The organism is Bifidobacterium simiiventris (assembly GCF_019331715.1).
Lineage (GTDB): Bacteria > Actinomycetota > Actinomycetes > Actinomycetales > Bifidobacteriaceae > Bifidobacterium > Bifidobacterium simiiventris.
Genome location: NZ_JAHBBG010000010.1, coordinates 1 through 90,123, shown reverse-complemented (window position 1 = coordinate 90,123; position 90,123 = coordinate 1). Strand labels below are relative to the sequence as shown.

General features: G+C 62.9%; 81 protein-coding genes, 7 tRNA genes, 1 rRNA gene and 1 pseudogene. 27 read left to right on the top strand and 63 right to left on the bottom strand.

Annotated elements, in window-relative coordinates; translation table 11 throughout:
- Positions 1-84: 84 nt before the first annotated feature.
- From KIH76_RS09265 to KIH76_RS09245, 5 genes are all read right to left on the bottom strand, one after another.
- On the bottom strand, positions 85-612 hold the full coding sequence (locus tag KIH76_RS09265; RefSeq protein ID WP_219070411.1) for a response regulator: 528 nt from the start codon (positions 610-612) through the stop codon (positions 85-87).
- The gene (locus KIH76_RS09260) at positions 609-1,961 is read right to left on the bottom strand and encodes a sensor histidine kinase (protein WP_214374916.1); all 1,353 of its coding nucleotides are present in this window, start codon (positions 1,959-1,961) and stop codon (positions 609-611) included. Before KIH76_RS09260 ends, KIH76_RS09265 begins: the two co-directional genes overlap by 4 nt.
- A 120-nt stretch (positions 1,962-2,081) precedes the next feature.
- The gene (locus tag KIH76_RS09255; protein ID WP_236036954.1) at positions 2,082-2,894 is read right to left on the bottom strand and encodes an ABC-2 family transporter permease; all 813 of its coding nucleotides are present in this window, start codon (positions 2,892-2,894) and stop codon (positions 2,082-2,084) included.
- Positions 2,891-3,730, bottom strand: coding sequence for an ABC transporter permease (locus KIH76_RS09250; protein WP_214374914.1), 840 nt, complete (start codon positions 3,728-3,730; stop codon positions 2,891-2,893). The genes KIH76_RS09255 and KIH76_RS09250 overlap by 4 nt, the downstream gene beginning before the upstream one ends.
- Positions 3,727-4,815: an ABC transporter ATP-binding protein gene (locus KIH76_RS09245; RefSeq protein ID WP_214374912.1), complete on the bottom strand. Its 1,089-nt coding sequence runs from the start codon at positions 4,813-4,815 to the stop codon at positions 3,727-3,729. Before KIH76_RS09245 ends, KIH76_RS09250 begins: the two co-directional genes overlap by 4 nt.
- Before the next feature lie 238 nt (positions 4,816-5,053).
- Between KIH76_RS09245 and KIH76_RS09240 the strand changes: the two genes are divergently transcribed.
- From KIH76_RS09240 to KIH76_RS09230, 4 genes are all read left to right on the top strand, one after another.
- Positions 5,054-5,668 (top strand): isochorismatase family protein, encoded by a 615-nt coding sequence (locus tag KIH76_RS09240; RefSeq protein WP_214374910.1) that lies wholly within the window; start codon positions 5,054-5,056, stop codon positions 5,666-5,668.
- A gap of 153 nt (positions 5,669-5,821) precedes the next feature.
- Positions 5,822-6,118 carry a helix-turn-helix domain-containing protein gene (locus KIH76_RS09235; protein WP_236036953.1) on the top strand — a complete coding sequence of 99 codons (297 nt, stop codon included), beginning with the start codon at positions 5,822-5,824 and terminating at the stop codon, positions 6,116-6,118.
- A 6-nt stretch (positions 6,119-6,124) separates the two neighbouring features.
- Positions 6,125-6,526: a HipA N-terminal domain-containing protein gene (locus tag KIH76_RS11625; RefSeq protein ID WP_236036952.1), complete on the top strand. Its 402-nt coding sequence runs from the start codon at positions 6,125-6,127 to the stop codon at positions 6,524-6,526.
- A complete protein-coding gene (locus KIH76_RS09230; RefSeq protein ID WP_236036951.1) occupies positions 6,523-7,347 on the top strand; it encodes a HipA domain-containing protein in 825 nt (274 codons plus the stop codon). Before KIH76_RS11625 ends, KIH76_RS09230 begins: the two co-directional genes overlap by 4 nt.
- A gap of 9 nt (positions 7,348-7,356) precedes the next feature.
- On the opposite strand, the gene KIH76_RS09225 is transcribed toward KIH76_RS09230, so the two are convergent.
- Together KIH76_RS09225 and KIH76_RS09220 are read right to left on the bottom strand one after the other, a co-directional pair.
- A complete protein-coding gene (locus KIH76_RS09225; RefSeq protein ID WP_214374908.1) occupies positions 7,357-8,622 on the bottom strand; it encodes a sensor histidine kinase in 1,266 nt (421 codons plus the stop codon).
- Positions 8,619-9,350: a response regulator transcription factor gene (locus KIH76_RS09220; RefSeq protein WP_219070410.1), complete on the bottom strand. Its 732-nt coding sequence runs from the start codon at positions 9,348-9,350 to the stop codon at positions 8,619-8,621. The genes KIH76_RS09225 and KIH76_RS09220 overlap by 4 nt, the downstream gene beginning before the upstream one ends.
- 164 nt (positions 9,351-9,514) lie before the next feature.
- Here KIH76_RS09220 and KIH76_RS09215 point away from each other — a divergent pair, with 164 nt between their 5' ends.
- The 3 genes from KIH76_RS09215 to KIH76_RS09205 are packed head-to-tail and all read left to right on the top strand — an operon-like array spanning position 9,515 to position 12,581.
- A complete protein-coding gene (locus KIH76_RS09215) occupies positions 9,515-11,476 on the top strand; it encodes a hypothetical protein (protein WP_214374906.1) in 1,962 nt (653 codons plus the stop codon).
- A 21-nt stretch (positions 11,477-11,497) separates the two neighbouring features.
- Positions 11,498-12,151 carry an ABC transporter ATP-binding protein gene (locus KIH76_RS09210; RefSeq protein WP_214374905.1) on the top strand — a complete coding sequence of 218 codons (654 nt, stop codon included), beginning with the start codon at positions 11,498-11,500 and terminating at the stop codon, positions 12,149-12,151.
- A gap of 55 nt (positions 12,152-12,206) precedes the next feature.
- The gene (locus KIH76_RS09205; RefSeq protein WP_214374904.1) at positions 12,207-12,581 is read left to right on the top strand and encodes a hypothetical protein; all 375 of its coding nucleotides are present in this window, start codon (positions 12,207-12,209) and stop codon (positions 12,579-12,581) included.
- 31 nt (positions 12,582-12,612) lie between these two features.
- Here KIH76_RS09205 and KIH76_RS09200 read toward each other — a convergent pair whose 3' ends face one another.
- Together KIH76_RS09200 and KIH76_RS09195 are read right to left on the bottom strand one after the other, a co-directional pair.
- Entirely contained in the window at positions 12,613-13,314 is a 702-nt protein-coding gene (locus KIH76_RS09200) for an SOS response-associated peptidase (RefSeq protein WP_214374903.1), read from the bottom strand.
- A gap of 63 nt (positions 13,315-13,377) precedes the next feature.
- Complete coding sequence (locus KIH76_RS09195) at positions 13,378-13,677, bottom strand: DUF2316 family protein (RefSeq protein WP_214374902.1); 300 nt, start codon at positions 13,675-13,677, stop codon at positions 13,378-13,380.
- Between the two features lie 237 nt (positions 13,678-13,914).
- On the opposite strand from KIH76_RS09195, the gene KIH76_RS09190 reads away from it, so the two are divergent.
- Positions 13,915-14,874, top strand: a complete 960-nt coding sequence (locus KIH76_RS09190) for an aldo/keto reductase (RefSeq protein ID WP_214374901.1) — start codon at positions 13,915-13,917, stop codon at positions 14,872-14,874.
- 161 nt (positions 14,875-15,035) lie between these two features.
- Here the strand turns inward: KIH76_RS09190 and KIH76_RS11620 are convergent.
- Positions 15,036-15,220 (bottom strand): annotated as a pseudogene (locus tag KIH76_RS11620) (tyrosine-type recombinase/integrase); the annotation flags it as partial.
- Between KIH76_RS11620 and KIH76_RS11615 the strand changes: the two are divergent.
- Complete coding sequence (locus tag KIH76_RS11615) at positions 15,192-15,596, top strand: GNAT family N-acetyltransferase (RefSeq protein ID WP_338023646.1); 405 nt, start codon at positions 15,192-15,194, stop codon at positions 15,594-15,596. The pseudogene KIH76_RS11620 and the gene KIH76_RS11615 sit on opposite strands and share 29 nt — an antisense overlap.
- A gap of 207 nt (positions 15,597-15,803) precedes the next feature.
- On the opposite strand, the gene KIH76_RS09180 is transcribed toward KIH76_RS11615, so the two are convergent.
- A complete protein-coding gene (locus tag KIH76_RS09180) occupies positions 15,804-16,955 on the bottom strand; it encodes a DUF4236 domain-containing protein (RefSeq protein WP_219070408.1) in 1,152 nt (383 codons plus the stop codon).
- Between the two features lie 121 nt (positions 16,956-17,076).
- On the opposite strand from KIH76_RS09180, the gene KIH76_RS09175 reads away from it, so the two are divergent.
- A complete protein-coding gene (locus tag KIH76_RS09175) occupies positions 17,077-17,418 on the top strand; it encodes a hypothetical protein (RefSeq protein WP_219070407.1) in 342 nt (113 codons plus the stop codon).
- Here KIH76_RS09175 and KIH76_RS09170 read toward each other — a convergent pair.
- The 3 genes from KIH76_RS09170 to KIH76_RS09160 all read right to left on the bottom strand — a co-directional run bounded on the left by KIH76_RS09170 (position 17,397) and on the right by KIH76_RS09160 (position 20,349).
- Complete coding sequence (locus KIH76_RS09170; protein WP_219070405.1) at positions 17,397-18,662, bottom strand: Fic family protein; 1,266 nt, start codon at positions 18,660-18,662, stop codon at positions 17,397-17,399. The genes KIH76_RS09175 and KIH76_RS09170 overlap by 22 nt on opposite strands.
- 115 nt (positions 18,663-18,777) lie before the next feature.
- Positions 18,778-19,500, bottom strand: a complete 723-nt coding sequence (locus tag KIH76_RS11610) for a LarC family nickel insertion protein (RefSeq protein ID WP_236036949.1) — start codon at positions 19,498-19,500, stop codon at positions 18,778-18,780.
- 93 nt (positions 19,501-19,593) lie between these two features.
- A complete protein-coding gene (locus tag KIH76_RS09160; protein WP_219070403.1) occupies positions 19,594-20,349 on the bottom strand; it encodes a hypothetical protein in 756 nt (251 codons plus the stop codon).
- 356 nt (positions 20,350-20,705) lie between these two features.
- On the opposite strand from KIH76_RS09160, the gene KIH76_RS09155 reads away from it, so the two are divergent.
- The 5 genes from KIH76_RS09155 to KIH76_RS11605 are packed head-to-tail and all read left to right on the top strand — an operon-like array spanning position 20,706 to position 24,683.
- The gene (locus tag KIH76_RS09155) at positions 20,706-22,988 is read left to right on the top strand and encodes a bifunctional DNA primase/polymerase (RefSeq protein ID WP_214374726.1); all 2,283 of its coding nucleotides are present in this window, start codon (positions 20,706-20,708) and stop codon (positions 22,986-22,988) included.
- Entirely contained in the window at positions 22,981-23,400 is a 420-nt protein-coding gene (locus KIH76_RS09150) for a hypothetical protein (protein ID WP_214374725.1), read from the top strand. Before KIH76_RS09155 ends, KIH76_RS09150 begins: the two co-directional genes overlap by 8 nt.
- Complete coding sequence (locus tag KIH76_RS09145; protein ID WP_214374724.1) at positions 23,397-23,807, top strand: hypothetical protein; 411 nt, start codon at positions 23,397-23,399, stop codon at positions 23,805-23,807. The genes KIH76_RS09150 and KIH76_RS09145 overlap by 4 nt, the downstream gene beginning before the upstream one ends.
- Positions 23,800-23,931, top strand: a complete 132-nt coding sequence (locus KIH76_RS11700) for a hypothetical protein (protein ID WP_274608034.1) — start codon at positions 23,800-23,802, stop codon at positions 23,929-23,931. Before KIH76_RS09145 ends, KIH76_RS11700 begins: the two co-directional genes overlap by 8 nt.
- Complete coding sequence (locus tag KIH76_RS11605) at positions 23,928-24,683, top strand: hypothetical protein (RefSeq protein ID WP_236036948.1); 756 nt, start codon at positions 23,928-23,930, stop codon at positions 24,681-24,683. The genes KIH76_RS11700 and KIH76_RS11605 overlap by 4 nt, the downstream gene beginning before the upstream one ends.
- Before the next feature lie 240 nt (positions 24,684-24,923).
- On the opposite strand, the gene KIH76_RS09135 is transcribed toward KIH76_RS11605, so the two are convergent.
- The 17 genes from KIH76_RS09135 to KIH76_RS09055 all read right to left on the bottom strand — a co-directional run bounded on the left by KIH76_RS09135 (position 24,924) and on the right by KIH76_RS09055 (position 45,584).
- Positions 24,924-25,000: transfer RNA gene (locus tag KIH76_RS09135), tRNA-Pro, on the bottom strand.
- 453 nt (positions 25,001-25,453) lie between these two features.
- Positions 25,454-26,182: a DUF1287 domain-containing protein gene (locus KIH76_RS09130; RefSeq protein ID WP_214374732.1), complete on the bottom strand. Its 729-nt coding sequence runs from the start codon at positions 26,180-26,182 to the stop codon at positions 25,454-25,456.
- 379 nt (positions 26,183-26,561) lie between these two features.
- Positions 26,562-28,118, bottom strand: coding sequence for an anthranilate synthase component I (locus KIH76_RS09125; protein WP_214374723.1), 1,557 nt, complete (start codon positions 28,116-28,118; stop codon positions 26,562-26,564).
- Positions 28,115-28,543, bottom strand: a complete 429-nt coding sequence (gene hisI / locus KIH76_RS09120) for a phosphoribosyl-AMP cyclohydrolase (protein WP_214374722.1) — start codon at positions 28,541-28,543, stop codon at positions 28,115-28,117. The genes KIH76_RS09125 and hisI overlap by 4 nt, the downstream gene beginning before the upstream one ends.
- A gap of 63 nt (positions 28,544-28,606) precedes the next feature.
- The gene (hisF, locus tag KIH76_RS09115; protein WP_214374721.1) at positions 28,607-29,377 is read right to left on the bottom strand and encodes an imidazole glycerol phosphate synthase subunit HisF; all 771 of its coding nucleotides are present in this window, start codon (positions 29,375-29,377) and stop codon (positions 28,607-28,609) included.
- 139 nt (positions 29,378-29,516) lie between these two features.
- Positions 29,517-30,362, bottom strand: a complete 846-nt coding sequence (locus KIH76_RS09110; RefSeq protein ID WP_219070401.1) for an HAD family hydrolase — start codon at positions 30,360-30,362, stop codon at positions 29,517-29,519.
- Positions 30,359-31,309 carry an L-lactate dehydrogenase gene (locus tag KIH76_RS09105; protein WP_214374719.1) on the bottom strand — a complete coding sequence of 317 codons (951 nt, stop codon included), beginning with the start codon at positions 31,307-31,309 and terminating at the stop codon, positions 30,359-30,361. The genes KIH76_RS09110 and KIH76_RS09105 overlap by 4 nt, the downstream gene beginning before the upstream one ends.
- Positions 31,310-31,385: 76 nt before the next feature.
- On the bottom strand, positions 31,386-31,643 hold the full coding sequence (secG, locus tag KIH76_RS09100) for a preprotein translocase subunit SecG (RefSeq protein ID WP_094729977.1): 258 nt from the start codon (positions 31,641-31,643) through the stop codon (positions 31,386-31,388).
- Between the two features lie 101 nt (positions 31,644-31,744).
- Entirely contained in the window at positions 31,745-32,545 is an 801-nt protein-coding gene (tpiA, locus tag KIH76_RS09095; protein WP_219070398.1) for a triose-phosphate isomerase, read from the bottom strand.
- A gap of 75 nt (positions 32,546-32,620) precedes the next feature.
- The gene (locus tag KIH76_RS09090) at positions 32,621-33,826 is read right to left on the bottom strand and encodes a phosphoglycerate kinase (protein ID WP_214374717.1); all 1,206 of its coding nucleotides are present in this window, start codon (positions 33,824-33,826) and stop codon (positions 32,621-32,623) included.
- 170 nt (positions 33,827-33,996) lie between these two features.
- On the bottom strand, positions 33,997-34,944 hold the full coding sequence (gene whiA / locus KIH76_RS09085; RefSeq protein ID WP_214374716.1) for a DNA-binding protein WhiA: 948 nt from the start codon (positions 34,942-34,944) through the stop codon (positions 33,997-33,999).
- A 174-nt stretch (positions 34,945-35,118) separates the two neighbouring features.
- Entirely contained in the window at positions 35,119-36,078 is a 960-nt protein-coding gene (gene rapZ, locus KIH76_RS09080) for an RNase adapter RapZ (RefSeq protein ID WP_214374715.1), read from the bottom strand.
- Positions 36,078-37,025 (bottom strand): shikimate dehydrogenase family protein, encoded by a 948-nt coding sequence (locus KIH76_RS09075; protein ID WP_219070396.1) that lies wholly within the window; start codon positions 37,023-37,025, stop codon positions 36,078-36,080. Before KIH76_RS09075 ends, rapZ begins: the two co-directional genes overlap by 1 nt.
- A gap of 89 nt (positions 37,026-37,114) precedes the next feature.
- On the bottom strand, positions 37,115-39,451 hold the full coding sequence (gene uvrC / locus KIH76_RS09070; RefSeq protein WP_214374713.1) for an excinuclease ABC subunit UvrC: 2,337 nt from the start codon (positions 39,449-39,451) through the stop codon (positions 37,115-37,117).
- A 6-nt stretch (positions 39,452-39,457) separates the two neighbouring features.
- Positions 39,458-42,463 carry an excinuclease ABC subunit UvrA gene (uvrA, locus tag KIH76_RS09065; RefSeq protein ID WP_214374712.1) on the bottom strand — a complete coding sequence of 1,002 codons (3,006 nt, stop codon included), beginning with the start codon at positions 42,461-42,463 and terminating at the stop codon, positions 39,458-39,460.
- A 191-nt stretch (positions 42,464-42,654) separates the two neighbouring features.
- Positions 42,655-44,811 (bottom strand): bifunctional cytidylate kinase/GTPase Der, encoded by a 2,157-nt coding sequence (gene der / locus KIH76_RS09060; protein WP_214374711.1) that lies wholly within the window; start codon positions 44,809-44,811, stop codon positions 42,655-42,657.
- A complete protein-coding gene (locus KIH76_RS09055; RefSeq protein WP_214374710.1) occupies positions 44,808-45,584 on the bottom strand; it encodes a pseudouridine synthase in 777 nt (258 codons plus the stop codon). The genes der and KIH76_RS09055 overlap by 4 nt, the downstream gene beginning before the upstream one ends.
- A gap of 200 nt (positions 45,585-45,784) precedes the next feature.
- Here KIH76_RS09055 and KIH76_RS09050 point away from each other — a divergent pair, with 200 nt between their 5' ends.
- Positions 45,785-46,783 carry an MIP/aquaporin family protein gene (locus tag KIH76_RS09050; protein WP_214374709.1) on the top strand — a complete coding sequence of 333 codons (999 nt, stop codon included), beginning with the start codon at positions 45,785-45,787 and terminating at the stop codon, positions 46,781-46,783.
- On the opposite strand, the gene KIH76_RS09045 is transcribed toward KIH76_RS09050, so the two are convergent.
- From KIH76_RS09045 to KIH76_RS08960, 18 genes are all read right to left on the bottom strand, one after another.
- On the bottom strand, positions 46,700-46,984 hold the full coding sequence (locus KIH76_RS09045; protein ID WP_214374708.1) for a DUF3017 domain-containing protein: 285 nt from the start codon (positions 46,982-46,984) through the stop codon (positions 46,700-46,702). The two genes, KIH76_RS09050 and KIH76_RS09045, sit on opposite strands and share 84 nt — an antisense overlap.
- Before the next feature lie 86 nt (positions 46,985-47,070).
- Positions 47,071-48,702 carry a bifunctional phosphoribosylaminoimidazolecarboxamide formyltransferase/IMP cyclohydrolase gene (gene purH, locus KIH76_RS09040; protein ID WP_214374707.1) on the bottom strand — a complete coding sequence of 544 codons (1,632 nt, stop codon included), beginning with the start codon at positions 48,700-48,702 and terminating at the stop codon, positions 47,071-47,073.
- A gap of 86 nt (positions 48,703-48,788) precedes the next feature.
- Complete coding sequence (locus KIH76_RS09035) at positions 48,789-50,078, bottom strand: cell division protein PerM (protein ID WP_219070394.1); 1,290 nt, start codon at positions 50,076-50,078, stop codon at positions 48,789-48,791.
- Positions 50,075-51,004 carry a succinate--CoA ligase subunit alpha gene (sucD, locus tag KIH76_RS09030; protein ID WP_214374705.1) on the bottom strand — a complete coding sequence of 310 codons (930 nt, stop codon included), beginning with the start codon at positions 51,002-51,004 and terminating at the stop codon, positions 50,075-50,077. Before sucD ends, KIH76_RS09035 begins: the two co-directional genes overlap by 4 nt.
- Positions 51,004-52,197, bottom strand: a complete 1,194-nt coding sequence (gene sucC, locus KIH76_RS09025; RefSeq protein WP_214374704.1) for an ADP-forming succinate--CoA ligase subunit beta — start codon at positions 52,195-52,197, stop codon at positions 51,004-51,006. Before sucC ends, sucD begins: the two co-directional genes overlap by 1 nt.
- A 117-nt stretch (positions 52,198-52,314) precedes the next feature.
- Positions 52,315-52,896 carry an adenine phosphoribosyltransferase gene (locus KIH76_RS09020; RefSeq protein ID WP_214374703.1) on the bottom strand — a complete coding sequence of 194 codons (582 nt, stop codon included), beginning with the start codon at positions 52,894-52,896 and terminating at the stop codon, positions 52,315-52,317.
- 77 nt (positions 52,897-52,973) lie between these two features.
- Positions 52,974-53,387, bottom strand: a complete 414-nt coding sequence (yajC, locus tag KIH76_RS09015; RefSeq protein WP_214374731.1) for a preprotein translocase subunit YajC — start codon at positions 53,385-53,387, stop codon at positions 52,974-52,976.
- A gap of 105 nt (positions 53,388-53,492) precedes the next feature.
- Positions 53,493-54,548 carry a Holliday junction branch migration DNA helicase RuvB gene (ruvB, locus tag KIH76_RS09010; RefSeq protein WP_214374702.1) on the bottom strand — a complete coding sequence of 352 codons (1,056 nt, stop codon included), beginning with the start codon at positions 54,546-54,548 and terminating at the stop codon, positions 53,493-53,495.
- Between the two features lie 8 nt (positions 54,549-54,556).
- The gene (gene ruvA / locus KIH76_RS09005) at positions 54,557-55,180 is read right to left on the bottom strand and encodes a Holliday junction branch migration protein RuvA (RefSeq protein ID WP_219070393.1); all 624 of its coding nucleotides are present in this window, start codon (positions 55,178-55,180) and stop codon (positions 54,557-54,559) included.
- A gap of 148 nt (positions 55,181-55,328) precedes the next feature.
- Positions 55,329-55,910, bottom strand: a complete 582-nt coding sequence (gene ruvC, locus KIH76_RS09000) for a crossover junction endodeoxyribonuclease RuvC (RefSeq protein WP_219070391.1) — start codon at positions 55,908-55,910, stop codon at positions 55,329-55,331.
- Positions 55,911-55,916: 6 nt separating this feature from the next.
- Positions 55,917-56,672, bottom strand: a complete 756-nt coding sequence (locus tag KIH76_RS08995; RefSeq protein WP_152357514.1) for a YebC/PmpR family DNA-binding transcriptional regulator — start codon at positions 56,670-56,672, stop codon at positions 55,917-55,919.
- Between the two features lie 159 nt (positions 56,673-56,831).
- Positions 56,832-58,877, bottom strand: a complete 2,046-nt coding sequence (gene thrS, locus KIH76_RS08990; protein ID WP_214374699.1) for a threonine--tRNA ligase — start codon at positions 58,875-58,877, stop codon at positions 56,832-56,834.
- A gap of 181 nt (positions 58,878-59,058) precedes the next feature.
- Positions 59,059-59,131: transfer RNA gene (locus KIH76_RS08985), tRNA-Gly, on the bottom strand.
- Between the two features lie 31 nt (positions 59,132-59,162).
- Positions 59,163-59,235, bottom strand: a tRNA-Ala gene (locus KIH76_RS08980).
- A 21-nt stretch (positions 59,236-59,256) separates the two neighbouring features.
- Positions 59,257-59,329 (bottom strand) — tRNA-Val (locus KIH76_RS08975).
- 38 nt (positions 59,330-59,367) lie between these two features.
- Positions 59,368-59,439: transfer RNA gene (locus KIH76_RS08970), tRNA-Val, on the bottom strand.
- 42 nt (positions 59,440-59,481) lie between these two features.
- Positions 59,482-59,552, bottom strand: a tRNA-Cys gene (locus tag KIH76_RS08965).
- 29 nt (positions 59,553-59,581) lie between these two features.
- A tRNA-Gly gene (locus KIH76_RS08960) sits at positions 59,582-59,654 on the bottom strand.
- Positions 59,655-59,825: 171 nt separating this feature from the next.
- Here KIH76_RS08960 and KIH76_RS08955 point away from each other — a divergent pair.
- The gene (locus KIH76_RS08955; protein WP_219070389.1) at positions 59,826-60,659 is read left to right on the top strand and encodes a PAC2 family protein; all 834 of its coding nucleotides are present in this window, start codon (positions 59,826-59,828) and stop codon (positions 60,657-60,659) included.
- A 15-nt stretch (positions 60,660-60,674) separates the two neighbouring features.
- Here the strand turns inward: KIH76_RS08955 and uppP are convergent, their stop codons facing one another.
- The gene (uppP, locus tag KIH76_RS08950; RefSeq protein WP_214374697.1) at positions 60,675-61,556 is read right to left on the bottom strand and encodes an undecaprenyl-diphosphatase UppP; all 882 of its coding nucleotides are present in this window, start codon (positions 61,554-61,556) and stop codon (positions 60,675-60,677) included.
- A gap of 140 nt (positions 61,557-61,696) precedes the next feature.
- Here uppP and KIH76_RS08945 point away from each other — a divergent pair, with 140 nt between their 5' ends.
- Positions 61,697-62,485, top strand: a complete 789-nt coding sequence (locus KIH76_RS08945) for a fructosamine kinase family protein (RefSeq protein WP_214374696.1) — start codon at positions 61,697-61,699, stop codon at positions 62,483-62,485.
- A gap of 146 nt (positions 62,486-62,631) precedes the next feature.
- Here the strand turns inward: KIH76_RS08945 and dnaJ are convergent, their stop codons facing one another.
- Together dnaJ and hrcA are read right to left on the bottom strand one after the other, a co-directional pair.
- Entirely contained in the window at positions 62,632-63,789 is a 1,158-nt protein-coding gene (gene dnaJ / locus KIH76_RS08940) for a molecular chaperone DnaJ (protein ID WP_214374695.1), read from the bottom strand.
- Between the two features lie 52 nt (positions 63,790-63,841).
- Positions 63,842-65,020: a heat-inducible transcriptional repressor HrcA gene (gene hrcA, locus KIH76_RS08935; protein WP_219070387.1), complete on the bottom strand. Its 1,179-nt coding sequence runs from the start codon at positions 65,018-65,020 to the stop codon at positions 63,842-63,844.
- Between the two features lie 352 nt (positions 65,021-65,372).
- On the opposite strand from hrcA, the gene tkt reads away from it, so the two are divergent.
- The 6 genes from tkt (at position 65,373) to KIH76_RS08905 (ending at position 74,572) form a co-directional block, all read left to right on the top strand.
- Positions 65,373-67,475, top strand: a complete 2,103-nt coding sequence (gene tkt, locus KIH76_RS08930) for a transketolase (protein ID WP_219070385.1) — start codon at positions 65,373-65,375, stop codon at positions 67,473-67,475.
- 85 nt (positions 67,476-67,560) lie between these two features.
- On the top strand, positions 67,561-68,664 hold the full coding sequence (gene tal, locus KIH76_RS08925) for a transaldolase (protein ID WP_214374692.1): 1,104 nt from the start codon (positions 67,561-67,563) through the stop codon (positions 68,662-68,664).
- A gap of 210 nt (positions 68,665-68,874) precedes the next feature.
- Complete coding sequence (gene brnQ, locus KIH76_RS08920) at positions 68,875-70,230, top strand: branched-chain amino acid transport system II carrier protein (protein WP_236036946.1); 1,356 nt, start codon at positions 68,875-68,877, stop codon at positions 70,228-70,230.
- 125 nt (positions 70,231-70,355) lie between these two features.
- Positions 70,356-72,245, top strand: a complete 1,890-nt coding sequence (locus KIH76_RS08915) for a bifunctional ADP-dependent NAD(P)H-hydrate dehydratase/NAD(P)H-hydrate epimerase (protein WP_219070384.1) — start codon at positions 70,356-70,358, stop codon at positions 72,243-72,245.
- A gap of 81 nt (positions 72,246-72,326) precedes the next feature.
- Positions 72,327-72,956, top strand: coding sequence for an HAD family hydrolase (locus KIH76_RS08910; protein ID WP_214374690.1), 630 nt, complete (start codon positions 72,327-72,329; stop codon positions 72,954-72,956).
- A 233-nt stretch (positions 72,957-73,189) separates the two neighbouring features.
- Positions 73,190-74,572: an MATE family efflux transporter gene (locus KIH76_RS08905; protein WP_214374689.1), complete on the top strand. Its 1,383-nt coding sequence runs from the start codon at positions 73,190-73,192 to the stop codon at positions 74,570-74,572.
- Between the two features lie 330 nt (positions 74,573-74,902).
- Here KIH76_RS08905 and KIH76_RS08900 read toward each other — a convergent pair whose 3' ends face one another.
- The 3 genes from KIH76_RS08900 to KIH76_RS08890 all read right to left on the bottom strand — a co-directional run bounded on the left by KIH76_RS08900 (position 74,903) and on the right by KIH76_RS08890 (position 79,992).
- Positions 74,903-76,861 (bottom strand): ABC transporter ATP-binding protein, encoded by a 1,959-nt coding sequence (locus KIH76_RS08900; RefSeq protein ID WP_236036945.1) that lies wholly within the window; start codon positions 76,859-76,861, stop codon positions 74,903-74,905.
- Complete coding sequence (locus KIH76_RS08895) at positions 76,861-78,792, bottom strand: ABC transporter ATP-binding protein (protein WP_338023644.1); 1,932 nt, start codon at positions 78,790-78,792, stop codon at positions 76,861-76,863. The genes KIH76_RS08900 and KIH76_RS08895 overlap by 1 nt, the downstream gene beginning before the upstream one ends.
- Before the next feature lie 276 nt (positions 78,793-79,068).
- Positions 79,069-79,992: a LysR family transcriptional regulator gene (locus tag KIH76_RS08890; RefSeq protein ID WP_214374687.1), complete on the bottom strand. Its 924-nt coding sequence runs from the start codon at positions 79,990-79,992 to the stop codon at positions 79,069-79,071.
- 387 nt (positions 79,993-80,379) lie between these two features.
- Here KIH76_RS08890 and KIH76_RS08885 point away from each other — a divergent pair, with 387 nt between their 5' ends.
- Positions 80,380-81,960 carry an ATP-binding cassette domain-containing protein gene (locus KIH76_RS08885; RefSeq protein WP_236036944.1) on the top strand — a complete coding sequence of 527 codons (1,581 nt, stop codon included), beginning with the start codon at positions 80,380-80,382 and terminating at the stop codon, positions 81,958-81,960.
- A gap of 72 nt (positions 81,961-82,032) precedes the next feature.
- Here the strand turns inward: KIH76_RS08885 and pyrE are convergent, their stop codons facing one another.
- From pyrE to pyrB, 7 genes are all read right to left on the bottom strand, one after another.
- Entirely contained in the window at positions 82,033-82,731 is a 699-nt protein-coding gene (pyrE, locus tag KIH76_RS08880) for an orotate phosphoribosyltransferase (RefSeq protein WP_214374686.1), read from the bottom strand.
- A 77-nt stretch (positions 82,732-82,808) separates the two neighbouring features.
- Entirely contained in the window at positions 82,809-83,762 is a 954-nt protein-coding gene (locus KIH76_RS08875) for a dihydroorotate dehydrogenase (protein ID WP_219070383.1), read from the bottom strand.
- Positions 83,763-83,766: 4 nt separating this feature from the next.
- Positions 83,767-84,597 (bottom strand): dihydroorotate dehydrogenase electron transfer subunit, encoded by an 831-nt coding sequence (locus tag KIH76_RS08870; protein WP_214374684.1) that lies wholly within the window; start codon positions 84,595-84,597, stop codon positions 83,767-83,769.
- 138 nt (positions 84,598-84,735) lie between these two features.
- The gene (pyrF, locus tag KIH76_RS08865; RefSeq protein ID WP_214374683.1) at positions 84,736-85,710 is read right to left on the bottom strand and encodes an orotidine-5'-phosphate decarboxylase; all 975 of its coding nucleotides are present in this window, start codon (positions 85,708-85,710) and stop codon (positions 84,736-84,738) included.
- Between the two features lie 15 nt (positions 85,711-85,725).
- A complete protein-coding gene (locus KIH76_RS08860; protein WP_214374682.1) occupies positions 85,726-87,162 on the bottom strand; it encodes a dihydroorotase in 1,437 nt (478 codons plus the stop codon).
- The gene (locus tag KIH76_RS08855; RefSeq protein ID WP_214374681.1) at positions 87,162-87,596 is read right to left on the bottom strand and encodes an aspartate carbamoyltransferase regulatory subunit; all 435 of its coding nucleotides are present in this window, start codon (positions 87,594-87,596) and stop codon (positions 87,162-87,164) included. Before KIH76_RS08855 ends, KIH76_RS08860 begins: the two co-directional genes overlap by 1 nt.
- Entirely contained in the window at positions 87,596-88,558 is a 963-nt protein-coding gene (pyrB, locus tag KIH76_RS08850; protein WP_214374727.1) for an aspartate carbamoyltransferase, read from the bottom strand. The genes KIH76_RS08855 and pyrB overlap by 1 nt, the downstream gene beginning before the upstream one ends.
- A 232-nt stretch (positions 88,559-88,790) precedes the next feature.
- Here pyrB and KIH76_RS08845 point away from each other — a divergent pair, with 232 nt between their 5' ends.
- Positions 88,791-89,252 (top strand): DUF2510 domain-containing protein, encoded by a 462-nt coding sequence (locus tag KIH76_RS08845; RefSeq protein ID WP_219070382.1) that lies wholly within the window; start codon positions 88,791-88,793, stop codon positions 89,250-89,252.
- Between the two features lie 67 nt (positions 89,253-89,319).
- Positions 89,320-89,844, top strand: a complete 525-nt coding sequence (bcp, locus tag KIH76_RS08840) for a thioredoxin-dependent thiol peroxidase (protein ID WP_219070412.1) — start codon at positions 89,320-89,322, stop codon at positions 89,842-89,844.
- A 160-nt stretch (positions 89,845-90,004) separates the two neighbouring features.
- Here the strand turns inward: bcp and rrf are convergent.
- Positions 90,005-90,121 (bottom strand): 5S ribosomal RNA (gene rrf / locus KIH76_RS08835).
- Positions 90,122-90,123 lie beyond the last annotated feature (2 nt).

Genomic DNA, 90,123 nt, shown 5'->3' with positions numbered 1-90,123 from the left:
AACGACGGGCGAGGGGCTTCCGCAACATGGACTACTTCGCCACCATGATCTACCTGACCTGCGGCAAACTCGACCTCAAAGCCGTCACCACCACCTGACCATCACCCACCACAAACAGCGAATAGCCAATTTTGCTTTCAGATCCGCGCGTTGCCGGTCGTCGGGGTAGGTGCCGGCTGGGATGGCGCGGCGGATAACCTCGCCGGTGATGCGGGGCGTGAGGATCGCGTCGCCTTTGGCGACCGCGTGGATCGCCCTGCACAGGTCGGCGGCATGCACGTCCTTGAGGAGGAATCCGGATGCGCCGGCGCTGAGGGCGGCGAAGGCGTAGGAGTCCTGATCGTAGGTGGTCAGGATCACGATTCTGACATGCGGCCAGCGTTTGGTGATCTCGCCGGTCGCGTCGATGCCGTCCATGACGGGCATGCGCACGTCCATGAGGATCACGTCGGGCAGCGATCTGCCCTGCGCTTCGAGCAGGGAGAGCATGTCGACGGCTTCACGGCCGTTGGCCGCCTGGGCGATCATGGCCAGCGTGGGGTCCTTGCATAGCATGAGCGTGAAGCCCATGCGCGTGGGCCGTTGATCGTCCACGATCATCACGTTGATCATGACTGCTGCTCCTTGGTCTTGGTGGCGCTCTTAATGCCGTCGGCGGACTTGTCGCGACCGTTATCGGTCCCGTTGGCCGGTTTCATGGATGGGATCACCGCTTTGAGCGTATAGCCCGCGTCGTCCGGTCCGGCTTCGAGCGAACCGCCGGCGGCCGTGATCAGATGGTTCAGCCTGTGCAGTCCCATACCGGTGCCGTCATCCGCATGCTCGCTGCCGTCCCCCGCCGTCGAATCGTCGCGCGTCGAGCCGTCGTTCCTGACGGTTACGGTCAGCGTTCCGCCATTCGCATGATCCCACGAGACGACGATGCGATGCAGGTCGTGGCCGTGTCGGATGGCGTTGGTGACGGCTTCGCGGGTCACGGCGAAGCACAGATCCGCCTGGGCCTCGTCATCGGGTCTGCGTCCGGTTTCCGTATGCGCGACGATGAAGCCCGACCGTCGCGCATGCTGCAGGATCGGCGTGACGTCGTTCCATGTGCGCATTCGACCGTAACCGGCGTCTTCCGCCGTTTCCTCGCCACAGGATTGCAGGGCCCGCACGGCTTGGCGGGTGTCGGCGAGTCCGCTGCGGGCAAGCTCGTTGACCATGGCGATGGCCTCTTCGATCTGCGGGTCGCCGCTGACGCCTTCCAGTCCTTCGGTGAGCGCGATGATCGCGGTCAGATCATGGCCCACACTGTCGTGCAGTTCGGCTGCGATATCGGTGCGGCGGCGTTCCATATCGCGCTGGCGTTCAAGTTCGAGCGCATGCCGCCGCTGACGTTCGATTTCCTCGATCGCCCCGCGCCGTTCCCGGATGCCGCGCGAACACAATCCGAGCGCGATGGCCACCGATTCAAGGAACGCCATCGGCAGCAGGAACATCGCCCATGCGTCCGATGGAGCCCGGAACGGCAACAGCCAGCCCAAGGCGAGCACGGCCGCGTTCACGCAGACACCTCCGATCAGATACGGCATGCAGCAGAAGACCACGCACGAGTACAGGGCGAACAGGACCGGCAACGCCATATAGGCCTGCACCTGGAACAGCGCGGCGCACAGATACGTTACGCACGTGACGCAGACGGCAATGAACGGGTGACGCAGACGAGCCAGCAACGCCCCTATCGATATGGCGCACAGTGCGATCAATACAGGCAGCCCCCACGACTGGCGCAGGAGCATGCCGGCATGCGGGCCGGCATCCGGGCCGGCGAACACGACCCGGGTGACCATCATCACGTCATAGCACAGGCACACCGCGGGCACGACCACGCGCGCGGCCGGATCGGATCGCCAGCACAAAGCGAGACGGCGCGGAACATTCGTTATCGCCGTCAATGCCGGAACCGGTTTCCCGTTCATGATCAGCTCCTTTCCTCGATGCCCGTATCCCCTGCCACAGCGTATCAGGCGGACGAGCGGCAATGAACGTCGGATTGGTGGCTCCCCCAGTCGCCTGTCCGTGAAGCGGCGCAACCAATCTCAGATGGCTCGTCTGACGAACCGGCGGAAGACCAGACCGCCGACGACGACCCATATGACGGCGATGGTCGTCGATGCGAGCATGGAGCACGGATCGGCGATCCCGGCAAGATCGCGGACTGCCGAAGCGCTGGTGATCAAAGCGAGCGGGTAGGGTCGGGCGACGGCCGGCGCGGCGAGGCTCAACGCGCAGCCGCCGATGGTCAGGACCATCATCACGCCCATCGTGCCCGCGAACGATTCCGCCCGCACGCTCACCGCCTGCGTGAGCGTCATGATCGCCCACACGGACAACGTCAGCGGGATGCCGCGCATGAGGAACGGGCCAAGCTGCGCCAGATCGAAACCGACGGCGAACCTGCCGACGAGCATGAACTCGGTTTCGAACACGAGGACGGTGAGGAACGAGGTCATGAGACCGTGCAGCATCTTGCCGGCGAGTGCCACGTTCATGACACCGGTGGCGTTCATGCGCTGCCAGTTGCGTCCATGATGCTCGTTGGCTTCGATCTGCGCGGTGAACGCGGACACCAGTATCGGCATGAACACCATGCTCGGCAGGAGGATCGCCTGACCCCAGATCGCCGCCCATGTCACGCCTTGCCGGGCGAACTCCGCCTGATAGTCGACGTATTGGCTCCATCCGTTGAACATGCCGATCGCATCGAACAGACCGGTCACGATCCAATACCACAGGTTGCCGGCCTTGCGCGACTCCCAGCGAAACGCCGCCCACACGGACGGGCTGCGGCGCGTCACCGCATTGGTGCGGGGATTCATGCGATGCGCATCGGCTGCGTTTGCGTATGTCATCGTCTCGACTCCTTCACCTTGACCGCCGCCACCGATATCAGCGTCCAACCGAGGAACGCCACGGCCGCGGCGATGACGAGCATCCACGGATGCGCGGCAAGCAGCATCGTGGCGACGCCGTCCGCGTCCACGGACCTGACGAACGGGCTGGCGGCCGAACTCAGACCGGCCGGGAACAGCCAACCCAATGCGGGCCGGTTCATGGCGTTCAGGCCGGAACCCAGCACGCCGGCCATGATGCCGATTGACAAGCCGACGGCCTGACGGTCGATCACCATCGACAGCATCAACTGGACCGCACTCGTGGCCATCGAGGACAGAACACCGACCAATGCCGGCACCCACACCAGTTCGGCGAACGAACCGGTCACCGTGAAGCCGAGGTTCTTGGCCGCCAACGGCGCCCACACCAGCGGCATCAGGAAGCACATGCCGCTGGCAACGCCGGAGACGATGAGCTTGCCGATGAACCGGGCCGCGTCGGACTGTCCGAACGACAGCCATTTGAGATTCATGCGCTCCGCGGTTTCCAGCACGGCGATGCGGCTGGTCAGGAGGGCGGCCAGGATGGGAGCCAGCAGGCTTACGATCTGGTAGATCTCGCCGTCGGCCAATGCGACCGACCGCAGGGCGGGATTCGGGGTACCGGCGCGTTGCATGAACGCCATGCCCGACCATGCCGACACCAGCAAGGCCATGCCCAGCCACATCCACCAGAACGACGAGCCACGCACCTTCAGCAACTCCAATCGCGCCAGAGTGAGAGGCCCGCCGCGCTTCGCACGGTGGCTGGACGTGCGGCGCGGTCCCGCATCATACGCAATCATGCCGCTCATCGTTCGTCTCCGTTCATCGAAGCGGACACAGCCCTCCCCACGGTCGGCAACGATCGGAGCGAGGCCGCGCGCGCAGGCCGTGGCACGGGTCCGGCAACCGTCCCGCTCCGTGCCGACTGCGGCGTGGATTCATGATGCTGCTGGTTCTCGATCAGTTCGAGGAACGCCTGTTCCAACGTCTTGCGTTCCGAAGAGACCCGGTAGACCGCAATGCCCTGTTCAACCAGCTGCGCGACCAGTACGCCGATCCGGCGGTCGGATAGTTCCGGCAGGCGAAGCACGCCGCCATTCTTGTCCGGCAGCCATTGGCAGTCGATCCGGTTCTCGTCCAGCATCGTCGCCGCGAGCTTTGCGTCCGAGACACGCAAGTCGATATGTCCCTCCTCCCGTAATGCGTCGAGAGAACCCTGATAGCGCAGGCGACCGGAGGCGATGACGCCCACGATCGGAGCCATCTTCTCGATCTCGGAAAGAATATGCGAGCTGATGATCACCGTGATACCCTGCTCGCGGCTCAACGCCATGATCATCTCACGTACCTCGACCACGGCCTGAGCGTCCAACCCGTTCGTCGGCTCATCCAGCAGCAGCAATTCAGGCCGGGAAATCAACGCCATCGCGATGCCGAGCCGCTGCTTCATACCCAGCGAATAGTCCCTCGCCCGCTTGTGCTCATGCCCGGCCAGTCCGACCTGCTTCACAATCGCTGAAGCGGAGCCGCGCGGCAAATCCAGATAATCGGCCACCATGCGGCAGTTGTCGAGGCCGCTCAGCCCCGGGTAGAAACTCGGCCCCTCGATCATCGACCCCACACGGCCCGGCTGCAACCGATGCCGGCCATCCATCTTCTCGCCCAGCATCCACATGTCGCCGCTCGTCGCCGAGGTCAAGCCCAACAGCAGCTTCATCGTCGTGGACTTGCCCGCCCCGTTCGGCCCCAACAGGCCGTACACGCCATGCGCCGGCACATTCAGGTCCAGCCCGTCCACCGCACGGAAATCACCATATCGCTTCACCAGACCTCGCGTCAGCACCGCGGCGGCGGACGGATCGGTCGTCTGCGCCGCATGTTGCAGAACACTCATGTCATGTCCTCCTCGAATCCCACATTGTCGTTGACGGTTCAAGGAAACACCGCGTCATGATCGCAGGCAACCGGCGGCCGCCCATCTGTCACCCCAGGGTGACAGCATTCCCGCACCATGTCCCCCTACGCGGACATCGCCGCGCGAGAAGAACGCGTCGCAGACGAAGCCGAACGGTTCCGGCATCGAGACGCTAGAGTGGATGCCGGCATATCGGCATCCACTTGGGGAGGCAATCATGGCAGGGAAGGCATTGATCATCGTGGACGTGCAGCCGACGTTCTGCGAAGGCGGCGAACTCGGCGTGGACGGCGGCAATGCGGTCGCCGAGCGGATCGCCGCATACGTGAACGCGCACCGCGGCGAATACGCGTACATCGCGACGACGCAGGACTGGCATATCGAGCCGGGCTCGCATTGGTCGGAGCATCCCGACTACGTGGACACGTGGCCGGTGCACGGCAGGGCAGGCACGCCGAACGCCGAACTGCATCCGGCGATCCGCGCCCTGAACGTCGCGCATCACTTCAAGAAGGGCCAGTATTCGGCCGCCTACTCCGGGTTCGAGGGCATCGAGGACAACACGGACCGCATCCAGTCGCGCGACGAGGTGGAGGCGGCCCAGTCGGCCGGCCGGACGTTGGCGAACGCGCTCAAGGCGGCTGGCGTCACGCAGGTGGACGTGGTCGGCATCGCCGAATCGCACTGCGTCAAGGAGACCGCGCTCGACGCGTGCAAACTCGGCTACACGGTGACCGTGTTCGAGGATCTCACCGTGCCCGTCAGCGAGAAGCTCGGCGTCGCCGCCCGCAAGGACATGGCCGCCGCCGGCATCGCCCTGCGCCGCTCCTGATCGGCGCATGGTCCAATTCCGAAATCCTGAGTGGGAAATCGTCTGGTTTTTGATTCAGGAAAGCTTCCATACGGGCTAGCGAGGTACATATAATATGCAGTATATTGTTGATTATCAAAGTTAGAGACCAATATACTATATATAAAAGAGCTTATGATGAAATACACCCCTACTGCTGTACGACGCGACTTGCGTACTCTGGGAGAACGCCTCTCCCAACAACGTCGGCTACTGGCGCTGACCGTCGCCGATGTGGCTCAGCGCGCCGGTGTCAGTCCGACCACGGTATCGAATCTCGAACAGGGAAAAGCCGTGCGCACCGACTCGTTGCTGAGCATTGCCCGCGTCTTGCACATGGCGGATGCGCTGGTCTCATCCTGCGACCCGTATGCCACGGATCTCGGTCGTCTCAGGGCAAACGAACAACTGCCCAAACGCGTAAGAAGGTGATGCGTCATGCCGGCACAAACCATTGAAGCCAAGGTTCTGATTACTTTGGCGACCGGGACGGAAGTCACGGCCGGCACGCTGTACGCCACCGGCGATGATCTATCGTTCCGGTATGACGCGGATTACGTCGTCGCACCGCATGCCTTCGACATGTTTCCGTCACTGCCGCGCTCGCTGGCCCCGTTCTTCTTTGCCGGTCTGGGGCCGTTCTCGGATTGCGCCCCCGATCGTTGGGGGCGGAAGATCTTCGCCCGCAGTCTGAAACGTACACGGGTCAGCGAATCGGAATACCTGTTCGGCGTCAATGACCTCACCCGTCAGGGAGCGATCCGCGTTTCATCGTTGACGGCAAGCCGGTTGCGGGAAACGAAGGAGTCCCCGTACTGGCCAATCTGCCGGAACTGTTGAACACCGCCGACGCGGTGGAACAGAACCGAGAGGTGAGCGACGTATCGCTGCGCAGACTGTATCGTGCGACCGGCTCGTTGGGCGGCGCCAGGCCAAAAGCCTCGGTGGCAGATCGGCAATCGCTATGGCTGGCAAAATTCCCCAAGCCGAACGGCGACGACTGGGACGTCATCGACTGGGAGGCGGTCACGCTGGAACTTGCCCGTATGGCTGGCATACAGGTGCCGGAACATCGCACCCTCACGGTGAACGACATCGAAGGACGGGCCAGGACCGTGCTGCTGACCAAACGATTCGACCGCGAACCCGCACCATCGGTGGGAAATATGGCGAGGATACCGTATATGTCCGCGATGACCGCATTGGAAGCGACGGATGGGGATGGTGGCGACTGGCTTGATCTGGCGGAATTCACTCGGCGTTCTGGAGGCGATACCGTGGAATTATGGCATCGGGCCATGTTCGGTGCGGCGATCGGCAATCTGGACGACCATCTGCGCAATCATGGTTATTTACGCCGTGGCAATGCCTGGGAGCTGGCTCCGGCGTTCGATCTGAATCCCGAACCATACGACGCGAAAGCGACGGACCTGCATCAAACTGCATTATTCGGTGATGCGGAAGTCACTGTGGATAAGCTGCGCTCAGACGATTGTCTCGGTCTGTTCGGGGTAAGTCGCAGACATGCCGAGCAATGGTCTGCGACACTGCATTCGGTGCTGTCGCAAGCGATGCCGCGTGCCGCCATGCGCCGCATCGATACGCATTCCATCAACCTGATGAGCGAACGGTTCGCTATCGCGGTTGCATCATTGCAATGATGCAACTTATTACCCGTGCAACGGCAGACGCGCGGACAGGGTCCAGTCGCTGCCGCGCACGGTGTGGTCGAGCGTGCCTCCGAGACGACGGATGCGCGCGGCTTTGGCACGTAGCCCGGTTCCGGATTTCAGGGCGTCGCCGGAGGGGTCGGGACCAGTCTGCATGCGGTTGCGGGAGGTCAGCGTCGCCTGCCGGTCGTCGAGCGTGACATGGATGGCGCAGTCGGTGTGCGGCTGCGCGTGTTTGGCGATGTTGTTGCCGGTTTCGTCAATGAGATCGTGCAGTTCGCTGACCGCGTCGACGCTGTAGCGTTGCGGCAGCGAACCGGATACCGCGGCGTTCACGGTGAAGCCGAGCGCTTCGAGACGCCCGGCGACTGCGTTGAGATGATCGCACAGCATGGCGGTTTCTCCGGCCGGATCGGCGTCAGTGGCGGTCTCCACGACCGGCGGTCGGCTGCCGTCGAGAATGCCGATGACGTCGCGGGTTTCGTCGAGCACACCCTGTGCGATGCCGGACAGGTCGGCCAGTTCCGCGCGCAATCGCGCCGCGTCCGGCGCATCGGCATCCCATTCGGCCTGATCGTTGGCGATGCGCAGGATGAGATAGGCGAGCCGGTTGGTGACCTGATCGTGGATGCGCGTGGCCGCCGCCGCACGCCGCTCCTGCTCGAGCATGGCGCGACGCCGCTGCTCCAGCTCCCGTTCGGCTTCCCGCGCATGGTCGAGCCGCTGTTTCCACGCCATGAGCAATCCCACAAGCGGAGCGACGGGAATCAGCAGTAATGCCGTCATCGCAGCGGGATCATCGGCGGCCCGCACAACGCCCATCATCGTCCCTGCTGTCAGCGTCAATAGTTGTGCACCTGTGACAACGACCCCGTGCCGCGTATTACAACGCGTCGCCAGCATGCCGCCGACCGCGACCGGCATCGTCATCAGCAACACTCCCCCGGCCAACGTCGGCGACAGACACGCGCACGCCCACACCAATGTGACGGCATAGCCCGCAAACAGCGGATGACAATACGCGACGACCGACAGCACGCAGGCGACGGCGATCATCATCGCCGACGGTATCGTAACGGCCCCGTTTGCGAGCACCGCCGCCGCGAACGGTATGGTCAGCCCGGCCGAGGCTGCGATGATTATCGTCGCGAGGCGATTCATGACGGTATTGCGGACGCTGCCGTCCGTCGTGCAGTCATCCTGCGGATCATTGGCATTGACATTGATGTCGGCCGCAGCGTTCGACTGTGCGGTACGGCCGTTCATAGCAGTCCCCTGCGCTCGCAGATGGCGATGAGATTGACGCGGTTGAGTGCGCCGAGTTTGTCGCAGGCGCGTTTGAGATACGTGGCGATGGTGTAGCGGCTCAGTGAGAGCGATCGGGAGATGGCTTCGGTTTCCATGCCGTCGGCGAGCATGCGAATGATCTGCAGTTCGCGCATCGACGGCATGGTCGTCACGGGATCGGCGACCGACGCGACCGGTAACGTTGCGCCGGCCTGCGCTGTCGCCGTGCCGTTGTCCGTCTCGCCGGCGACTGCTCCGCTGTCGGACGTATCCGTGTCGTGAAAGATGACACCGTCGACCGGCGAGGAACTGGCCTTGCCGCGCGCAGCTTGCAGGATGGCGTTGCACATGCCGGGCAGGTCAGTTTTCGACACGATGGCCTGTGCGCCGGCGCGAGCGGCCTGTGCCGCGTAGGTACGCAGCGTGAACGACGTGATGCACACCAGTCCGATGGTCAGTCCGGCGGCGCGAATGCGTTGGCAGACTTCGATGCCGGGTAGGGGTTCCATCGACATGTCGACCAGTAAGACGTCCGGTCGGGTATGCGGATTGCGACACAGGTCGATGGCATGATTGCCGTCGCCGGTCGTCCAGGCCACATTGATGCCGCTCATACGGGTCAGCAGCGAGCGCAATGCGCCGAGGGTGAGCACGTCGTTGTCGGTCACGCCCACCGCGACCGGCGAAATGGTTTTCTTCGTCTGCATGCTCCCATTATCCGCCGCCGCATTGCGTGCGCACATGATGTCCCTCACCGGGGGACATCGCTGGAACCCGAGGTTCGTCGCACGTACGGTGAAGCCGATTCCCGACGGCGTATCAGAACGTCGGGAAGTCGCTCAAATCGTTTCGTACGAAAAAGGGGGGCGTCATGCATCGCAAACTGTTGATGGTATCGTCCGCGCTGATGTGCGCGCTGGCCGTGTTCGTGGCGTGGGTGCTGTGCGATCTGCATGATCGTTCCCTACCGCAGGAGTTGCATCCGTCCGCCGTGGTCACCGTGACGCTGCCCGACGGGATGGATGATGCCGATGCGTTGCGGCAGTTGGTCGAGCGGAACGACGCACTCGGCTTGGAGTTGGTGAAGATCGTGCCGGATATGGAGCATGGCACCGACGCGCAGGTGTTTGTGCCGCGGGCCGGTACCGCGCTGCCGGGTTTGGAACCGGGTGCGTCGATCCGTCGGTTCGGCAGTCTGCCCGACGGCAAGGTCGCCGGATCGGATCGCCTGGACAGTGCGTCGGCGAGCGGCCAGTATCTGGTATGCGGACGATGGGATGATTCTGCTCGCAACGCTTTGGACGATTGGGCGACGAGTACGGGCGTGCAGCTGGAATACGGAGACGACGATCTGGCTGGTGATCTGCACATGCTGTTGGAACAGTCGAGTTTTCGCGTCGCCGTGGGTGCCGCGGTGGCGTTGACGGCCGTGCTGGTGTTGTTCTGGCTGTCGTTCAAGGCGCGATCACGCGCTTTGCGCGTGCTGGCCGGGGTGCCGGCGTGGAAGATTCAGTATGATGACGCGGTCGGTCTGATGCTGCCGATGCTGGCGGTCGCCGTGGTCGTGGACGTGGTGGCCGCACTGGGCGTGCTCGTGTCGCGTGGCAGGGTGTTCGTGCCGTATCTGCTGCGTGTGATGCTGGTGGTGGAGACCATGGTTTTCGCCTGTCTGTTGACATTCACGTTGGTGTTGTCGGCCGCTTGTTGGCCGTCCGCGCGCATGATCGCCGATCGGCGGCCCATGCCGCGGGGATTGTTGCGGGCGAGCGTGCTGGTCAAAGCGGTGGTGTTCGTCGCCGCGCTGGCCGTGATCGCCCCGTCGATGCTTTCGTTTCGTGAGGCGTCCGACGCGGCGCGCGAGCAGTCCGTATGGCAGCGGCTGCGCGATCAGGTGTCCGTATCCGTCACGTTCGATCCCGGCCAGAGTGATATGGATGTGAGGGCCGCAGCTTTGGTCCGTGCGATGGAGCAGCAGGGTAAGGCGGCATTATCGTACACGTTCACGGACGGGCCGGAGAGCAGAACCATGGTGGATACGCCGGTGACCGGTCTGGTGACCCGGTCCTGGCTCGATCTGGTCGGCATCGACCCCGACGCCACGACCGGCATCACGCCAGTGGATGCCGGTCGGCTGGACGAGCAGACCCAACAGATCGTCGACCAGTTTGCCACGTGGGCCAAGAACGGCACGCAAGCCGACCGATTGCGTGCCGAGTCGCGATATTACGTGGAGGACGGCGTGACCGTGCCGCTGCTCAAAGGCGGGTCCGACGACATGCTGTTCTCCCGTCACGCAACGCTCATCGTCGTGCCTGATCTCGATGGGTTCTCCGATTCCGGATTCCTCACGCCCGCGCTCTCCTCGCGCAACATCGTCCTGACCGGACTCGACGACACGCGTCGGCAGGTCGCACATGCCGGATTGGGCACGGCGGTGTCGGTGCGGTACATCGCCGAAGCGCAGATCCTGCGAGCCCAGTTCTCCGCGTATTTCGCGTGGATGCAGGCCGCCGCGATCATCCTGTTGCTGGCCGCGTTCGCGATGGTCGCCCTCGTCGGCGCCGACGTGCGCGCCACCCTGCGCGCCGGTCACGATTATCCCCTGCTGCTGGCCGGATACGCGCCCGTCCGGCTCGCCGCACCGACGATCCTCAAGGAAACCCTGTTCGCACTGGCCGCGGCCGGCATCGTCTGCGTCGTGATCGCCACACAGCGGTCGGCCGGCATTCCGATCACACTGCTCGCCGCGATCATCACCGCACTGTTCTCCGCCATTTGCCATCGCACGGCCATCGCCAGCCGGTTCCGCGCGATCAACGACCGCACCCTATAAAAACCTTCAAGGAGCATCACCATGATCATCATCACCTGCCGGAATCTCTCAACCGGCATCAACGGACACGTCATCACCGGCGACATCAACCTCGACATCACGCCCGGCACGATGACCGCGCTGACTGGACCGAGCGACTGCGGCAAGACCACGCTCCTGCACACCATCGGCCTCTTGCAGACCCCGACGGCCGGCACGCTAGCCATCGACGGCATCGACACGACCGGCTGGAACCAGCGTCAACGCCGACGGTTCTGGCGGGACAAGGCCGCGTTCATCCTGCAGGACTACGGCATCATGGACGAGGAGACCGTCGGCTTCAACGTCAGCATGCGGCTCAACCATATCGGACTGGCGGTCGGCGGCGACCGGCGACGCATCCGCAACGCCCTACGCCTGACCGGATTGGCCGGTCGGAGCGATGAAATCGCATCGCATTTGAGCGGCGGCGAAAAGCAACGTCTCGGCATCGCCCGTGCCATCTACAAGAACGCGTCCATCATCCTCGCCGACGAACCCACCGCATCGCTCGACGCCGGCAACCGCGCCAACATCATCCGGCTCCTGCGCGAACGCGCCGCACAAGGCGCGTCCATCATCCTCGCCACCCACGATCCCGTACTCGTCGACGCCTGCGACCACGTCTATCACGTCAACTCCCACCCCGACGAATAGCCGCATACCTACCACAGCCGCAAACACAACCATCACCAATCACAAGGAGCCGATCATGACCATCATATCCCGCCCCCGCACCATCGTCATCGCCGTCTTGTCCGCGTTCCTCGTGGGCGTACTCATTGCCACGACACTGGCCGTCACCGGCACAGTCACGTTCCGTCGCGCCAACAGCGTCCCCTGCAACAGCCTCACGCCCTACGAACAGGTGAAGACCGCGGTCAACGACAAGGCCGACATCATCGCACGCATCCGCAACGTCGGCAGCGACGTGAGCGTGGAACCGGTAGCGGCCGACTGTCCCGCGTCAAACGAACGGCTCGGCTATCTGCGTATCACCTACGCCAACAATGACGAACGCGACATGATCCGGCAGATCCTCGGCGGCGACGGTCTCGGCGTCTACGTCACCCTCGGCAAGCGGTGATCGATAATTCCTCCGGTCTCAGACATCCATGTCAAAACAAGCTGGACGCATCGACCTGCGGCAACGGTCGAATCAGTTCATGGCCATCGTCCGTCGGGCCGAACGCGGCGACCTCATGGAAGGCGAGTTTACGTGACAACTCAGTGCCGCCGTTCTGCATGTCCGTCATCAATGACGCACCGGCAACCGCGCGATCGAGCCACGCGTCGGTCATGTCATGCGGCACGAGCAGCGGCATGCGGTCGTGCACCGTTGCCGGACCGTCCACGGCCCGGCAGGTGAGGATCGTCGCGGTCAGCAGCCACGGAAACGGGTCTTGCGGAGCGCGCCACCACGAGAACAGTCCGGCCAGGAACAGCGGCATGTCGTCCGGCGCGTGGAAATAGTACGGCCGGCGACCATGGAATTCGTAGTATCCGGATGCGGGGATGACCGCGCGCATGGATTTGGCCGAATCGGCGAACGTGGGCTTGGCGCACGCCGACTCGACGCGTGCGTTGTACGTGGGATACGCCGGTTCCCTGACCGGGCTCCACGCCGGGATCAGCGACCAGTACGCGCCGGTCAGATGACGCTTGCCGTCCCTCCCTTCCGCCACGATGCCGACGGTCCGCTTGGGTTGGAGGTTGTACGACGGAGCCGGAAGCGCGGCGGGATTCACGTCGCCTTCATCCACGTCGAACCGGGCCGCGATCGCGTCCCAGTCCAGATCGGCCGCAAAACATCTGCACATGGCGTCAGCGTATCACTTGGCGAATCACCGCCGTAACAGTCTGGTCGCGGGAATCAGCACGATTCAGTCGAGCCGGTTCGCGTCGATGACCCGATCGTCCAAGAACCAGTAGTCGTGCGGGTCACCGCGCAGCGCACTGAACGGCACCGGCTCCACACCAGCGGCGGCGGCCTTATCCAACAAATACCGGCGCACGATCCACGGGTATTCCAGCACGCCGGACCTCAGTTCGACGATGCGTTCGACAGTTGCGCCGGACACTCCGAAATCCGCGCCGATCCGCTCTGCTGCCAGTCCCAGCAATGCCATGTTCTCGCGAAACTCGCGGATGGTCGCCGCACGCTGCTCGCTCGTCAACGACATGTCGCACTCCCCCTGTCTCGTCTCATACCGAAATTCCTTACGTCAACGATAGCCGGGGTTTCGCCATCGTTGTTCTCAGCCGGCAGCGGAACGACCTCGCATATGGAGGCCGGATCGCGGGAGAATGATGGGGATGCGTTTTGCGAAACCAATGTCCACCGCCGATACGAGATGGACGGCCGATTCGCGGCGCTCGCAATGATTCCATACGTGTGGGACGCGGGAAAGGACGGCAACATGACCGATCAGCGCGTGAAGGTGGGCAACAGCGATTTGGAGGTGTTCCCGCTCGTGTTGGGCGGCAACACGTTCGGTTGGACGAGCGACGAGGCGACCAGCCGCACGGTGCTCGACGAATACGTCGAGGCCGGCGGCAACTTCATCGACACCGCCGACGTGTATTCGGCGTGGGCGCCAGGCAATGCGGGCGGCGAATCCGAGATCATCCTCGGCCGTTGGCTGGCCGTGCACGGCAACCGCGACAAGGTGGTCGTCGCCACGAAGGTGAGCGAGCACCCGCAGTACAAGGGCCTGTCGCACGACAACGTGATCGCTGCGGCGAACGAGTCGCTGCTACGTCTCGGCACCGACGTGATCGACCTGTACTATGCGCACTTCGACGACAAGAACACGCCGCTCGAGGAGACCGCGGCCGCGTTCGACGAACTGGTCAAGGCCGGCAAGATCCGCGCGATCGGGCTTTCCAACTACACGGCCGACCGTATCGAGGAATGGTTCCGTATCGCCCGCGAGCACGGCTATGCGCTGCCGGTCGCGTTGGAACCGCATTACAATCTCGTGGCCCGCGGCAACTACGAGCGCACGCTCGCGCCGGTGGCCGCACGAGAGAACCTCGCCGTGTTTCCGTACTTCTCGCTGGCCGCCGGATTCCTGACCGGCAAGTACCGTTCCGCCGCCGACGCGGAAGGCAAGGCGCGTCAGAGCATGGTCGCCGACTATCTGACCGCCGACGGGTTCGCGCTGATCGACGCGCTTGACGCGGTGGCGAAGGCGCATGACACGACGATCGCGACGGTCGCGCTCGCATGGCTGCGGCACCGTCCGCAGGTCGCTGGCCCGATCGCGTCCGCCCGTACGCCCGAACAGCTGCCGGCGCTTATCGGCTCGGTGACGCTCGACCTGACGGCCGACGAGATAGCCGCACTCGACGACGCCTCCGCGCCGTTCGCCAAGTGACATAGTGACGGTTCCCTGCAATACGATATATCGCAAAACATGAGAAAGCCCGGAATTCCAATAATTCCGGGCTTTCTGGTCGGACCAGCGGGACTCGAACCCGCGGCGTTTGCGCCCGAAACCACTACTGCCGCTTGGATTACGCGGCTTCCGACATCTCGTTTGCCCACATTCTCCCTGACGAGCAGATCGCCCATGCGACGGGACAGGTCATCCAGATCGTCCGCGAACAAGTCGGCGTACACATCCAGGGTCATCGCGGCCGACGCGTGGCCGAGCCGGTGCTGCACTACCTTCACGTTCGCACCGCCCGGACCATGAGGCTCGCGGCCGTATGCCACAGGTCGCGGACCATCATGCGCGGCACGCCCGCCCCCATCCTCGGGTTTTGCGAATTCGGTTATGACCCTGCATCCCCGCAGGCCAGCGACTACGCCATCTCGTTCATCGCCACCGCGCTGAGCGAACGTGGCCGTCATCTCGGCGCGGTCCTGCTGGACTGCGTGCTGCGATGGATGGCCAACGATGCCGCTCGCAACAACCGCGAACCGTATGTGCTGACGCAGATCGATCCGCGGAATACCGCCAGCATCCGCCTGTTCTCCGACCTTGGGTTCGAGGACGAGGGTCAGACGGGGACGATCCGGAGTACCACATCCGGTCGAAGACGTTCACGCCAATGGCAACGGATCGCCTGTACCTGTACGCTCCTATCCAAATAGAAGACGAATAACCACATAACGGGCATGCTTCGTCCTTGCCATCGCCGCGTGCGCGGTATGATGGTGAGGCGAAGAGGCCTCCTTTCTTCTTCCTCTCGGGTTTGCTTTGGTTGCCGGGTTCGGATGTTGGCGCATCCTTCCGGCGTTTGTCCCCCTTCCGCATTGGCGTGCGGAAGGGGATTTTTGTCTGTTACCGATCTTTCTTCTTTACTGTCGGCCCAGTTTCTGGGCGATGCCACCGTGATGGGAGCACATACCCCTGTAGTCGCGTGCGCCGGGCGAGGATGTGGACTGCGTGCCGTCCTTGCAGACGGCTACCAGCACTCCGCTGCCGTCAGACTGAGCCGGCGTTGTCTCCTGCTGGGTCGGTTGAGGCGCGACAGTGGTCTGCTGCTCGGCTTGGGCCTGTTCCTGCGCTTTGGCCTGTTCCTCCTGCGCTTGCTGCTGGGCGGCCTGTATGGTTTCCTGCTCCTTTTGTCTCTTTTCGGCCTCGCGCTGGGCTATGTTCTTTTCCCTCTCGTCGAGTTCGGATTGCTTCTGATCCTGCTCCTGCTGTTTTTCGTCGAGCTGCTGCTGGGTCTGCTCCTGCTTCGCCTTCTGCTCGTCGAGCTGTTTTTGGGTTTGCTCCTGTTCGGTTTTCTGCTTGTCGAGTTCCTGTTTGGTCTGCTCCTGCTTGGTTTTCTGCTTGTCGAGGCGCTTCTGGAGTGCGTCAAGGTCCCCGACTTTCTTGTTGAGGTCTTCAAGCTGGCGTTGGACGTCGTCAGCCTTCTCCTGCTGGTTGACGAGCTGCTGTTGGAGATCCTTGTATTGGGTGGTGGTTGTCGGATCGCCGGCCGTATTCGCCGTCGATGCTCCTCCCGCTCCTATGCCGAGAAGGAACGTGAACAGGAACGCGACCACCCATGCGATGATTCGGAGGATCTTCCTCCATCCGTTTTTCTTTTTGACGTTGCGGGGATCGGACCCCTTGCCGCCTTTCCCGTCGTCTCCGTCGCCGGGAGGGGGCATCGTGACCGGCAGTCCCGTTGGCGCTGGCAACGTGGCCTGTGGCGAGACCGTGGTGTCGATGATCCGCGTCGACGGCTCGGATGCAATGTCGGAGTCTTCGTTGCTCATGGCGGTTCTCTTTTGTCTGGCCGGATTCTCTGCCGGCTTGTTGGCTTTCCTTGTATTGTCGAGTCTTGTCTCGTAGCTGATCCCCGTACCGGGGATGGACGCGCCCGCTCGGGTGCCGTTCTTTCCGACGGTGACGTGAGGCGTCCCCCGCTTGCCGAACGTTACGCTGGTCACGCCTTTCTTGCCGAGATTGACGCGCACGCTTTTGCCGATCGATATGCTTTTACGAAATCTGAAACCCATGCCATGCCTTCGTTTTCTTCATGTTGTCTCTTCTCTTTTCCGGCCGCACGCCGTTCGTGCGGCAAAAATCCTATAGGCCCTTGTCGTGGAGCCATTCACGGTATGCGCGGATGGCTCGCCCATGACCTCGAGTTCATGGGCGAGCCAGACCTCGTTGTCGCAGACTTGTTCGGCCGCCCGCGTACTCGTCGGGGACGATGAGCATGCGGGCGGCCTCGATGTCGGCGCGCCGTTCGGTCCATGTGTCGCATTTGTATCCTTTGTCGCCGTGCCGGGCACGGCTCATTTCGTGGGCGAGGACGCACGCGCATTGAATCGGTGTCAGGTTGTCGGCCATGAGTATGACGTTCTGTCCGGCGTCGTACACGTCCTGTCAGCCGGCGGACAGTTCGTCGATGATGATTACACGGCACATGCGTTCGGCCGCCGTATTGATGTCGATCACCGCGGCGCCTCCGGATGATCGCCGCCGCGCAGCAGTCCGTCCTTGGTGTCCGGATTAAGAAAGTAGCGGGCGGGGCGGATGCCCTCGTGGGCCATGACACCGTCGGCTTCCAGCAGATCGAGGATCTGGGCGACCTTCTTGCGGCCGAGAGAGAGTCCTTCCATGAGCTGCGTCCTCGTGACCGTGTGGGGAGGCACGCCGAACAGTTCCTCCTGCACGAGTATGGCGATCGCGTTCGCCGTCGCATCATCCCAGCCCTTGTCCTCGCGCATCGATTCCAGACGGGCGAACGCCAGGGCGAGACGCGCGCGCTTCTCGTTCAGGTCGTCGATGATACGGTTCTGCGCATCCGTGACGAATTCCATCATCCGATATGAGAACAGGCTGGCGTCGAGACGGTTCAACGGGTGCTGCGCGTCCTCGAACGCCTTGTAATACCGGTTCTTGCCGTCGGAGATGACCGGGCTGAGACTGATGGAGGTCGGCACGCTCAGATGCTGTCGAAGCTGGAGGGCGAACAGGAACCGGCCGGTACGACCGTTGCCATCGTAGAACGGGTGGATGTACTCGAACGCGAAATGGCACATGGCGGCGCGGATCAATGGCGGCACGTCCCGGTTGCGGGTGAGCGCGAGCCATTGCGTGAGCGCGACCTTGATCTCGGATTCCGGTGTGACGCCGGTGTGGACGCGCCGCCCGGTCGTGGGCTCGTCGATGTACACGGGGCCGTTGCGGAACAGGTCGCCGTCCGGTCTGTCGTTGTCGTCGAGTTCCCCGGCGACGACCTTGTCGTAGATGCCACGGATGTCCTCGAGCGTTTCCGGCAGCGCGTAGCGTGCGGGGTCGTCGTCGCTGAGCGCGAGGAACAGGCGGGCGAACTCGCTGAACCGCGCATGCCCTCCATGTTCCGTGGCGGCCTCCAACGCGAGGCTGATCTCCTGCCTGGTGGATCGCACGCCCTCGATGCCGTTGGTGCTTTGCATCTCCTCGCCGATGAGATCGTACAGGTACGCGCGTCTGGCGATCGGCGGCAGCGCGTCCCATAATGCCGCGACCCGCGTCTCCCGCTCCCGGATATCGTCCGTGATGGTGGCGAGTTCGCGGAAGTTGACGACGAACAGTTCATGTCCTCGCAGGGTGATGCCGGAGCGGAACGTGCTCCACCCGTGGAGCCGCCGCTCGTATTCCCTCTCGGCGACGACCTCCGCCGGCTCGCTCGAACGGCTCATGTGGATCGTCTGCCGGATGCTTTTGTAGTCCATCGTATTGTTCCTTAGGCGCATTAGGACGGGTTCACGGCGATGAGATCATACGGCTAATGTTCCAAATCGCCGTTTTGGAACATTAGAGATGCTTTCGACGGGGATGAAACATGCCCTATTGTTCCTTGGGAACATTAGGGCAGTCCTCGTACGCCTCCTGCTCGGCCTCGGTGTCATCGTGCTTCGCGGCCAAGTCCATGATGCTTGACAACGCACGCCTCGCAACCTCCTCATCGGATTCCGGCGGGCGCTCGTTGTCGGTGTCGTCCCGGACAGACGAAACAGGATCAGAACGGTCATAATCTTCGCGAATCTCCGGATCTCCCGCAAGACGTTCTGCATCTGCGACGATCTCACTCAAAGGAATATTCAGAGCGATGGCAATACGTCTCAGCTGTTCGTAGTCGGCAACCGTATTCAATTCAAGAATTTTGCGCATGGTGCCATACGGGATGGATGACGCTTCGGCCAAGCCCGGTGTCTTCATTTCTCGTGTAGCCATCGCACGGCGAATCGCAATCGAGAGTGCCTTCGATTCAACCGTCGGCTTTTTCTTTCCAGTTGCCATATGGGACATATTACAACCAAACAACACACGATATGTCCCAAATGGGACAATCCGAAGTTGCTTCTCGCGCGCCTCGGACGCAATATGTGCCATACGGGACACATTGAGCCCACATCCGCACAGTTTGGTGCCGCGTTGAAAGAGATTCTGTCCGAGATGGGAATGACTCAGGATGATATCGGCACATACTGCGGCATCCCCCGCAATTCCCTCAACCGCAAGATCAATGGCGGCGTATTCAGCTTCGACGAGTTGACCAGAATCGCCCACGTAGTCAAAATGCCGCTTTCCAAGATCATCGCGAGGACTGAGTCTTCGGTCAAGTCTATGTCTCCGGCGCTCGCTGACAGAAGCACACGATGACTAGCGAGACCGATTGGATCGGACTCCTTGCGGCAGGCGCGGGGACATGTCTAAACATCCTCGCGTTGACGCTCGGGCCAACGCCTCCTCTACGACTCGCAGCCATTCTCTCGAACGCCGTCTTCCTAATCGTATTCGCAGCATTCCCGGATGAGCAGGACCCAGGGGAACGTCTTCCGCGGATCCTGGGCGCACTGTCAACGGCTTGTACGCTTTCCGTATTTTTCGCCAGCTAACCCCGGTGAACGCATATGCGGAGGAGGTGACCTCGATGTACTGGACGAACATGAACCGTCGGTCGGCGTGGTCGACGTATTCGACGTACATGCACGCGTCCGGCCCGCAATCCATGCAGCCGACGCGGTATACGTCGCCGGGCGACAATAGTTCGTTCCCGCCGAACGGGTCGTTCGACTGCTCCGCGGGAACCGTGAAACCGGAGATCCCGATCCGGAGAATGCGGATCGGGCTTGCACCGACGTTCATAACCCGCAGGACCGCGAACGGTTTGCGTTCGCCGTCATGTTCGATCATGCCTCCCGGCGCGAACACGAGGTCAAGCCGTCCCGAGGACATACGCCGCCGGTCCACGATCCACGACTGCACTTGGAATCCGAATGCGAGGATGCCCGCGACCACGCCGATCCCGGCGACGACGTTCCACATGCCGGCAAGAAACGAAAGAAGCCAAGCCATGAACCACACCATACAGCACGGCGGAGGCACGCGATGAGCGTCATAGCCTTTTTGCGCCATGCGGCAGCTTCGAGGGGATCATCCAATCCTCTCGCGGAATCGACGACTTCCAGTAGCTCCCCCGCACGGCATGGAATCGTCCGAGATGGAAATGTCTTTGAATGGGTGCCCTCGCCAACGTCCGGTTCGCAAGACGTTTCAGCCATGCGATCCGACTCCACCGCCACTGCTCGATATCCACGGATACAACTGACCGTCTCGACCCATCATGGTCCGTTCGGCCTATTCCCACGAACATTCGTGTCGCTACGGCGACTTGACGGTGGAGCACAAGACTCTGGCGGGTCGCGGTGAACAAGGCCACGGCCGGACCATTCCCGGCGGCCGCGAGAATCCCCGACAGGCAGACATCGCCATTGAACGCCGGTACATACTCGCAGGCCGAATCGTCTCGCCGCAGCTGCGTACCGGCGAGGGGCGTCACGGTCGCGTCGTACAGGCATTCGCCGGCAGGCGACGAGATGAACAACAACCGCGAATACTTCGACGACGGGTATGCGAAGGCCCTGTGGGACTTCCGCAACGGCTCCATGCTGCTCGGCGAGGACGAGCGCACCATCTACGTGCGCGACGTGGACGAGAGCGGCGCAAACCGGCTCTTGGACTCGCGGCACGCGATCGGCAGCATTGAGGACGAATACCACGTCAAGGGCACGAGCAAGGTGTATCTGCCGTGGAACGTGCAGATGCGCGTCGAATGCTCCAAGCTCAAGGGCCGCGTCAGGCATGGGGTGAAGTTCGCGAACATGGCGTTCTACCGCATCGACGGGCGCGTGCGCCGTGTGCTGCCCGGCGACCCGATGTTCACGGATCCGTTCGAGATCAGCCTTAGCGAGGATTACGACGAAGCGCTCGTGGCCGAGGCCGGCCGGTACCTGAGGTTCGTGACGGCCGACGAGCACAGCGCCCAGAACCTCGGCCGCATGTTCGCCACGCCGCTGCTGGAGGCATACAAGCATCTCTTCTACGTGCTCTACGGCGGCGGAGGCAACGGCAAGGGCATCCTGCTGGGAGCATTGAACAAGTCGTTCCCCGGACTGTCGGCGGCGGTGAACGCGAAGACCCTGCTGGGCGGCGCGAAGGGCGCCGGCGGGTTCGCGACCGATCAGGAGATGCTGAAACTCATCGGCGCCCTGTGGGCGTACGACGAGGACGCGGACATCATCACCTTGGAACAGGCCACCCTGTTGAAGAAGATCGGCACGGGCGACACGATGGCCGCCCGGCGCATCCAGGAGAACACGGTCAGTTTCCGCAACAAGGCCACGTTCATCATCGCGTCGAACAATCCCGTCATCATGGCGAACACCGAAGCATTGAAACGCCGCCGCGTGTTCGTCCGCATGAGGGACAACCGCGCCGAACACGAGTTCAAAGACCTCTTGGCGTTCCGCGCGAAGCACGGTGCGGTGCCGTTCCTCATGGCCTCATGCCGCCTGTGGGAGCAATCCGACAAGCCGTGGGACGACGTGGCGATCGGCTCGGGCGACGACCTGACCGAGCACGAGCAGTGGATCGTCGACCAGATCATCACGGTCGGCTACGCGGTCAGCGGCGACAACCCCTATTACGCGAGCTCGGCCACGCACCGCAACAGCGTGACCAAGCTCGGCTTGGAGTCCACGTGCAAGCGCATCGACGGCAAGGTCGCCCGCGTGTTGGTGGTGGCGGACGAGAAGGTGTTCGCGGTCTACCGGGCCAAGAGCGAGCATGACATCAGCCAGGCCGTAGAGGAAACCGTGGTGGCGCCGCCGCAGCCCATCGAGGGCGATATGACGGTCACGCCGGACGAGCTCGGCTATCCGGTCAACTACGCCACCGTGTCGGACGGAAAGAAATCCTACGACTGGCAGAAGGTGAAGGATCTGCCCGCCGGCTCCACGCCGGTTCCCAATGGCGGCGGCGCGTACGCGGTCATCCCGGCCGGCGGTATGGCGGTCATCGATCTCGACGTGGCCAAGGACAGGAACGGCAACGTGCTGCAGGATGCTCCCACCGGCTGGGACGTGTTCAGCCGCGAGATCGGCACGTATGGGGGCGACGCGTTCCCGCGCACCTATTTGGTGTCCACGCCCACCGGCGAGCGCCACGGATTGACGAGCGTGCACGCCTACTACCTGATTCCCGACGAGCTGAAGGGCCGGCTGAAGAACGGCGTGCATCTGACGGGCGCGCCGGTTGACATCCGGTGCGAGGGCAAGGGGTACGTCATCGGTGCCGGCAGCGTGCTGGACGATGGCGGAAGGTACAAGCTGCTGGATATGCCCGACGGCGAGCCGCCCGTGATGCCGGTCGCGATGGTCGCGTGGCTGAAGGCTCACGGCTACGTGGAAGGCGAAACTCCCACGGCCGTGAAGCCGGACGGGGCCAGGCCGGTGATGATGCGCACGCGCTACCGTTCGACGCGCATGGCCGGCAAGAGCGTCAGGAACGAACCCGACATGACGCCGGTGGCACCCGGATCGCGTAACGACACGCTTCACCGGTGGGCGTACGGGCGGTTGGCGAACCATCCCGACAACGCTTCGCGGATCCGCGACGACCTGTACCGGCGCGGCCACGCCAGCGGATTGAAGGACGGCGAGCTGGAGACCATCTGGCGCAGCGTCAACCGGCAGTTGGGAGGCGGTCATGCCTAGACGCAAGCCACCATGGCTCAAGCGCCTGTGCGCCGGCCGGCTGAAGGCGAGGAAGTGCGATGGCTGCCGCGAATGGGTGGCAGTGGACGAACAGGGTCCCGTATGGGAGAAGTACGATCCCGGCATCCTCGACGCGAACGACCTCGCGACCGTCATCATCCTCAAGCGCGGGTTCACCCGCATCATCCGGCACGGCGCCGGCGGATTGTTCTCGCTGCGGGATCCGTGCGGGGCCCGCGGCATCGACCCGGATGGCGAATACCTTGCCATCCACGAATGTCATCGGGCGCCCATCAGCGTGAAGCCGTTCAAACCACCCAGACGGCGGGCGGCGGAACGCTGGAACCCGAACATCAGCTTGTCGGACGAAGAGGTCCGACTGTTCACCCGACTTTGGAGGCGACCATTATGAGCATCATCCAACCCAAACGCCACGCGAAGCCCCGGCCGCGCGTCATCCCCGTGCCGGAGACCACGCACCACCGGCTGCGCCGCGTCTACCCGGCCGCCATCCAGTTCCTCCGCCAGCCCGCCGTGACGAGCGGGTTCGGCACCGCGGCCGGCACCACGCGCGAATGCACGTGCGGCTACAAGACCCGCAGCCCCCAGCAGTTCCTCGCCCACATCGAAGAGAAAGCCACCCTCATGCCCGTAGCATCCTTCCAAGCGCCCCGCCCGTTGATGACCCATCGTCTCGTGGACACCGCCAAGCAGGGCAAGGTGTTCATCTGCTCGTGCGGCCACGACTTCACGTCGCTGAGCCTCATGCAGGAACACATCCGCTACGCCGACAAGATCGAGGTGGACGACCATGAGTGAACCGCATCTCATCGTCACCGAATACGACGGCAAGTTCCACTGGTGGTGCTCATGCGGCTGGGACACCGGCAGCCGGGTACAACTCCATCAGCACCTCGGCAACGTGAAAGGGGCGCGGCCATGACCCGATACTGCGCGAACCACGACGGCAACCATGCGGGCGGGCTCAACGTGTGCGCGGCCTGTGCCCGGAAGTTCCGCGAGGCGTTGAAGTCGATAGCCGTGGATACGCCCGCCCTGCTGCTGATCGCCACACGCCAGGCCGGCACCGGCGGCAGCGACCACACAGGCGTGCGCAGCAGGTCGGCGCACGCGCCGCTGCTCATCCGCGAACAGGCGTGGGAACTCTACTGCCAAGTGGAGGAGCTGGTACGGCTTGCCGCGCTCCAGTGCGGTTGCCCGCCGGCCGCACGTAGAACGGCCAGTGTTCCCGAGCTCGTGCGCGCCATCCTCAAGGACGACGAGCCATTGCTCGCGGCATCGGATGCGAGCGAATGGTGGAGGGACGTCGTGGACGTGGCCGGCAGGGTGAGCCGCATGGTGGATCCGCCACAGACGAGGGTGGCGTTCGGCGCGTGCCCGTTCTGCAAGCACGGCGTCGTCTGGGGCGCGCCACGGGACCACATGGGCGAATGCCGTTCCTGCGGCGCGCAGGTGAACCGCACCTACGTCGCCGACCGACTGCTCGACAAACTCGCACAATCCGAGAAGAAGGGCACCCCGAAACAGCTGAGCCGTGAATGCGCCAAAGCCGGCATCCGGCTACCCGCCTCGACCATCCGCACATGGATCCACCAGAAACGCCTCACAACCGACCAACACGGCCACGTGACCCTCAGCGGCATCGTGCCGTTGCTGCGCCGAAGAGCCGGCTGAAACGACAAAAACGGCCCCGTTCTCCACGATGGGAGAGCGGGGCCGCATTGTGTAGAAGTTGTAATGAGCCGGTGGAATCGGATAAATGGAAGTCGCCGGGCGAAGCAGCGACACGCCGGCGATATGAGGCGTGTCATGGGGGCATCGTGTCTGGTCGTGTCTGAATCGTGTCTGAGCGGGCAAAAAGAGGGGAGGAGGGAGAAACGAAAAAGCCCGGAATCGTTGAAATTCCGGGCTTTCTGGTCGGACCAGCGGGATTTGAACCCGCGACCCCTTGACCCCCAGTCAAGTGCGCTACCAAACTGCGCTATGGTCCGATGTTGCATGAAACAACAGGAAGCAAATCTACCTCATGCAGTCGAATTAGCCAAATCGGCGTGTCTTCATCCGGCAATACAGCAATGTCCCACGCATATGTTCGCCCCCCTTCTCCTTCAACGGGAATCAGATCAAAGCGGCAGACGCACACGACACCATCCGGAACGCGAAACGATCAGACGAAACGCACAACACGTTGTTGAAAACACCGGACACCAAAAATATGAACAACATGTTGAGCATATAGAAGTCATGTTCACCCGGTTACTTAACCAGCAACCCGAACTCGCAGGAATCGCCATATCGACGGACGTATCGCCTCCAACGGCTGAAACGGCCGCGCCCGTGGAGCACGCCGGCTGCGGACAAGACCATCGCGTACGCGGGCGAGAACGAACCCCGTGATGTCATATCCGATGCGGAGACGCCGCTAACGAAGACGCCACGCAGGATCACCGCCACGCCTTGAGTACCAACTGCGGAACCTTGGATGCGTCGAAACGGTAGTGACCGGTGACGGTCATATGCCGCGCGAAAGCGAGATAGTTGTTCTCCCGTTGCCGTTGCGCCATGTTATGCAGGACGTACGGGATGCCGTCACTATCACGTTTGTCGGAGATCACGCCGATGTGCCTGACATGTTCGAACACGACGATGTCGCCGCCCTGCCATTGCCCGCGATCCGACACGTCAGTGGTGAGCGTCTGCCCGTACTTGGAAAAGAACACGTCCAGCACGCCGGTGCGTCGGAAGTCGATGCTCGGGTCAGGATCGCCGACAACGGCGGCGTAGCTGGCGGGATCCGCCTCGATATCCGCATCGACCATGGCCTTGAGGTCGTATCCCGCCTCTCGAAAGGCCCGCCAGACCAGATCAGTGCATGCGCCACGGTCATCCGGAGGGTAACCACCCTGATAATAGCCGCTGTCATAGGTCGGTGCGGCCTGTGCGTCCTTGCGAGCGCCGGCGACGATATCGGTGTAGTCGTCCACGCCGTTGCCGTTGAAATCGACCGGGCTGGTTTCCTTCGGATATCGGCGTTCTGCCTCGTCTGCCGACATGGTATCCTTCGATCCTGCATCGCGGGACGCGGGCAGTGCGTTCACGATGTCCGCAGCCAACCCGTTCCAAGGCACCGATCGGCTCAGACGACGCAAGGCCAGCGCACCTCCCGTCAGCATGATCGTCAGCGATGCTACGACCAGTATCGCAGAACCCCATCTTCTCCATTCCGCATATCGTCCTGTCCGCTGCCGGCGATCTTCGGTATCATGGAACTCCGCATCCGTATTCTCATGTCCTGTCATACGTCGTCTCCAATCGATATGCAAGCCGCGCATGCGCACGGCATGGGTTTTGTATTGCGGCGGCCCATCCGTAAATCACATCCATACGCGGATAGTGTCATCTGACCGGCCCGGCGCGGGTATCACGCCATTCCCAGCACTGTAGCCGTCGAAACGAATGTGAGGGGGTTGCCATACAGAAAACCTGTATGACAACCCCCTCACACACGCATCAGGTCTCGTTGTCACCTGACGATACGGGACAGACCGATAGCTACAGTGCGCGCAACTGCGCGGCGATCTTGACCGCTTCCACGCTGGCCTCGGCTTTGTTGCGCGTCTCCTGCCACTCGGTGGCGGGCACGGAGTCGAGCACGATGCCCGCGCCGGCCTGCACGCTCGCCTCATGGTCGCGGATGAACGCGGTGCGGATCGCGATGGCCATGTCGAGATTGCCGGAGAAGTCGAAGTAGCCGACAGTGCCGCCATAGATGCCGCGGTCGGCTGGTTCCAGCTCGTCGATGATCTCGATCGCACGCGGCTTGGGCGCGCCCGACAGCGTACCGGCCGGGAATGCCGAGGTGAACACGTCGAACGCGGTCATGTCGGGGTTCACGCGGCCGGTGACGGTCGAGCAGATGTGCATGATGTGGCTGAACCGTTTAATGTCCATGAGCGAGACGACCTCGACGGTGGTCGGGTCGCATACGCGGCTCAGATCGTTGCGGGCGAGGTCGACGAGCATGATGTGCTCGCTACGCTCCTTCGGGTCGGCGAGCAGCTCCTTGGCAAGGCGCGCGTCCTCCTCCGGGGTCTTGCCCCGCGGACGGGAGCCGGCGATCGGGAATGTCATCGCGTGTCCGTTGTCGACCTTGATGAGCGTTTCCGGGCTGGAGCCGATCACGTTGAAGTCTCGGCCCTCGGCGTCGGTGAGCGTCATGAAGTACATGTACGGGCTCGGGTTGAGCGTGCGCAGCACACGGTACACGTCGAACGGGTCGGCCGGCGAATCGATGTCAAGCCGCTGCGAGATGACGACCTGGAACACGTCGCCGTCCACGATATGCTTCTTGGCGGCTTCCACGGCCTGCTCGTAATGGCTCTTCTCAGTGCGGAACCGCAGCTCGGGCTGAGCGACCGTCTCATCAAGAACGTTCACACGTGATTCGCCGTCGACCGGCGTGGCCGCGTCACGTTGCATCTGATCAAGCCGTGCGACGGCCTCGTTGTACGCGGCGTCGGCACGGGTCGGCTTGTCGTCCACGTTCACTGCGTTCGCGATGAGCCACACCGAGCCGGACACATGGTCGACCACGGCGATGTCGGTGGCCAACGCGAGCACTGTCTCCGGCTGGCCCGTCTCGTTCGGCGCTTCGGCGCGCAGCGTCGGCTCCCAGTGGCGGATCGCATCCCAGCCGACGGTGCCGGCCAGACCGCTGGTCAGGTTTGGCAGACCGTCCACGTGCGGCGCTTTGAGTGTCTTCAGCGCGGCGTGCGCGACCTCTATCACGTCGCCGCTGGTCGGCACTCCGGTCGGCACGGTGCCCAGCCAGTCCGCTTTGCCGTCATTGGACCGCAACTGGGCCATCGACCGTACTCCGATGAAGCTGTAGCGGCTCCATGTGCCGCCGTATTCGGCCGATTCGAGAATGAACGTGCCGGTCCTGCCTCCGGCGAGACGCTCGTAAAAGCCGACCGGCGTGAGCGAGTCGGCAAGCAGACGACGCACGATCGGGATCACGCGGTAGCCTTCATCGGCCAGTTCGTGGAACTGTTCACGGCTCGGCCAGGTCGCGCCCCATGTCAGATGTTCGACGCTGCATTCGCTCATGCCCGTTCCTCCTGTTCCTTCGCTGCGTTTTCGCTGCCCGTCTGTGTCGCCGTACGGTGTCCTTCGACGCACGGCAGCGGGCCTCCTTCGAGAAAACAGCTGCGCTTGCCGGTATGGCATGCGGCCCCTACCTGGTCGACCTCGACAAGCAGCGCATCCCCGTCGCAGTCGAGCGACACTGATTTCACATACTGCACATGTCCTGACGTATCGCCTTTGCGCCAGTATTCCTGCCTCGAACGCGACCAGAACGTGACCCGGCCGGTGGTGAGCGTGCGGCGCAGCGCCTCGTCGTTCATATAGCCGACCATGAGCACTTCATGCGTGTCGTACTGCTGAATGACCGCGGCGACCAGTCCCTTGGCGTCTCGTTTGAGACGCTCGGCGATGCGTGGGTCGAGTGTCGTGCTGTTGTCGTATTCCATGACCTGTCCGTCCCTCTTTGCTGGATGCGATGACGATATGCCGTTACGGTTCTGCGAGACCGGTCAGCGCACGGTGTAGCCGGCGCGACGCAGCTCATCCTTGACCTCGCCGATGGTGACCTTGCCGTAATGGAAGATCGATGCGGCGAGCACCGCGTCGGCGCCGGCCTCGATCGCCGGCGGAAAATCGGCCGCCTTGCCGGCGCCGCCCGATGCGATGATCGGGATCTTCACTTCCTTGCGCACGGCCCTGATCATCTCGAGATCGAATCCTTGCTGCGTGCCGTCCGCATCCATCGAATTGAGCAGGATTTCGCCCGCACCGAGCTCCTCGGCCCGTTTGGCCCACCAGATCGCGTCGATGCCGGTCGACTTGCGGCCACCCATCGTCGTCACTTCGAAACCGGACTGCGTGTGCTGTTCGCCGCGTTCGCGACGCGCGTCGACCGACAATACGAGCACCTGGTTGCCGAATCGGTCGGCGACGCGGCTGATGAGCGTCGGATCGTTGATCGCGGCGGTGTTCACGCCGACCTTGTCCGCGCCGCAGCGCAACAGGGAATCCACGTCCTCCGGCGTACGCACGCCACCGCCGACGGTGAGCGGGATGAAGATCTGTTCGGCGGTGCGGGCCACCACGTCGATCATGGTCTGCCGGTGCGAGCTGGATGCGGTCACGTCGAGGAACGTCAGCTCGTCGGCTCCCTGCCGATAGTATTCGGCCGCCAGCTCGACCGGGTCGCCGGCGTCGCGCAGGTTCTCGAAATGCACGCCTTTGACCACACGACCCGCATCGACGTCCAAGCATGGGATGACTCGAATGGCCAGCGACATATCCACTCCTGTTGTTGCGCGTTACGTTACCGCACAACAGGTTAGCGTGCAGCCGTTACAGCCGGCGGGCGCGATTCCGTTACGTGGAACGCGCCCGCGACGGCGCGAATCGTCGGGCCGGGCCGACCTTGCGCGCAGATCACAGCAGCCGCGCCTCGATCCACTGCGCGACGCCGTCTTCGTTGTTGCTTGGGCATATCTCGTCCGCGATGTCGATCACTTTCGGATTCGCGTTCGCCACGGCCACGCCGAGCCCGGACTCCTGCATCATCGCGATGTCGATCACGTCGTCTCCGAACGTGACGGTATGCTCCAGCGGTACGCCCAGCCGGTCGCACACGATGCGCAGCGCATGTTCCTTGTTGGCCTCGGGGCTCATGAGCATCCACATCGTGCCTTCGGAGATGTGCACGTCGAAATCGTCCGGCACCATCGTCTCCAGCCGTTTCCACTGTTCGTCGTCGGGGAAGACGGTGATTTTGTCGGCGATGCCGGCGGGGACGTCACCGTCCGAAAAGTCGGTGTAGCGCCACGTCTGAGTCTTCCAGTAGACGCTGACGTCGAAGTTCGTGTACCTCACGTCGTCCATCACGATGCCGACCTTGAGTCCCGGCAGTTCACGCAGGAAATCGCGGCACACCTCACAAGCGCGGGAGGACGGGAAACCGATCTTTTCGAGATGGCCGTCCTCGGCCGGTCGTTTGCCGGTGAGCAGATCGAAGTCGGATCGCGCGGGGTCGAAGTCGATCAGCGCGCCGTTCAGGTAGATGACCGCGTCGGCCGGCAGCCTGTCGGCGAAGGCGAGTCCGGTGCTGACCGGACGTGCGGTGGCGATGACGAACTTGATGCCGCGTTCGTGCATACGCTCGATCGTCGCGACGGCCCGATCGGTGATGGAACGCTGTTCGAACGTCTGTCCGTCATGCAGCAGCGTACCATCGAGATCGGCGACGACCAGCCGGTATCCGGCTCGCGCGCCGCTCACAGCAGACCCTCGCAGTGCTCGCGGACGATGTCGGCAGAACGGTGCAGCTTGGCGAGTTCGTCGTCGGTCAGGTCGAGTTCGACGATCTCGTTCGCGCCGTTGGCGCGCAGTTCGGTGGGCACTCCGAGGAACACGTCATGCTCGCCGTATTCGCCGTCGAGCAGCGTGGAGACGGGCACGATGCGGCGCTCGTCCCACAGAATCGTCTGTACGATGCCGGCGACGGTGGAGGCGATGCCGTAGTTGGTGCCGCCCTTGGCCCTGACGATCTCGTCGCCGCGGCGACGCGTCTTCTCCTCGACCTCGGCGGTGGAGACGGACGAGAAACGACTCTGGTTGTCGGCGAGGAACCTCACGAACGGTTTGCCGCCAAGCGAGACGGTCGACCATGCGGCGAACTGCGAGTTGCCGTGCTCGCCCATGACGAAACCGCCCACGTTGCGCGGGTCGAGGCCGGTCTCCTCGCCGATGATGGTCTTGAGTCGAGAGGTGTCAAGCGCCGTGCCGGTACCAAGCACCTGCGTGCGCGGCAGGCCGGAACGTTTCCATGCGTACCAGGCCATCACGTCGACCGGATTGGACACCATGATGATCACGCCGTCGAAGCCGGATGCCATGACCCGGTCGATCACGTCGCCGACCAGTCCGACCGTGAAGCCGAGTTCGGCCATGCGGTTCGAGTTCGCCGGCGGCTTGCGTCCCACGGTGATGACGACGATGTCCGCGTCCTTACAGTCGGAGTAGTCGCCGACGCGCACCTTGACGTGACGGTCCTGGAATTCGCTGCCGTCGTCGAGGTCGCGGGCTTCCCCCAACGCCTTGTCGGCGAAATGGTCGATGAGGACGAGTTCGTTGCACAGGCCGTGCGTGACGATGCCGAACGCGGCGGTCGAGCCGACCTGACCGGTGCCGACGATGACGACGCGATTGCGGTTTGCGGTGACCATGAGTCGATCCTTTCCTTCATGAAAAATGAGCCATGATCGATCGGGATCATGGCTCATTGCGATGTCGTATAGGCTATCAGACGAGGTTGAACTTGGTCATCAGGCCGAGGGCGATAATGATCGCCACCCACAGCAGGGCGATGATGACGGTCCAACGGTTCAGGTTCTTCTCGGCCACGCCCGAAGAGCCCGCGTTCTGCGTCAGGCCGCCGCCGAACATGTCGGACAGGCCGCCGCCCTTGCCCTTGTGCATGAGGATGAGCAGGGTGAGCAGCAGGCTGAAGATGACGACGATGATCTGCAGCACAAGCTTGACGATGGCCCAAGCGGACATATGAGAACCTCCAGTTCTAAATCACACTGCCCTACACCATAGCGCAAGGGCTTGAACATTGCGTTCGCGGCGTTGGAATGCGGACGTCTCCGACCGTCACGTCAGCGGCCGTCCGCCACGGCAATGGTCAGCCGCGATATCCGAGCCAACTCGTCGGCGTCCAGTGCGGCCCCGCCGATGAGGAATCCGTCGACGTCCGGTTCGCGGATCAGTTCGGCCGCGTTCTTCGAGCTGACGGATCCGCCGTACAGGATGCGCACGCCGTCGGCGATATCCGCGCCGAACGTTGCCTTCAAATCGTCACGGATCGCCTTGGCCGCGTCCTGAGCGGTGCGGGGCGTGGCGACCATGCCCGTACCGATGGCCCACACCGGCTCGTAGGCGATGATGAGCTTGGCGGCCTGATCGCGCGACAGATCGCGGGTGACGTCGTGCACCTGGCCCACGGCGAAGTCGAGCTCGATGCCTTGACGCCTTTCCTCAAAACTTTCGCCGACGCACAGGATCGGACGCATGCCGGCCGCGAGCACGGCGCGCACTTGGTCGACGATGTTCGCGTCATCCTCGGGATGGTATTTGCGCCGTTCGGAATGACCGACGATCACGTAGGTGCAGCCAAGCGCGGCGAGCATGTCGGCGGACACGTCACCGGTGAACGAGCCCTGCGTGGTCACGGAGACGGACTGCGCACCATAGCGGATCTTGAGGTTGTCGGCTTCGACAAGCACCTGCACGCTGCGGATGGACGTGAACGACGGCATGAGCGCGACCTCGCAGCGCTTGTAGTCGAAGTGCGCGTCTCGTAGCAGCCAGACGAGCTTCTGCACGAAATACGTGGCCTCGAGATGGTCGAAGTTCATTTTCCAGTTGCCAGCCACCAGCGGGATGCGCTTGGACGCCATACGTATGTCTCCTAACGACTAAATAGGCTCCCCGTTGGCAAGGGGAGCCTATCGAACATGAGAAAAGGGAAAGCCTTACTCGAGCACCTTCAGGCCCGGCAGTTCCTTGCCCTCGAGGAACTCGAGGGAGGCGCCGCCACCGGTGGAGATGTGCGAGAAGCCGTCCTCCGGGAAGCCGAGGTTGCGCACCGCGGAGGCGGAGTCGCCGCCGCCGACGATGGTGAACGCGCCGGCCTTGGTCGCATCGACCAGTCCCTGCGCCACGGCACGGGTGCCGTCGGCGAAAGCCGCGATCTCGAACACGCCCATCGGGCCGTTCCACACGACGGTCTTGGAGTCCACGATCTTGTCGTGGAACAGCTTCTGGGACTCCGGGCCGATGTCGAGGCCCATCTTGTCGGCCGGGATGGCGTCAGCCGGAACGACCTCCGGAGCAACGTCGGCGTCGGACTTCGGGAAGCCCGGGTTCACGACGATGTCGGTCGGCAGCACGAGCTCGACGCCGTTCTTCTCGGCGGTCTCGATGTAGCCCTTGACCTTGTCGAGCTGGTCTTCCTCGAGCAGGGAGGTGCCGACCTCGTAGCCCTTGGCCTTGAGGAAGGTGAACACCATGCCGCCGCCGATGACGAGGCGGTTGGCCTTGTCGAGCAGGTTCTCGATCACGCCGAGCTTGTCGGAGACCTTGGAACCACCGAGCACGACGGTGAACGGGCGCTCCGGGTTCTCGGTGGCCTTGGACAGGGCCTTGACTTCCTTCTCGACCAGCAGGCCCGCGGCGGCCGGCAGGTCGGCGGCCACGTCGTAGTTGGAGCCCTGGGCGCGGTGCACGACACCGAAGCCGTCGGAGACGAAGGCCTCGCCGAGGGCGGCGATCTTCTTAGCGTAGGCGGCGCGCTCGGCCGGATCCTTGCTGGTCTCCTCCGGGTTGAAGCGCACGTTCTCGAGCAGCACCACGTCACCGTCGTTCATCGCGGCGACCTTGGCCTGCGCGTCCTCGCCATAGGTGTCCTTGGCCAGCGGCACGGTGATGCCGAGCAGCTCGCCGAGACGGGCGGCGACCGGAGCCAGGGACAGCTCGGGAACAACCTTGCCCTTCGGGCGGCCGAGATGGGCCATCAGGATGACCTTCGCGCCCTCTTCGCGCAGCGTCTTGATGGTCGGCAGGGCGGCCTTGATACGACCATCATCGGTGATCGTGGTGCCGTCCAGCGGGACATTGAAATCGGCGCGAACCAGAACGCGCTTGCCCTTGAGATCTCCAAGATCCTTGAGTGTCTTCATGAATATCCTTTCCTAACCGCGCGGTCCGAAGCATGCGCGACGGGTCGCGGGAAGAGTGGTGACGTGGATACGCCATTAGCGATGATACAAGGCCGAACGAACAAAAACACCGCCATTCGCAAGATGCGAGGCGGTGTTTTGCTTGACGGATCATTTCGCCGGCGGACGGATCAGAAGCTGACGCCCTTCGCCTTGGCGGTCTTGTCGGCCAGCTGCAGCAGACGACGGATACGTCCTGCGATCGCATCCTTGGTAATGGGCGGATCGGCCAGACGGCCAAGCTCCTCGAGGCTGGCGTCACCGTGGTCGAGGCGGAGCTGTCCCGCCGCCTTGAGGTTCTCGGGCACATCGTCGCCGAGGATCTCGAAGGCCTTGCGCACCTTCTCGCTCGCTTCGGCGGCGGCCTTGGCACTACGGCGCATGTTCGCGTCGTCGAAGTTCGCCAGACGGTTCGCCTTGCCGCGGGCCTCGCCGTCGGAACGCTTACCGGTCCATTCGCGGGCGGAACGGGGAGCGCCCATAAGGTTGAGCATGCGTTCGATCGCGTCGGGGTCCTTGAGTGTCACGCGTTCGGAGCTGCGCAGCTGGCGCGGCTTCGCGCTGATGCCGAGGCGCCGAGCCGCGCCGGCCAGTGCAAGGGCGGCCTCGTTGCACGGGCAGGTGATCTCGAGATAGCTGGCCTTGCCCGGATCGGACAGGCCGCCGTGCGCGAGGAACGCACCGCGCCATGCGGCCTTGACCTGCGCAATGTTGCCGTTGACGATCTCTGCCGGCAGGCCGCGCACCAGTTGCTTGCGCCGGTCGAGCAGACCGGTCTGCAGCGCGAGCGCCGCGCCGCCCCGGTCGACGTGGACGAGATAGCGCTGTACGGTGCCGCTGGGCGTCTGACGGGCCACCTGAGTGAGTACCGCCTCATGGCCATACAGGTCACGGATGTTGTCCTGAAGCCACTTGGCGGCTTCAAGGGAATCGAATTGAGCCTGCACGATGATCTGCCTCTGCACGAGCCTCAATCCGCCGCCGAAACGAATCATCGCGGTGACCTGCGCCTTGCGGGCCGCAGGCAGTTCGTTATCGATTGCGGCGAGTTCGCTTTTGACGTCATCCAGAAGAGCCAAGAGCCAACCTCCTACTTCCCGTTCTCTTCGCCGTTTCGGCCTGTTGCTTGGGCATCCACCCATCGTGCCATCGGCTTACTGTGATATCTGATCACTTGGACAACTCAAGCGCATTCAATCACACTTTGGGCTGTGATTTCTCGCCATGTGGTCATCAGTATTGAGACCGACGGATCACCGGTCGCCATGCCGACGTTGCAGCTCACGTGCCGAGACGCTGACGGTGAGACCATGCGCACGCAATCGCACGGCAAGCGCCTCGCTCATGGCGACGGAGCGATGCTGCCCACCAGTGCATCCGATGGCGATGGTCACGAAATGCTTGTCCTCCTGCGCATACCCCTTTAGCGCAACGAGGATGGCCTGTTCGTACGCGTCGAGGAACTCCCCCGCGCCCTCGCTGCCCAGCACATAGTCCGACACCGGCTTGTCCTGACCGGTGAGCTCCCTCAGGCTCGGCACCCAGAACGGGTTCGGCAGGAAGCGCACGTCGGCCACGAAGTCGGCATCCAAGGGAACGCCGTATTTGAACCCGAAGCTGAAGATATGCACCGCCACGGTCTTCGGGCCGGAGCCGAGCAGTGCCTCGTACAGCTTGGTCGACAGCTGGTGGATGCTCAACGCGGAGGTGTCGATGACGACATCAGCGCGTTCCTTGAGGTTCATGAGCAGCGCGCGCTCCTCTTTGATGCCGTCGATGAGACGGTTGCCGTGCTGCAGGGGATGCGGGCGGCGCACGGATTCGTAGCGTTTGATGAGCACGTCGTTGCTGGCATCGAGGAACAGGATGCGGGTCTTGACACCGAGATCGTCGAGATGGCTGAGCACGGCGGACAGGTCGTCGAAGTATTCGCGCGAGCGCACGTCGATGACGGCGGCGAGCTTGTGCACGCCGGTGCCGGATCGTCCGCCGCCCTGGGTCATCATATCGACCAACGGCACCAGCAGCTTCGGCGGGATATTGTCGACCACGTACCAGCCCATGTCCTCGACGCTGTCGGCGGCATGGGAACGCCCGGCGCCGGACATGCCGGTGATGAGCAGCACTTCGAAGCCGTCGGCGGGAGCGGGTTCGCTGCCGCCGGGCGTATTCGCGGTTGCGGAAACGGTTGTCCGCAATGCCGTTTCGGTCATCACAATGCCTCCTCAAGCGCCTCGCGCATGGGCTGTTCCAATACCGTCATCCAATCACGCCCGTCCAAGGCCGCTTCGCCTTGGGAACCGGTCATGAGCCGCACCTGTAGAATGGCTTGGTACAGCAGCATCTCCTCGCCGCCCATCGCCATCGCGCCACGCTCGCGCCACGCACGGATCAGCGCGCTGGGACGCGGATCGTACACCACGTCCAGCAGTATTCCCTTCGGACGGAACATATCGTCCGCTGCGATCTGTTGCGCGATCGCGTCGGCGGCATGTCCGGGAATCGTGCTGATGACGATGTCGGCGTCACGCAGGGTTTCGGCGATGTCGTCCAGCGTGGTCTCGCACAGGTCGATGGTGTCATCGCCGGCTATGATGCGGGTCAGATCGGGGTTCTTGCCGGGATTCCGGGCAGCCACGGTGATCGTGCCGCGGGAGGATGAAGAGGTTCCCGCGATCATGACCGCGGCGGCGCTCACCGCCGATGCCGCCGTGTTGCCGTTGCCGATGACGACCGCGTGGGCAAGATCACGTTCTTCCAGGGACGGGCCGGAATCGACGTCGCAGGCATGGCCGAAGGCATAGAGAATGCCCGGCACATCGGTGTTGTACAGCGAGATGGCCGGCCGGCCGCCGTTATTCTCAGCGTCCGCCCAGTTGAATACGGCCGTATTGGCAACGTTCAGCCGCTCGGCCCACGCATCCTTGGGAGTGCCATACGGCTGAATGGTTTTCTTGAGCGGCATGGTCAGGCTCAGGCCATGCCATGTCGGGTCGAGCCCGTTCAGGAAATCGCCAAGATCAGTCTCACCGACCTCGTGACGCCCATACTCCCAATCGTCAAGTCCCAGCGCATGATAGGCGGCGTTGTGCAACACCGGTGACAGCGAATGTGCGATGGGCTTGCCGAGCACGGCGCAATGGTTGACGGTCTGTGCCATATCCCCTCCTTCGTTCCGTTCCCATCCTAGCCCATGCGACGACGGACGGTCGAGGTGGTACTCATCTGTCCACTGTCGCCAATCCGCGATCAGGCGTTCGACGATTTCGACGATTGTTGCTGCGGCTGCGCGTGCAAGGCGCGGTATATGGTCTCAGCCTTGGCATGGCCGACGCCCTTGACCTGTTCGAGCTCCTCGACGCTGGCTTCGCGCATGGCGCGGACCGAACCGAAGTGGCCGAGTAGTCGTTTCTGGTAGGCTTCACCAATGCCAGGAATGTCGTCCAACGCGGAGCGCAGAGCGCCTTTGCGCCGGGTCTGTCGGTGATAGGTGATGGCGAACCGGTGGGATTCGTCGCGCACACGTTGCAGCAGGTACATGCCTTGGGACTGGCGCTTGAGGATGATCGGGTAATCGTCGTCCGGCACCCATACCTCTTCGAGCCGTTTGGCCAGTCCGCACAACGCCACGTCGTCCACACCACAGTCGGCGAGCGCCTTGGCCGCGGCCATGACCTGAGGCTGTCCGCCGTCGACGACGATGAGGTTCGGCTTATAGGCGAAGCGCCGCCGATCCGTGTTTTGCTGCACGACGCTCTGCCGCATGGCCGGTGAGATCGTCGAATCGTTGTTGCCGAATGCCGATTCGTCCATGCAGTTCTGTTCTCCGGCCACATCCGCAGCCTCGCGCTCTCGGCGTTCGTTGTCTATGCTTTCTCCGGAGTCGCCGGCGATGTTGCCGTGCTTAAACCGTCTGGTCAGCGTTTCGTACAGGGCGCTCAGATCGTCGGCCACGCCATTGCCGTCCTTGCCCCGAATGGCGAAGCGGCGGTATTCGGACTTCTTGGCGAGCGCGTCCTCGAACACCACCATCGAGGCGACTTGGAAAGCACCGCCGACGGTATTCGAGATGTCGTAGCATTCGATGCGCAACGGCGCCTGTGCAAGGCCCAGTGCCCTAGCTACGTCGTTCATGGCGTCGGAGCGTGCGCCCATGTCGCTGATGCGGCTCATCTTGCTGCGTTGCAGCGCCTGATTCGCATTGTCCGTCGCGCGTTCCATCAGTGTCTTCTTCTCGCCACGCTGCGCGGTGCGGATGGTCACGGCCGCACCGCGCAGCCCGGATAGCCACGATTCGAGTTCCTCGCGGCGAACGGGTTCGACTGGGACGATGACCTCCCGCGGGATCGGTGAGATCGGTGCGAGCAGGTCGGCCCGGCCTGTCTGCTCCTGACGTTCGTGCCGTTCTCGGGTCGCCTGGGCTCTGGACACCGCGTCAGTCGCGGTCATCGACTGGGTCGAGCCGATCGCCTCGCGCCTCTCTTCGACCTTGGTAGCGACGTCGCCGGCATCCCTGGGATCCTCGCCCGCATACACCTGTACGATGAGATCGGCGATCAGTTCCGCGTCACTGATGTCCTCAACACGTTCGACGCTCCAGTTGCGCTCCCCTCGTATCGATCCGTCGCGCACGTAAAATGCGTGCACCGACGCCTCGAGTTCATCGCAGGCCATGCCGAACACGTCGGCGTCCACGTCTTGGTCGAATACAACCGCGTTCTGCTGCATGACAGTGCCGAGCATCTGGATCTCGTCGCGCAGCCGTGCGGCCTTCTCGAACTCGAGTTCGGCGCTGGCTTCTTTCATGTCGCGCGTGAGCTGGGCGATGTACGATTTGCCGAGTCTGCCGGTCATCACGCCGACCAACTGCTCGCACATGCGGCGATGGTCTTTGGCGTCGATGCGGCGAACGCACGGCGCGGAGCATTTGCCGATCGAGGCGAGCAGACAGGGCCGTCCCGTCAGTTCGGCCTTGCGGAACACGCTGTCGGTGCAGGTGCGCACGGGAAATGTGCGTAGCAGCTTGTCCAGCGATTTGCGCAGCTCCCATACCTTCGCGTACGGTCCGAAATACCGGCTGTCACGTCGCTTGCGACTGCGCGTCACCCACACGCGCGGGTATGTCTCCCCCGCCGAGATAGCCAGATACGGGTAGGTCTTGTCGTCTCGAAACTGCACGTTGAACCGCGGGTCGAATTCCTTGATCCACGTGTATTCAAGCGTGAGCGCCTCAAGCTCGGTGCCGACGACCGTCCATTCGAGGCTTCGGGCGGTGAGCACCATCGTCTGCGTGCGCGGGTGCAACAGGTAGAGCGGCTGGAAATAGTTGGTCAGCCGGTTGCGCAGGTTTTTGGCTTTACCGACGTAGATCACGCGGCCCTCGCCGTCACGCCATTTGTAGACGCCGGGTTGTGCGGGGATATCGCCGGTTTTCGGGCGGAACAGGTCACGGGTGTCACCGAGCAGCGGCGCACCGTTCCTGTTCACGCCCTTGGACGTGTCGATCGAGGCCATGTCCTGCCGCTGCAGCGCATCCGCGGTTTTGCGCCATACGTCCGGCGCATGTCGTTCGATGTCGTTGGTCATGGCGGCTCACAGCATCGGCTTGAGGAACTTGCCGGTCCAAGAGTCCTCGCATTGGGCGACCTGCTCGGGCGTGCCCTGTGTGACGATCGTGCCGCCCCCGTCGCCGCCCTCGGGCCCAAGGTCGATGATCCAGTCGGCTGATTTAACCACGTCGAGGTTGTGCTCGATGACGATCACGGTATTGCCCTTGTCGACCAGCCCCTGCAGGACAAGCAGGAGCTTGCGCACATCCTCGAAATGCAGGCCGGTGGTCGGCTCGTCGAGGATATACACGGTTTTGCCGGTGGAACGCCGTTGCAGTTCGGTGGCGAGCTTGACGCGTTGCGATTCGCCGCCCGATAGGGTCGGGGCCGGCTGGCCGAGACGGATATAGCCGAGTCCGACTTCGACGAGCGTGTCAAGATAACGGGAGATCGACGGATACGCCTTGAAGAATTTCGCGGCCTCCTCGATGGGCATGTCGAGCACGTCGGAGACGGTCTTGCCATTGTACTTGACCTCCAACGTCTCGCGGTTGTACCGCTTGCCGTGGCACTCCTCGCATTCCACGTACACGTCGGGCAGGAAGTTCATCTCGATCTTGAGCGTGCCGTCACCATGGCACGCCTCGCACCGACCGCCCTTGACGTTGAACGAGAACCGGCCCGGCCCATAGCCGCGCACCTGCGCCTCGGGAGTCTTGGCGAACAGGGTGCGGATCTTGTCCCACACGCCCGTGTAGGTCGCCGGATTGGACCGCGGCGTGCGGCCGATCGGATTCTGGTCGACGTGGATGACCTTGTCGCACTGGTCGACGCCTTCGACGCGCGTGTGCTTGCCGGGCACGATGCGCGCGCCATTGAGCTTGTCGGCGAGGACGGGGTACAGGATCTGGTTGACCAGCGTCGATTTGCCGGAACCGGAGACGCCGGCGACCACGGTCATCACGCCGAGCGGGAAGTCGACGGTGAGGTTCTTGAGGTTGTTCTCCCGCGCCCCCACCACGCGCAGCTGTTTGGTCTTGCGGACCTTGCGGCGGTGGTCGGGCACGTCGATGCTGCGCCGTCCGGCGATGTAGTCGCCGGTGATCGACCGTGGCGCATCCACGAGCTTCGCGGCCGGGCCAGAGTAGACGACCTCGCCGCCGTGTTCGCCGGCGCCCGGCCCGATGTCGACCAGCCAGTCGGCCTTTTCGATGGTCTCCTGGTCATGTTCGACCACGATCAGCGTATTGCCGAGGTCACGCAGGTGATGCAGCGTCTCGATAAGTCGTTCGTTGTCGCGCTGGTGCAGACCGATGGACGGCTCGTCCAGCACGTACATGACGCCGACGAGACCGGAACCGATCTGCGTGGCGAGCCTGATGCGCTGCGCCTCGCCGCCGGACAGGGTCTTCGCGGCGCGCGAGAGCGTCAGGTAGTTCAGACCGACGTCGTTGAGGAAGCCGAGCCGTGCGCGGATCTCCTTGAGCACCTCGCCTGCGATCTGTGCCGCGGAGCCTGTCAGTTCCAGACCGTTCACCCAGGCGAGACTCGCTTCGGCGGACATGTCGCACACGTCGGCGATCGATTTGCCGTCGATGGTGACGGCCAGCACCTCGGGGCGTAGGCGCCGGCCCTTGCAGGTCTGGCATGGTACCTCGCGCATGTACGACTCGTAGTACTGCTTCATCTGGTCGGAGTCGGTCTCGTCATGCCGGCGCATGAGCGTGCGCACCACGCCCTCGAACCCGGTGGAGTACTCGCGCATGCGCCCCCAACGGTTGCGGTAGGAGACCTTCACCTTGAAGTTGCGGCCGTACATGATCGCATGGCGCACGTCCTCGGGCAGATCCTGCCACGGGGTGTCCAGGTCGAAGCCCATTTCCTCGCCGAGCCCTTCGAGCACGTGGCGATAGTACTCTCCCGTGCCCTTGGTTAGGCCCCACGGTTCGATCGCGCCCTCGTTGAGCGTCTTGCCCGGATCGGGGATGACGAGTTCCGGGTCGATCTCCAGCGAGTATCCGATGCCGGTGCAGTCGGGGCACGCACCGTACGGAGCGTTGAACGAAAACGTGCGCGGCTCGATCTCGTCCAGTTCGAGCTGGTGGCCGTTCGGGCACGCCCGGTGTTCGGAGAACGGCTGGCGTCGCGCCGGATCGTCGGCGTCGCGGTCCACGTAGTCGATGACGACGATGCCTTTGGCCAGCCGCAGTGCGGTCTCGATCGAATCGGTGAGACGCTGGCGGATGCCGTCCTTGACGATCAGACGGTCGACCACCACTTCGATCGTGTGCTTCTTCTGCTTGGCGAGCTTGATGTCGTCGCTCAGCTGCACCATCTCGCCGTCGACGAGCGCGCGGGCATAACCGTCGCCGCGCAGCAGTTCGAGCAGGTCCTCGAACTCGCCCTTGCGGCCGCGTACCACGGGGGCGAGGATCTGGAACCGGGTGCGTTCCGGGTTCTTCAGCAGCGCGTCGACCATTTGCTGCGGCGTCTGCGCGCTGACCGGCTCCCCGCACACCGGGCAGTGCGGCACGCCGGTGCGGGCGAACAGCAGTCGCAGGTAGTCGTAGATCTCGGTGATCGTGCCGACCGTCGACCTCGGGTTACGGTTCGTGGTCTTCTGGTCGATCGACACCGCCGGGCTGAGCCCCTCGATAAAATCGACGTCAGGCTTGTCCATCTGGCCCAGGAACTGGCGGGCGTACGCCGACAATGACTCGACGTAGCGGCGCTGGCCTTCGGCGAACAGCGTATCGAACGCGAGAGAGGACTTGCCCGAGCCGGACAGGCCCGTGAACACGACCATGCGGTTACGGGGAATCGACAGATCCACATTCTTGAGGTTGTGTTCTCGGGCACCCTGGATCGTGATCTTCAGATCATTGGGGATATGGGAGATGTCCGCCACCAACGACGTGTCGGTGCGGCGCATGGGGGCCTTCCTGATCTCCCTCGACAAGAACGAGTCGCTCGTCATCACACGTTCCACCAGCACCTCGCCGCTGCGTCCCGGCTTGGCGTTCTTCGAAGCCGTTCTGTTCGCCGTCATGCCCTTCGCCTTTCATCCATGCCCATGTCCTGCTCGAATACATGTCCACAATACCCGATCCCGGCATATATTTCGAACACTTGTTCGACGGCGTGTCTCGTGCCGCCGGCGTCCGCCGTCCTCATACGAAAAACGGTGTCCCGCCCCGTGGACCGGGACCGGGACACCGTTTTTCGCGTGCGGACGATGCGCTACTTGCGCTTCTTCTTTTCGCGAATGTTCACCGAGATCTGGATCGGGGAACCTTCGAAGCCGAATTCCTCGCGCAGCGAACGTTCGATGAACCGGCGGTAGCCGTGCTCAAGGAACCCTGTGGCGAAGATCACGAACCGCGGCGGACGAGTCGAAGCCTGCGTAGCGAACAGGATACGCGGCTGCTTGCCACCACGCAGCGGATGCGGGTGCGCGGCCTGGATCTGCCCAAGGAACGCATTGAGCTTGCCGGTGGGGATGCGCTTGTCCCATGATTCGAGCGCCTCGCGCATCGCACGGGCCAGACGGTTCGTATGCCAGCCGGTCTTGGCCGACAGGTTCACGCGCGAGGCCCACGTCACACGTTCGAATTCGGTCTTCCACAGGCGTTCCATGCGCTGGCGATCGAACTCGTCCATGAGATCCCACTTGTTGAACACGAGCACGATCGCACGGCCCGCATCCACGGCGGAGCTCATCACCTTGAGATCCTGATCGGAAATCGGCTGGGACGCGTCGAACAGCACCAGCGCGAGTTCGGACCGTTCGATCGCGGCCTGCGTACGCAGCGACGAGTAGTACTCCGCGCCGGACAGCTTGTGCAGGCGGCGCTTGATGCCGGCCGTGTCGATGAACAGCCAGTCCTCGCCGTCGACGCGCACGACCTCGTCGACCGGGTCTCGCGTGGTGCCGGCCAGATCATTGACGACCGCACGCTCCTCGTGCGCCAGCTGGTTGAGCAGCGAGGACTTGCCGACATTCGGACGTCCTACGAGCGCGACGCGGCGCAAGTGCGTCGGCGTGAGGAATCCAGAGGTCTTCTTGGCCTTTTCCAGTGAATCGAGTGCGGCGTCGAGCAGATCGCCCACTCCCCTGCCGTGCATGGCGGAGATCGCATACGGTTCGCCAAGGCCAAGCTTCCAGAATTCGGCGGCCATGTATTCGCTGGGCGCGTCGTCGATCTTGTTGACGGCGAGCGTGACCGGCTTGCCGGACGCGCGCAGCAGTTTGACGATGCGTTCGTCGGTGTCGGTCATGCCGACCTGTCCGTCCACGACGAACACGACCGCGTCGGACAGCTGCACGGCGACCTGTGCCTGTGAGGCGATCGCCGAGTCGATGCCTTCGACATCGGCTTCCCAGCCGCCGGTGTCGACGAGCTTGAAGTCGGTACCGGCCCATTCCGCGTCGTAGCTGACGCGGTCGCGGGTCACGCCTGGCGTGTCCTCGACGACGGCGGCGCGACGGCCGAGGATGCGGTTGACGAGCGTGGACTTGCCCACGTTCGGTCGTCCGATGACGGCCAGTACGCCGACCTGCTTGGGACCGGCCTCGCGCGTTGCCGCATCGGCGCCGATTCCGGCGACCAGCGCCTCGTCGGCCTCATCGAGGTCATAGCCTTCGAGGTTGGCGACGTACTGCTTGTATTCCTGCTCCTCGATGGCGGCGTCCACCAGTTCGATCAGCGCATCCAGCGTCTGTTCGAAGTCCATGTCGGAATTGTCGATCGTGGTCACGCCGTCCGCTGCGGTCAGGAAGCTCGTCACCTTGGAGTCGGCCTTGTCTCGCGCGGCCACGTCCTCGGCGCCGACGGCGACGCCGTCGCCGTCATGCGCCGCGGCAGCGACGGCCTGACCTGTACGACGCGCCTGGCGCACCTCTTCGCGGGCGGTGAGCAGTACGCGCACCTCCGCGTCGGGGGCCACGACGGTGGTGATGTCGCGGCCTTCCGCCACGATGCCGCGCCCCTCGGAGAACGAGTCGGCGGCCGCCTCGCGCGCGATCGTGGCGCGCTGGGCCGCGATGAGCACATGGCGCACCGGGATCACGTTCGACACTTTCGAGACATGCGAGGAGACCTCAGACGAGCGAATCGCCTCACTGATGTCCTCGCCGTCGCAATAGACCCGGGAATCATCCGGGTCGACGGTGATATCGAAATGGCCTTCGGTGAAGAACTCGCCGACGGTCTCGGTGATGAGCTGCTCGTCGACCGTCTCGGCGTCGAGGTCGACACCCTGCTTAAGGCACCACCATGCGCAGGCGCGGTACATCGCGCCCGTGTCGAGGTAGGCGAAACCGTAATACTTGGCCAGTGCCTTGGACGTGGAGGACTTACCCACGCCGGCGGGGCCGTCGATGGCTACGCGGATCACAGGCCCACCGCCTTCGACAGGGAGCGAACCTCGGTCTGCGACAGCACTCGGTAGGATCCGGGCTTGATCTCGCCGAGCTTGATCGGGCCGATCTGCGTGCGTACAAGCCGCTTGACCGGGAAGCCAATCGAGCCGAAGATGCGGCGCACGATGCGGTTCTTGCCCGAGTGCAGCACGACCTTAACGATCGTGGTGTCGCGATTCGAGTCGACGATCGCGCACTTGTCGAGTTTGATCCACCCGTCGTCAAGCTGCACGCCGGTGGTGACCAGACGACGGCAGACGGTGCCGCTGATCTTGCCTTCGATCGTGGCGATGTAAGTCTTCTCGACCTCGTACTTGGGGTGCATGACGTGCTGGCTGAGCTCGCCGTCGTTCGTCATGAGGATGAGGCCTTCCGAATCGTAGTCCAGACGGCCCATGTGGAAGATGCGGTCATACTTGTCGCCGACGATGTCACGCAGCGTGTAACGGCCTTTCGGATCCTCCATCGCGCTCAGGACGCGCTTGGGCTTGTTAAGAGCCAGCGTGACGTGGTTCGGGTTGATGCGCACGCGCGAACCGTCGACGCGCACCTGCTGGTGTTCGAGATCGACGCGGGTGCCAAGTTCGGTGACCAGTTCGCCATCGACTTCGACACGGCCGTCGGTGATCATCTCCTCGCATTTGCGGCGGGAACCGAATCCGGCCTGCGCGAGGATCTTCTGCAGACGGACGGCGTTGCGATCATCATGGATATGCGCCTTCTCGGCGCGGGAATATGCGTTTGGCATCGTTCTCCCAACGTGGCCTTGCGTACTTGCCGTACGCGAATGTGCGGTATAAGGCTGTCTGCCGACAATGGTCGGCGATGCAGCCGCGAATATTGTACGCTCACCCATGGTCCGTTCTCCGGTGCCTCTCGGGCGTGGGCTGGTACACTAGCAGTCGTCCGGCGGGGATCACCCGCGATACTGATATAAAGAGGACTGATATGACTGCTTTTGAGTCACCGAACATTCAACCCGTCGATGAGCCGCAGACCCGGCAGGCCACGTCCACGGCCGCGACGGCCGACGGCCATGCGCTTGCGGCCCGAGTGTTGGCCGAACTGGCCGGCAGCTTCCTGGTCTGCTTTGCCATCTATCTGATCTGCTCGTTCGGTACTTCCTTGTACAACGTGAACATGGCGTTCATCGCCGTGGGCATCGGCGTGACGTACGCGGTGGTGACCGCCATGATGTCCGGGATCTCCGGCGCCCAGTTCAATCCCGCGGTGACCATCGCCTCGATGTTGGAGTCCAAGACGCGCGTGCTCGACGGCGTGCTGTATATCGTCGCCCAGCTGGCTGGCGCGCTGGCGGCCGGCGCCGCGCTGCGTTTCCTGCTGCCGACTTCCGATCAGATCACGACGAAGGTGTGGCTGCTCCCCGCCGTCAACGGTTTCGAGAACGGTTCGGTGGCCTATCAGACCGTCAGCTCGGTCGGTGTCAGCTTCGGCATCGTGCTGGCGATCGTGGTCGAGGTGGTCGCCGGGCTGCTGATCGCGGGCACGGCGATGCGTTCGACCGATGACGAGGGACGCCCGTCGTCCGACTATGCGCTGGCGATGGGCGCCGCATATGGCATCGGCGCCGCGATCACGTATCCGGTGACCGGCGCCGCACTGAATCCTGCGCGGGCCACGGGCATCGCCGTGTTCGCCCAGGGTCAGGGCCTTAATGCCGAGCCTCTGGGTCAGTTGTGGGTGTTCTGGGTGTGCCCGATCCTTGCTGCTGCTGTCGTGGCGCTGATCTCGATCGCTTCCCAGGTCATGAGCGAGTCCGCCCGTCGCAAGGCCCGCGCGGCGCAGGCCGCACAGTCCGTCGACGATGCACAGGATGCGGACGGATTCGTCTCCGACGACGACTCAGCGCATCAGGGGCAGGCTGAAGTAGGTGACCAGCAGCCCGATTCCCAGGGCGATGCCGATGAAGGAGTCGAACGCCACTGAACGTACCTTCCAGGGACTGCGTTCTCGCAGTATGAGACGCAACGTTCCGGTGACGATGCCCGCAGCCGCGATGATCACGACTGCGGGCATCGTGTATCCGAGCACGGCGACGAGCACGGCGACGGCCACCGTCGCGGCAACGAGCCATTCGAACCATGGCTTGCCCTCATGGGCTTCGGAAACAAACGGATGATCGTGCATGACATGCCTTTTCTGTTCGGATAGACCGGCGGATAGTGAATGGGCTTCCCCTTGCATACAGGGGAAGCCCATTCACTATTCCGCTATCAGTGGAAGAAGTGACGCGTACCGGTCAGGTACATGGTCACGCCGGCCTTTTTGGCGGCCTCGATGACTTCCTCGTCGCGGATGGATCCACCAGGCTGGACGATGGCCTTCACACCGGCGTTGATGAGGATCTCGGCACCGTCGGCGAACGGGAAGAACGCGTCGGATGCAGCCACGGAACCAGTGGCGCGATCGGCGCCGCCGGCCAGCGTGTTCGCGCGTTCAACGGCCAGATGGCAGGAGTCAACACGGTTGACCTGTCCCATGCCGATGCCCACGGTCGCCTCGTCGTGTGCCAGCAGGATCGCGTTCGACTTGACGCAGCGGATGGCGCGCCATGCGAACAGGAGGTCGTTGAGCGTGGCGGCGTCGGCGGGCTCGCCGGCGACAAGCTTCCACGCGTTCGGATCGTCGCCGGTCGCGTCGATCAGATCGGTGTCCTGCACCAGCAGACCGCCATCGATCTGACGGAACTGCGTGTGGCTCTTCGGCGGCTCGGCCACCTTGAGGATGCGCAGGTTCTTCTTCTTGGTCTGCAGCAGTTCGAGGGCCTCCGGCTCGTAGGCCGGGGCGACGATGACCTCGGTGAAGATCGGGCGCACGCTTTCCGCCATCTCGAGGGTGACGGTGCTGTTGCAGGCGATCACGCCGCCGTAGGCGCTCATCGGGTCGCACGCATGGGCCTTCTTGTGGGCTTCCGCGGCGGTTTCGCCGATGGCCAGACCGCACGGGTTGTTGTGCTTGACGACAGCGACGGCGATGCGCGGGGCGAAGTCCCACACGGCGCGCCATGCGGCGTCGGCGTCCACGTAGTTGTTGTAGCTCATCGGCTTGCCGCCGAGCTGTTCGGCGTGCGCGAAGCCGTCGCGGTGCAGCGGGTCGATGTACAGGGCGGCCTGCTGGTGCGGATTCTCGCCGTAACGCAGCACGTGCGCGCGATCCCACGTGCGAGTGAACGCGGCCGGGAACTTCGTGTCGTTGACGACATTGCCGTTCTCGTCGGTGTCGGGGGTCTCCACGCTGTCCGGCTTCGGCCAGTGCTTGGCGGTCCATTCGTTGATCGTCGCATCGTATGCGGCGGTGTGGGCGAATGCCTTGGCGGCCAGCCAGCGACGCTCCGCGAGGTCAAAGCCGCGACCGTCCGCAACGCGCTCGGCGACCAGCTTGTAATCGGCCGGATCGGTGACGATCGCGACGGTCGCACTGTTCTTCGCGGCGCCGCGCACCATGGACGGGCCACCGATGTCGATCTTTTCAATCGTCGCGGCCTCGTCCGCTCCGGAGCGCACGGTGTCGGCGAACGGATACAGGTTGACGACCACAAGATCGAACGGCTTGATTCCGAGCTGTTCGAGCTGGGCGACGTGGTCGGGGTTGGTCATGTCGGCGAGGATGCCGGCATGGATGTGCGGGTCGAGGGTCTTGACGCGGCCGTCAAGGCTTTCGGGGAAACCGGTGACCTGCGACACCTCGGTCACGTCCACGCCGAGTTCGGCGAGCCTCTTTGCGGTCGAACCGGTGGAGACCACTTCGACTCCGGCCTTGATGAACGCATCGGCGAGCACCTCGATGCCTTCCTTGTGGAAAACGGACACCAGGGCACGGCGTATCGGTCGGTTCGTGTTTGTCATCCCTATATTCCTCCTTAATGGTTGCTTCTTCATGGTACCGCCTTGCCGGACAGTCTCCCGCCCGCGTGCCCGGATGAGACGTCGGCTCAGTTGGATGTTTGCGGGGACTGGGAACCATCGGCGTCGCGTCCGGCAGCCGCACGCGATCGTATGCTGCGTGCGGCCCAGCGCATTCCGAATACGGATGTCACGCCGATGAGTGTCACCAGCCAAGCGGCCAGCAGTCCCAAGGCGGTGGGTCTGGCGACGGCCTGGGTCGAGCGAACCACGTCGACGCCAAGGCTCGCCAGTCGTTCGTTGCCGAGTCCGCCGTTGGATATGACGAAGATCAGCGAATAGCCGACCGAAATCAGCGCACCGGCGATGCAGAAGGCACCGACCGGATAAGCGAAGTCCATGATGGCGCGGCGGATGCCATCCGGCTCATCCATGTCGACGAACCGTACCCCGAACCCGCGTTTCGACCACATAGCGAACAGACCTGCGGCGAATCCGCATGCCAACGGGATGGAGACCAGAACGAATCTGAGATTCGCGGCGGCAACCGGTTCGGGCAGCACACCGAACACCGGGATGGGCGGCAGCGAGGTGGATTGTCCGACCCACAGGGAGAACGATCCAATATCCCCGATGGAAAACCCGGCGCCGAAGACCCACGACACGGCCCATATGCACAGATTCGGCAGCCATGCAAGGCACGCGATCGTAGTCAGGATTCGCGAGCCGGTTCCCATGCCCAGCAACTCGTACAGCCGTACCACGGCGGCATGGTTGCGTGCCGACCATAACGCCACCGCCGTTACGCCGACGACCAGATACAGCAGCACAAGCACGAGGCCGATGGACAGTCCCATGGTGATGGCCTGCCTCAGCCGAGGGGCGACGACGGCACGCATGCGCTCGATGATGGACGCGGTGAGCGACGCGACCGGCACCGCGGCGCACAGATAGCCGATGGTGAAAATCACCGCTCCTTTGACGAGGATCAGCCACAGCGCATCGTCGAGCACTGCGTCGGTGCCACGACTGAACAACGCATCGAACGTCATCCAGGAGACCAGTCCGGTGACATATCCCGGCACACTGCAGGTCAGACGTTGCGCGAACGCACGGACCAAGGCGATCAGCAGCAAGGTGAGCAGCAGCGGAACCAGTGTAAGGTTCACCGGGGCGATGACGAATCCGACCCCTTGGCTGAGCAGCACCACGGCGGCGCTCAGCGACAGGGCGTAGGCGGAGAGATTGTCTCCGCCTTCCTCCATCGAGATCACCAGTAGCATCAATGCCGTGAAGCAACCGATCGCTATCGCGAACACGGCCATGGACGCCGCGGCGACAGCGATGCCCCTGAGCAGCGGCTTGATCCGGGAGATCATGAAATCGAACGCTCGGCCAGCACCTGGCGCATGATGTCCGCGGCTTGACCGGGCGTGCGGCCTACACGAATGCCGACAGATTCGAGGGCTTCCTTCTTGTCCTGGGCCGTGCCCTTGCCACCGGAGACGATGGCGCCGGCATGGCCCATCTGCTTGCCTTCGGGCGCAGTGAAGCCCGCGATATAGGCCACGACAGGCTTGGTCATGTGTTCGCTGGCCCAGCGTGCGGCATCCTGTTCGGCGGTGCCGCCGATCTCGCCGATCATCATCACGGCCTTGGTGTTGTCATCCGCCTCAAACGCTTCGAGCGCCTCCTGGAGCGTGGTTCCGACGATCGGGTCGCCACCTGCGCCCAGGCACGCGGTGAAGCCGATATCGCTCAGCTCGCCCATCAGCTGATAGGTGAGCGTTCCCGACTTGGACACCAGTCCGAGCGGACCGCGCCCGACGATGCCGTCCGGGATGATGCCGAGGTTCACGCCATGCGTCTGCGGCGTCGACGGCAATGTCATCAGGCCCGGGCAGTTCGGACCAACGATGCGCACTCCCCTGCGCAGGGCGAGTTCGACGAAGTATGCACTGTCGGCGACCGGGATGCCCTCGGTGATGACGACGATAAGCTCGATACCCGCCTCGACGGCTTCCACGACCGCACCCTTGGCAAATTTCGGCGGGACGAACACGACGCTGGCCTTGGCACCGGTGCGTTCGCGCGCCTCGGCGCAAGTGGCGAATACGGGGACATGCGCGTCGGTGCCGTCGACGTTGGCACCCGGGAAATCAATCACGGTGCCGGCCTTGCGCGGATTGGTACCTCCGACGATGTTGGTGCCGGCCTTGAGCATGCGGGCAGTATGGGTCATGCCCTGATGACCGGTCATGCCCTGGACGATGACCGGCGCGCCGTCTTCGATGAACAGTGCCATCAGTGGTTCTCCTTTGCGTCAGCGGCAAGGCGGGCGGCCTGCTGCGCGGCTTCTTCCATGGTCTTGGCGACGTGCAGGTTCGGATTCTCCGCCTGTGCGAGGATGCTCAGGCCCTCAGCCGCGGCATTGCCGTCGAAGCGCACGACGATCGGCTTGGCGGCATTGAGCTTATCAAGAGCCTCGAGGATGCCCTTGGCAACCTGCTCGCAGGAGGTGATGCCACCGTACACGTTCACGAAAACGGATTCGACCTGCGGATCGGACAGCACGATCTCGAGGCTGTCCGACATGACCTCGGCCGACGCGCCGCCGCCGATGTCGAGGAAGTTGGCGGGCTTGACGCCGGTGCCCTGTTCCTCGCCCGCCCCGGAAACGGCGTCGAGCGAGCTCATGACCAGCCCGGCGCCGTTGCCGATCACACCGACCTCGCCGTGCAGATGCACGTAGTGCAGACCATGTTCGGCCGCACGGGTCTCATAGGGGTCGGCCTCGATGCTGTCCTCGAACCGTTGCCACCCGTCATGACGGAACGCGGCGTTGCCGTCGAGCGAGATCTTCGCGTCAAGGGCACACAGGGACTTGGACGATTCGTCATCCGGATCGCCGATCTTGGCGAGCGGGTTGATCTCGACGAGCGTGGCGTCATTGTCCTTGAAGCATCTCCACATCTTGAGCAGGATATCGGCCGCCTGATTGACGTCGGCATGATAGAAACCGATACTGTTGGCCATTTCGACCGCGGCGTCGTGGTCGAAATCGTCAAGGGCATTGATGTGCAGACGCTTGACCGACTCCGGGTGTTCCTTGGCGATTTCCTCGACCTCGGTGCCACCGTTGGCGGTCGCCAGCACGTCGTAGTCACGCGAGGAACGGTCGACGGAGATGGAGACGTAGTATTCGTGCAGGATGTTCTTCGCCTCGGCGACGAGCACGCCGTTGACCTTATGCCCGTGAATCGTCATCGGCAGGATACTCTCCGCCAACAGAATGGCCTCGTCCCGGTTGTGCGCAAGTTTGACGCCACCCGCCTGTCCTCGATGGCCGATCTTAACCTGCGCCTTGATGACGCAAGGGTATCCGAGTTCGTCCGCAGCTTGGGCCACTTCGTGGGAGTTCTGGGCGTAAATCGCCTTCGGCTCCGGGATGGACTGCTCCGCGAGCAGTTCCCTGGCCTGATATTCGTAAAGATCCATGAATGTTCCTGACTATGACCTTATACCGGTATGGGACCGCATCGCTGACGTGATCCCGTTGGCGTTGGTACGAATGATAGACAACGAGGCGGTGAATGTGAAACCGCGTCTCAGGTCTCAGGCCGGCATGGTCACCAGCACGCTGCTGGGAACATCGCCGAGCTTGTCCAATCCGTCCAGACCGTCGAGCTTCATGACGAAGCTGAATCCGGCGACTTCTCCGCCCGCCTGACGGATCAGATCGGCAGCCGCCTTGGCCGTGCCTCCGGTCGCGATGAGATCGTCAACAACCAGTACACGGGTGCCAGGGTGCACCAGTTCCGTTTCGATTTCGACCGCTGCGGTGCCGTATTCGAGATCGTACGATTCGCTGATCGTTTCGGGAGGCAACTTGCCTGCCTTGCGAATGGCCAGGAATCCTTTGCCGAGATGTGCGGCCAATGCCGGACCGAACAGGAAGCCTCGCGCCTCCAGACCGGCGATGATGTCAAAGGAATCCACCGGCACGGGCAACGAGCGCTCCAAACCTTCGAGCATCAGTTTCAGCGCCTTGGCATCGGCAAGAACGGGCATGAAATCACGGAAGATGATGCCGTCTTTCGGGAACCCCGGGATGGAACGGATATGGGACACCACATATCGGGCGTTGTCTTCGCCGATGGCTGCCAGTTGGGCGATGGAGATATCGGATTGCGCCATGATCTGCACCTTTCCTGCTGAGAACGTAATCTGGTCTGGTATAAGAAAATGCCGATGGTCATCGGCATTTTCCTTGCTTACTTGGCCGACGTTTCCTTGTCGTCGGACACAACGGATTCGGCGGTCTGCGATTCGTCGACGGACTGCTCCACGGGAACCTGAGCTTCGTCGGACTGATCGGCGTCGTCGTTCTGCGGCAACGGATTGCCGTTCTCGTCGACCTCGTCGTCGCTCACGTACGCAGGACGAACATATTCACGGCTGATGGCATTGAATCCGAACCGTAGCTTCGATCCTTCGGAGTCGATGACGATCTCCTCATACTGGGTGTCGACCGAAACGACCTTGCCGATCACGCCTCCGATGGTGATGACTTCGGTGCCCGGCTGCAGGCTGGCACGGAAATCCTGCTTCTCCTGCTGCTGTTTCTTGGCTTTTTTGGACTGCCACCACATGAAGGCGATCATGAAGACAAGGAAGACGATCATCATGAGATTCATGGAATCTGCGGGCAAGGCGATACTCCTAACGGGTTGATGGCTGGCATTACGTTCGCGTATATGGCGTTGCCATATATAACGCCCAAAGTCGAAAGTCTAGAATAGCTTGCTGACATCATCCTTGGGCACCAATCCGAGATGGCTCCACGCTTTTTCGGTGGCTACGCGCCCCTTGGGTGTACGGATCAGGAACCCCTCACGGACCAGATACGGCTCGCAGACGGTTTCCACGGTCTCCGATTCCTCGCCCACCATCGCGGACAGGGTGTTCAGACCGACCGGTCCGCCGTTGAACTGCCGAACCACGGCGTTGAGCACCGCGATGTCGAGACGGTCTAGCCCTTCGGCATCGATCTGGTACAGTTCCAGCGCCTTCTTGACGTCATCAGGCCTGACCACATCCAGATCATGGACGATGGCCCAATCTCGGACACGACGCAACAGACGGTTCGCGATACGCGGCGTTCCCCGGGAACGGACTGCCATTTCATGGGCGGATTGATCTTCGAGCCTGACGCCAAGCACGTTCGACGAACGTTCGATGAGCTTTTCCAGCTCCTCATGGGGGTAGAAGTCCAGATGCGCGGTGAATCCGAATCGCGCGCGCAACGGCGACGGCAGCATGCCTTCGCGCGTAGTCGCGCCGATCACGGTAAATCGTGGCAGTGTTAAGGGGATGGATGTGGCGCCTGGTCCTTTGCCGACCATCACGTCGACTCGGAAGTCCTCCATCGCGATATACAGCAGCTCCTCAGCGGCCCGCGGCAACCGATGGATCTCGTCGATGAACAGTACCTCCCCCGAGTCCAATGAACTCAGGATCGACGCGAGGTCGCCGGCATGCTGGATGGCCGGCCCGGAGGTGACGCGGATCGGTACGCCGAGCTCGTTGGCCACGATCATCGCCAACGTGGTTTTGCCGAGTCCCGGAGGACCGGCCAACAGGATATGGTCGGGCGGCACGTCGCGTTTGCGGGCGGCGTCGAGAAACAGTTGAAGCTGCGCCTTGAGCAGCGGCTGGCCGATGAATCCCTCAAGGGCGTGGGGTCGCAGTTCCTCGTCGCTGACCGGTTCGTTGCCGATCGGCGCGGCCGACACCATGCGCAACGATTCCTCGTTCGCGCCGGTATTGGTCTGAGCATCGTATTCCATGGCTGCAATCACCGTCCTCTGTCAAGGGTTGCCAGGGCGAGCTTGAGCACGCGCGGTACATCGGCACTACTGATTGGAGTCGCGATGTCATTGTCCCGACATGCCACTTCAACGGCGTTCTGAGCATCCTGCTGCCTCCAACCGAGAGACATCAGTCCTTCTACGACCTGTACGAGGTTGTGATCCTCCGGCCGTTGCCGCGAGGCCAAGTTCGTTCCGGCCTCTATCGCATCAAGATCAATGGAACCCTTCAACTCGAGGATGATCTTCTGCGCACCCTTTTTGCCGAGTCCCGGAGCCTTCGCCAATGCCGCCGCATCGCCGTCCGCCACGGCCTGCGCGAGACGGTCCACCGGCAACGTGGACAGTAGCGACAATGCCACCTTCGGGCCGATGCCACTGACCTTCTGCAGCTGCAGGAACATCCGTTTGGCCGATGGCGTAGCGAATCCAAACAACGTGATCGCGTCCTGTGATACGTTCATCGACGTGTACACGCGCACGTCTTTGCCGATGTGCAGCGCCGACAGATCAGCGGATGGCATACGGGTTTCATAGCCGACTCCCCCGACCTCGATCAATGCGTAGTCCACGCCGACCTCGATCACGCGTCCGTTGAGCATTCCTATCATGGCAAACCTCTCAGCGCTTTCCTATAGTCGAACATCTGTTCTATGACTGTATGTGATGTGCTCGACCGCCCGACACGTCTCGAGACGAATACGTCTTCGGATACGTGCAATAGCCGGCGACACGCCGCGCCAAATGACGGCGGCGCGATTACATACCGCGATCGGCACCGCGCCGCCGCTTGGAACGCTGCGCTGCCAGCGCCCACTGACGCTGCGCGGCAGTGAGATGCTGCTCGCGCTCCCCTCCCTGCAACGCCCCGGCCGGGCGCAGGGCATGGCAAATCGCAATGGCCAGCGCATCGGCGGCGTCGGCAGGGGTCGGAGGTTCGTTCAGTCCGAGAATACGGGCGACCATGCGTTCCATCTGCGGTTTTTCGGCCTTGCCGTTGCCTGTGATCGCGAGTTTCGATTCGGTCGGCGTGTGCAGTGCGACCGGAATGCCGCGCTGGGCCGCGGCAAGCATGGCCATGCCGGCCGCCTGGGCGGTACCAAGCACGGTGTTGCGGTTCTCCTGGGCGAACACTCGTTCGATGGACACCGTATCGGGAGCGAATCGCTCGATCTTGTCGACCAGTCCGTTGTAGATGGCCAACAGGCGCAGATCCTGCGACGTGTCGGGGGACGAACGTACGACATCGACGTGAATAAACGAAAGCCGGCGGTGTGCGCCGGCTTCGATCACGCCGACCCCGCAGCGAGTGAGCCCGGGGTCAACGCCAAGAATGATCACCGAGGATTACTCCTCGTCGAGCTGGGCCATGACCTCGTCGGAGGCGGTCCAGTTGGAATAGATGTTCTGCACATCGTCCAGGTCATCGAGATTGTCGATGAGCTTGGAGACCTTGCGGGCATCCTCGAGGCCCAGTTCGACCTCGTTCTTCGGGCGCATCACCATATCGGCGGAATCGTAGTCGAAACCGGCGTCCTGCAGGCTCTTGCGCACGGTGTGCAGATCGGAGGGATCAGTGATCACGGTGAACACGTCGCCGTCATCGATCACGTCCTCGGCACCCGCGTCGCCGGCCTTCTCAAACAGGTCGTCGAAATCCACACCCTCGGACGGCACTTCGATCTGGCCCTTGCGCTCGAAGTTGAAGGACACAGAGCCGGAGGTGGCCAGCGAGCCGTTGCCCTTGGTCAGGGTGGAACGCACTTCGGCGGCTGCACGGTTGCGGTTGTCAGTCAGGCACTCGATGATGAGGCCGACGCCGGCGGGAGCGTAGCCCTCGTAGACGATGTCCTCGTAGTTGGCGCCACCGGCTTCCTCACCGGAACCGCGCTTGACGGCGCGCTTGATGTTGTCGGCCGGCATCGAGGCCTTCTTGGCCTTGTAGATGGCATCGTACAGGGACGGGTTGCCGTCCGGGTCGCCACCGCCCATGCGAGCCGCGATTTCGATGTTCTTGATGAGCTTGGCGAACAGCTTGCCGCGCTTGGCGTCGATGGCGGCCTTCTTGTGCTTGGTGGTCGCCCACTTGGAATGACCTGACATAATGCTCCTAGCAGATCTACGGATAAAACTGGCAAACGGAATAAGTTTAGAGCGCTTTGCAGACAACTGCCAGCGGCATCATCGCAAAGCACCGGACATGGGTGTCCCGTGGGACGAACACATGCACGCCCCACGGAACACCCATGCAATGGCCGAGAATCAGTCCTCGGCCGGAGCCGCCACGGCGGCCTTGAAGTCGTCCACGGAGTTGACCTGGACGCGCTTCTTGATCACATCGAGGATCTGCTCGCGGGCCTGATCGACCGGCACGCCGTTGAGCTGGCTGCCATCGCGGAAGCGGAAGCTGACCGCGTTGTTCTTCGCGTCCTCTTCGCCGACGATGAGAATGAACGGCGTCTTGGACTTGGACGCGTTGCGGATCTTCTTGCCGAAGCGGTCGTCGGAGTAGTCGATCTCGCAGCGGACCATCTCATCCTCGAGGGACTTGACGAAGCCGGCGAGGTGCGGCGCGAACTCGTCGGCGACCGGGATGCCAAGTACCTGCACCGGGGCGAGCCACACCGGGAACGCGCCCGCGTAGTGCTCGAGCAGCACGGCGAAGAAGCGCTCGATGGAACCGAACAGCGCGCGGTGGATCATGACCGGGCGCTGGTGCGTACCATCGGCCGCGATGTACTCGAGCTGGAAGCGCTCGGGCAGGTTGAAGTCGAGCTGGATGGTCGACACCTGCCAGGTGCGGCCGATCGCGTCGCGGGCCTGCACGGAGATCTTCGGGCCGTAGAATGCGGCGCCGCCCGGATCGGCCACGAGGTTCAGACCGGAGTCCTTGGCGACCTCGGCGAGCGTGTTGGTCGCCTCCTCCCAGATCTCGTCGGAACCGACGTACTTGTGCTCGTCCTTAGTGGACAGTTCGAGGTAGAAGTCGTCCAGACCGAAGTCGCGCAGCACCTTGAGCACGAAGGTGAGCAGGTTGGTCAGTTCGCCCTTCATCTGCTCGCGCGTGCAGTAGATGTGGGAGTCGTCCTGGGTCAAGCCGCGCACGCGGGTCAGGCCGTGGACTTCGCCGGACTTCTCGTAGCGGTACACGGTGCCGAACTCGAACAGGCGCAGCGGCAGCTCCTTGTAGGAGCGCTGGCGGGACTTGAAGATGAGGTTGTGCATCGGGCAGTTCATCGGCTTCAGGTAGTAGTCGAAGCCCTGCTTGGTGATGTTGCCGTCGGCGTCGCGCTCCTCGTCCAGGCGCATGGCCGGGTACATGGAGTCCTTGTACCAGTGCAGGTGGCCGGAGGTCTCGTACAGGCCGCCCTTGGTGATGTGCGGGGTCTGCACGAAGCTGTAGTGGTACTTGCGGTGCATTTCGCGGGAGTAATCCTCCATCGCGTTGATGACCGCGGCACCCTTCGGATGGAACACCGCCAGGCCAGGTCCGATCTCTTCCGGGAAGGAGAACAGGTCCATTTCGGCGCCGAGCTTGCGGTGGTCGCGCTTGGCGGCCTCCTCGAGGCGGGTCTGGTAGGCCTTGAGATCTTCCTTGGTGGCCCATGCGGTGCCGTAGATACGCTGCATGGTCGGGTTCTTCTCGTTGCCGCGCCAGTAAGCGGCGGCGGAACGCTCGATCTTGAACGCCTTGATGAAGTGCGTGTTCGGCAAGTGCGGTCCGCGGCACAGGTCCTTCCACACAACGTTGCCGTCACGGTCGACGTTGTCGTAGAAGCTGAGCTCCTTGCCGGAGATCTCGGTGGCGGTGGACGGATCGAGATGCGCTTCCTTGTCTTCGATCAGCTCGATCTTGAACGGCTGGTCGGCTTCCTCCTTGAGCGCCTCCTCCTCGGTGACGACGCGGCGGCGGAAGGACTGGGCGGACTTGATGATCCGCTGCATGTGCTTCTCGATATTCTTGAGGTCGTCCGGCGTAAACGGCTGGTCGACCTGGAAATCGTAGTAGAAGCCGTCCTTGATGATCGGGCCGACGCCAAGCTTGGCGTTCGGGAACAGTTCCTGCACAGCCTGTGCCATGACGTGGGTGGCGGAGTGACGCATGATGCCGAGACCGTCCTCGCTGTCGAGCGCGACGGATTCGACCGTGTCGCCGTCGGAAAGCGGCGTGTACAGGTCACGCAGCTCGCCGTTGAGACGCACGGCGATGATGTTCTTGTCGTCCGCGAACAGTTCGGTGCCGGTGGTGGTAGCTTCCACCTCCTTCGCTTCGCCGTTGACTGTGATGGAGATGGAGCTTTGCGCCATGATGTGTCCTTTGCTATCGGGGCCCGCGTTACCAATGGGCAGGCCTGGACTGGTAATCAACATGGGACACGATAGGATTGAGTGCAGACATTGCTGTGAACGCTCCCAGGCGTGACGGGCCGACGATTGCGAGCATGCCGTTGCCGAAATGAAAAAGACTCCCGAAGGAGCCTCTGACCGGAGCGGACAACGGGACTCGAACCCGCGGTCTCAACCTTGGCAAGGTTGCGCTTTACCAACTAAGCTATGTCCGCAAAGGATTCCGCCGTGAGAAGCGGATTCCAGTGGAGCTAAGGGGATTCGAACCCCTGACCCTCTCCATGCCATGGAGATGCGCTACCAGCTGCGCCATAGCCCCGAAAACGCGTTACCGCGCTCGTGGGTGATGTAGGAATCGAACCTACGACCCCTTCCGTGTGAAGGAAGTGCGCTAGCCGCTGCGCCAATCACCCATATTCGATTATGAAGGTCGAATCATCGCCGACGTTCGTGGGCGATACAAGATTCGAACTTGTGACCCCTTCCGTGTCAGGGAAGTGCGCTACCTCTGCGCCAACCGCCCGGGCCTGCAATACAACCGACCGAATACATTCGGCCGACTGAGAGGTGGGTACGAGAGTCGAACTCGTCTATACGGCTTTGCAGGCCGCTGCCTAACCGCTTGGCTAACCCACCGCAAAGGTCGTCAACTCATCGGACCTTAGAGCGGACAACGGGACTCGGACCCGCGGTCTCAACCTTGGCAAGGTTGCGCTTTACCAACTAAGCTATGTCCGCGATACTTGGCAACTCATCGTTGCCTGAGCACGAGTGACTACTATACCGACATCATCCCGGTCTGCCAAATCCGGCGTGTCGCAGCAGTGAGGACAGTTCCCGCAACAGCTGCCGGTACGCCGCTGGCATAAGGGTTCGCACCGCTTTTCCGCTGCGGTTACATTAGAAGCCATGAAGAGACAAGCAGCGGAAACGGGTTCCGTGATGATCGCCGCGTTCGAGGGATGGAACGATGCCTGCCAGGCAGCCTCCGATGCGGTTCGCCATCTGGTGAAGCGCTACGACGGAGAGGAGATCCGCCACATCCGCTGCGACGGCTATTACGACTATCAGTCGACCCGCCCGATCGTGTGTCATGCGACCGGACGCAAACGCATTATCTGGCCGCAGACCACGTTCTACGACATCCGCATCTCCCCCGCATTCCAGCTATACGCGATGCTGGCCCCCGAACCGAACTACCGCTGGCAGGAGCACTGCCGGCAGACGCTGCGAATCGCCGACGAACTGGACGTGACCCGAATCATCACGCTGGGGTCGATGTTCGCGGACTGCCCGCACACGAGAACCTTGCCGGTCGACATCGAGTACGGATCCGATTGCACGGAGTGCGATCCCGACCAACGTTACAGCGGCCCGGTCGGCATCCCCACTATTCTCGACGACGCCGCATCCCAAGACGGTTTCGATACGACATCGATGTGGGTGTCCATTCCGCAGTATCTGAACAGTGATGGATGCGCCCAGGCCACGATGCAGCTGCTGCACGAGCTGTCCGGACTGCTCGGCGAATCGATCGATCTCGCCGATCTTCCCGGCAAGGCACAGGACTGGAAGGCCCGGGCCGAGGCCGTGGTGCGTCGCAACGACGCGCTGTCCGACTACGTGCGTCGGCTCGAACACGACTACGACAGCAACGAAAAAGCCCGCCAGGAGACAACTCTTGACGGGCCCGTATGCGAGCAGTTGATCCGGGAGGCGGAGAACTTCCTCAGGGATCTGTGATTCCCTTCACGCGGCTCATGCCGCCGCGGAAATCGCCTCCAGCGGCACCAGCGCGCCGGTCAGCAGCAGGATCGCGACGACGACAGCGAGGATGATGCGGTAGATAGCAAACGCCTTGTACGAGAAGGTCGACACGAACTTCAGGAAGCCGATGATCACGATGTAGCCGACGAAGAAGCTGATGATCGTCGCGACGATCGTCGGGCCCCAACCCGGGAACATGGCGTCGGTCTTATAGTCCTTAACGGCCTTGACGGCTTCCAGCAGGCCGGAGCCGACCACGGCCGGGATGGCCATGAGGAAGCTCAGTCGCACCGCGGCCTCACGGGTGTAGCCGAGCGCACGGCCCACGGTGATGGTGCCGCCGGAACGGGACACGCCAGGGATGAGGGCCATCGACTGACCGAGACCGAACAGGAATGCGTCGCGGTTGGTCATGTCGTCCATCGTCTTGATCTGGCGGGCCCTGGCGTCAACGACCCACAACAGCACACCGAAGACAAACAGCACGGTCACGGTGATCCACAGGTTGCGCAGCGTCGTCTCGATGACGTTCTGCAACGTGAAGCCGAGGATCACGATCGGGATGGAGCCGACGATGACGTTCCAGCCGAGCGTGGCCCACTTGTCGCCGCGGCCCATGCGCGACTTCCAGTCCTTGCCGTTCTTGCCGAACAGGCATGCGAACCAGTGCGATAGGATGTTGATGATGTCGCGACGGAAGTACAGGATGACCGCCAGTTCGGTGCCGATCTGGATGATGGCGGTGAACGCGGCGCCCGGATCTGCTCCCAGCATCAGATCGCCGATGATGCGGATGTGCGCGCTCGACGAGACCGGAAGGTACTCGGTCAGCGCCTGCACCAATCCCAGGATGATTGCCTGAAAGAAATTCATGATCCCTCTTAGTTCATGTCTTTGGTTTCATTTGCCTCGCTCTAGGTTACTCACAGCCCCCTAAGAATGCGCCAAGACCGGTATTGTCTCGCCAAATGCCCACAATCAGGGGTGAATTGCAAGGCCGATGGGAGGATGCAATGGGCAAGTATCGCAAGTCGCGCATGTGGGCGCCGGACGGGTTCTTCGAATGCGAGGGGCGCGGGCTGCAATGGCTCGCCGAGGCGCACGCCGCGGGAGGCCCCCGTGTGGTGGACGTGTACGACTGGGGCAAGGATTATCTCGACATCGAACGGGTGAACGCCTGCTCCCCCACCGCGAAGGCCGCCTATGATTTCGGCGCGGCGCTGGCCCGCATGCATGATTTCGGCGCCGACCATTTCGGTTCGGCACCATCCGGGTACGATGGCACCTGTTATTTCGGTCCGCTGCAGGATCCAGTGCCGATGGCGACCGGCTCTTGGGATGATCCGGCGACCTACTACGCTGAGGGACGGCTGCTGCCGATGGTCGAGTTGGGCATCGCCCGCGGCGAGCTGACGAAGGCCGATCTTGACCTGACACAGCGTGTGATCGACGCGCTGCCCGATCTGTTGGGACGGGCGGCGGCGGACAAGCCGGCGCGCGTGCATGGCGATCTGTGGAGCGGTAACGTGATGTGGGCTGCGGATTCCGGTTCGTGCGAGGCCGTGCTGATCGATCCAGCGGCCCACGGCGGACATCGCGAGGAGGATCTGGCGATGCTGCACCTGTTCGGCATGAGCTACCTGAGCGAGATTATGGACGGCTACCAGTCGGTGCATCCGCTCAAGGCCGGCTGGCAGGAGCGCACGACGCTGTGGCAGCTGTATCCGATCGCCGGCCACTGCGTGTTCTTCGGCGGCGGCTACGTCAGCGAATACCGTTCGATGTGCCGCTCGCTGCTGTAGAAAACCGGAGAACCAACGACCGCACTTAGCGGGTTGCGCCTGTTCCCGAACAGCAGGCACGGCGCGACCCGCTACACCGAAGATACGAAACGGCCGCTTCGCCTTGCGCAAAAAACAAGTCGAAGCGGCCGTTTGCCGATTCCCGCTCAGCTCAGCGCATCCTTCAATTTGCTGAAGAAACCCTTGCGAGCGCCGGCGGTCGCCGGCTTGGAGCTTTGCGCGACGTGTGAGGCGTCGCCGTCGTGCAGGTCGGCGAACTCCTCGATCAGTTTGCGTTCGCGCTCGTTCAGCTTGGTGGGCACGCGCACCGCGATATGTGCGATAAGATCGCCGCGCTCCCCCTGCTGGCGCATACGCGCAACGCCTAGTCCCTTGAGTGTGACCGTATCCTCCTGTTGGCATCCTTCGGGCACGCTGATGGTTTTCGGGCCGTCGAACGTCTCGATCTCGAGATCATGGCCCAGAATTGCCCAGCTCATCGGTACCTGGATCCAGCAGTGCAGGTCGTCGCCTTCGCGTGTGAACTGCTTGTCGGCGCGAATGCGTACGTCGATGTACAGGTCTCCGGCAACGCCGCCGCCTTCGCCCACTTCGCCCTGGCTGGCGAGACGCAGACGCGCATTGTCGCTGATGCCGGCGGGAATCGTCACGCCGACGTCTCGCGTGGTGCGCACGCGGCCGTGTCCAAGGCACGACGGGCACGGGTTCTCGATGATCGTGCCGTGTCCCTCGCACCGTTCGCACGGCGACGAGGTCATCATCTGGCCGAGCATCGTGCGCACGACCTTCTGTACGGAGCCCTGGCCGTGGCATTGCGGGCAGGTGACTGGCTGGGAGCCGTTCTGGGCACCGGAGCCGCCGCACTGCTGGCACAGTCCGAACGTGTTGATCTTCACATGCGCGACGCCGCCGAACACGGCGGTCTTGAGGTCGATGGTGGTGGAGGCCAGCGCGTCGCGACCGGGCTGAGTGCGCGGGGTCGGACCCTGCCCGCCGCCGAACGCGCCGCCGAAGAACTGCCCGAAGATGTCGCCGACGTCGCCCATGCCGGAGAAGCCCCCCGGGAATCCGCCGGGGCCTGCACCGGAGGTCGGATCGTTCGGGTCGACGCCGGAGTCGTACATGCGACGCTTGTCCGGGTCGCTCAGCACCTCGTAGGCGCTGTTGACCTCCTTGAACTTGTCCTCGAATTCGGGACCGGCGATGTCGGGATGATATTTGCGGCTCATCTTGCGATAGGCCTTCTTGATCTCGTCCTCGCTGGCCGTGCGCTCGATGCCGAGCACCTCGTAGTAGTCTGCCAATGTCCGTCCTTTTATCGGTGTTTGTCGCGAGTTATTGTGCCATAAGGCTGGGTCAGGACGATTCCCGGCCGCCGCTTGCGAGCGAAACGGTCAGATAGCGCGCCACCGTGCGTACCGCGGCGATGGTGGCGGCATAGTCCATATGCGTGGGTCCGATGGATCCCACGAACGCGATGGGCTCGTCCGTGCCGGTTTGTCCGGGTTCCTCCTCGTTGTTTCCGTCACCGTCGCGTTCCTTTTGCCGGCCCTTCGCGTCGTCTGGGACGGGAGCGTCATCCATGATCCGGCCGGCTCGGGGCTGGGACTTGTCGGATGCGTCCGAGGAACGTCCGTACCCGCTGGTCACCACCGAGACGTGCATCAGCCCGGGCGTATGGGTTTCGGAGCCGATGGCGACGCCGACACCGGTCTTGGTGGATTCCTCGCTGAGCGTGCTCATCAGTCGCATGAGCACCACCTGTTCCTCGAGAGCGTCGAACAGCGGCGCCAGATCCGCCGTCGCCGCCTGGTTCGCCAGATGAGAGGTTCCGGCCATGTACAGTTCGTTCGCCCGTTCGTCGTCCGCCATGCCTTCGAAGGCGCATGCAAGCGATTCCGATAGCATCGCGGTGTCGTGCGATGCGCCGGCCGAGACCAAGGCCCTTACGCGTTCCGCGGCTTTGGCGAACGACATCGCGGCACACTGCCTGTTGACCGCCTCGCAAAACCCCGACAGCTCATCGGGCTGCGGCATCCGCCGGACCGGCAGCGTATGCTGGGCGACACGCCCGGTATCGGTGATGACGACCGCAAGCAGCACGTTGAGCGAGACCGGCACGATCTCGACGTGTCGCAATGTGGCCTTGGACAAGGATGGGGACGCCACGACGGCCACCTGACCGGTGATCTGCGACAGCAGACGTGCGGCCCGCTGCAGCGTGTCCTGTAGATTGACCGATCCGGACAGGAACGTGGCGATGCCGTTACGCTGCGCCTTGGACAGCGGCATGACCGTGGCCAGCCGATCCACAAAGTACCGGTACCCCTTTTCTGTGGGAATGCGTCCGGCCGACGTATGAGGCTGGATGAGGTATCCCTCGTCCTCCAGCGCGGCCATATCATTGCGGATCGTGGCCGAACTGACTCCCAGATCATGCGTCTTCGTCAGGGACGACGATCCGATGGGCTCCTGGGAGCGGATGTAGTCCTCCACGACGGCGCGCAGCACCAGCATGCGACGCGACTGCGTCATACGCGCCTCCTTATATATATGCGGCATATGGATGCCGCCTGCTATATGACTCTGTGCATATTGTATTAGCACTCCGGCACGCCGAGTGCTAACGCGTTCGTTCTCAGAGTATTCGTCCGGACGACCGGTGCGATCCGACACATTTGCGGTCAATGTTGACCGCCAATTGTTCATGAAATGTACTTTCCCGTTCATTGTGAACGCTAACAGCACACAATGTCACAAAAACACGCCAAAATCGCACCGCTAAGTCTGTTCACGCGGTTACTATGTAAGAGCAATGTGAGGGTATGCATGACCCGGCATAAGCCGGGCGCGTGGTGCCCGAAGTATTGGAAGGAAAATTACAGACATGACCGAATTCAAGGAAACCGAACTGGACGAGCGCGCCATCAAGATGGCCAAGGTCCTTTCGGCTGATGCGGTCGAGAAGGCGGGAAGCGGCCACCCCGGTTCCCCCGTCTCGCTGGCGCCGATCGCCTACACTCTCTACCAGCACTTCATCAAGCATGATCCGAACGACCCCAAGTGGGAAGGCCGCGATCGCTTCATCCTTTCCGGTGGCCACGCCTCCCTCACCCAGTACGTCCAGCTGTACTTCTCCGGCTACGGCCTGACCCTGGACGACCTCAAGCACTTCCGCGGCGGCGCGGACACCCACACCCCGGGCCACCCGGAGTACGGCCTGACCCCGGGCATCGAAATGACCACCGGCCCGCTGGGCCAGGGCTTCGCCTCGGCCATCGGCTTCGCTTATGGCGAGCGTTTCCAGCGCGGCCTGCTCGATCCGCAGACCCCGAAAGAAGACTCCCCGTTCTACCACAAGATCTGGGTCATCTGCGGTGAAGGCGACATCGAAGAGGGCATCTCCGGCGAGGCCGCTTCCCTGGCCGCCAACCAGAAGCTCGGCAACATCACCGTGATCTTCGACGCCAACCGCATCCAGATCGAAGGCGACACCAACCTGGTGCTGGCCGAGGACGTGCTCAAGCGCTTCCAGGCCTACGGCTGGTACACCGACGAATTCAGCTTCATCCAGCCCGACGGCTCCTACAAGGAGGACGTCGAGGGTCTGGCCGACGTGATCGCCAAGGCCCAGGCTGCCGCCCCGGACCAGCCGAAGCTCATCAAGGTCGACACCCTCATCGCGTGGCCGACCCCGGGCAAGACCAACGATCCGTCCTCCCACGGCTCCAAGCTGGGCGCCGAGGCCGTCGCCGGACTCAAGAAGGTTCTCGGCTACGACCCGGAGCAGTCCTTCCAGATCGACGAGGAAGCCCTCGCCCACGCCCGTAAGGTCGCCGACCGCGGCCTCGAGGCCCACAAGGCCTGGGACGAGAAGTTCGAGGCTTGGCGCAAGGCCAACCCGGACAAGGCCGCCCTGTACGACCGCCTGAAGGAAGGTAAGCTGCCGGAAGGCTTCGACAAGGCCCTCGATGATCTCGAGGCCACCTTCGAGGTCGGCAAGGGCGTTGCCACCCGTGGCGCCTCCGGCTCCGTCCTCAACGCCATCGCGGCCGTCATGCCGGAACTGTGGGGCGGCTCTGCCGACCTCGGCGGCTCCAACAAGACCGACCTCAAGGGTGCCGCCACCTTCGCCCCGGCGGAGTGCGCCACCAAGCAGTGGCCGGTGTGCAACGAGTTCGGCCGTCAGCTGCACTTCGGCGTGCGTGAGTTCACCATGGGCTGCATCACCAACGGCATCCTGCTGGGCTCCTACACCCGTCCGTTCGGCGGCACCTTCTTCATGTTCTCCGACTACGAGCGCTCCGCCGTCCGTCTGGCCGCCCTCATGGAAATCCCGAACCTGTACATCTGGTCCCACGACTCCGTCGCCGTCGGCGAGGATGGCCCGACCCACCAGCCGATCGAGCACCTGGCCTCCTTCCGTGCGATCCCGCAGCTCGAGGTCGTCCGCCCGGCCGACGCCTTCGAGACCGCCGAGGCCTACCGCTACTTCTTCGAGAAGAAGAACACGCTGCCGACCGCGATGATCCTGACCCGTCAGGGCGTCCCGACCCTCGCCGAAACCGCCGCCAAGGCCAAGGACGGCGTCAAGAAGGGCGCTTACGTGCTCGTCGACACCGAGGGCACCCCGGACGTCATCATCATGGCTTCCGGTTCCGAGGTCCAGTGGGCCGTGGCCGCCGCCAAGACCCTGGCCGGCAAGGGCGTCAAGGCCCGCGTGGTCTCCTTCCCGTCCATGGAGTGGTTCGAGGAGCAGGATGCCGAGTACAAGGAGGCCGTGCTTCCGGCTTCCGTCAAGGCTCGTGTCTCTGTCGAGGCCGGTGTGGCCATGCCGTGGTACAAGTACCTCGGCACCTACGGCAAGCCGGTTTCCATCGAGCAGTTCGGCCTGCAGGGCAGTGGCTCGCAGAACATGATCGATCTCGGCATCACCGCCGAGCATGTGGTCGAGGCCGCCGAGGCGTCCATCGCCGAGGCCAACGCCTGATTTCTTTGGGCAACGGGAGGGGCTGCCCGGCAGCCTCTCCCCCGATAAGGATTTGATCCAATAAGGTATCAAGGAGAAAAACAATATGACTGAAGCAACTCAGCGTACGTCCGACAACGGCGTGTCCATCTGGCTGGACGATCTGTCCCGCTCCCGCATCGAGTCCGGCTCCCTGCAGGATCTCATCGCCAACAAGAACGTCGTCGGTGTGACCACCAACCCGTCCATCTTCCAGAAGGCCCTGAGCCAGGTCGGCCCGTACGACGCTCAGCTCAAGGAACTCGGCAAGGTCGACGTCGAGACCGCCGTGCGCGAGCTGACCACCACCGACGTGCGCAACGCCACCGACATCTTCCGCGAGATCGCCGAGAAGACCGACTTCGTTGACGGCCGCGTCTCCATCGAGGTGGATCCGCGCCTCGCCCACGAGACCGAGGCCACCGAGAAGCAGGCCGTCGAGCTCTGGGAGAAGGTCAACCGTCCGAACGCGATGATCAAGATCCCGGCGACCCTCGAGGGTCTGCCGGCCATCACCGCCACCCTGGCCAAGGGCATCTCCGTGAACGTCACCCTGATCTTCTCGCTCGAGCGCTACGAGCAGGTCATCGACGCCTACATCGAGGGCATCGCCCAGGCTGCCGCCAACGGCCACGATCTCAAGCACATCGGCTCCGTCGCCTCCTTCTTCGTCTCCCGCGTGGACACCGCGGTCGACAAGCTGCTGGAAGCCAACGGCTCCGACGAGGCCAAGGCCCTTGAGGGCAAGGCCGCCGTGGCCAACGCTCGCCTGGCCTACGAGCTGTTCGAGAAGAAGTTCGCCGAGGATCCGCGCTGGGCCGAGCTGGCCGCCAAGGGCGCCAAGGTTCAGCGCCCGCTGTGGGCCTCCACCGGCACCAAGAACCCGGCCTACTCCGACTGCAAGTACGTCGATGAGCTCGTCGCGAAGCACATCGTCAACACCATGCCGGAGAAGACCCTGAACGCTCTGGCCGACCACGGCAACGGCGCCCCGTCCATCGAGGGCACCTACGAGGAGTCCCACGCCATCATCAACAAGCTGGCTGAGCTGGGCATCAACCTCAAGGACGTCACCGACAAGCTGGAGGCCGACGGTGTCGCCGCCTTCATCAAGTCCTGGGATTCCGTCCTCGCCGACGTGCAGTCCGGCATCGACCGTGTCAACGGCTGATTGCTTCGGCATTCATCGCTGACTAGTCAGGGATAGCAAGACTCCCGATCTGCGTTGTCTCGCGGATCGGGAGTCTTTTTTTCGTTGTACCTGGAAAACGTCAGACCAGCCTCCGATATCGTTCTTCCCGCATGTCCGGTAAGGTGGAGACCCGTCACTGTCCGGCCACGCATCCGATGCGTCTGGCCCCGGGGTTGGAAGGAGACAGCCATGCAACTGACCGCACGCCAACGACTGATGATGACCTTCACCTTCTTCTCGATGTTCTTCGGGGCAGGCAACCTGATCTTTCCGCCGTTCGTCGGTGCGCAGGCCGGCGCCGCGACGGTCCCCGCAGCGATCGGCTTCATCGTTTCGGCGGTCGGTCTTCCGGTGCTCGGCGTGCTGGCCGTGACCTTCGCCGGCGGATTCGACGCGCTGGCAGGTCGCGTCTCCCCCAGATGCTCGCTGTTCCTTGGCTTGGCAATCATCCTGACGATCGGCCCGTGCTTCGCCATCCCGCGCACCGCCACCACCTCGTTCGAAATGATGGTGACACCGTTTCTGGCACAGGACACCAGCCGCGGCACCGTCCAACTCGCGTATTCCCTGGTCTTCTTCGCTCTGGCGTTCGTGTTCGCGCAGCATCCCGACAAGTTATCCAAGGTGCTCGGACGGTTCATGGGTCCCCTGCTGTTGTTCCTGATCACCGTATTGTTCATCGCCTGTCTCGTCCGCGGTACCGGCACACCGTCCGCACCGTCCGGCGACTATGCCACGAACCAGATGGCACGAGGCTTCCTCGATGGCTACCAGACGATGGATCTGCTCGCCGCGCTGTATTTCGGCATCGTGATCTCGGTGAACATCCGGACGCAGGGCATCGCCAACGAGACGCAAGTGCGGCGCGAGACCGCCATCGCGGGACTTGGCACCGGCGCGCTGCTCGTCGTGATCTACGGTGCGCTGAGCTATGTCGGCGTGGTGTCCGGCACTCTCGCCGCTATTGACCCGGTCTCCGACACGGGCGCGACCGTGCTCACCAATCTCACCTCGTCGATGTTCGGTACGGCAGGCGCGGTGTTCCTGGGCGCGGTGTTCGTCGTGGCCTGCCTGAATGTCTGCACCGGGCTGATCTGCACCTGTGCGACGTACTTCCATGAACGATTCCGCTCTGTCGCGGGGCGACCGGTCAGCTACCGCGCGTGGCAAGTGCTGTTCACCGTGTTCAGCCTCGTCGTGTCGAACGCGGGGCTGAGCGCTATCATCAAGGTTTCGGTGCCGGTGCTGGCCGCACTGTATCCGATCGCGATCGTGTTGGTACTGCTCGCGTTCATCCCTCGTACACTGGCCTGCCGATTCCCTCTCGTATACGGATGGGTCGTGATGCTGGTCGCCATCACGTCGTTCGCCACCTGTGTCGACAGCCTCGTCGCCGTATTCGGCGGATCGCTGCCATGGCTGGACGCAACGCTAGGGATGCTGCCGTTGCAACACTATCAGCTCGGCTGGCTGGCTCCGGCCGCGATCGGCGTGCTCACGGGCATCGTCGATTCGTCCGTCCGGTGTCATCGGACCATCGGGTGATCTGCGGCGAATCCGATCGGATCGCGATTCGCGCCGCATGCCCATGCCGCGTTCGGCATAACCGCGCGAACGCGGGTAAAGTAGAGCTGTCATCATATCGAACGCCGTACAAGGGGGTTTGCATCATGGCCGCGATCGCGACTGGTCACAATGACGAGAACAGGCTGCATCTGTTGCGCCACGCCGTATACCGTGCCGCCAGCGTACGCGCGATGGAACGTCCGCTTCTGGACAACGGCGTGCCGCTGATGCGCATGGCGGCAACCGCACTCGCCCATGTCACCGCGAATCTGCTGGACGACGAGGGCGTGGCGTTGGAGGATGCGCGCGTCACGTTGCTGGCCGGTGCCGGCGACAATGGCGGAGACGGTCTGTATGCGGCGGCCGCACTGGCCGAGAATGGCGCGTCCGTGACCGCCGTGGCGGTCGGCCGGACGGTACATGACGATGCGTTCGCCGCGTTTGTACGTTCCGGCGGCAAGGTGCTGATTCTTGATCCTTCCTCCGAAATTCCCGGATGCTCTGCCGGGTTCAGTGCCGGCGAGGCCGGCGAGCGCCTGCGTGCCGCCGTCGAGTTGGCACAGCATTCCCACGTGATCATCGACGCGATGACCGGCATCGGGCTGACCGGCGTATTGCACGGCATCGCTGGCACGATGGCTGCATCCCTTGGTGTGGATGGCACGGTGCCGGATCGCACCGCGTTGCCGGACGGGGATACTGCCGGAGAGTTTCCCCTGGTCGTGGCGGTGGATACGCCTTCCGGCGTGGGCGTGGACGACGGTTCGATCACCGGACCGTATATTCCGGCCGATGTGACGGTGACGTTCGGCGCTTTGAAGCCTTGTGCGATGTTGCCGCCTGCCTCGTACGCGTGCGGCAAGGTGACGTTGGTGGACTTCGGGTTTGATCTGGATGGTCATGAGCCGCTCGCCGAGGCGGTGTCGGGAGACAATGCCAGTGAGGTCATTCGTCTGCCTCGTCTGGCCGATACCAAATATTCGCGCGGCGTGACGGGGCTGATCACCGGTTCGGTGCGATATCCTGGCGCGGCCGTGCTGTCGAGCCGTGCGGCGGCGGCCACGAACGTCGGCATGATCCGGTACATGGGGCCGGAGCGTACTCGTTCGATGGTGTTGTCCGCGGTACCCGAAGCCGTGATCGGCAAGGGGCGCGTCCAGTCGTGGGTCGTGGGTTCCGGTGTGCCGGATGGCGTGACGGACGAGGACGATGCCGACGTGCAGCGTCAGACGATTGCGAAGCTGTTGTCGCATTATGCAGTGGATGCGCATGCCGAAGATCCGGATCTCGCCTTTGAGATGCCTCCGATCGTCGTGGATGCAGGCGCGCTGGATCTGTTGCCGGACGAGGTGCCGCCGCAGGTTGTGATCACACCGCACGCCGGTGAATTGGCGGCGCTGCTCACGGAGCGCGGGGAGGATGTGGATGCGCATGACGTGCAGCTGGAGCCGTTGCGTTGGGCCGTGCGTGCGCATGAGCTGACCGGGGCAACCGTGTTGCTCAAGGGCGCGGTGAGTATTGTGGTCGGCGATGAGGAGTCTCATGCGCAGGATACGCCGGTACAGCCTCTGGAAGGTCAGGATGCGGCACGGATGAAGACCGCCGGCTCCTTGGACGGTGACGAGGCGAACGATATCGATTTCGAGGATTCCCGAGCCGACGGGGAGACGCGGCCCGTGACACGCATACTGGTGGCCGGTCGTGCGCCGGCATGGCTTGGCACCGCCGGGGCGGGTGACGTGCTGGCCGGCATGACTGGCGCGCTGCTCGCACAGCAGGATGAGGACGCATCGATCGTGGAGACCGTGGCCGATGCCGCGTATCTGCATGGTTATGCGGCATCGGTCGCGTCGCAATCCGATCAGCGTGGATTCAATCCTCCGACGGTCTACGGGTCATCCGATCGGCGTCCGGTCGGCTCGCTCGGTCACCCGATTGTCGCATCAGACGTGGTCTTGGCCATTCCGGATGCGTTCCGTCAGCTGTTGTCATAGTATTCGCGAAATCACGTGACGGCACATCGCCGGTCATCGTCGGACAGCATAGTCATTCAGGCGTAGTCATAAGGAGCTTTTATGCCTCAGTCCCCCATCACCGATGTTATCTTCGATTTCTGCGGCGTGCTGCTCGATTGGCAGACGAGGGCATGCCTCGAAGGACATTTCCCTGATGAAATCGTCGGTGCGATCTGCGCAGACGATGATCCCCATGGGTTCTTCCGTTACGAGGATCGGATGGATGCCGGCGAGGATTTCGCCAGTATCTATCCGGATGTCGTGCAAGAACAGGGCCAGGACATCGCGCAGATCTTCAAGTATTACATCGACCATTACGACGATGCACTGCCACGTACACTGCCCGGGATGGTCGAACTGCTGGAGGATCTCAAGCGCCACGGCTATGGTGTGTGGGGCCTGACGAACTGGTCGCATGAAACGTTCCATCTCGCGTTCGAGAAGTTCCCGCGTCTGGCCGAGCTACTGGACGATACGGTCGTTTCCGGCGTGGAGAAGATGCACAAGCCGAACGCTGACATCTATGAATTGGCGTTGCAACGCTTCGGTCTGAACGCCGGGCAGTGTGTCTTCTTCGACGACACCGCAAAGAACGTGACCGGTGCGAACGAGGTCGGTATCCACGGCATCTTGTTCGAGAACGCCCTCGGGGCACGAGAATCCCTCGCTTCCCTCGGCGTGCGGCTGTAACGACGTTCGTCCGCGATCCATCGTCCTGCAACGGATCGCGGACGAACGGTTCATGGCAAGTCGAAAATCGAGCAACGATGCGCGGAACCACCGATACCGTCTCTTTCATACTGGTTCCGCGCATACTTCATACGTAAAGCCCAAAATATCCGGCATATGCGCGGTATCTTCCGCTCACTGCGGAACGGAAGATACAATGTCCTCTCGTGACAAAACACGAGACAAGCGGGCAGATGGCCACGGCAACAAGGCGACGCGACGCCGACAACGACCTCGGTACGAAACCGATCGGACGGCTGGCGGTGTCGCTGGCAATTCCGGCGGTGGTGGCGCAGGCGTGCAACGCGCTGTACACGATCGTTGATCGTCTGTTCCTCGCGCATATTCCCGGCGTGGGCGATCTTGCAATGACCGGCGTGGGCGTATGTTTCCCGATCACGCTCGCTGTGTCCGCATTCGCGATGCTCATCGGCATGGGAGGTGGTCCGCTCTCCTCGATCGCACTGGGACGTGGCGACCGCGACAAGGCGGATCGCTATCTTGGCACGTCGGTGGCGGCCATTATCACGATCGCCATCGTACTTTCAGTATTGCTTCAACTCTTCAAAACGCCCATCCTTGTCTTGTTCGGAGCGAGCGACGCGACGCTGCCGTACGCCTCCGGTTTTCTTTCCATCTATCTGACGGGCACGTTGTTCGTACAGTTGTCGCTGGGACTCAACACGTTCATCACCGCGCAGGGGCGTGCGCTGGTGGCGATGGCATCGGTGATCATCGGGGCGTTGAGCTCGCTGGCTCTCGATCCCCTGTTCATCTTCGTGTTCGGCCTGGGCGTGCGTGGGGCCGCACTGGCCAATGTCATCGCACAGGGCCTGTCCGCCGCATGGGTGATTCGCTTCCTCGCCTCGCCGGACAGCATGATACGGCTGCGGACGAGCAACATTCGGCTGACGCGACTGCTTGGTCCGATACTGTTTCTCGGCGTCTCCCCGTTCATCATGCAGATCACCGAATCCGTGATCCAGGTGGTGTTCAACTCATCGCTGCAACGTTACGGCGGAGACGTCTATGTGGGCTCGATGACCATCATGACGAGCCTCATGCAGCTGATCTTCGTGTTCTCGCAAGGTATCTCGCAAGGTGTGCAGCCGATCATCGGTTACAACTACGGCGCAGGGCTATACGGGCGCGTACGGCGCGCGTATTCCGGAACGATGGTCGTGCAGGTGGCGATCAACTGCACGATGACGACGCTGCTTGCCCTCTTTCCCGGCTCAGTGGCCTCGCTGTTCACCACGGACGGGGCGATTATCGGCGTGGTCTCACGGACGTTACCGTATTTCGTATGTGGTATGGGCGTGTTCGGGATTCAGAACGTGGTCCAGTGCGCGTTCGTGGGCATGGGGCAGGCGAAACCGTCGTTGTTCCTAGCGGTTTTCCGTAAGTTGATACTGCTGGTACCGTTGGCGTTGGCACTGCCCCGGCTTGGATTCGGAACGACCGGCGTGTTCATCGCCGAACCGATTTCCGACATCACCTCGGCAATTGTGGCAGGATTGCTGTTTGCATGGCATGCGGAGCGTCTGTTGCCGAAAACGGCAATGGAGAGGAAGTGACATCGCACTCGTTTGCATCCGCCGCGCGACGGTCGCAATGATGTCCTTCCTCGCCAGTCATTAATCGTCCCATTCAGGACGACTTCCCTCTTCGCTCCGGCCCTGCAATTTCGGACGGCCTACGGCCGACTCAATGCCGGCTCGCTACCGCTCGTTCCTCGCCTAAAAACGCCGTCTTGCAATTTCGGACGAGCTTCACTCGCATACTGTTGGACTGACTGTCGTCAGTCCCTCGCCTACAACCGTTTCCAACGGTTGCTTTACGGCTCGGCCGGCGTTTTCTTTACGGCTCGCCTCCGGCCCTGCAATTTCGGACGGCCTGCGGCCGACTCAATGCCGGCTCGCTGTCGCTTGCTCCTCGCCTAAAAACGCCTCCGGCGTTTTCTTTACGGCTCGGCCTGTATATAGCGTGTAGTAGCGGCCTTGTTGGGCGATGAGCTCGTCGTGCGTGCCGCGTTCGACGATACGGCCCGCCTCGATCACCATGATGCAGTCGGCGTTGCGGATCGTGGACAGGCGGTGCGCGATCACGAACGTGGTGCGTCCCTTCATCAATTCGTCCATGCCGGCCTGCACGAGCGACTCGGTGCGCGTGTCGATCGACGAGGTTGCCTCGTCCAGAATCAATGCGGGCGGATCGGCCACGGCGGCGCGCGCGATCGCGAGCATCTGCCGTTGTCCCTGGCTCAGCGACGCGCCGTCACCGGTCAGCTGCGTGTCATATCCGTTCGGCAGCTTCTCGATAAACGTGTGCGCGTTGGCGAGCTTGGCCGCGGCGATCACCTCCTCGTCGGACGCGTCGAGCCGTCCGAAGCGGATGTTCTCCATGATCGAACCGGAGAACAGGTGCGTGTCCTGCAGCACCATGCCGAGCGACCGGCGCAGATCGGACTTGTGAATGTCGGCGATGTTGATGCCGTCGTACGTGATCGTGCCGGAGTCGATGTCGTAGAACCGGGTGATCAGGTTCGTGATCGTCGTCTTGCCGGCGCCGGTCGAGCCGACCAGCGCGATCTTCTGACCGGGCTTGGCGAACATCGACATGTCGTGCAGGATCGTCTTGCCGGGCACGTAGCTGAACGTCACATGGTCGAGCCGGATGTCGCCGCTCATCGGCACGATCCGACCGTCCGACGAACGCCAGCCCCACTGGTCGGTACGGTCGTCCGTCTCGCGTAGTTCCCCGGTTGCGGCGTCGCGGCGCACGCTCACCAGCGTCGTCTTGCCATCGTCCGATTCGACTTTTTGGTCGAGCAGCTTGAAGATGCGGTCCGCGCCGGCCAAGCCCATGACGATCGCGTTGAGCTGCTGGCTGACCTGGCTGATCGGCATGGTGAAGCTCTTGACGAACGTCAAGAAGCTCACGAGCCCGCCCAACGTAAGCCCGGTCACGCCGTTGACCGCGAGCCAACCGCCGACGAGCGCGCAGAGCACGTACGCGACGTAGCCGAGCTGGTTGTTGATCGGTCCGAGAAAACCGGAGAACATGTTCGCCTTGTTAGACGCGTCGAACAGACGGTCGTTGCGTTCACGGAAATCGGCCTTCGCCGCGGCCTCGTGCGTAAACACCTTGACGACCTTCTGGCCGCTCATCATCTCCTCGACGTAGCCGTTGAGCTCGCCGACCGACTTCTGCTGACGGGAGAAGTACGTGCCGGACCGGCTGGTCATGACCTTCGTCATCCACACCATAAGGCCGGACACGACAAGCACAACGACGGTCAGTGGAACGCTCAGATAGATCATGCTGAACAGGATCATGACGATGCTGAATACCGAGTTGATGATCTGCGGGATGGACTGCGAGACCATCTGGCGCAACGTGTCGATGTCGTTGGTGTATAGGCTCATCACGTCACCGCGCGTGTTCGTGTCGAAATAGCCGAGCGGCAGGCGTTGCATATGCGTGAACATGCGGTTGCGCAGTTTCATCATGAACCCTTGCGTGATGAACGCCTTGAGCACGGCGCTCACCGCGTTCGCGACGATGCCGGCCGCGTAGATCGATGCCATCACGCCGATCGCGCCGAGCAGCGGTCCGAAGTCGCGGTCGTGCGAGGTGAGCATCGGCGTAATGTAGTTATCGATGAGCGTCTGGAAGAACAGGTTGCCGCGCACCTGCGCGTAGATCGTGACGACGATGAGCGCGATCACGATGCCGTACTGCACGCCGTACATGCCGAACACGAACCGCATGAGCCGCATGAAGATGCGGAACGGATGGTCGAGTTCGCGTCCCTGTTTCGCGCCGGCGGCCATACGGCCGGCATTGCCACGTGGTCCGGGCATCAGCGCACCTCCTTGTCGTCGACGTCGTTACGGGCGTCATCCTGCGTATCGTCGTTCGCGGCGTTCGTATCATTCGCGTCATTCGCCGCGCCCGTCGCATCCGACGATAGCTGCGCGAACTGCTCCTCGTCGAAGTCGCCACCGCCCTGTGTCTGCAGTTCGACGATGCTGCGGTAGATCTCGTTCGTCCGCAACAGTTCGTCGTGTGTGCCGACGCCACTGATCCGACCGTCGTCAAGCACGATGATCATGTCCGCGTCCTCGACGCTCGAGATACGCTGCGCGATGATGATCTTCGTCACGTCGGGCATCTGGCTGGCAAATGCGTGCCGGATCTTCGCGTCGGTGCCGGTATCGACCGCGGATGTCGAATCGTCCAGGATCAATACCTTCGGTTCCTTGAGCAGCGCACGCGCGATGCACAAACGCTGTTTCTGGCCGCCGGAGAAGTTCTGGCCTCCCTGTTCGACCTTCGACTCGTAGCCGTCGGGCAGTTTGTCGATGAACTCGTCGGCACAGGCGATCCCGCACACGCGCTTGCAATCGTCAACGGTCGCGTTTGGGTTGCCCCAACGCATGTTGGACAGAATCGTGCCGGAGAACAGCACGTTGTTTTGCAGGACGACGGCGACCTTATCGCGCAGCACGGCGCGGTCGTAGTCGCGCACGTCCACGCCGCCGACCGTGAGGCTGCCGCCGGTCACGTCGTACAGGCGCGGGATGAGGTTCACGAGCGTGGTCTTGGACGAGCCGGTGCCGCCGATCACACCGACGACCGCACCGGACGGGATCGTCAGATTGATGTCGGTGAGCACGTTCTCGGGGCCCTTTGCGATGAGCTGGCGTGTCGCCTCAATGCGACGCTTCGCGGCCGGATCATTCTCCGAAAGCTTGACGGCCGGATAGGCGAAGTCGACGTGGCGGAACTCGATCGAACCGTCGCGCACCTGTTCGACCGGATGCGCGGCCGCCGGCATATCGTCCCGCTCCTCGAGTACTTCGGCGATGCGGCGTGCGCTGGCGGACGACATGGTGATCATCACAATCGTCATCGACAGCATGACCAGGCTCATGAGGATGTTCATACAGTACATAAGCAGACTGGTCAGATCGCCGGTAGTGAGCCGGTCCTGCACGATCAGATGCGAACCGACCCAGCTGATGAGCAGCAGGCAGCCCCACACGGTGGTCTGGATGATCGGGTCGACGGCGGCAAGCACGAGTTCGGCCTTGAGGAAGATGTCGTAGATGCGCTTCGACGTGGCCTTGAACACACGCGTCTGCATGCTTTCGCGGGCGAACGCCTTGACCGCGCGCATGGCGGTGACGTTCTCCTCGACGGACTCGTTCATCGCGTCGTATTCGGGAAACGCCTGGCGGAAATACTTCGCGGCGATGTTCATGAGGATACCGAGAATGGTGCCGAGCACGACGACCGCGCCCAGATAGATCAGGGCCATCGTGCCGGAGACGATGAACGCCATGCACATGGCGATGATGAGGCTGGAGAACGCGCGCGGCACCATGCGCAGGATCATCATGAACGCGTTCTGGATGTTCATCACGTCGGTGGTGAGTCTCGTCACGAGGCTCGGCGTGGAGAACCTGTCGATGTTCGAGAACGAGAACGTCTGAATGTTGTCGTACTGGTCCTGTCTCAGGTTCTTCGCGAAGCCGGTCGCGGCGCGCGAGCCGAACACCGATCCGAGGCAGCCGACCGTGAGTCCGCACAGGGCCATAAGCACCATGAGTCCGGCTGTGCGGGAGATCACGCCCATGTCGCCCTTCTCGACGCCCTGGTCGATGAGCGTGGCCATGAGCAACGGGATGATCATCTCGCATGCCACTTCGCCTATCATCCATATCGGCGTCAGAATCGAGTCCCGTTTGAACTCGCCGACATGCCGCAGCAGTATTCGTACCGTCTTCACTTGCCGTTCCTTACGATGATGGTCGCTGCGCTGCCGGGCGACTGTGCCGGGCGCAACGGTTGTGAACGCAAACAAGACTAGCAACACCGCAGGCCGGCGCGTTTCGTCATATTCCATATGCCGGTCATCGTTGCCGAAAACCGTCATAACGACACTTGCGGCACTGTTCTGCAACATAACAGAACAGTGCCGCAAGTTGTCGGTTTCGCAAGACCTGCGATCACGCCGATCCGCAACCCGCAGACCGCATTGGCAGCCACGTCAATCCAGCAGCCGTCAGTCGATCAGCTTGTACCCGTGCGAGGCGACCACTGACTTGAGCTTCGCGAGGTAGTCCTCCGCCGCCTTCGACAGCTTCGCGCGCTCGTTGGTGATCCAGCCGACGAGCATCGTCTCGTCCGAGTCGAGCGGCACGGTGACGATCTTCTCGTTGTTGAGGTCGCCGTTGTCGATGCCGGTGCACACCGTGTAGCCGTTGAGTCCGACGATGAAGTTGAGGATCGTGGCGCGGTCGGTCACATTGATCTGCTTCGGGTTGTATTCGGGCCACACGGCTTCCTCCGCGAAGTAGAAGCTGCCGTCCTCACCCTGCTCGTACTGGATGAATGGGTATGGCTTCAGGTCCTCCATCGTGAGCTTCTTCTTGTTCGCCAGCGGGTTGGTGCGAGCGAGGAACACGTGCAGCGGGGCACGGAACAGCGGATGGAACTCGAGGTGCTTCTCGCGCAGCAGCTTGCCGATCACGTCCTTGTTGAAGTCGGACAGGTACAGGATACCGATTTCGGAAAGCATGTTGGCGACCTGGTTGATGATGTCCTTGGTGCGCGTCTCGCGGATGGTGAACTCGTATTCGTCGGACTTGATCGAGTTGATCATCTCGACGAACGCCTCGACGGCGAACATGTAGTGCTGGGTGGACACGGAGCACAACTGCTTGCGCGGCTTCGCGTTCTTGTAGCGCTCCTCGAGCAAGGCGGCCTGATCGAGGACCTGACGGGCGTAGGTGAGGAACTCCGCGCCGTCGACGGTCAGGGCGATACCCTGCGACGAACGGGTGAAGATCTCGATGCCCAGTTCGTTCTCCAGTTCCTTCACGGACGAGCTCAGCGCGGGCTGCGAGACGTACAGTTCGTGCGAGGCCTCGTTCATCGACCCGCATTCGACAATCTTGACGATGTATTTCAGCTGCAGCAGTGTCATAAGCTCCAGTTATAGCGCAAGCCCGCTACGTGAGATCGGCTTATAAGTCCGGATCCCGTGTATGATGTGAATCGTTCAGACAGGACATCGGTGGTTCGATATGCCAGAATCCCCGGAACGGCAAGGATCTACTTCGTTGATTATTCGATAGGCGGCACCGGCGGACGGCTTCACGGGTGAAGCATATCCGTATGGAACGCTTGTCGTACGGCTCCGCGCATGGATTGATGTGCTTCGCTTCGAATCCGTGGCGGCCACGCCGTCCCTGCATATGCCGTTCGCATATTGGTGTCATACGCAATCTCATCTATCACGCCGCAGCCGAAGGCTCCCGCAATAATCAACGGGACGCCGGTTCGCGGCGAACATACCGCATTGGAGCACCATATGTCACTGAATTCCGTACTCACGTTATCCCATATCACCTTTACCTATCCCGAAGCTCCGGAACCGCTGTTAGCCGACGTATCGGTCGCGTTCCCTCGCGGCTGGACGGCCGTATTGGGCGACAACGGCATCGGCAAGACCACGCTGATCCGCATCGCGCTCGGTGATCTGGCACCCGAATCCGGCGTCGTCTCCCCCGCTCCGAACGGCATCGTCTCTGGATACTGTCCGCAGAACACCGACGAGATGCCGGCGAATCTGGACGATTTCGCCAATGACTGGTCGCCGGAGACACTGGCGATTCGCCGCGATCTCGGCATCGGCGACGACTGGCCGTGGCGATTCGATGCCCTGTCCGGCGGCGAGGCCAAACGACTGCAGGTCGCCTGCGCGCTGGCGTTGCGGTCGGACGTGCTCGTCTTGGACGAACCGACGAATCACGTGGACGCGCCGACCCGCGAGCGCATCATCGCCGCGTTGCGTTCGTTCGGCGGCATCGGCATCCTCGTATCGCATGACGTGGCGCTGATCGACGCGGTCGCCGATCAATGCGCGTTTTTCGAACGTGACCATGTGTGCGGACAGAACGTGACCGTCGTGCGCATGCGGCCGGGCAACTATGCCGCCGCATCGGCGAGCGCGGCGATCGATCGTCAGTCGGCGGATGCGGCGTTGCGCGACGCGCGTCGCGAATCCGCGCGATTGTCGTCGGTCAAGGCGCAGCGCAAGCATGATGCGACGTTGGAGGTGTCGTCGGCCAAAAACCATCGTTTCGTCGATCCGAAGGATCATGACGCGCGCAATGCGATCAAATACAACCACAATCCGAGCAGTCTCGGGCCTGCGAGCGCCCGCATCGACGCACAGGTCGCGGCGGCGCGGGAGAAGGCCGCGGGCATCGTCACCGCGGCGAAACGGTATGACGGCGATATCTGGATAGACGCCGAGTCGAGCAGTCGCCGTGAGCTGGTGCGGTTGCCGGCGGGATGGCTCCCGTACGGTGGCGATGCCGCCGCAGCGGTCCCGGAGCATGGCGACGGCGTCGCCGTTCCCATGCTGACGGTCGGCCCGCACGATCGCATCGGCATCAGCGGTTCGAACGGCACCGGCAAGACCACGCTGGTCAATGCGCTGTTGCGCGAGATCGAACTGAACGAACGTCGTACCGGACTGCGGCTGCCTCGTCTGGTGTTGCCGCAGAACACCACCGAGGCAGATGCGCGACGGGCGATGGCCCGACTGGCCGCATTGCCGGCGAAGGAGCGCGGTCTTGTGCTGTCGTCCGTCGCGCAGCTGAACGCCGACCCTGAGCGGCTGATTGCCGGCGGCAATCCGTCGCCGGGCGAGCTGCGCAAGCTGCTGCTGTGTCTGGGATTGCGCCGGCATCCGCATCTGATCGTCATGGACGAGCCGACGAACCACCTCGATCTGCATTCGATGCAGACGCTGGGCCGTGCGCTGACGGGGTATCCCGGCGCGCTGATCCTCGTCTCCCATGACGAGGGGTTCCTGCGGCAGACCGTCACGATCCGTTGGTCGCTGCAGCGCGATGGTACGCGGGCGCGGCTGACGGTCGGCTGATACGGAAACGTCCTTCCGCCGATGCGTCAGGCACGGCGGAAGGACGTAGTCAAGACAGGTTGTGCAACGCGGTCACGCACCGTACTGGGCGAGGTAGGCGTCGGCGGCGGCCTTGATCTCGGGAGTCACATACGGCTGGCCGGATGCGGTGGTGATATGCTGGCCGGCCTCGAAGATCTCACGAACGTTGGCGATGGCGAACACCGGGAAACCGAACTCGGCCTCGACGGCCTTGACGGCGGACAGGTCGGAGTCCTTGGTCTTCTCCATGCGATCGACGGACAGCACGAGGCCCACGACCTCGACGTCGGCTTCGGCCTTGAGCTTGGGGATGACCTCGCGCACGGCGGTGCCGGCGGTCATCACGTCGTCGACGAGCAGCACCTTCATGCCGTCCTTGAGTTGTGTGCCGACCATCATGCCGCCATCGCCGTGGTCCTTCTTCTCCTTGCGGTCGAACGTGTAGCCGACCTCCATGCCGTGCGCGGAGGTCAGGGCGATCGCGGTGGACACACCCAGTGGGATGCCCTTGTACGCCGGGCCGAACACGGTGTCGATGTCGGCGGGCAGATTGCCGGCCTTGATCTCCTCGGCGATCTTCTCGGCGTAGAACGCGCCGAGCGTGGCGATCTTGCGGCCGTCGTTGAACGCGCCCGCGTTGATGAAGTACGGGGACTTGCGGCCGGACTTGAGCGTGAAGTCGCCGAACTTGAGCGCCTGCGAATCGAGCAGGAACTCGGTGAAGCGGTGGTCGAGCGATGCGGTGGTCATGATGTTCTCCTTGTCGAAACCGTGGCTCCCCTGTACTGAGAAGAGCCGAACATACGTCGTACTACGTTGCGGTGCCGTCAGCGCCAGGTCTCGCCCACGGCGAGTTTCGCCGCAAGTTCCGGACGCGAGTCGAGCAGGTCGTCGAGTTCGCGCGCCACGCGGATTGGCGCGGTCGGATCGTACAGTGCGGCCGCGCCCACTTCGACAGCGTTCGCGCCGGCGTACAGGAATTCGAGCGCCTTCTCGCCGGAGTCGATGCCGCCGATGCCGATGATCGGGATGTCCGGCAGGGTCTGGCGCACGCGCCACACGAAGCCGAGCGCGACCGGGAAGATCGCCGGTCCGCTTACGCCGCCGGTGCGATTGGAGATGATCGGCTCGCCGGTGCGGATGTCGATGCGCATGCCGACGAGCGTGTTGATCAGGCTCAGCGCATCCGCGCCCGCTTCGGCGGCGGCGCGTGCGATGGTCGCGATGTCGGTCACATTCGGCGACAGCTTGACGATCATCGGCTTGGAGGTGAGCTTACGCAGATGGCCGATGAGACGGCTCAACGCGACCGGATCGGTACCGACGGACATGCCGCCGTGGCTCACGTTCGGGCAGCTCACGTTGATTTCGAGCATATCGGCCGGCGAATCGGCGAGCTTGGCGACGACCTGCGCGTAGTCGTCGTCGCTGTGGCCGGCGACGTTGGTGACGACAGTCGCGCCAAGCTCCTTGAGTTTGGGCAGTTCGTCGACGAGATAATGATCGACGCCCGGGTTCTGCAGACCGACCGCGTTGACCATGCCGGCCGGGCTTTCGGCCGTGCGCGGACCGGGGTTGCCTTCCCACGGCACTGGGGAGACGCCCTTGGTGGAGATCGCGCCCATCTGGCTCACGTCATAGAACCAGCGGCATGCGGCCAGCTGGAACGTGCCGGACGCGGTGCCGACCGGGTTCTTCCATTCGACGCCGGCGACGACGGTCTTGTGCTTCCACTCGTGCTTCTCGTACACGTTGATCGGGGTGTTGCCGTTCTCGGTCATCGTCTCACGCCTCCCATCCGAGCTGTTCCGCGGTGAATACCGGACCGTCCGAGCACACCTTCTTGCGTCCGTCTACCGTGTCGACCACGCACACCACGCAGGTGCCGTATCCGCAGCCCATGCGCTGCTCCATGCTCAGCTGGCTCGGGATGCCGCGCTTGGACGCCCATTGCGCCACGGCCTTCATCATCGGCAGCGGGCCGCAGGACAGGATCACCGGCGCAAGACCGTCGCGGGTAAGTTCGCCGGCCGCCTCCATCCGGTCGAGCAGCGTGATGACGTTGCCTTCGGATTCGTCGATGCTCACCGTCGCGTCCGCATAGCGGGACACATACTGATCAGCGAAGTGGTCGTTGCGGTAGCCGAACACGGCAGTGGTGCACACGTCGTCGTTCGACTGAAGATATTGCGCGGTGTAGATGAGCGGCGGCACGCCGAGACCACCGCCGACGAGGATGTAGTGCGACGCGGTCTTCGTGTTGAATGGACGGCCGAGCGGGCCGAGCACGTCGATATGGTCGCCGGCCGCGAGTTCGGAGAATTCCGCGGTGCCCTTGCCGACGACCGCGAAGATGACACTGACCAGGTCGCCGTCCACCTCGCTCACGCCGAACGGACGCGGCAGCAGCTTCATCGGATCGTGGCTGAACAGGTTCACGAACTGCGCCGGACGCGCGTGCTTCGCGATGTACTGGTCGCGGAACGTGAGACGGTACACGCCTTCGGTGAGTTTCGTGACCTCGGTGATCTCGACCGTGTGCCGGCCCGGGAAATAGCCGGCTTCGGTCGCCTCGGCGACCACGTCGGCGGTGGGGGTGAAGGTTGCTGTGGGCATTGCTTCCTTGATTCTCCTCATCTGCATAATCTATTCAGCGCCAGTAGTCCAGCTTACGCCAAGGTCTGCCGCAGCCATCTGCATCGGCATGGTGGCCAGGGGGGCGTCTCGCTTCACTCCGCCCCCTGGCCGTCGTTCTTACCGGTACACGTTCACGCGCAGGTCGTCGCGCATGTCGCTTGCGGCCTGACGCGCCGCGGAGGCGACCAAGTCGAGCGCCTCGCCGGCGCTCATGTCGTCGCGGTACTCGCCGGTCTTCTTCCATGCGCCGATGATGCCGCGTGACGAGTTGACGATCGCGCCGGAGCCGTCGTGATCGAACATGCCGGCGACTCCCGCCGCCGTGCCGCCCTGTGCACCGTAGCCGGGCACGAGGAAGAACGTGTGCGGCATACGCTTGCGCAGGGCCGCGCCCTCCTCAGGATGGGTGGCGCCGACGACCGCGCCGACGCGCGAATAGCCGTGGCTGCCGATGGTCGCGCTCCCCCAGCCTTCGACCAGGTCGGCGACGTGCTCGTAGAGCTTGCCGCCATCGGCGAGGTCGAGTTCCTGCAGTTCCTTGCTGGACGGGTTCGACGTGCGCACGAGGACGAAGATGTCCTTGTCGGCCGCGGCGGCCGCGTCCACGAACGGCGTGATGCCGTCGGTGCCGAGGTACGGGTTGACGGTGACCGCATCCTCATGCCACGGGTCGAACGGCTGCGCGCCGTCCTCGAATCCCGCAACGCCACTCAGGTGGCCGGCGTAAGCGGCCGCGGTCGACCCGATGTCGCCGCGCTTGATGTCGCCGAGCACGTAGAGTCCCTGCTGCTGCGCGTATTCGCAGGTCATCGTGTACGCGTCCACGCCGGCCGGTCCGATCGCCTCGTACATGGCGATCTGGGGTTTGACGGCGGGCACGATGTCGGCGACCGCGTCGATGATCGCACGGTTGAATTCGAAGTACGCGACGGCGAGCTGCGCGGCCGGGATTTCGGCCTGGTCCTCGACGGAGTCGCGCACTTCATCCGCGAACGACGCGACGACCTGCGGCGGCACGAGCGCCGGCGTCGGGTCGAGTCCAACCACGCTCGGGTTCTGCGCGTTCTCGATCGCTTCGATCAGTCGATCCATGACGTTGTCCTTTCGTTACTTGATCCTGCTGAACACCAGTTTCGAGCCGATCACCGTGGCGAGCGGCCGGCCGGTCACCTGCCATCCGCCGAACGGCGTGTTGCGCGCGGCCGAATGGAACCGTTCCGGGTCCACCGTCCATGATTCGTTCGTGTTCAGGATCACCAGATCGACGCTCTCGGGATGCTCCACGCGGCTCAGATCCAGCGTGCGCTTGACCGCGCACGTGGACGACGTGTTGAGCAGTCCGGCCACGTCGGTCGGCACATGGCCCATGAGATGCTGCGGCGCGACCGACATCAGTTCGATGAGCCGCTTGTCGTCGATGTATCCGTCTTCGACGAGCACCTTGTGCGCCACGCCGTACGCACATTCCAGCCCGATGATGCCGTTCGGCGCGTCAAGGAACCCGCGTTCCTTCTCCTCGAGCGTGTGCGGCGCGTGGTCGGTGGCGAGCATGTCGACCGTGCCGTCCGCGATCGCGGCGATCGTCGCCTGACGGTCGGCAGCCGAACGCAGCGGCGGGTTCATCTTCGCCAGCGTGCCGTACTTCAGGAGGTCCTCGTCGCACAATGCTATGTAGTGCGGCGCGGTCTCGCAGGTGATCGGCAGCCCCTCGGCCTTGGCTTCGCGGATCGCGTCGAACGAGATCGCGGTGCTCACATGCTGGAAGTGCACGTGGACGCCGGTTTCGCGGGCCTTGGCGATATCGCGCGCCACGATCTTCAGCTCGGTGTCCTCCGGGATGCCGGGCACGCCGAGTTCGCGCGCGACCGGGCCGTCGTTGACCGCGCCGATGTCGTGATGCTCGCAGTGTTCGATCAGATACAGTCCGGTGTCCTTGACGTTGCGCAGCACATCGTCGAGGATCGCAGGGGTCACGGCGGAACCGTCGTCGCTGACCGCGGTGACCGGATGGGCGAGCTGATACGCATCCTTGGCTTTCCCGCGCACGGTCGCGGAAGACGTCAGATACTCACGCCAACGGTCCGGATCGCTCGCCTCGCCGCCGACGCGTCCCTTCGACGCGCACACGCATAGGTCGTAGCGCACCGGCAGCGCCGTATCATGCGCGGCCTCGTAGTGCTGCAGGTAGTCGATCACCGTGCCGTAGCCGGCGCTGAGCACTTCGGACGCACCGGGCTCGCCGGCCACGACCGGCTCCCCGTCCATCGCGGGCACGGTGTTCGGCATGATGAGCACGTTCGTGTAGCCGCCCGACGCGGACGCGCGGCATCCGGAGATCATCGACTCCTTGTACGTCTGGCCGGGATCGCGGAAGTGCACGTGCGGGTCGGCGAAGCCGGGCGCCACGGTCAGGCCGGTCGCGTCAAACTCGCCGCCCGTCACCGCGCCCGATTCGCTGAACAGCCGGCTCGCGTCGGCGTCGGAGATCACCAGATCGATCGTCTCGCCGGTGTCCCATACCGTGATGTTGCGCAGAGTCAGCATTACAGTTTCGCTTCCTCGTCGCAGTAGTCGCAACGGTATTCCTGACGCTCGGAATGCGTCAGATGGAACATCTGGTCGATGCCGCGTTCGGTGGTGGTCACGCAGCGCGGGTTCTTGCAGGTGAGGATGTTGATCACATGCTCAGGCAGCGTCGGGGTCTTCTTTTCGACGATCTTGCCGCCACGCACGATGCCGACAGTCGCGGTGCGCGCGACGAGGCCGAGCACGTCGAGGTCGATGGCGGGCGTCTTCTTGCCATCCTCGTCCTCGATCTTGATGATGTCCTTCGTGCCGTACAGGTGGCTGTCGGTGTTCATGATCAGCGCGAGCTTGGTCTTCGCCGGGTTGATCTTCAGGTATTCGAGCACCTTGAGCGCGGTGCCGGCCGGCACATGATCGATGATGATGCCGTTGACGATGCTGGTGACTTCCATCAGGCCTTGACCTCCTTGGCTTCAAGCGGTTCATATCCGGGCAGTTCGTCGCCGATCACGGAGCTTTCGAGCGCCATGCGCATGAGCATGCCGTTCTTCACCTGCTCGAAGTAGGCGGCGCGCGGGTCGTTGTCGACCTCGACAGCGATCTCGTTGATGCGCGGCAGCGGGTGCAGCACGGCCATGTCCGGCTTGGCGAGCTGAAGCTTGTCCTCGTCGAGGATGTACGTGTCACGCAGACGCAGATAGTCGTCCTCGTTGAAGAAGCGCTCCTGCTGCACGCGGGTCATGTACAGCACGTCGAGGTCGCCGATCACGGAGACGAGATCCTTGACCTCGGTGTAGGAGCAGGACGGGGTCGCGTCGATGCGGTCGAGCACATATTGCGGGGTCTTGAGCTCGTCGGGGCTGATGAGCACGAAGTGCACGTTGCCGAAGCGACACAACGTTTCGATGAGGCTGTGCACGGTACGGCCGAACATGAGGTCGCCGCACAGGCCAACGGTCAGGTCAATGACGCGACCGAAGCGCGACTGCAGCGTGGCCAGATCGGCGAGCGTCTGCGTGGGATGCATGTGACCACCGTCGCCGGCGTTGATGACCGGCACGGAGGCGGCGCGGGATGCGACGAGCGCCGCGCCTTCCTTCGGGTGACGGATCGCGACCACGTCGACATAGTTGGACACGGTCTTGAGCGTGTCGGCGATCGACTCGCCCTTGGACGCGCTCGACAGCTGGGAGCCGGCGAAACCGATCACTTTGCCGCCCAGGCGCAGCATGGCGGTTTCGAAGCTCAGGCGCGTGCGCGTGCTCGGCTCGTAGAACAGCGTGGCCAGCACCCTGCCGTCGCAGGTATGCGCGACTTCCCGGCGATGGGAATCGATGTACTGCGCCTTATGCAGCAGTTCCTTGATCTGGCGGAGGGAAAGATCATCGAGCGAGATGACGCTCTTACCAATCATCGGCGTCTCGACCGACTCGTCTGTTACTGACACGGCTCACCTTTCTTGCGTGAAGCGGATAAGGTGGCCACAGAAGTGACCTATCCGACTATACACGCGACACGCCCCGCCGCGCGACCCCGCGTGTTCACCCCACGTTCAGATTGCCGAGTCTTCTCCAATCATTCGTATACCGATCGGTTAGACATCCGCTGTTAAAATGGCAGCAGCACTTCAACAGAAATGAGGATGTATGGCAGAGTATCAGCCGGGATGGTACCCGGACCCGTCCGGCGATCAGACGAAACTACGCTGGTGGGACGGTACACAGTGGACCGACAGTGTCATGCCGGCCCCGCAGACGGATCCGAACGCGAATCCGAATCCGTTCGCGGGGCAACAGCAGAACGCATATCAGCAGCAATACAACGGTGGGTATGGAGACCCGCAACAACCCATGTACATGACAAACGGTACGTGGATGACCGAGACGGATCGCAACCTTCGTCTGGCGGCATTCGTGTTGAATGTGATCGGATGCATCGCATGGTGCTGGACGCTGGTCGCGCTGGCATGGATGATCCCGATGACGATTCACAGTTGGCGAATCTACAAAGGCGAAGCGGCCAATACGACGGCGTTCGGCGTCTGCACGCTGATTTTCGCGAGCCAGATCGCCGGCATTCTGCTACTGATCAGCAAGAAGGATGCCTGATATCCAGCCGTTGATGGCCTCATTTGTATGGGCTGCAGCTGTTGCACCGACTGCCGCAGCCCCTACAATGTCAGGTATGACTCAACCTGACATTGAACCGACCGATTTGCCCGCACGCTTCGAAGTCGGGCAAGCGGCGCCCGACTTCACATTGCCTGCCGCATTGCCGGACGGCACTGAAACACGCATCACACTGTCTGCGCTAATGGAACAACGTCAGAATGTGGTGCTCTACTTTTATCCCGCCGCGATGACGCCAGGTTGCACGACCGAAGCATGTGACTTCCGTGACAATCTCGCCCGTCTTGAATCTCTTGGATTCACAGTATTGGGCGTGTCTAAGGATCCACTGCCGAAACTGCATCGTTTCGTGGAACGTGATCATCTGAGTTTCCCGTTGCTGTCCGACACCGATCTAACCGTACATAAGCAGTACGGGGCATATGGGGAAAAGAAGCTGTATGGCAAAGTGCATGTGGGCGTGATTCGATCGACGTTCGCCATCGACAGTGACGGTGTGATCATGCTGGCACGATACAACGTACGTGCCAAAGGCCATGTCGATTCGTTGCTGAAAGCGCTGCGGTCATAATCCGTGCTGACTTCTTGAAAGGAATTCTCTCTCTTCGCCGAGATGACAAAGCCCTGAACTATTGCAGTCCAGGGCTTTGTCATGTGATTTTGTGTTGTGTGGTTATATGGGGAGGGCCCCGGGAGCGTGTTGCTCGACCGGGGTCCTTCGTGACGTGTAAATGCGGCGGCGTGCTACTCTCCCACACCCTGTCGAGTGCAGTACCATCGCCGTGCCAGGCCTTAGCTTCCGGGTTCGGAATGGGACCGGGCGTCTCACCTGGGCCATGACCGCCGCAAA

Excerpts from the sequence above, each read along its gene's own strand:
- KIH76_RS09265 (WP_219070411.1), bottom strand. The coding sequence starts at position 612 with ATGATCAACGTGATGATCGTGGACGATCAACGGCCCACGCGCATGGGC.
- KIH76_RS09260 (WP_214374916.1), bottom strand. The coding sequence starts at position 1,961 with ATGAACGGGAAACCGGTTCCGGCATTGACGGCGATAACGAATGTTCCG.
- KIH76_RS09255 (WP_236036954.1), bottom strand. The coding sequence starts at position 2,894 with ATGACATACGCAAACGCAGCCGATGCGCATCGCATGAATCCCCGCACC.
- KIH76_RS09250 (WP_214374914.1), bottom strand. The coding sequence starts at position 3,730 with ATGAGCGGCATGATTGCGTATGATGCGGGACCGCGCCGCACGTCCAGC.
- KIH76_RS09245 (WP_214374912.1), bottom strand. The coding sequence starts at position 4,815 with ATGAGTGTTCTGCAACATGCGGCGCAGACGACCGATCCGTCCGCCGCC.
- KIH76_RS09240 (WP_214374910.1), top strand. The coding sequence starts at position 5,054 with ATGGCAGGGAAGGCATTGATCATCGTGGACGTGCAGCCGACGTTCTGC.
- KIH76_RS09235 (WP_236036953.1), top strand. The coding sequence starts at position 5,822 with ATGATGAAATACACCCCTACTGCTGTACGACGCGACTTGCGTACTCTG.
- KIH76_RS11625 (WP_236036952.1), top strand. The coding sequence starts at position 6,125 with ATGCCGGCACAAACCATTGAAGCCAAGGTTCTGATTACTTTGGCGACC.
- KIH76_RS09225 (WP_214374908.1), bottom strand. The coding sequence starts at position 8,622 with ATGAACGGCCGTACCGCACAGTCGAACGCTGCGGCCGACATCAATGTC.
- KIH76_RS09220 (WP_219070410.1), bottom strand. The coding sequence starts at position 9,350 with ATGCAGACGAAGAAAACCATTTCGCCGGTCGCGGTGGGCGTGACCGAC.
- KIH76_RS09215 (WP_214374906.1), top strand. The coding sequence starts at position 9,515 with ATGCATCGCAAACTGTTGATGGTATCGTCCGCGCTGATGTGCGCGCTG.
- KIH76_RS09210 (WP_214374905.1), top strand. The coding sequence starts at position 11,498 with ATGATCATCATCACCTGCCGGAATCTCTCAACCGGCATCAACGGACAC.
- KIH76_RS09205 (WP_214374904.1), top strand. The coding sequence starts at position 12,207 with ATGACCATCATATCCCGCCCCCGCACCATCGTCATCGCCGTCTTGTCC.
- KIH76_RS09200 (WP_214374903.1), bottom strand. The coding sequence starts at position 13,314 with ATGTGCAGATGTTTTGCGGCCGATCTGGACTGGGACGCGATCGCGGCC.
- KIH76_RS09195 (WP_214374902.1), bottom strand. The coding sequence starts at position 13,677 with ATGTCGTTGACGAGCGAGCAGCGTGCGGCGACCATCCGCGAGTTTCGC.
- KIH76_RS09190 (WP_214374901.1), top strand. The coding sequence starts at position 13,915 with ATGACCGATCAGCGCGTGAAGGTGGGCAACAGCGATTTGGAGGTGTTC.
- KIH76_RS11615 (WP_338023646.1), top strand. The coding sequence starts at position 15,192 with ATGAGGCTCGCGGCCGTATGCCACAGGTCGCGGACCATCATGCGCGGC.
- KIH76_RS09180 (WP_219070408.1), bottom strand. The coding sequence starts at position 16,955 with ATGGGTTTCAGATTTCGTAAAAGCATATCGATCGGCAAAAGCGTGCGC.
- KIH76_RS09175 (WP_219070407.1), top strand. The coding sequence starts at position 17,077 with ATGACCTCGAGTTCATGGGCGAGCCAGACCTCGTTGTCGCAGACTTGT.
- KIH76_RS09170 (WP_219070405.1), bottom strand. The coding sequence starts at position 18,662 with ATGGACTACAAAAGCATCCGGCAGACGATCCACATGAGCCGTTCGAGC.
- KIH76_RS09160 (WP_219070403.1), bottom strand. The coding sequence starts at position 20,349 with ATGGCGCAAAAAGGCTATGACGCTCATCGCGTGCCTCCGCCGTGCTGT.
- KIH76_RS09150 (WP_214374725.1), top strand. The coding sequence starts at position 22,981 with ATGCCTAGACGCAAGCCACCATGGCTCAAGCGCCTGTGCGCCGGCCGG.
- KIH76_RS09145 (WP_214374724.1), top strand. The coding sequence starts at position 23,397 with ATGAGCATCATCCAACCCAAACGCCACGCGAAGCCCCGGCCGCGCGTC.
- KIH76_RS11700 (WP_274608034.1), top strand. The coding sequence starts at position 23,800 with ATGAGTGAACCGCATCTCATCGTCACCGAATACGACGGCAAGTTCCAC.
- KIH76_RS11605 (WP_236036948.1), top strand. The coding sequence starts at position 23,928 with ATGACCCGATACTGCGCGAACCACGACGGCAACCATGCGGGCGGGCTC.
- KIH76_RS09130 (WP_214374732.1), bottom strand. The coding sequence starts at position 26,182 with ATGCTGACGGGAGGTGCGCTGGCCTTGCGTCGTCTGAGCCGATCGGTG.
- KIH76_RS09125 (WP_214374723.1), bottom strand. The coding sequence starts at position 28,118 with ATGAGCGAATGCAGCGTCGAACATCTGACATGGGGCGCGACCTGGCCG.
- hisI (WP_214374722.1), bottom strand. The coding sequence starts at position 28,543 with ATGGAATACGACAACAGCACGACACTCGACCCACGCATCGCCGAGCGT.
- hisF (WP_214374721.1), bottom strand. The coding sequence starts at position 29,377 with ATGTCGCTGGCCATTCGAGTCATCCCATGCTTGGACGTCGATGCGGGT.
- KIH76_RS09105 (WP_214374719.1), bottom strand. The coding sequence starts at position 31,309 with ATGGTCACCGCAAACCGCAATCGCGTCGTCATCGTCGGCACCGGTCAG.
- secG (WP_094729977.1), bottom strand. The coding sequence starts at position 31,643 with ATGTCCGCTTGGGCCATCGTCAAGCTTGTGCTGCAGATCATCGTCGTC.
- tpiA (WP_219070398.1), bottom strand. The coding sequence starts at position 32,545 with ATGGCGTCCAAGCGCATCCCGCTGGTGGCTGGCAACTGGAAAATGAAC.
- KIH76_RS09090 (WP_214374717.1), bottom strand. The coding sequence starts at position 33,826 with ATGAAGACACTCAAGGATCTTGGAGATCTCAAGGGCAAGCGCGTTCTG.
- rapZ (WP_214374715.1), bottom strand. The coding sequence starts at position 36,078 with ATGACCGAAACGGCATTGCGGACAACCGTTTCCGCAACCGCGAATACG.
- KIH76_RS09075 (WP_219070396.1), bottom strand. The coding sequence starts at position 37,025 with ATGGCACAGACCGTCAACCATTGCGCCGTGCTCGGCAAGCCCATCGCA.
- uvrC (WP_214374713.1), bottom strand. The coding sequence starts at position 39,451 with ATGACCAACGACATCGAACGACATGCGCCGGACGTATGGCGCAAAACC.
- uvrA (WP_214374712.1), bottom strand. The coding sequence starts at position 42,463 with ATGACGGCGAACAGAACGGCTTCGAAGAACGCCAAGCCGGGACGCAGC.
- KIH76_RS09055 (WP_214374710.1), bottom strand. The coding sequence starts at position 45,584 with ATGCCAAACGCATATTCCCGCGCCGAGAAGGCGCATATCCATGATGAT.
- KIH76_RS09050 (WP_214374709.1), top strand. The coding sequence starts at position 45,785 with ATGACTGCTTTTGAGTCACCGAACATTCAACCCGTCGATGAGCCGCAG.
- KIH76_RS09045 (WP_214374708.1), bottom strand. The coding sequence starts at position 46,984 with ATGCACGATCATCCGTTTGTTTCCGAAGCCCATGAGGGCAAGCCATGG.
- purH (WP_214374707.1), bottom strand. The coding sequence starts at position 48,702 with ATGACAAACACGAACCGACCGATACGCCGTGCCCTGGTGTCCGTTTTC.
- KIH76_RS09035 (WP_219070394.1), bottom strand. The coding sequence starts at position 50,078 with ATGATCTCCCGGATCAAGCCGCTGCTCAGGGGCATCGCTGTCGCCGCG.
- sucD (WP_214374705.1), bottom strand. The coding sequence starts at position 51,004 with ATGGCACTGTTCATCGAAGACGGCGCGCCGGTCATCGTCCAGGGCATG.
- sucC (WP_214374704.1), bottom strand. The coding sequence starts at position 52,197 with ATGGATCTTTACGAATATCAGGCCAGGGAACTGCTCGCGGAGCAGTCC.
- KIH76_RS09020 (WP_214374703.1), bottom strand. The coding sequence starts at position 52,896 with ATGGCGCAATCCGATATCTCCATCGCCCAACTGGCAGCCATCGGCGAA.
- yajC (WP_214374731.1), bottom strand. The coding sequence starts at position 53,387 with ATGATGATCGTCTTCCTTGTCTTCATGATCGCCTTCATGTGGTGGCAG.
- ruvB (WP_214374702.1), bottom strand. The coding sequence starts at position 54,548 with ATGGAATACGATGCTCAGACCAATACCGGCGCGAACGAGGAATCGTTG.
- ruvA (WP_219070393.1), bottom strand. The coding sequence starts at position 55,180 with ATGATAGGAATGCTCAACGGACGCGTGATCGAGGTCGGCGTGGACTAC.
- KIH76_RS08995 (WP_152357514.1), bottom strand. The coding sequence starts at position 56,672 with ATGTCAGGTCATTCCAAGTGGGCGACCACCAAGCACAAGAAGGCCGCC.
- thrS (WP_214374699.1), bottom strand. The coding sequence starts at position 58,877 with ATGGCGCAAAGCTCCATCTCCATCACAGTCAACGGCGAAGCGAAGGAG.
- KIH76_RS08955 (WP_219070389.1), top strand. The coding sequence starts at position 59,826 with ATGAAGAGACAAGCAGCGGAAACGGGTTCCGTGATGATCGCCGCGTTC.
- uppP (WP_214374697.1), bottom strand. The coding sequence starts at position 61,556 with ATGAATTTCTTTCAGGCAATCATCCTGGGATTGGTGCAGGCGCTGACC.
- KIH76_RS08945 (WP_214374696.1), top strand. The coding sequence starts at position 61,697 with ATGGGCAAGTATCGCAAGTCGCGCATGTGGGCGCCGGACGGGTTCTTC.
- hrcA (WP_219070387.1), bottom strand. The coding sequence starts at position 65,020 with ATGACGCAGTCGCGTCGCATGCTGGTGCTGCGCGCCGTCGTGGAGGAC.
- tkt (WP_219070385.1), top strand. The coding sequence starts at position 65,373 with ATGACCGAATTCAAGGAAACCGAACTGGACGAGCGCGCCATCAAGATG.
- tal (WP_214374692.1), top strand. The coding sequence starts at position 67,561 with ATGACTGAAGCAACTCAGCGTACGTCCGACAACGGCGTGTCCATCTGG.
- brnQ (WP_236036946.1), top strand. The coding sequence starts at position 68,875 with ATGCAACTGACCGCACGCCAACGACTGATGATGACCTTCACCTTCTTC.
- KIH76_RS08915 (WP_219070384.1), top strand. The coding sequence starts at position 70,356 with ATGGCCGCGATCGCGACTGGTCACAATGACGAGAACAGGCTGCATCTG.
- KIH76_RS08910 (WP_214374690.1), top strand. The coding sequence starts at position 72,327 with ATGCCTCAGTCCCCCATCACCGATGTTATCTTCGATTTCTGCGGCGTG.
- KIH76_RS08905 (WP_214374689.1), top strand. The coding sequence starts at position 73,190 with ATGGCCACGGCAACAAGGCGACGCGACGCCGACAACGACCTCGGTACG.
- KIH76_RS08900 (WP_236036945.1), bottom strand. The coding sequence starts at position 76,861 with ATGCCCGGACCACGTGGCAATGCCGGCCGTATGGCCGCCGGCGCGAAA.
- KIH76_RS08890 (WP_214374687.1), bottom strand. The coding sequence starts at position 79,992 with ATGACACTGCTGCAGCTGAAATACATCGTCAAGATTGTCGAATGCGGG.
- KIH76_RS08885 (WP_236036944.1), top strand. The coding sequence starts at position 80,380 with ATGTCACTGAATTCCGTACTCACGTTATCCCATATCACCTTTACCTAT.
- pyrE (WP_214374686.1), bottom strand. The coding sequence starts at position 82,731 with ATGACCACCGCATCGCTCGACCACCGCTTCACCGAGTTCCTGCTCGAT.
- KIH76_RS08875 (WP_219070383.1), bottom strand. The coding sequence starts at position 83,762 with ATGACCGAGAACGGCAACACCCCGATCAACGTGTACGAGAAGCACGAG.
- KIH76_RS08870 (WP_214374684.1), bottom strand. The coding sequence starts at position 84,597 with ATGCCCACAGCAACCTTCACCCCCACCGCCGACGTGGTCGCCGAGGCG.
- pyrF (WP_214374683.1), bottom strand. The coding sequence starts at position 85,710 with ATGGATCGACTGATCGAAGCGATCGAGAACGCGCAGAACCCGAGCGTG.
- KIH76_RS08860 (WP_214374682.1), bottom strand. The coding sequence starts at position 87,162 with ATGCTGACTCTGCGCAACATCACGGTATGGGACACCGGCGAGACGATC.
- KIH76_RS08855 (WP_214374681.1), bottom strand. The coding sequence starts at position 87,596 with ATGGAAGTCACCAGCATCGTCAACGGCATCATCATCGATCATGTGCCG.
- pyrB (WP_214374727.1), bottom strand. The coding sequence starts at position 88,558 with ATGATTGGTAAGAGCGTCATCTCGCTCGATGATCTTTCCCTCCGCCAG.
- KIH76_RS08845 (WP_219070382.1), top strand. The coding sequence starts at position 88,791 with ATGGCAGAGTATCAGCCGGGATGGTACCCGGACCCGTCCGGCGATCAG.
- bcp (WP_219070412.1), top strand. The coding sequence starts at position 89,320 with ATGTCAGGTATGACTCAACCTGACATTGAACCGACCGATTTGCCCGCA.